Here is a 103,536-nt window from a genome sequence, read left to right on the forward strand (position 1 = left end):
GGGCGAGGGCGAGGGCGAGGGCGAGGGCGAGGGCGAGGGCGAGGGCGAGGGCGAGGGCGAGGGCGAGGGCGAGGGCGAGACCGGCACCATCAACGGCGACAGTAAGACCAGCGCCCGCGACGGCGACAGTAAGACCAGCGCCCGCGACGGCGACAGTAAGACCGACAACCGCGACGGCGACAGTGAGACCAGCACCCCGCAACGGCGGTATGGCAGCCCATCTCAAGGCGAGAGAGGCCGGGGAGGCCGGCGGCGGGTGGGTGGATTTCACCCGTTCGGGGTCAGGTGGTCGCCGGAGGATGTGGGTTGGGTGGGGACCGGGCGGGCGGCGCCCAAGCTGGCCAGCGCCGCCGCCAAGTCGCTCACCTGGGACGTCAGTTGGGCGACGCGCTGGTGTGCGGCGTCGGTGTCGGCCCGGGCGGATGCCAGGCGGCGCTCCAGGTCGGACTGTTCGCGGATGGCGCGCTCGGCCGCACGCTCCAGGTCCTCGACGGTGCGGCGCAGCGTGTCCCGTTCGCCGGTGACCGTCGACAGTGATTCGCCCGCGGACCGGATCTCGGACTGCAGGCCGGTGATCCGGGCGGTCGCCTCGTCCCGGTCGTGTTCGGCGGCCTCGGCCCGGCGACGGCTCAGCAGGGACTCCTCCGCGCGGCGTTCCGACTCGGCCAGGGCGGCCGACAGCTCCGCCCGGGTGGCCGCATGCTCCCCCTGGACGGCCGTCAGCCGGTCCTCGGCCTGTTGCCGGTCCTGCTCCGCCGTACTCCGGAAGTCCTTGGCGTCCTGCAGCGCCGTCTTCAGGTCCCGCTCCGAGGCGTCCCGCTGGGCCCGTACCTCAGCAAGCTCTGCCCGAACCGTCTCCAGATCGCGCCCGGCGGCGTCCCGCTCGGCCTCGGCCCGCTCGCGCAGCGCAGCGGCCGCCGTGGCGGCCCGGACCGCCTCGTCCCGTGCCGCCGACGCCTCCTGCGCCCGCTTGTTCGACTCCTCGGCGTTGCGCTGCGCGTCCTGTGCCTGGTGCCGGGCCTCGTCCCGTTCGGCGGTCGCCGCCGACGCCAGCTGCTGGGCCGCCGACGCCGCCTTCTCGGCCTGGTCCGCGTCGCGGCGGGCGTCGTCGCGTTCGGCGTGGGCGGCGGCCACCTGCCCGGACGTCTCCGCCCGCACCTCGGCGACCTGCCGTTCCACCCCGGCCGGGGACATCTCCGAGTGCAGGGCCTCGCTCAGCGACCCGACCAGCTGGTCGAGGCGGTCGACGGCCTCCCAGGTGCGCGCCACCTGCCCGGCCAGGCCGGGTGACGACCGATGCCGCATCCGTACGTTGCGGGACGCCCGCTGGCACTCGCCGTCGTTGTCCCGGCAGTAGCGGAACGGGCGCCCGGCGGACGCGCGCTGCGGCACCGGGCGCCCACAGTGGGCACACGGACGGGTCTCGGTGTCGTTCTCCTGCACACTCATAGCGCCCCCACCTTAGAACCGCGACCCCCGGCCGTCCGGCAGCGACACCGGCGGATGATCAGCGGGTCAGGCGGTCTGCTGGATCCAGGCGGGCATCGCGGCGGCCGCCGGCTGCTGCTCCGGCAGGATGTGGTGGCGCTGGGCGGTGGCCTGCTCGGTGGCGGTGGCCAGCTCACGGCGCAGGCTGTCCCGGGTGGCGGTGGCCAGGCGGGTGTCGTGCGCGACGGTCTCCTCCGTCTCGACGGCCTGGCGGTAGAGGTGGTGGCGGACCGCGGCGATCGCCCGGTGCAGCACCAGCTCCTGCTCCACCGGGTGCAGCCGCGGGTTCCAGCCGCCCTCGCCGGCGGCCAGGTCGGCGGCGACCGTAGCCGGGAGGTCACCGCGGTCCACGGCGTCCGCGACGGCGCGGTGGAGGAAGCGTTCCCGGAAGACGTACTCGGTGGTGGTGCGCAGGGTGTCCGGGGTCCGGAACGCGGCGGCCGCCCGGGTCCTGTCCAGCTGAGCGTCGGCGTCCTGCCAGCTGCGCCAGGCTTCCTCCGCCTGCTCCTCGGCGTGCTGCCGCAGCTCCAGCCAGCGCTCGGCGGCCGCGTCGGCCCGCTGGGCGGCGACCCGCACCTCGCCGGCCCACCGCTGCGCCTCGACCGCGGCCAGGTGACGGCGCTCGCGCTCGTCGTGGGCGCGGCGCACCGCGGGGATCAGCCGCAGCAGCCGGGTCAGCAGCTGGCCGGCCACCTGGAGCAGAACGGCCAGGCGCAGCGAGAACGGGGAGGGGTCCGTCAACGACATGGGTGTGCTCACGCTCGGTGAATCCTCCTCATTCGGCGGTGCGGTAAGTGCGGTGCGGTAAGTGCCGCGCGGAAAGTGAATTCGACCGTACCCGGCGATTCGAACGATCAACATTGGTCGCGGAGCGTGATGTTCACTGCAGTCGGAGGGTTGCTTCCGACATTTGGCCCGGCACCCGACAGAAGGGCTTCCACCTGGCGAAACAGGCCCACCGGGAGGGGTGGGCCGGTAACGGGAAATCAGTGCCAGGGACGGTAATTCGGATTACTACGGCAATCGTTCATGATCTCGGTCTTGGTGGTCTTGTCGACCGGGCAGACGCCGATCACGTACTCCTTGCGAATACCGCCGGGGAAAGCGACCTCGGCCTGATCGGCGTATTTGTGGGTGTCCCCGATGGTCTTGTTGACGTCGATGCCACCGGGCGCGTCGATGTAGTAGTTCCAGCCGGACTTGTACCAGGACTTGTACAGATCGTGGTCGTACGTGGTGGAAACGTACGGCGAGGCCTGGTTGACCAGCACGTACTCCTTCACGTCGTACTGACCGCCGGTGACGTCCTTGGCGGAGAACCCCTCGGCGAAGATGACCTCCGGGGCGCGGCTGTCGCTGCGGTAGAGCGTGCCGCAGCCCACCCGCCACACCGGCGCGGGCGTGATCCGGTCCAGCTTGACGTTCTTCGGGTCGGTGGCGGCCTTCACCCGGTCGGCGACGAGCGGACAGGACGGGCCGGCCGGGGCTGCCGATGCGGCGGACGGGACGGCGAGGACGCTGAACGTGAACACGGCGACGAGGCCCTGCCGCAACGAGTGCTTGATCATGAGCTGCACGATGTCGGCTCGCCCCGGCGGCCGGTCGGACCGTCACACGATCGTCGCGTGTCCACGCGTACCGGCAAATGATCTAAGGTCTCGGTCATGGATCGCACAGCGCTGGTCACCGGGGCGTCGTCGGGCATCGGCCGATCGACCGCCATCGCTCTCGTGGCGCGCGGCTACCGGGTCCTCGGCACCAGCCGCGACCCGTCGTCGCTGACGCCCGGCCAGCGGCCGGAGGGTGTCGAGTTCCATCCGCTCGACCTCGCCGACGACGCGTCGGTGGAGAGCCTCGCGCCGGTCCTCGCCGGGGTGGACGTGCTGGTCAACAACGCCGGGGAGAGCCAGTCGGGCCCGCTGGAGGAGCTTCCGGGCGAGGCGCTGCGCCGGCTTTTCCAGATCAACGTCCTTGCGCCGGTACGGTTGACCCAGCTCGTTCTCCCGGGCATGCGGGAGCGCCGGCGGGGCCGGATCGTGATGGTCGGGTCGATGCTGGCGTCGTTCCCGCTGGCGTACCGGTCGTCCTATGTCGCCTCCAAGGCCGCGATCAAGGGGTTCAGCAACGGGGCCCGGCACGAGCTGACCCCGTTCGGGGTGTGGATGACCACCGTGGAGCCCGGCTCGATCGCCACCGGCATCAGCGAACGGCGCACCAAGTACGTCAGTCCCGACTCCCCGTACGGCGCCGACTTCGCGGGCATGCTGGCCGTTCTCGATCGCAACGAGCGGGACGGGATCACCGCGGAGAAGGTGGCCGCGACCATCGTGTCCGCGATCGAGGCGGCCCGCCCGCGACCCCGTTACGCGGTCGGCAGCAACGCGCCGCTGGTGTTCGCGCTACGGCGGGTGCTGCCGCTCGGCCTGGCCGAGAAGATCGTGCACCGCAAGTACGGCCTCATTCGGTAGCCCGGCGGGACCGGTGGGTGGCGAACAGCGCCCAGATCACCAGCACCGGCTGGAAGAACAGCCTGGTCAGCCGGGCGCTGTCGGTGTCGAGACCGAAACCGTCCCGGTGGTCCAGCCACTGGGCGACGTTGCCCGGGAAGATCGCCACGAAGAACGCCGCCACGATCCACCCGAGGTAGCGGCGGGCCGGGTGCCGCCACACGGTCAGCAGCGCCACCCCGAGCAGGATCTCCACGATGCCCGAGGCGACCACCACCAGGTCGGGGCCGACCGGAACCCAGTCCGGCACCTGTGCCTGGAACTCCTGCCGCGCCACGGTCAGGTGGGCGGTCCCGGCGAATGTCAGAAATCCGCCGAGAACACCCTGTGCCACGTTCTTGAAAAGACCCATGGCAGACGAGCATGCCCTATGTCAGTCGTCGATGATCGCCCCGTTCACCGCGTCGACCTCGACCTCGTCCTCCCGGCCGCCGAGCACGAACTCGACCTCCCAGGTCGGGCGGTCGTCCCGTTTGTCGAGTTCCGCCTTGATCACCCGGGCGCCGGGGAACCGCTGCGTCACGATCGCCGCGGCCTGCACCGCGTTCACCGGCCGTGGACCGAATCTCGCGTCCAGCTCCGGATCGATCTCGATCTCGAAACCGGCCGTCGTGCTACCGGCCGTCGCGCTGCCGCTGCGGCGCTCGTCCTCGATCTCGATACCCGCCGTCGTGCCGCCGCCGCGGCGCTCGGCCGAGTCGTCGGCGCTGGCCAGGGCGGTTCCGACCGCCAGGAACACACCGGCACCGGCGATCGTGGCCCCGATCAACAGACTTCTGCGCATCTCAACTCCCACCGTTGGGAACATCACGACGGCGATGGATACGGTGGCCCGGGCGTGCCGGGCCGGGCGGTGCCCGAATACTGGACCTCTCCTGGACAGTTTCTATACATCTTTGGTGAGGAGGTCCGGATGCGGATCGCGATCTCCGGTACGCACGGGACCGGCAAGACCACGCTGGCCGAGGCGCTGTGCGAGCGTCTGCCGGGGCACATCCTGACCGACGAGCCCTACTACCTGCTGGAGGAGCAGGGGTACGAGTGCGGCTTCCCGCCGTCGGCCGAGGACTACCGGGCGATGCTGGCCTGCGCGGTTCGGAGCCTGCTGGCCCCGTCGGCATCCGCCGGGGCCGTTTTTGATCGGTCGCCGCTGGACTACCTGGCCTATCTGGCCGCGATCGGCGCGGACCCGTCCGAGCAGGCGGACGCGCTTCGGCCGGCGTTCGCGACCCTCGACCTGCTGGTCGTCACGGTGATCACCGCGGAGACCGAGCGGATCCTGCCCGACGCCGAGCTGCCCGGCCTGCGCGCCCGGATGAACGACGCGCTCCTGGAACTGGTCTACGACGACCCGTTCGACGCCTGGACCGACCTCCCGGTGGTGGAGCTGAGCGGTCCGCTCGACGAACGCCGGGAAACGGTGCTGGCCGCGGCGGTCGCCGTCAGCCGGTGAACAAACAACAGGTCGCCGTAGCCGGTGAACAAACAACAGGTCGCCGTAGCCGGTGGACCACGACAGGTCCCGTCAGCCGGTGAACCAGGACAGGTCGGCGGCGTCGGCGATCGCCTGGAAACCGGCCGCCGACGGGTGCAGGTGGTCGCCGGAGTCGAACTCGCGGCGGAACCGGGTCGGCGCGGACGGGTCCTGGGTGGCCGCGGCCTGGTCCAGGACGAAGTCGCAGCCGCTGCCACCGGACCGGATGAACGCGTTGATCTCGGCCCGGCCCGCCTCACCACGTGCCGACCAGTAACCCGCACCCTGGTACGGGGTCAGCGTCGAGCAGATCACCCGCACCCCGGCCGCGTGCGCCCGTGCCGTCAGATCCCGCAGCGTGCCGGTCAGCCGGGACACCGACGGTGGATCGGCGGCGCCCAGATCGTTCAGCGCGTCGTCGGAGATGATCACCCAGCGCACACCGGGCCGGCTCAACACGTCGCGTTCGAACCGGTTGACGCCGCTCTCGCCGCGGTCGTCGGCGGTGAACCGGTTGCCGCTGATCCCCGCGTTCAGCACGCCGACCTCGTGACCGGCCTTGCGCAGCCGGTCGGAGAGCAGGTCCGGCCAGCGCACGTTGGCGCCGAACCGGGAACCCAGCCCGTCGGTGATCGACGCGCCGAACGCCACGACCGCGCCGCCGTCGCTGCGGACATCAAGACCGGACAGGAAGAACCAGCTGCTTTCGGTACGGATACCGGACAGTTTCGGCGCCGACGCCTGATCCCCGCCGGCCACGTAGTTGTGCTGCACCGCGATCCCGTGCCGGGTGCTCGGGCCGGTCACCGACGGCAGCCACGTCGAGACGGCGACGTCACCGTCCGCGGGCACCTCGAACGACACCTCGTCACTGACCGCCGTCTCGCCGACCGGAATCGTGACCGACGTCCGGCCACCGAACGTGACCGCGCGATCGGTGGCCGGGTCGATGGTGCCGCCGCTGACCGGGCGGGCCAGCCGCACCGCGCCGACGACCAGCGGGCGGGTGCCGAACTCGTTCGTCAACCGGATCCGGGCCGCGCCGCCGCCGATGCTGGTGTGCACGATCTGCCGCAGCGTGTGCTTCTCGAAGGAGCGGCCGCCGCTCTCCACCGCCGTGCCCCAGGTGCCGACCCAGGGACGAACGTCCTGTTCCTCTGCTGCCTGCTTCATCGACTGCGCGGAAACGGATGGTTCCGGCGAAGCGGGCGGTTGCGCCGCGGGTGCCGAACATCCGGCTGTGAGCAGCACCGACAGCCACGCCGCCCGCCGCATGTTCTCCCCCGTCTGTCGTGTTGCGCAGATCCTGTCATCGGCGGCGCCCGGCGGCCGAACCCTGATGTGATCATGTGGGGAACTCGACATCCGGCGGTTCGTGATCTCGACTCGACGATGTTCAATGGGCGGGCACAGGCGACAGGGGCGAGAGGATTCCGATGACCGCGATCGTGGGGCTGACCCGGGGCGATTCCGTCTACATCGGCGGCGACAGCGCGGGCGTGTCCGGCTGGAACCTGTCCGTCCGCGCCGACACCAAGGTGTTCCGCAACAAGGGCTATCTGTTCGGATTCACCAGTTCGTTCCGGATGGGGCAGCTCATCCGGTACTCCCTGGACCTGCCCAAACCCAGGGACGATCTGGACCGTTTCATGGTCACCAAGTTCATCGACGGTCTGCGGGACTGCCTCAAGTCCGGCGGGTACGCCCGCAAGGAGGAGGAACAGGAGATGGGCGGAACGTTCCTGGTCGGCGTCCGGGGGCAGCTCTACACGATTCAGGACGACTACCAGGTGGGCAAGGCCGCCGACGGTTACGCCGCGGTCGGGTGCGGCGACCAGATCGCCCTCGGCGCCCCTGTACGCGACGGCCGGCCGCGGCATGCGCCCGAAGGCCCGGGTCCGCCTGGCCCTGAGCGCCGCCGAACGTTTCAGTGCCGGCGTCCGGGGCCCGTTCACCTGCAAGAAGATCTGACAACTGAAGCTGTCGGGCTCGGGGTGAACCTCGGCCACCGCGTCCGGCCCGGCGGTCGCGGGTCGGTCCGGTGTTCCGCCTGCCTCGCGGTGTGGCCACGGGACTCTGCGTTCGGCGTACTAGGAAATGGTTGCGGGTGTGCCTGGTTTTGTGGAAGTCGGCAACGGGGTGCTGGGGGAGCAGGGCAGCGAGAGGACGAAGACCGCGCCGCGTGGTTGGTTGGGCTGGTAGGTGATGGTGGCGCCGGAGGCCTCGGCCAGGCGCGCGACCAGGTAGAGGCCCAGGCCGGTGCCGGACTTGGTGGTGGCGACGCCGGTCTCGGCGCGGGTGAAGCGCTCGAACAGGTGCGGGACGAACGCCGCCGGTACACCCTCGCAGTGGTCGATGATCTTCACTTCGACCCGGTCGTGGTCGTGTTTCACGGTGATCCGGAACGGTGGGGCGCCGTATTTGACCGCGTTGGCCAGCAGGTTGCCCATCAACAGGGCCAGATGGACCGGGTCGGCGTAGGCCAGGATCCGGTCGGGGCCGGTGACCGTCGCGGCGTTCTTCGGATCGGCCGAACCCTGCGCGGCCACCGCCTGCCGCGCCGCGTGCGCGACGTCGAGCCGGGCCGGGCGGGCGGTCAGCGCCCCGGCGTCCAGCTGCGCGAGTGTCAGGATCTCGCTGACCAGCTGCTCGGCGCGGTGCCCGGCGGACGTCATCCGGCGCAGATAGTGCCGGCGGGTCTCCTCCTCCATGTCGGTCCAGTCCTCGACGAGCATCTCGCCGGCCGACACGATGGTGGTCAGCGGCTGGCGCACGTCGTGACTGAGCATCGCCATGAAGTCGCCCATCTGCTCGTTGGCGTGTTCCAGGCGGGCGGCGTGCTGTTCCAGCTCGGCGGCGTCGTCGCGGCGGGCGCGTTCCAGCATCCGGCGTTCGGTGACGTCGACGATCTGGGTCGCGAAGTACTGGGCGCGGCCCGCCTGGTCGTGCACCAGGTTCGCGGTGATGATCACTTCGACGATGCGACCGTCCGCGTGCAGATAGCGTTTCTCCATGTCGAAGCCGTCGGTACGCCCGGTCAGGCAGTCCTGGATCAGGCCCAGACAGCGCGGCAGATCCTCGGGGTGGGTGAGCTCGGCGAAGTTCGCGCCGATCAGGTCCGCCTCGGGCCGGCCGAGCATGGTGCAGAGCGCCGGATTGACCCGGGAGAACCGGCCGTCGAGATCGGCCATCGCCATGCCGATGCGGGAGTTGTCGAACACCTTGCGGAACCGCTGTTCGCTGGAGCCCAGCTCGCGGCGGCTCCGGCGGGTGCGTGCCGTGGCCACCACCACGAGCAGGCCGACGATCGACGCGGTGACCAGGGCGGCCCGGCCGGCGGCGCGGGCGTCGGCGGTGGAGGCGTACAACGTCGTCTCGGTCGCCGACGCGGACAGCCGCCACGGGGTGCCCGGGATCGCCCGGGACGTGTACTGCCACCATTCGCCGTCCTCGCGGTACCGGCCCCGCTCGGCGCGGGCCAGCGCGCCGGACAACTCGGGTTCCACCGCGTCGAGCATGATCACGCCTCCCTGGTGCGGGCGGTTGGCGGCGACGACAGCGCCGGCGTCGTCGACGAGCTGGATCTTCACACCGGGCAGGGTGATGGCGCCGGTCAGGTACGAGGAGAGCGGGCTGTTGTCGGTGACCGACACCGCGCCGGAGAAGACCCGCAGCCCGTGGTCGGTGCTGAACGGGACGGCGATCCCGACCACCGGCTTGCCCTGCGCGGCCGACGGCACCACCGGGGACACCGCGGCGCGGCCCTGGAGGGCTGAGGTCAGGTGCGGGTACCGGCCGGCGATCTCCTGACCGATGATCATCGGGTTCGACGGGATGACCTGGAGAACCCGCCCCCGGGTGTCGAGCAGGACGGCGGCCGGGTAGCCGAAGCCGTTGACCATGCGGGTGAAGTCGCGGTCGTCGACGGTCGCGGCGCCGAGGAACGATCCGGCCTGGGCGGCCTGCCGGGCCATCAGGTCCTCGACGAACGTCTGGACGGTGTTGGCGGCCATGTCGGCACGCACTTGGTAGCGCTGGACGGCGTTCTGTTTCGTGGTGCGTTCCACCCAGAGCAGGACGCCGGTGCCCAGGCAGGTCAGAACCAGCCACACCGCTAGCGGCGCGGCCAGGAAACGCCAGCCCGTCCGCATGTTTCCGACTATGGCACGACTTGGGTCAGGGCCAGGTCAGGACCGTCAAAGGCAGCGTGCCGCACGGGGCCAGGCTGACCCCGCCGGGCAGGGTCATCGGGGTCTGCCGGGCCAGCGCCTCGCGGATCGGCGCGTCCCGGATCAGGGAACCCGCCAGGTGATGGGCGGTGGTTCCGGCGATCACCCGGCCCTGCGTGTTGACCAGGGCGGTGGGGCTGCGCACGGTGCGCAGGGCCGGCCGGAGAGCGCGCTCGAAGTCGGCGACGAAGACGTCCGCGCCGGCTATCCCGGCGAACGTGCCGTCCCGGTCCCTTATCGGCTCGGTGAACGTCAGGGCGTACTGCTCGGCGCAGACGTAGTCGACGTACGGGCCGGTCACGTGCCGGGAGCCGGTCTCGCGGGGGACGGTGAACCAGGGCTGGCGGCGGACGTCGACGTAGTCGTCGCTGGCCGGGTCCAGGTCGAGTTCCAGCCGGGTGGGGCCGGGGCCCATCCACCATTCGATCTGTTGCGGGTCACGGTCGGTGATCACTCCGGCGCCGGAGATCAAACCCGTTGTCTTCTGTACGATCGACAAGCCCATCTCGGACAGATCGCGTTCTGTACGTATCTGCTCTTCGGCCTGGATCCGCAGCTCGGTGACCACGGCGAAGGTCTGCTCGGCGAGATCGGTGACGTGTTCGGCCAGGGCTGTCGTCACATGGATCGCCACGGATCCCGCCTTCACTGCTCGATCAGCGTCAGGTGCAGGTTGACCAGCCGATCGACAGCCCGTTCGAGGTGATCCTCGGTCAACTTCCGGGCCAGGTCGCCGTCGCCCGCCGCGATGGCCGCGGTGATCGCACGGTGGTCCGCGTGCGGATCATATGCGCAATCGCCCCCGGGTAGAACCGGTGACCACAGCAGTGTCCCGAGCTCGGTCGCGAACCGCACCTCCTCCCGGGCCAGCCGGGCACTCTGCGCGACCGCCGCGACCTCCAGGTGGTAGGCCCGTTCCATCCGGTGCAGCGGCCCGGACGTGTCGGCGTCCACCTCCTCGATCCGCAGGATGTCGGCGGCGTCGGCGCGCTGGGCGGCCAGTCGCGCGGCGGTTCCGGCGATCGCGGCGTAGTGGTCGGCGGTGTCCCGCACGGTGGGCAGGCTCAGCTCGGTCAGCCGGGTGTTCACCTCGTCGCGGACGGCCGGCGCGCGCACGAAACTGCCGCCGCCACGGCCGCGCCGGGTCTCCACCAGGTTCTGCTGGCGCAGGGCGACGAGCGCCTCCCGCACGGTCACCCGGGAGACCCCGAACTGGGCCGCCAGGTCGGCCTCGCTGGGTAACTGTTCGGCATCGGTGAGCAACCCGAAGGTGATCGCGTCGGTGAGCCTGCGGACCACGGTCTCGGCGCGGCTGTGCGGGTCGAGCGGGGCGAAAACCACTGATCGCGCGCTGGTTCGCTCGGTCCCCATGTCCTTGATTCTTCCGTACGGCTGTTGACGGATCGGTTACCGGGCTGTCTTGACCTTTAAAGTCTGACGCCATACCTTTTCGCTACCTCGCTCTCAGGGAGTTCCCAGTGACCGACAGTCCCACCCCGGCGATCAGGCTCACCGGGCTCCGCAAGTCGTTCGGCGCCGTCGCGGCGGTGACCGGCGTCGATCTGGAGATCGGCGACGGCGAGTTCTTCTCGATGCTCGGGCCGTCCGGCTCCGGCAAGACCACCGTGCTGCGGATGATCGCCGGCTTCGAACTGCCCACCGCCGGAACCGTGCACCTCGGCGGCCGGGACGTCACCCGGCTCGCCCCGTTCGAACGTGACGTGAACACGGTCTTCCAGGACTACGCGCTGTTCCCGCACATGACCGTGCGGGAGAACGTCGAGTACGGCCTCAAGGTCCGCGGCGTCGGCCGGTCGGCACGCCGGGCCCGGGCCGCCGAAGCGCTCGCCTCGGTCCGGCTCGACGGCTTCGGCGACCGCCGGCCGTCCGCCATGTCCGGTGGGCAACGGCAGCGCGTCGCCCTGGCCCGTGCCCTGGTCAACCGGCCCCGGGTGCTGCTGCTCGACGAGCCGCTGGGCGCCCTGGACCTGAAACTGCGCGAGCAGATGCAGGTCGAACTCAAGGCCATCCAGCGCGAAGTGGGCATCACATTCGTCTTCGTCACCCACGACCAGGACGAGGCCCTCACCATGAGCGACCGGGTCGCCGTCTTCGAGAGCGGGCGGATCGCCCAGGTCGGCACCCCGGCCGAGGTGTACGAACGGCCGGCCAGCTCGTTCGTCGCCGGTTTTGTCGGCACCTCGAACGTGTTCACCGGCGAGGTGGCCCGCGGGCTCCTCGGCCGGGACGGCACCTTCTCCATCCGCCCCGAGAAGATCGACCTCTCGCCGGACTCCGGCGTCCCCGGTGCCGTCGGCCTTCCTGGTGCCGTCGGCCTCCCCGGTGTCGTCGCCGAGGTCGTCTACGCGGGCCCGGTCACCCGGTACGTGATCGACCTCGACGCGGGCAGCCGTGCCGTGGTCGTCGCGCAGAACCGGCACCACGGCGCACCACTGGCCGCCCGCGGCGACCACGTCCGCCTGAGCTGGCACGACGAGCACGTCGTCGAGATCCCCACCTCATCGAAGGAGACCGCTGATGCGTAGCGGAATGTCGTTGATCGCGGCCCTGGCGGCCGGAGTACTCACCCTGGCCGGCTGCGGCGGCGACGGCGGAACCACCGGAGGCGGCTCCGGCCCCGGCGGCCTGACCGTCCCGAAGATCGACGAGCTGGCTGCCCTCGGCGCCGGGGAGGGCGAGGTCAACGTCGTCTCCTGGGCCGGTTACGTCGAGGACGGTTCCACCGACAAGGCCGTCGACTGGGTCACCGGTTTCGAGAAGGAGACCGGATGCCAGGTCAACAACAAGATCGCCGGTACGTCCGACGAGATGGTCTCGTTGATGAAGACCGGCGAGTACGACGTCGTCTCCGCCTCCGGTGACGCGTCGTTGCGCCTGATCTACGGCGGTGACGTCGCCCCGGTCAACACCGACCTGATCGCCAACTACAAGGACGTCTTCGACGGGCTCAAGAACAAGCAGTGGAACTCGGTCGACGGCGCGGCCTACGGGGTTCCGCACGGCCGGGGCGCCAACCTGCTGATGTACCGCACCGACACGGTCACCCCGGCCCCCACCTCGTGGAGCGTCGTCTTCGACCCGGCGTCCCCGTACAAAGGCAAGATCACCGCCTACGACTCGCCGATCTACATCGCGGACGCGGCTCTGTATCTGATGAAGACCAAGCCCGACCTCAAGATCACTAATCCGTACGCCCTCGACGACACGCAGTTCCAGGCCGCCGTGGACCTGCTCAAGCAGCAGAACGAGCTGATCGGCGAGTACTGGTCGGACTACACCAAGGAGGTGCAGGCGTTCAAGGCCGGCAACTCCGTGCTCGGCACCACCTGGCAGGTCATCCAGAACCTGACCGAGGCCGACGGCGCACCCGTCGAGTCGATCCTGCCCAGCGAGGGTGCCACCGGCTGGTCCGACACCTGGATGGTCGCCGCCAAGGCCAAGCACCCGAACTGCTCCTACCTCTGGATGAACCACATCATCTCGCCGCAGGCCAACGCCGGCGTCGCCGAGTGGTTCGGCGAAGCCCCGTCGAACAAGCTGTCCTGCGCACTCACCGCCGACAAGTCGCACTGCGCCACCTTCCACGCCGAGGACGAGGACTACTTCGAACAGGTCTGGTACTGGACCACGCCGCTGGCCCAATGCGTCGACGGCCGGACCGACGTGACCTGCAAGGACTACGCGGCCTGGACCCAGGCCTGGACCACGATCAAGGGGTAGCCGTCATCGTGTCCACTGTCGTCACCGGGCCCGGTCGCAAGGCCGGGTCCTTCCTCCACCGCCATCCCGGCCTACGCCTGGCCGGCTTCCTCTCCGCGCCGCTGCTCTGGCTGGTGGTCGCCTATCTCGGCGCCCTGGCCGTCCTGTTGATCTCCGCGTTCTGGACCGTCGACGGTTTCACCGGCGAGACCGTCCGCGCCTTCTCGCTCACCAACTTCCAGACCCTGTTCAGCGAGGAGGTCTACCGCAACGTCACCCTGCGCAGCCTCGGTGTGGCCACCGCCGTCACGGTGATCTGCATGCTGATCGCCGTACCGATGGCGTTCTTCATGGCCAAGGTCGCGTCCCCGCGCTCCCGCCACTGGCTGGTCATCGCGATCCTCACCCCGCTGTGGGCCAGTTACCTGGTCAAGGCCTACGCGTGGCGGATCCTGCTGGCCAACGGCGGCCCGGTCGACTCGCTGCTCGGCGGCCCGGGAAACGGCCCCGGCTACGGTCTGGTCGCCACGGTCATCGTGCTCTCCTATCTGTGGCTGCCCTACATGATCCTGCCGATCTACGCCGGTCTGGAACGCCTGCCCGACTCCCTGCTGGAAGCCTCCGCCGACCTCGGCGCCCGAGCCGGCCGGACCTTCCGCTCGGTGGTCCTGCCGACCCTGATCCCGTCGGTCTTCGCCGGTTCGATCTTCACCTTCTCCCTCTCGCTGGGCGACTACATCACCGTCCAGATCGTCGGCGGTAAGTCCCAGCTGATCGGCAACCTGGTCTACGCCAACATCGGCGCCGCCAACAACCTCCCGTTCGCCGCCGCCATCGCCACCGTCCCGGTCCTGATCATGGTCATCTACCTGCTGGCGGTCCGCCGCTCCGGCGCCCTGGAGGAGCTGTGACCCTCTCCGCCCCCGCCCGCTGGGCGCTGCGCGCCACGATGGCCCTCGGTCTCGTCTTCATCTACGTGCCGCTGCTGCTGGTCCTGGTCAACTCCTTCAACGGCGACCGCACCTTCGCCTGGCCGCCGCACGACTGGACCACCCAGTGGTGGGCCGCGGCCTGGGCGAACGAGGGCGCCCGCCAGGCCCTGCTCACCTCGGTCGAGGCCGGGCTCGGGGCCACCGCCATCGCCCTGGTCCTCGGCACGATGGTCGCGTTCGCCGTGCAGCGCTTCCGGTTCTTCGGCCGGGACACCGTCTCCCTCCTGGTGATCCTTCCGATCGCCCTGCCCGGCATCGTCACCGGCATCGCCCTGGACAGCGCCTGGCGCTCGGTGATGGGTGACCTGGGCATCGGCAAGGGCCTCTTCTCGGTGGTCGTCGGCCACGCCACGTTCTGCGTGGTCACGGTCTACAACAACGTCCTGGCCCGGCTGCGCCGCACCGGCACCAACCTGGAGGAGGCCTCCGCCGACCTGGGCGCCGGCCCGTGGCAGACCTTCCGCTACGTCACCTTCCCGATGATCCGCTCGGCCCTGCTGGCCGGTGGCCTGCTCGCGTTCGCCCTCTCCTTCGACGAGATCATCGTGACCACCTTCACCGCCGGCCCCGGCATCACCACCCTCCCCATCTGGATCTTCAACAACCTCTTCCGCCCCAACCAGGCCCCGATCGTCAACGTGGTGGCCGCCGTCCTGATCGTCCTGTCCGTCCTCCCGGTCTGGCTGGCCCAGCGCATCGCCGGCCCCGAGGCGGGCGCCTCCCGAACCTGACCTGAGCAGCGGTTTTCGGATCATGTCCGTTACCCTCGCGCGGTGTCCTCCGCTCCGGCCCCCCGTGAGTCCCTCGGCCTGATCGGCAACAGCGCCGTCGGTTACCAGCTGGCCGTCGTCCACGGTCGCCGGCTGCTCGCCGTGCTGCTGCCGCTGCTCACCGCGGCCATGCTCGGCCTCTACCTGCTGGACCTGCTCCTGGCCCGGCAGCAGACGGTGATCCTGGACGGGTACCCGTCGGTCCCCGCCATCGAGGACCCGGCCTGGGCGAAGAGCGCCGTGGTCATCGTCTTCTGGCTGATCGGCCTGACCGCGGCCACCACGGCCGTCGCTGACGCGGAACGGGGCCGGACCACGCGCCCCCGGGCCGCCCTGACAGCCGCGATCCGCAGGCTCCCGGCGCTGGTGATCCTGTCGGCGGCGGTGGCCGGCGGCACGTTCCTGCTGGTCACCGCGGTCGCCGGGATCGCCTCCGAGATGCCGGAAGCGATCCTGCCCCTGCTCTGCGGAGCCCTGCTGCTCGCGGCGGTGATCGGCGCCCGCCTGCTGATCGGCCTGATCGCCTCCGGCGGCCCGGAACGCACCCCGACCCGCGGGCGGGTGCTGAGCACCGCCGGCGCCTTCGTGCTCGGCGGCGTCGTGATCCCGCTGGCCGGTGCCCTCCTGACGGCCGGCCCGTGGACCGTGCTCCCGCCCGCCTTCCTCGTGCCGCTCACCGCGCTCGTGCTCACCTTCGTGGTAGCCGCCCAGGCCGGGATCCTCGCTCACATCGGCCTGCTGCACACCGCCGCGCAGGACCCGGTCGATCCACCGCTGCCGGAGACGGAGTCGCCCGAGACAGAGACAGCGGAGACGGAGGCACCGCGGGCCGGGGCGGTGCGGCGACCGTGGTTCGCGGTGGCGGCGGTGATCGTCGTTCTGGCTCTGCCCGTCGGTGTCGCCGCGTTGAATCCGCTCGGGGCACCCGTCGTGCGGTCGCACGGTGACGTGCCCAGCGGTGTGGCCGCGGTGGCGTGGCCCGCGGGACAGCATCCGGTGATCGCGACGATCTCCGGCGCCCGGTTCTGCGACGACGACCTGTGCGACAGGCACGTCACCCGGAACGGCGGGCCCAGCGTCTACGACGGTTACGGCACGGCGGCCATCAGCACGGACGGCACCGCCGTGGTCAAGGCCGCGCTCACCGGCGGTGCGGACACCGGCGGTCCCTTCGTCCACTACACCGTCTGCACCCGCTCCGGGTGCCCGGAGCAGTGGTTTCCCGTCCGCGCCTCGGCCGGGGAGCCGTCCGGCTGGTCCGACCTCGCCGCCGCTGTCGCCCCGGACCAGGCCGTCTGGTTCGGGCTGGCGGCGGTGCCGGAGGAGGACGCGAACCGTTACGAGATCACGCTCATCCGCTGCCCCGACGCCAGTTGCAGCCGGCCGGAGCGGCACCGGGCCGGGACCGTCGACCGCGACCCCGAGGACTCCTTCGCCGGCCGCCGGCGCATCAGCCTGTCGATCGGCGCCGACGGGCGCCCGGTCCTGATGATCCGTACCGGCACGGTCGCCACCGTGGTGACGTGCGACCCGGTCACCTGCGCCGCCCCTCGGACGACGTCGGCCTTCGCGGGCACGAGCGGCACCACCTGGGACACCCTGGCCGGCGATCCCGCGACGGTGATCGCCTTCGACCCGGGCCGCCTCCAGTTCGGGGAGCAGCTCATCACGCTGGACAGTGGCCGGACCGCCGCGTGGTCCGGCGCGGTGGCCTCCGAGGGCTCCCACGTCTACGCCACCGCCGCCGAACAGGCCGATCCGCCCGGGCTGCACGTCACGATCAGCACCGACGGCGAGCCGGCCGAACCGGGTTACTGGCGGCAGATCCTGTGGCGCTGTGACCAGAACGGATGCTCCCGCCAGGCCCTGGACGGGATGACCGAGTCGTGGGGCCGCGAGGGGCTGGCGGTCTCCGGCGACGGACAGGTCCTCATCGTGCGCCAGGACCGCATCCTGCTGTTCACCCCCTAGGGATGGCCGTACGAGGGATGTGTGGGCCCTTGTGAATTTGATTGACTTCGATGGCGCAGTGGAGCACCGCGCGGAACTGATTGATGAGCCTCGATTTTGTGGCCGTTTGGCCCATGCCGGGGACGGGTGAGCCTGTTGTCGGATGCGAGGAGACCGGTAACGACCGTCCTTCAAGGAGGTACCGTGCGCACATCATCCCGTGCGTTGGCGGGCACCACCACTGCACTCGTCGCAGCCGTGCTCGTCCTCGCACCCGGTGCCGGTGGGAGCGCGGCACCAGGCACCCCGGCTCCGGCCGGGCCCGCAGAGGTGCACGACGACCACGATCACGCGGACACCATCGACAACCGTAAGGGCAGCATCGCGCCCACCTCGAAACAGCGGACCCTGGCCGCCGACGCCGGCGCCTCCGCCCGATGGAACATCTTCGGTACTCCGGCCAGTCTCACCTCGACCAAGGAGCCGCTCGCCTCGGGGCTGCCGGCCGAGCCGGTGGCGGCCGCCCGGGCCTACGTCGCGGGCAACCGCGACGTTCTCGGCATCACCGCCGCGGCGGCCGAGTCCCTCGAGGTCCTCACCACCCGGAAGGCCGGCGAGGGCAGCATCGTCCTGCTCCGGCAGAAGTTCGGTGACCTCGAAGCCGGCCGCGACGGCCTGCTCTCGGTGGGCATCCGCGACGGCAAGGCCTGGTACGTGAGCTCCTCGCTCGCCCGTGACGCCGCCGCACCGCAGCCCGCCACCCTGACCGCCGCCGACGCCGAGCGCATCGCCGCCACCAACGCGAACATCACCCAGCCGTCCCTGCTGGGCACAAAACTCGTCGCGATCCCGACACCCGACCAGGGGGTCCGCGCGGCCTACCAGGTCGCCCTCGGCGCGAACCTGACCGGCGCCGAGCCGGTCGCCTACACGACCTGGGTCGACGCCCGTAACGGCGGCGTCCTGGTCCGTGAGGACATCGTCGACCACGACGCCGACAACCCCGAGTGGGACGTCTTCCCGAACTCGCCGCGCACCGACTACTCGTCGCGGGACACCCGGAAGCGGTTCTGCTGGACCCCGCAGCGCGGGTGCGACGAGGCCGTCTCCGGCCCGGCGTCCCCGGCGGCGTGGGACGTCGACCCGGCCACCGGCGCGCCCTCGAACACCACCAAGGGCAACAACTCGTTCGCGGTGCACAACTGGTTCTCCAACGACCCGTTCACGGTCGGCACCGAGCTGGCCACGCCCAGCCCGACGCGGGACTACACCTACCCGTGGACCAACCAGTGGAACCGGGAGAAGTGCGCGCCGACCACGTTCGACTCGCCGGCCCGTAACGACATCGACGCGGCCCGGGCCAACCTGTTCGTCCAGCACAACCGGATGCACGACTGGTCCTACCTGCTCGGGTTCACCGAAGAGACCTGGAACATGGAGGGCGACGGCGGCGACCCGGAGCAGGGCAACGCCCAGGCCGGTGGTGTCAGCGGCGGCCCGCCGGACTTCCTGGCCCGCAACAACGCCAACCAGATCACCCCGCCGGACGGACAGGCGCCGATCACCAACATGTACCTGTGGCAGCCGATCGCCGGAGCCTTCTACGGCGCGTGTGCCGACGGGGACTACGACATGTCGGTCATCGGCCACGAGTACACCCACGCCATCACCAACCGGATGATCGCCGGGCCGGAGGCCGGGCTCAACTCTCCGCAGGGCATGAGCGAGAGCTGGTCCGACCTGCTCGCCGTCGAGTACCTCGCCGAGCAGGGCTACGCCCCGAAGGGCGCCCGCGGGTTCACCGTCGGTGAGTACGTCACCAGTGACCCGGTCGCCGGCATCCGCAACTACAACATGAGCCGGAACCGGCTCAACTACAGCTCGGTCGACTACGACTTCGTCGGGCTGCAGGTGCACGCCTCCGGTGAGGTGTGGAGCGCCACCAACTACGACATCCGGGCCGCGTTCGTCAAGCGGTACGGCGCCGGCACGCCCGCTCTGCAGAAGGCCTGCGCCCTCGGCAGGAAGGCCGTCACCGCCTGCCCCGGCAACCGGCGGTGGATCCAGCTGGTGTTCGACTCGTTCCTGCTGATGGCCAACAGCAACAACAGCCAGGTCGACGCCCGGGACGCGCTGATCGGCGCCGACCTGGTCCGGTTCGGCGGCGCCAACCAGGACATCCTGTGGAACGCGTTCGCCAAGCGGGGGCTCGGCGAGGGGGCGGCCAGCAACGGAGCCGGGGACGTCGACCCGACGCCCAGTTTCCGGTCGCCGCACGCCACCGAGGCCACCGTCACGTTCCGCCCGGTCGACGAGAACGGTAAGCCCGTCGCCGGCGCGAAACTGTTCGTCGGCGACTACCAGGCCCGTGCGGTCGCGGTCGCGGACACCGACCCGGCCACCGCACTGCCGGACACGGTCAGCCTGGTCGCCGGGTCGTACACCTTCGTCGCCCAGGCGCCGGGGTACGGGCACGCCCGGGTCGCGCCGCAGTCGTTCAAGGCCGGCAAGGCGGCGAAACTGACCGTCAAGCTGCCGCGCAACGTCGCCTCGGGCAGCAGCGGGGCCACCGCCACCGGGGACGGGGTCAACCTGGTCCGGCTGATCGACGACGACGAGGCCAGCAACTGGGCTTCGCTCGGCAGCGCGGTCGCCGGCAAGGGCGTGACCGTGGACCTGGCCGGTGACAAGCAGCGGGTCCGCCGGGTCCAGGTCAGTGCCATGCTGCGGCCGGCGATCACCGGTGACCCGGACGCGGCGGCGCAGAGCCGGTACTCGGCGTTGCGCCAGTTCAAGGTGCTCGCCTGCACCGCCTCGGCGACCGTCACCTGCTCGGCTCCGGCCGACTTCCGGACGGTTTACACCAGCCGCCGGGACGCGTTCCCGTCCGGATCGCCGCGGCCGCGGGTGCCGGACCTGATCGTCCGGTCCTTCGACATCCCGGACACCACGGCCACGCACCTACGGATCGAGACGGTCACCAACCAGTGCACCGGTGGCCCCGACTACGCCGGTGAGCAGGACCGGGATCCGCGCGCGAACACGGACTGCACCACGGCCAGTCCGCAGGCGCTGAACGTCCGGATCGCGGAGTTCCAGGCCTTCACCCGCTGATTCTCCAGTACGCAACCAGGGCCGTCCCGTGTGAACGGGGCGGCCCTGGTTTTGTACGCCAGCTGACTTACGCTATTTTCTAAGTCACCTGGCTTATGAGGAGTTGTTCATGGAAGCTGCGATCGACACCTCGGGCGCTGTCGCGCCGGGGAGTGACGCGCCCGGCGCGAGCCGTAGGGAACACCTGATCCGGACGGTGTTCCTGTTCGTCATCCCGCTTCTGATGGTCACGATGATGTTCGCGACCTACATGGCGACGATGCACTCGCCGCATCCCCGGGACATGCCGGTCGCCGTGGTCGGCAGTGGGGCGCCGGCGCAGGCGATCGCCGACGGGCTGGACCCTGCCGCCACCGACGCCCGCCTGGTCGCCACCCGGGACGAAGCCGTCGAGCTGCTGACGGACCGGGAGATCACCGCCGCGCTGATCCCGCCCGCCGGTGGGCAGCAGGCGACCGTCCTGACCGCCATGGCGGCCGGCGCCGGGCAGGCCGGTGTCGCACAGCAGCTCCTGGCCCCGGTCGCCGCCGCCAACGGCTGGAGCGTCGCCGTCGAGGACGTGGCTCCGCTGCCCGCCGGGGACATGGCGGGGATCGCCGTGCTGTTCGCCGCGATGGGGATGATGCTCGCCGGATACGTCCCGCTGAGCATGATGCTGATGGCCACGCCGCACCTGCTGCGACTGCGGCGCTTCCTGCCGCTGGCGGCCGGCTGGTCCGCGGTGACCAGCACGGTGATCTGGCTCATCCTCGGGCCGCTCGTCGGCGCCGTCGACGGGCACTACCTGACGTTCCTCGGGGTCGGCATGCTCGCCACCGGCGCGGTCGGGCTCACCCAGCTGCTGTTCACCAAGGTCTTCGGGCCGCTCGCGATCCTGCCGGGCATGCTGCTGTACGTGGTGTTCGGCATGCCCGCCTCCGGCCTGGCGATGTCCACCCACGTGATGCCGGGCTTCTTCCAGGTCCTGCACGGCGTGCTGCCGCTCCCGGCGGCCGGCGAGGCGCTCCGCGCGATCCTCTACTTCGACGGCCGCGGACTCGGCGGCCACCTGCTCGTGCTCGCCGCCTGGCTGGCCGGCGCCCTGCTGCTCAGCGTGCTGAAGGAGCGCGGCGGCCCGGCGATCCCGGGCGCGCCGCCGGTCACCGATCCGGACGTCCCGATGCCGGCTCTCGCCGGAGGACCACCCCGATCCAAGGCTTTCCGGTACGCCACCATCGCCGCGTTTCCCGGATCGATCCTGGTGGTGGTCGTCGGTCTGATGAGCTTTTCCATGCACCAGCCGCAGCCCCGCGACATCCCGGTGGTGGTCGTCGGCCCCCAGAGCGAACAGGTGGCCGCCGGACTGCGCACCGGGCTCACCGGACTCCTCGACGTCACGGTGGCCGGATCCGTCGACGAGGCCCTCGACCGGCTGCACCGGCAGGAGATCGTCGCCGCCTACGTGCTGCCCACCTCGACGCTCTACTCCTCGTCGGGGGCCGGGCTCAGCCAGCAGAGCATGGTCCGGCAGATCTTCCAGCCGATCGCCGCGGCCCAGCAGACCACGCTCACGATGACCGACGTGGCCCCGCTCAGCGCCACCGACACCGGCGGCAGCAACAGCCTGTACGTCGGCATGTCCTGGATCATATCCGGCTTCCTGATCATGTCGGTGCTCCGCGGCGGCGCACCGCATCTGCGCCGTTTCCGGCAGTTCCTGCCCCACCTGGCCGGCTGGGCGATCGGGATGTCGGCCTGGCTGTGGTTCCTCTTCGACGTGCTGATCGGCGCCGTCGACGGCCACGCGCTCGCCCTGATCGGTTTCGGCGCGGCCACCATCTTCGCGGTCTCGGTGGTGACGGGAGTCTTCACCCGGACCGTCGGCCTGGCCGCCGTCGTACCGGTGATGGTCGTGATGATGATGGCCGGTGTGCCCGCGTCCGGCGGCGGACTGTCGGTCTACATGGTCCCGGAGTTCTTCCGGGCGTTGCAGGACGTCCTGCCGCTGCCCGCCGCGGTGGACACCGCCCGCTCACTGTTCTACTTCGACGGTGCCGGAGTCGGCCGGAACCTGCTCACCATCACGATCTGGGCCCTCGCCGGCTTGCTGCTCAACCTCGGCGTCGACCGCTGGCTGCGGCGGCGGGAGAAGGACACCGCCGCAACGGACACCGTCCCGAGCGAGCCGGCGATGGCCCACTGATCAGAATCGGACCCGCCAGGATCAGAGCCGGTCCGCCGGCCTCTTGTAGGTTGAGGCCGGCACAGCGGAGCACGGCCGGCACAGCAGAGCACGGGAGGTGTCCCATGGGGCGATCGGAGGCGGCGCGGACCGCGCTGCTGGACGCCGCCGAACGGTTGTTCGCCGAGTCCGGGATCGCCCAGGTGTCCGACCGCCGGGTCGCCGAGGAGGCCGGGAACACCAACCACTCCGCGGTCCGGTACTACTTCGCCGGCCGGGACGGGCTGCTCCGCGCCCTGTTCGAGCGGCACACCACCGCCGTCGACGAGCGGCGCCGGGACGTCCGGGAGTCCGGCGACTCGGTGCTGAGCGACGTCCGGCAGCTGATCATGCCGACCATGATGGTGCTGGACACGCTGCCCCGGCCGAGCTGGCGGGCCCGGTTCATCGGCCAGGCGCTGCACGATCCGGTCATGCAGCGCCTGGTGCGGGAGGCGTCCTCGGCGGAGAGCGCCCGGCTGGCGGCGTCCCTGGCGGCCCGGCTGTCCGACCTGGATCCCGCGGTGGTCACCGGGCGCGCCGTCCTGATCACCCGCATCGTCGCCACCGCGACGGCCGACGTCGAGGCCCGCACCGAGCGGGACGGCTCGGATCCGCAGTGGCCGGCGGTCGGCAGTTTCCTGGCCGACGCGATCGCCGGCATGCTCGCTGCCGAGATCAGCCCCGCCGGCCACCTCAACCCTCTTCCACCGACCCGGCCCTGACCGGCCGACGGGGGTCAGTCGCAGGTCCAGACGACCGGGCGGACGGCTCCGGCGGGGTCGACGACGTGGCCGGACACGGTTCGGGCGTCGTCGCTGACCGTGTAGAGCTCCGCGGCGTACTTCATCGTCCCGTCCGGGAGGGGCAGTGACCGCGTGCCGGTGCCGGAGACGAGCACCGGGGGGTCGTTCCCGGCGGTGGTGTCGTCCCGCACCCAGCTGATGCCGCCGGCCAGGGTCTCGTCGCCCACCTCGACCGTGCCGGTGCTCAGGTTCCAGCGGAACGACGCGGTCGCGGCCACGTTCGACGGGGTTCCGGTCGCCACCGTGCCGAACACCCGGTCGCCACTGATCCGGACGGGCATCGCCGTGGTGGCGGCGACACCGTCGATCGTCACCGGCGGGAGTTCGAGACGGGTGCCGTCCGGGCGCCAGGCGAACGCCCGCCGGTCGGCGCTGCCGATGACGGTGCCGTCCGCGCCGACACCTGTCGCGATCGAGGACCCGGTGCCGTCCGGTACGGGCAGGTGAACCGGTTCCTCGCTCGCCGACGGCCACCGGACGGCCGCGTCACCGGAGCTGCCGGCGATCACACCGGCGTCGTTGATGGCGGTCGCGGATCCGGTGGACGCCCCGGGAAGAGCGGATCCGGTGGACGCCCCGGGAAGAGCGGATCCGGTGGACGCCCCGGGAAGAGCGGTGAAGACCCCCTGCCGGTAGACGTACGGCCGGGACCGCCCGTCGACGACACCCTTGCCGACCGCGGTACCGGAACTGTTGACACCGGTCAGCGACGACGAACCGGTGCCGGGGAAGTCCAGCAGCCGGGGAATCCCGTCCTGCCAGAGGACGGGGTCGTCACCGGCCGGGTCGGTGCGCCCGGCCAGGAACCGGCCGGTGCGATCGGAGCCCAGCACCACCGCCGACCGCACCCCGTCGGGCATGGCCAGCATCCGCACGGTGCAGGCGGCGGACGCGACGGCGACCTCGTCAGGTCCCGGCTTCGGGGTGAACAGGGCGCCGCCGGCCACGACCGCGGCCACGGCGACGACCGCCCCCGTGACGGTGTAGACGCGACGGGTGGTCTTCCGGCGGCGCCCGGCCGCGATCGCCCTGCGGACATCCACCGCGGACGGAGTGGGCGGCTCATCGCTGAGCAGGTGAATCAGGTCGGATTCGGTACGCATCGTCACTCCTTAGGAAGAAGCCGCGGGAAGTCGGGCCGCGGAGAGCGGGAAGTCCTCGAGAGAGGGGCCGAGCAGGCGCCGGAGGGCGGCCAGCCCGCGCGAGGTCTGGGTCTTGACGGTTCCGGGGGAGCAGCCGATCAGCGCGGCCACCTCGTCCACCGGCAGGTCGTAGTAGAAGCGCAGCACCAGCACCGCCTGCTGGCGCCGGGAGACGCGACCGAGCGCCGCCCGTACCAGCTCGCGGTCCTCCCTGCCGTCGTCGGTGGCCGGCGCCGGTTCCGGGGTCTCCCACAGCAGGCGGACCCGGGCCCAGGCGAGGCGGCGTTCGTCGAGGTAGGTGCGGACGAGCATCTGCCGGACGTACGCGTCGACATGGTCCGCGTCCCGGGCCCGGGACCATTTCACGTACAGCGTCGTGATGGTCTGCTGCACCAGGTCGTCGGCGCGGTGGCCGTCGCCGGTCAGCAGGTAGGCGAGGCGCCGGAGTGCGGGGATCCGTGCCGTGACGTACTCGGTGTACTCGTCGTCCGAGCCTTCCCGCATCGTGGCGGTTCCTCCCTGTCAGGTGATTCACGACTGGGACGGGCCCGGGCCGCCGGCCGGTTGACACCGGAACCGGGAAAAGTCGCCCGACCCGGCGCAGTGCCTCCCGGTGATCTCGGCGAATAAGGTATTACCTGTCGGAGCAGGGGTGCAGAGAGCCCGATTCGACCGGGGAGCACCATGATCCAGCAGCACGAGGTCGACGGCGTTCCGGTGCTGTTCGCCCTCTCCGCCGGGCCGCCGCGCGCCGGGCTGGTCTTCCGGGCCGGCGCCGCCGACGAGCCCCTGGCCAGGGCGGGCCGCACCCATTTGCTCGGGCGTCTCGCGAGCGCCCAGGTCGAGGCCGGGACCGAGCACACCACTTTTCCGGTACGCGGGAATCTGCGCACGTCCCTCCGCGGTGTGTGCGAGGCGCTGCACGAACCGCCGCCGCACCGGTGGACGGCCGAACGGGACCGCCTGCGCACCCTGGCCGCCACCCGTGACATCACGGCGCGTGACCGGCTGGCCCTGTGGCGGCACGGCGCCGTCGGGCACGGTGTCACCGGTTTCGCCGAGCCGGGCCTCGGCGCGATCACCGCAGACGATCTCCAGAGCTGGGCGGCCCGCTACTTCACCAGGGACAATGCGGTGCTGTGGGTGACCGGCCGGGAGATGCCCACCGGTCTGCGGCTGCCCCTGCCGCCGGGCGAGCGCCGTCCCGTCCCGGAGCTGACCTCGGTACTCCCGGTGACCCCGGCCTGGTTCAACGGCCCGCCGGGCACCACCGCCTGGAGCACGCTGGTGCCCCGCGGCCCGGCCGCGGTGGTCCTGGCCGCCCTGCTGGACCGCGCGATGCGCCGTCACCTGCGGTCCGCCGCCGGAATGCGCCGGTGGGGAGCGGGCACGGCCATGATCACCGCGGAGGTGGCGGGCCCTCCCGAGGACACCCTGGAGAGCATGATCGACGTACTGGCCGGGTTCGGTGCGGGCCGGGTGGACCAGGGCGATCTGGCTCTGGTCACGAGCGAGGTCATCCGCCCGGACCTCGGCGAACAGGCGCGGAACCGGCTCGCCGGGCTCCCGCTCCGGCAGCCCGGCGAGGAGGCCGCGGAGATCGCCGCGGTCACGGCCGCCGAGGTGGTGGCGGTCGCGCGGACGGCGTACGCCAAGGGGCTCCTGATGGTCCCGGAGGGGAGCCACGCGCGCCATACCGGATACGTGACCGCGCCGCTCTTCTCCGGCGAAGCGGTCACCGGCACGGTCCACCCGGCGCGCGGCCGTCGGGACGCCCGGTTGATCGCCGGCGCCGACGGGGTCAGCGTCGTGGCCGGCGACCGCCCGCTGACCGTCCGCTTCGACGCCTGCGCCCTGTACCGCGCCTGGCCGGACGGCGCGCGGCAGTTGATCGGCACCGACGCGACGGTCGTGCACGTCGAGCCGGAGCTGTACCGCGACGGCCACCGGGCGGTCACCGGGATCGATGCCCGGATCCCGCCCGGGGTCCGTGTCGAGGAACCGCCGCGTGCTCCGGCGGGCACCCCGGCGGCCGGTTTGCTGACTAGGCTCGTGGGCTATCGTCCGACAATCCGGAGGAGACGCCCGTGATCGACAAGTTCAACCCGGCGACCGTGCACGAACCGTCCGGCTACAGCCACGTGACGATCTCGTCGGCCGGCCGGCTCGCCCACCTGGCCGGCCAGTGCCCGCTCGACCTGTCCGGTGAGGTCGTCGGCCTGCCCGGCGACCACCACGCGCAGACCGCCCAGGTGATCACCAACTGCCTGGCCGTGCTGGAGGCGGCCGGTGCGAAGCCCGGTGACGTGGTCCGCTCGATCGTCTACGTGGTCAGCCCGGAGAGCACGGTGCTCGCCGCGGTCTGGGACCAGCTGATGGAGTCTCCGCTGGCCGAGGCGTTCACCAGTGCCAGCACCCTGCTCGGGGTGGCCTCCCTCGGGTACCGGGGCCAGCTGATCGAGATCGACCTGACGGCGGCTCTCGGCGAATAAATACGCGTCATACCGATGAATCTGCGACGCTCCGGTGGTCCACCCCTGGAAGACACCGACATCCGAAGGGAAAGACCATCATGGCGAAGGTCGTCTCCACACTGTTCATCTCCGCCGACGGGGTCGCCGAGATCGACCCGGAATGGCACTTCCCCTACTTCGACGAGAACATGGGCCGGTCCGTCGCGGAGGACTACGACACCGCCGACGTGCTGCTGATCAGCCGGGGGACGTACGACAGCTTCGCCGGCGCCTGGCCGGACCGGGAGGCCGCCGGCGGCGAGGACGCGCCGTTCGCCAAGCAGATCGGCGACCTGCGCAAGGTCGTCGTCTCCCGGCAGCCGGACCTGACGTTCACCTGGCGCAACAGCGAGCTGATCGACGGCGACCTGGTTCCGGCGGTGACCGCGCTCAAGGCCGACCCGGCGGTCAAGGGCATCCTGATCCCGGGCTCGCTCGGGGTGGTCCAGGAGCTGCTCGCCGCCGGTCTGGTCGACGAGTTGCGGCTGCTGATCCATCCGGTCGCGGTCGGGAAGGGCCGCCGGTTGTTCGCCGACGGCGACGGCCCCTACCACCTGACCGTGGTCCGCACCGAGGTCTTCCCGACCGGCACGATCCGGGTGATCTACGCGCCCGGCGCGGCTCCGGCCGCGGCCGGTTACACCGAGGCCGTCGAGCACGTGGTCAACGCCGGCTGAGCCAGTCGTCGGCCTTGCCGTAGGCCTCGTCCTCGAACAGCCACGGGGCGAGCGCGCAGACGGGCAGGAACACCGCCGGGAACCCCATCAGGTACGGCCGGACGGCACCGGTCTCCACCTTGTGGATCCCGGCGGTGAGCACCGGCCCGGCACCCTCGTCGACGATCCGCCCGGTCAGGTGGGCCGGCGGTCGCCGACGTGGTTGCTGGCGTAGTACAGCAGGTCCAGGGAGTAACCGAGCGCGGCCAGCGCCGTCTCCGCCGCGTCCAGCTCGCCGGCGGTCAGGCCACCGTTGAAGTCGGCGTGACCGACGGCCTGCTCCAGGTGGTCCTCGGCCGGGCGGCCCCGGCGCAGGGCGGCGGCCAGGTCGGTGCGCAGCGCCCGGGTGAACTCGGTGGCGCCGCGCAGGTTGTCCTGCACCCCGTCGCGGCGCTCCAGCTTCGTGAAGTCGAAGTACGGGTCGTCCTCCCAGGAATCGGCCCGGGAGGTGAGCACCGGCTCGCCCTCGTCCTCCCGGCGATCCCCGCCGTGCACCGGACATCGGCCGGCGCCGGCCGGGGCCGCGCAGGAGCATCCGAACGCGGCGAGCACCGCCCGGCGTACCGCGTCCCGCGTCTCGGCGTCGTGGGTCGCCTCGGCGGCCCGGTCGGCGATCTGGTCGGGGAAGGATCGGGGACTATCCATTCCGGAACCCTAACCACTGCTTTCGTCACGCAAAAGTGGGTAGGCCGTCACCATCGGTCGTCATCGGTCAGCCGGCGGTCCAGATCGGCGAGCCCGGTGAGCTGATCCTGCCGCTGGTCGCGGGCCTGCTGGGCGGTCCGGGCCTGCTCGGCCCGCTCCTGCCGCTCACTCTGCGCGCGGACCACCCGTTGCTGCGCCGTCGCCGCCCGGGCCGCCCGGCGGGCCTCCTCCCGGCCTAGACCGGGACCGGCCTGCGACTCGCGGAGCCGCTGCGCCCAGCCCTCGTCCCGGGCCTTGGCGTGGTTCTGCTGCCGCTCGGCCAGCGCCTGCATGGCCCGGCGCATCTCGGCCCACCCGCCCGGCATGATGTCGTCGTCCTGGTCCCGGTCGGCCCAGCGCCACTCCCGCAGGCGCCGCAGCACCCGGTAGAGCAGCTGTTTGCGGGGCAGCCGGTCGGCCCAGCCGGTGTCCGGGTGCGGGGTGCCCTCCGGGGTCTGGTTCAGGGCGTGGATCACGTCCCGGACACACCAGCCGCTGTGGAAGTAGGGCCGGCACAGCTCGTACAGGTCCTCCGGGTCGACCGGGCCCTCCTGGCTGTGCCGCAGCCCCAGGATGATCCGCTGCAGCACCCGGATCGCGGCCAGGCCCTGGTCCCGGCCGGCCGGCGGCACCCGGGGGTCGAAGTCGTACGCCGAGTCGTCCAGGTCGGCGACGGCGAAACACCTGACGCACTGCCAGACCTGCCCGCGCGGGGTCCAGGCCAGCTGCCACAGCCGCCAGGTGCCCTGGTGGCCGGCCCACACGTCACTCTCGCGCCCGCCGCACCGGCGGCACCTGTCGAACGGCGGGTAGGAGCCGGCCGGGGGTTGTCCCTGTTCGCCCCACGAACTCATCGCCGCCCCCGTCCCTCGTTCCAGCGCCCCGCGAGCTTACCGGCGCGGGACCGCTCCGGCCGGTCCACCACCCGATCCGGTCGAAGGCCGGCCGGCCGGCGCATGATCTTGGGATGCTCGACGGATGCGTAGTCGGGGGCTGGTGGTTCTGGCGCTGGTGGCGGGGTGCGGCACGGCGGCCGGTGAACCGGTGACGCCGCCGGCGCCGGCCCGGAGCAGCACGGACTGGGAGATCACCGTCTACTACACGGCGGTCGAGGAGTACCACGACGAGGCGGCCGTCCCGGTCACCGGCTGCCTGGTGCTGGACTGCTCGCACGGGGACGACGACCTGGGGTCGTACCCCGAGGGCTTCGTGCGGGCGGTCAAGGACGAGGGGACCGGGCTGACCACGGCGGGACGGTACCTGAACTGGTCGTACGACGTCGGCTACTGGCTCGACGACGTGGCCCGGGCCAGCGACGGCGGGACGCTGCGGCCGTTCGTCACCGCGGCCGCCGACACCGGCGTGCTGGCCCCGGGCACCGACTTCCGGATCGCGGACTGCGGCCGCCAGGACGACGGGTCCGTACCCCCGGAGAACGTCTGTGCCAGGCTGCGCGAGGCGGCCTGGCACATCGGTGACGAGTTCACTCCGGGGCTCGGCGGCTCCCGGCACATCGACGCCTACATCGGCCCGGAGACCGGGCCGGGTTTCACCGACTCCGAGTGGTATCTCACCCTGACCGGCGCGACCCTGACGCTCTAGCGCTTCTTCTTGCGGTCCTTGTCGGAGGCGATGTCCTCCTGATAGGTGGCACCCCCGTCGGACTCCTTACGGAGCGGCCGGGCGCCACCCTCCGGCGGGCCGGCCAGCGACTGCTCCCCGGCGGCCAGGTGCGGGAACTTCACGTCGAAGGCGGGCCGCTCGGAGCGGATCCGCGGCATGTGGTCGAAGTTGCGCAGCGGCGGCGGGGTGGTGGTGGCCCATTCCAGGGAGTTGCCGTAGCCCCACGGGTCGGGTTCGCTGGTGACCTTGCCGACCTTGTACGACCGCCACACGTTGTAGAGGAACGGCAGCGTCGCGATCCCGAGGATGAACGAGCCGATGCTGGAGATGGTGTTCCACAGGGTGAAGCCGTCACTGGGCAGGTAGTCGATGTACCGCCGGGGCATGCCCTTGGCGCCGACCCAGTGCTGCACCAGGAACGTGCCGTGGAAGCCGATCATGGTGAGCCAGAAGTGCAGCTTGGCGAGCCGCTCGTCGAGCATCCGGCCGAACATCTTCGGGAACCAGAAGTAGACGCCGGAGAAGACCGCGAACACGATCGTCCCGAACAGCACGTAGTGGAAGTGCGCGATGACGAAGTACGAGTCGGAGACGTGGAAGTCGATCGGCGGGGCCGCGAGCAGCACCCCGGACAGCCCGCCGAACAGGAACGTCACCATGAACCCGACGGCCCACAGCATCGGTGACTCGAAACTGATCTGCCCGCGCCACATGGTGCCGATCCAGACGAAGAACTTCATCCCGGTCGGTACGGCGATCATGAAGCTGAGGAAGCTGAAGAACGGCAGCAGCACCTGTCCGGTGACGAACAGGTGGTGGGCCCACACGCTCATCGACAGGGCGCCGATCAGCAGGGTGGCCGCGACCAGGCCCTTGTACCCGAAGACCGGCTTGCGGCTGAAGACCGGGACGACCTCGGTGATGATGCCGAAGAACGGCAGCGCGATGACGTACACCTCGGGATGGCCGAAGAACCAGAACAGGTGCTGCCAGAGCATCGGCCCGCCGGTCTCCACGTTGAAGACCTGGGCGCCGAGCACCCGGTCGGCGGCCAGCGCGAACAGCGCGGCCGCCAGGAACGGGAAGATCAGGATCACCAGGAGGCTGGTGACCAGCATGTTCCAGGTGAGGATCGGCATCCGGAACATGGTCATGCCGGGCGCCCGCAGGGTCAGGATGGTGGTGATCAGGTTGACCGCGCCGAGGATCGAGCCGAGACCACCGATGGCCAGGCCGACCACCCAGGCGTTCCCGCCGATGCCGGGGGAGTGCAGGCTGTCGCTCAGCGGCGAGTAGGCGAACCAGCCGAAGTCGGCGGCGCCGCCGGGCATGATGAAGCCGCTCATCGCGGTCAGCGTGCCGAACAGGTACAGCCAGTACGCGAACGCGTTCAGCCGCGGGAACGCCACGTCCGGCGCGCCGATCTGGATCGGCACGATGTAGTTGGCGAACGCGAACACGATCGGGGTGGCGAAGAACAGCAGCATCGCCGTGCCGTGCATGGTGAACAGCTGGTTGAACTGCTCCGGCGACAGGATCTGCATGCCCGGCCGGGCCAGCTCCGCGCGCATGATCAGGGCCATGACGCCACCGACGATGTAGAACGCGATCGACGTGATCAGGTACATGATCCCGATCTGTTTCGCGTCGGTGGTCCGCAGTATCCGGGCCAGGGCGGTGCCCTTCACCTGCCGGCGGACCGGATGGGGGCGGACCGGTACCGGCCTCGGTGCGGTGGTGGTCATGCGCTCAGCACCTCTGCTTCACATATGGAGACTTACTGCTCACTCTCCGTTATAGGCTTCTAGCGCAGTAATTCGGGTCAGATCAGCTTTTATCGTGAATTTCGGGTATGGGGGAGGTATCGCATGCTCGAAGAGCGGGACCGCCGTGCTCTGGAGGAGCTGGAGCAGCGGCTGGCCGCCGAGGACCCCGAGTTCGCCCGGCGGATGAGCGGCGCCGTCCGTCTCCCGGTGATCCCGGTGCTCGGCATGACGATCTTCCTGACCTGCCCGTTCGTGGCGCTCTTCCTGGGCTCCGCGGCCGGCCTGCTCACCGTGGCCGGCACCGCCACGATGACCGTCACGCTGCTGCTGGTCCGCCGGGCCCGTCGCCGGCGATCCTCCTGAACAGCCATGATCCGGCCACCAGGGCCTGCCGCTCGGCCGGGGACGCCGCCGCGTACGCCCCGGCGAGCACCCGCTGCACCGACAGGTCCCCGGCGGTCAGGTGGGCCAGCCGCCGGTCCTCGTCGGCGAGCCGTACCGCAAGGTCCCCGATGGTCCAGCCGGGCCGGGTGACCAGGCGGTTCCCGGCGGCCCGCAGCGCCAGCGGCAGGAACTCGCAGTACCCGGCGACCCGCCGCAGATCCGGATCCGCCTCCGGCACCCCGGTGACGGCGGCCAGCATCCGGGCCGCGTCCGGCGGCGGCAGCGGCCCGACCGGCACCCGCCGGAGACCGCCGAGGCCCTCCAGCGCCCGCCGGCTGGTGATCACCACCGGGCAGCCGGCGCCGGGCAGCAGCGGCTCCACCTGCGCCACCGACTCCACGTCGTCCAGGACCAGCAGCTCACACGGCGCCCCGGCCCGGCCCACCCGGGCCGCCACGTCCGCCGCGGTCAGCCCCCGGCAGTCGGCGAAACACGCCCGCCCGGCGAACCGCCCGGCCGCGTGCACCACCACCGCCGTCTTGCCCACCCCGGGCGGCCCGTGCACCAGCGTGACCGTCCCGGGCCGGAACCCCGCGGTCAGCAGCTCCAGCACGTCCTGCCGGCCGGTGAAGTCGGGCAGGTCACGGGGGAGCGCCAACGCCCCGGCGCCGCGGTCGCGGGAGGACCGGGCGGCGGCCGCGAGGGCGGCCCGCCGGGCGGTGTCCAGCCCCAGCGCGCCGGCGAGCGCGTCCAGGGTCCGGGACTGCGGCGCCGAACTGAACCCGCGCTCCATGTCGCTGATCGCCCGCACGCTGACCCCCGATTTCACGGCCAGCTCCCGCTGGGTCATCCGGGCCGCACGGCGGTGGGCGTGCAACAGGGCGGCGAAGGGTGCGGCGGTCACAGAGGACAGCATCGGAGTGCGTCACCCGCCCGGTCTTGAGTCGAACGACTGTGTGACCAGTCTGCGGTAGACGCCTGGCAGGATGCACGGATGCGCGCGGGGGAGAGACTGTTCGGCCGGGACGGCGAGGTGGCGCTGCTCGATCGGCTCCTCGGGCGGGCGGCGTCGGCCCATGGCGGCGCCCTGGTGATCCGGGGCGAACCGGGAATCGGCAAGACGGCCCTGCTGGAGTGGGTGTCCGAGGCCGCCGGGCAGCGCGACATGCGGGTGCTGACCGCCGCCGGGGTGGAGAACGAGTCGCGCCTGCCGTACGCCGCCCTGCACCAGCTGCTCTACCCGCTGAACCCGGCGAACCCGGTGCTGCGGGCCGCGTTCGGCCTGGCCGAGGGCCGTCCCGACCTGTACGCGGTGGCCCTGGCCGCCCTGGAGGTGATCGCCGACGCGGCGGCCCGGCGCCCGATCGCCCTGGTCATCGACGACCTGCACTGGCTCGACTCGGCCAGCGCGGACGTGCTCGCCTTCGTCGGCCGCCGGGTCGGCAGCGACGCGGTGCTGGCCGTCGGCGCGACCCGGACGGTGGCCGTGGACGACCCGCAACGCCGGTCCGGGATCGCCGAACTGATGCTGGACCGGCTCACCGGCGACGACTCGGCGGCCCTGCTCGACACGCACGCCCCGCAACTGTCCCCGGCGGTGCGGGAACGCCTCCTGACCGAGGCGGCCGGGAATCCGCTGGCCCTGGTCGAGCTGCCCCGCAGCCCCGCGCCGGCCGGGGCGCCGACCGCGGCATGGCCGCTGAACAGCCGGTTGGAGGCGACGTTCGCGGCCCGGGCGGGGGAGTTGGGCGTACCGGAGAGTGCCCTGCTGTTGATCCTGGCCGCGGACGCGGCGTGTGACGCGCGACGGCTGCTGGAGGCGGCGACCGAGACCGCCGGGGAACCGGTGACGGTGCGGCACGCCCAGCGGGCCATCGACACCGGGCTGATCGAGGCGGTCGGCAACGGGTTCCGGTTCCGGCATCCACTGGTGCGGTCGGCGATCTACCAGCGCGCCCCGCTCGCCGCCCGGCTGGACGCGCACCGGTGCCTGGCCGCGCGGCTCACCGCGTTCCCGGACCGGCGGCTGTGGCACCTGGCGTCGGCGACCCTCGGCCCGGACGCCGACCTCGCCGCCGACCTGGAACGGCACGCCGAACAGGCCCGGCAGCGGGGCGCCACGATGTCCGCGGTGGCCGCCCTGCAACGGGCCGCCGAACTGGCCGAACTCCCCGGGCAGAGCACCGCGCTGGTGTTGCGGGCCGCCGAACTGGCCAGCGAGATCGGCGCCCGGCACGAGGTGGAGCGGCTGCTCACCGCGACCGACCTGTCCGCGCTCGGCCCGGCCGAACGGGCCCGGCTGGCCAACGTGCACGAGGTGGTGCGGTTCCAGCGGTTCACCGACCCGGCGCAGCGGGTCCGGGAGCTGATCGATGTCGCCGAGGCGGCCGGCGACGCCGAGTTGCGCACCCAGCTGCTGTGGCGGGCGGCGTCGCGCTGCTTCTTCCAGGCCACCGGGCCGGCCGCGGCCGACGCCCGGGCCCGGATCGCGGCGCTGGTCGACGGCGACGGCCCGCTGGAACTGGCGATCCTCGCCTACACGGTGCCGGAGGAGCGCGGCGCGGAGATCCTGGACCGGCTGCAACGGCTGGCCGACGGCGGCGGCGGACCGGACGTGCTGCGGTTCCTCGGCAGCGCCGCGCTGGTGCTCGGCGACTTCGCCCGCAGCTCCGCGTGGCTGGACGAAGCGGTCGCCGACGCCCGCGCGCAGGGCCGGATGGCGGTGCTGGCCCGGCTGCTGACCAGCGCCAACTGGGGCCGGCTGTGGCTCGGCGGCTGGGACCAGGCCGGCGCCGAGCTGACCGAGTCACGCGCCCTGGTGCAGGACACCGGGGAGGTCTTCTACGCGGTCGCCTCGCAGACCAGCACCGGCGCGGTGGCGGCCATGCGCGGTGACCTGGACGAGGCGGAACGGCTGCTCGACGAGGTGGCGACCAGTCCGCTCGCGGCCGGGATGAGCTACATCCAGATCGCCCGGGTCCAGGCCCGCGGTCTGGTCCATCTCTTCCGCGGGGAGATCACCGAGGCGTACGCGGTACTGGCGCGCACGTTCGACCCGGCGTCACCCACCTATCACCGTTTCATGCGCTGGTGGCTGGTCCCGGAGCTGCTGGACGCCGCGCTGGCCGCCCAGCGGGTGGACGAGGCCCGCGCGCTCGTCGCGGGGCTGCCCCGGGTGCCTTCGCCCATGATGATCATCGCCGCCGAGTATGCCGCCAGCCTGCTCGACGACGCGCCGATCGGCCCGGAGACCGCCCGCTGGCCGCTCTACCGGGCCCGCCTCCAACTGCACCGGGGCCGCACCGAACGCCGTAGGCACCGGATCGGCGAGGCCCGCGACCTGCTCCGCGCCGCCCGGGACACCTTCGACACCCTCGGCGCGGTCCCGTGGGCCGAGATGGCCCGCACCGAGCTGCGGGCGGCCGGTGAGAGCAGCCGCCGCCGGGTGTCCTCGGCCCGGGAGAGTCTGTCCCCGCAGGAGATGCAGATCGCCGGCCTGGCCGCCGAGGGCCTGACCAACAGGCAGATCGCCGAGCGCCTGTTCCTGTCCCACCGCACGGTCGGCTCACATCTCTACCGCATCTACCCGAAACTGGGGGTGACCCGGCGAGCCCAGCTCGCCGGGGCCCTCACTCAGTGAGCGTGGCGCAGCGCCCACTCCAGGGCGTGGTCGGCGACCGTCTCCCAGCCCGGCTCGCCGCAGGTCCAGTGTGAGCGGTCCGGGAACTCGTGGTACTCGGTGACCGTGCCCGGCGCCTTGTAGTGGGCGGCGTTCGACTTGTTCACACTCGGCGGCATGATGTGGTCCTTGCCGCCGCCGATGAACAGCAGCGGGGCCCGGTCCGCGTTGTGGAAGTCCACCCAGGTCTCCTGCTTGCCGGGCTTGAAGTTGGCGATCAGCCCGTACGCCCAGATCCAGGAGCCGGGCGCCGGGATCGCGTACCGCTCGTACACCGCCCGCGCCTGGTCCTCCGGCAACGTGTTGGTGAACGCGTAGTGGAACTGCTCGGCGGTGAACCCGGCCGCCTCGTGCCGCGTCGACGGCTTGCCCAGGATCGGGAACAGCGACTTGAGCTGCGACGGCGGCGTCACCCGGATGCCCTCCGGCGGCGCCGAGTCGATCACCACGCCGGCCGCGCCGTGCCCGCGGTCGAGCAGCAGCTGGGTCAGGGTGCCGCCGAACGAGTGACCGATGATGATCGGCTTCTCCGGCAGCGCGGTGATGATCTTCTCCAGGTGGGCGACCGTCTCCGGCACGGTCAGCCGGGCGATCACGTCCGGATCGGCCCGCAGCGCCTCCACCTCGATGTCGAACCCCGGATAGGCCGGGGCGACCACGGTGTGGCCCTTGGCCTGCAGATAGGGGATCCACTGCTCCCAGCTGCGCGGGGTGACCCACAGGCCGTGGACCAGGACGATCGTGCTCATAGGGGTTCTCCTCGGTAGCCGCTACTGCTCCCAGCCAAGCAGCGGCGCCTGCGGCAGACCATGCAGAACATCAGGCAGAACCGTGCTCGCCTCGCGCAGCAGCGCCTGCGCGCGCACGCTGTCGCCGGTGGCCGCGCACGCCCACCCGAGCACCATCGCCGCCTGCCCGCGCAACGGGGAACCGGCCGCCGCCGGCCACGCCTGCTCGGCGGTGCTGCGGGCCTCCGCCCACCGGCCGCAGTCGCCGAGCGCCCGGGCCAGGCAGACCGACGCGGTGACCCGGGCGATCCGGTGCGGGCCGGGCGGCAGCGGGCGCCGGTCCAGCTCGTCCAGGGCCCGCTGATATTGAGCGACCGCCGCGGCGCCGCGGCCCCGGCTCTCGTGCAGGACCCCGAGGGTGACCATGGCCTGCACGTAGCGGGCCCGGTCGCCGTACGCGGTGAACCACGGCCCGGCCGCGACCATGGTGTCCGTCGACCACCGGTGCAGCCGCTGCCGGACTGCGGCCCGCAGCTCGGCCGGCTCCTCGGCGCGCAACCGGTCGGCGGCGAACAGGCGCAGCAGGTCGTGCAGGCGGTAGCGGTCGAAGCCGTCCGGCCGGACCAGCCCGCGTTTGGCCAGCTCCTCCAGCACGTCCTCGGCGTCGTCGGGCTCGCACTCGGCCAGCACCGCCGCGGTGGCCGCCGAGAACGGACCGGGAGCCAGATGCGCGGTACGCCGGAACAGCAGCCGTGCCGGCTCCGGAAGCCGCCGGTAGGAGACCGCGAACGCCGTCTCCACCCCGAGCGCGCTCAGCCGGCGGTCGGCGTCGGCCAGCCGGGTGGCCAGGCCCGCCATCGAGTCGCCCGGCCGCCCGGCGATCCGCAGCGCCAGCGGCAGATGACCGCAGAGCCGGGCGACCCGCGCCACCTCCTCGTCGGTGCCCCGGTCCGGCCCGGACACCGTGCGCAGCAGCTCCGCGGACTCGGCCGGGGTGAACGGGTCGAGCGCGATCCGCAGCACCGCCTCCAGGCCACCGAGCGCCCGGCGGCTGGTGATCAGGACGAGGCTGCGGCCGGAGGCGGGCAGCAGTGGGCGTACCTGCGCCTCGTCGGTCGCGTCGTCCAGGATGATCAGGCAGCGGCGCTGCCGCAGCACGTCCCGCAGCTGCCCGGTCCGTTCGGTGGGGTCCGCGGCGATCTGCCGCGGGCTGACCGCGAGGGCCCGCAGCAGGGTGTTCTGCAGCGCGGCGACCCCGGCCGGCTCGCCGTCGCCGCCGAGGTCCAGATGGAACCGGCCGTCCGGGAACAGGTCCGCGTGCTGCTCGGCCAGCCGCAGCGCCAGCGCGCTCTTGCCGACACCCGGCGGCCCGTGCACCACCGCGACCGGGGTGCTGCCCGCGGCGTGCGCGGCGATCCGGGCGAGCGGCTCGCGGCGGCCGGTGAAGAACGGGTCGGCGCGGGGCGGGCCGGCCGGGCGCCGTCGCCCCGCGGGCCGGGACCGGCGGGCCAGCGCGGTCAGTGATCCGGCATCCGGGTGGCCGAGGGCCGTGACGAGCGCCTTGACGGTACGCGGCCAGGGTGCCCGGCTCAGGCCGCGTTCCATGTCGCTGATCGCCCGGACGCTCACCCCCGACGACTCGGCCAGCCCCTCCAGGGTCAGTCCCGACACGAGGCGCAGTTCCCGCAGGCGTTCACCGAACACCCGCACACGGTAACGCCGGGACGTTACGAAACGTCCCGGCGTCATCGCACTGTGGAATGTCGGGCGCCGCCGCGCCTTCGCTGAGAAGGTCAGGCGTTGCTGCGCCTTCGCCGGGTAGGTCAGGCGTTGCTGCGGTGCAGCACGTGGATCTCGTCCGGCTCCTCCGGGACGTCGGTGACGCCCGCCGCGACCGCCTGCTCGTGCCGCTTGTGCGCCGACGGCAGCAGCAGCGCCGCCACCACTGCCAGCACCGCGACCCCGGCGCAGACCCAGAACCCGTAGGTGAACGCGTCGTCGGTCGGCAGCCCCTGCGGGGTGGTGTGCGAGGTGATGACCGCGGCCACGATCGCCGTGCCGATGCTGGAGCCGATGGTCCGGGCGATCGCGTTGACGCTCGTCGCCTCACCGGTCTGGGACGGCGGGACCGCCTCGATGATGGCGTTCGACATCGCGGCGAACGCGAAGCCGATGCCCGCGCCGGTCAGGATGCCGGAGGCCAGCACCTGCCAGATCGCGCCGTGACCGACGGCCGGCAGGGCGAACGCGGCGACGACCAGGCCGGCGCCGAGGAACATCGGCAGCTTCGGGCCGAACTTCCGGTTCAGCATGCCGGAGATCGGTCCGAACAGGACCATCATCACCACGGTCGGGAGCAGGAACAGCCCGGCCTGGGAGACCGTCTTGCCGAACCCGTACCCGGTCGCCTCGGGCAGTTGAAGCAGTGTCGGCACCAGCAGGAACGTGCCGAACATCGCGAAGCCGAGGATCAGCGCCACCAGGTCGGTGGCCCACACGCCGCGGATCCGCATCAGCCGCATGTCGATCAGCGGCTCCTTGACCCGCAGCTCGACCAGCACGAACACCACCAGGCCGACCACGCCGAGGGCGATCAGGGCGATCGTCTCCGGGTCGCTCCAGCCCCACGCCTGGCCCTTGCTGATCGCCATCAGCAGGGATACCAGCGAGACCGACAGGATGGCCGCGCCGACCACGTCCAGCTTGCCCGGGGTGCGGACCGGCGACTCCTTCATCCCGAAGATCGCGCCGAACAGGGCGATCACCACCAGGACCAGCGGCAGCCAGAACAGCCAGTGCCAGGACAAGTGCTCGACGATCGGGCCGGCCGCCACGATGCCGATGCCGGCGCCGATGCCGAAGATGGCCGAGACCAGGCCGACCGTGGTGGCGACCCGCTCGCGGGGCAGCTCGTCGCGGATCATGCCGATCGACAGCGGCATCATCGCGCCGCCGGCGCCCTGCAGGATCCGGCCGATGATCAGCACGGTGAGGTTGGTGGCGAGCGCCGAGACGACCGCGCCGACCGCCAGGATCGACAGCACGATGATCAGCATCTTGCGCTTGCCGACCATGTCGCCGAGCCGGCCCAGGATCGGGGTCATCACCGACGCCGACAGCAGGTAGGCGGTGACGATCCAGCTGACGTCGCTGGTCGAGACCTGCAGCTCGCGCCCGATCGTGGACAGGGCGGGGGACACCAGGGACTGGAGCACCGCGAACGCCAGGCCGCCCAGCGCCAGGTAGAGCACCAGCAGGCCGCCGCCCCGGGGTTTGTCATCGGTAGTGGTCATGCCGTCCTCGACCTTGAGAAGTAAACGATTGCTGACTTATTATCGGCCCTGGACGGGATGAGTAAACGGTTGTTTACGTCACACCGGATCGGGTGACGAACTGCGAAGATGTGCTGGTGACTTCTCCGAAACGCCGTCGTGACGCAGCGCAGACCCGCCAGGATCTGATCGACGTCGCCCGGCAACGGTTCGCCCACGACGGATACGCGGCGACCACCGTGCGGGAGATCGCCGACCAGGCCGGGGTCAACGTGGCCCTGATCAGCCGTTACTTCTCCTCGAAAGAGGGACTCTTCGAGGCCTGTCTGAACGGGGCCTTCACCGACGTGCGCCGCGGCGCCGAAGAAACTTCTCCCGGCACGGAGGACTTCGCCGCCCGGCTGGCCCGGCGCCTCGGCGACCCGGCCTCCGACGATCGGATGCGCACCGGTCTGCTGCTGCTCATCCGTACCTCCGGCGACGAGCGCATCGACCAGATGCGCGGCGAGTTCCTGCGGACGATGAGCGAGAAGATGGCGGCCGGCGCGGGGCATCCGGTCCGGGCCGAGGGCGACCTGCTGCGGGCCCAGATGCTGCTGGCCGCGATCGTCGGCATCGTCATGCTGCGCAACACCGCCGGGATGCAGCCGCTCGGCTCGGCCGGCGCCGACGATCTGCTGGAGCCGGTCACCGATCTGGTGGCGGCACTGCTCCCGCGTGTATGACCTGTTTGATATGACCCTCGCCGGACGGGGTGCTCCACACTGAGACCTGTCTATACAGGCAGGCGAACGGAGCCCCCCATGCCCGGTCCCACCCGACGTCATCGGCGCATCGTCGCGCTGACCATCCCCCCGCTGGTCGGCCTGCTGGCCGGATTCATCGCGGTCCTGACCACGCCGACCGCGGCCTCCGCGGCGTCGCTCACCGTCGCCCAGGCGATCAGCACCCAGACCGGCGCCAGCGGCACCGTCACCGGTTACATCGTCGGCGAGCCGACCGCCGACACCGTCGTCAAGTTCAGCGGCTTCACCGGCGACACCGCCCTCGCGATCGCCGACAGCGCGTCCACCACCAGCACCAGCAGCATGCTGTACGTGCAGATCACCAGCACGTACCGGTCGTCGTTCGGGCTGGCCACCAACCCGTCGCTGATCGGCAAGCAGCTGACCGTCACCGGGACGCTGACCCCCTACTTCACCCCGCACGCCGGCCTCAAGTCGCCGACCGCCATGACACTCGGGGCGGGCTCCACCACCAGCCCCACCGCCACCGCCTCGGCCACCCCGACCGCGTCCAGCACCACCGACGCGTACTACGCCAACGCGATCGGCAAGACCGGCACCAGCCTCAAGTCGTCACTGCACACCATCATCTCCACCGGCGTGACCAAGCTGTCGTACGACGGCGTCTGGACCGCCCTCAAGGTCACCGACCAGGACCCGTCGAACTCGTCGAACGTGCGGCTGTTCTACTCCAACATCAGCCGCTCCAAGACGCTCAACGGCGGCGACAGCGGCGACTGGAACCGCGAGCACGTCTGGGCGCAGTCGCACGGCGACTTCGGCACCGGCGCCGGCCCCGGCACCGACCTGCACCACCTGCGCCCCGAGGACGTCGCGGTCAATGCCCTGCGCGGCAACCTCGACTTCGACAACGGCGGCAGCGCCGCCTCCGGCGCCACCGGCAACTACTACGACTCCGACTCGTGGGAGCCGCGCGCCGCGATCAAGGGCGACGTCGCCCGGATGCTGTTCTACATGGCGGTCCGCTACTCCGGCGACGACGGTTTCGCCGACCTGGAACTCAACAACACCACGGGCAACGGCAGCGTCCCCTACATGGGCAAACTGTCCACCCTGAAGGCCTGGCACAACGCCGACCCGCCGGACGCCACGGAGAAGGCCCGCAACCAGACGATCTATGCCACCTACCAGAAGAACCGCAACCCGTTCATCGACCACCCCGAGTGGGTCGCCTCGATCTGGGGCTGAGGTTCCGTCAGTGCTCCGTGGCCACCGCCTACCCCCCAAGGCGGTGGCCACGGCCGTTCAACCGGACCACGAACGTGCTGCCCTGCCCCCGGGCGCTGGTGACGGTGATGTCGCCGCCGTGGGCCCGGGCCAGCCGGCGGGCGATGGACAGGCCCAGTCCACTGCCGCCGGTGGCCCGGGCGCGGGCCCGGTCGGCCCGCCAGAAACGGTCGAAGACGTACGGCAGATCGGCCTCGGCGATCCCCTCCCCGGTGTCGGCCACGGTCACCACCAGGTCACCGCCGTCGAGGGCGGCCCGGACGTCGACCCGGCCGCCGGGCGGCGTGTGGCGCAGCGCGTTGGACAGCAGATTGCCGGCGATCTGCCGGAACCGGACCGGATCGACGTCGGCCGACGGATCGCCGTCGATCTCCAGGCGGACCGGCACCACGGCCCGGCGATGGGCGTCGCACACCTGGGTCAGCAGGTCGGCGACCCGGTGCGACGAGAGGTTCAGGTCCAAGGTGCCCGCGTCGGCGGCGGCCAGGACGGCCAGGTCGTCGACGATGTGCTGCAGCAGACCGGCCTCCTCCAGCAGCAGCCGGAGCAGATCCTGATCCAGGTCGGCGAGACCGTCCTGGCCGGCGGTCAGCCAGTTGCGGATGTTGGTGAGCGGGCTGCGCAGCTCGTGCGCGATGTCGTCGACCATGGTGTGGCGCTGCTGTTCGCTGCGGGCGCTGCGGGCGGCCAGGTCGTTGAAGGCCCCGGCGAGACGGCCGATCTCGTCGTTACGGGTGATCGCGACCGGGACCGGACGGTCGGCGGACGCGTCGGCGGCGGCCGTCAGGGCGCGCAGCGGGCGGACCAGCCGGATGCCCACGACCAGGGTGGCGAGGATGGCGGCGAGCAGCACCGACACGGTGACGACGGCGATCCGGGCGGTGCTCTGTGGGGACAGGTCGAACGGGGACACCGGCGGCCGGGCCGGGGAGCCGACGTAGAGGCGGGCCGGCGCGGCGACGTACGGGCGTAACTGTTCCCGGCGTCCCCAGTCGACGCAGTTCTGTACGTCGCGGCTGTTCGCGGTGTGCGTCGGATCCCGGAAGTACCAGGTGAAGTCGGCGGTGTAGAAACCGATCTCGGCCAGGAACTGCGCTTTCAGGCACCGGTTGACCCGCTGGAGCAGCTGGTCCAGGGCGGCGCGTTCGGTGCGGGTCGGCTCCTCCTCCCGGAACGAGCAGTCCCGCTGGGAGCGGAACCGCCCGACGGCCAGACGGACCTCGGTACGCCCGGACGGGATCCGTTCCAGGGTCGCGCCGATACCCTGACCGCGCAGGCAGACGAGCCGTTTCTCGGCGACCCGGCGCTGGGCCTCGCGCTCACCCGCGGGCAGCAGGTACGGCCCGGACGCGCGCGGGTCGATCGGGTCGCCCAGCGGGTCGACGGTGGCGTCCGGCCGGTCCGCCAGTGGCTCGCCGGGGTGGCTGGCGGCCAGCACCGTGCCGTCGGCGCCGGTCAGGGTGATCCGGCGCCCGGTCCGCGCGGCGAGATCGTGCAGCACCGGCGCCACCCCGTCCCAGTTCGGGTGGGTGGCGGCATGCCCGAGCAGCGTGTCGTGGATCAGCAGGTCACCGGCCAGGGTCCGGCCGCGTTCCTGCTGCGCGGCGCGGGTGGCGGTCTTCGCGGCGAGCCAGCCCGCGGCCCCGACGGCCAGGGCCACGATCAGGATCGAGGTGCCCAGCAGCCGTACGACGAGACTCCGATGCGCCGGAACCCGGCTCATGCCTCAACCAGTTTGTAACCCACCCCGTGCACGGTGACCAGGTAGGCCGGGCCGAGTTTGCGGCGCAGGTTCATCACGTGCATGTCGATGCCGCGGTCGGTGGCGTTCCGGTCCAGCCCGCTGATCCGCTCGGCCAGTTGACGGCGGCTGAACACCCGCCCCGGTTCGGCGGCCATCGCGGCGAGGACGGCGAACTCTCCCCGCGTACAGGCGATCTCGGTGTCGTCGATCCGCACCGTGTGCCCGGCCGGGTCGACGGTGAGCGCGCCGACCCGCAGCCCCGCGCCGGCCGCCGGGCGCGACGCGGAGCGGCGCAGCAGCCCGCGCACCCGAGCCACCAGCTCCCGCGGGTCGTAGGGCTTGGTCAGGTAGTCGTCGGCCCCCAGCTCCAGCCCGAGCACCCGGTCGTCGGCGCTGGACCGTGCGGTCAGCATCAGGATCGGCAGGTCGTGGTCGATGCGCAGCACCCGGCACACGTCCCGCCCGTCGATCCCCGGCAACATCAGGTCGAGCACCAGCAGATCGGGGACGTGCCGCCGGACGGCGTCGACGGCAGCCCGGCCGTCGGTGACGACGACCGGATCCCAGCCGGCCGCGCGCAGGTAACGGCGGACGATCTCGGCCTGCCGGGGATCGTCCTCGGCGATCAGGATTCGCTCGGGCACCGCACGACTCTAGGACGCCTGTGCACGGGGTCCGCAGAATCTGACAATCCCTCGACAAACCGCTGACCGGACGGCGACGACCGGTCGGCAGGCTCGGTCGGCATGGGACGACAGACGATCTTCGTCGCCGCGCTGGCGCTGGCGGGCGCACTGGGTGGCTGCACCGCCGGAGACGGAGCCGGCGCCGGGCCGGGACCGTCCGGCCCGGCGGTGGCGACCGCGGCGATCGAGCGCACCGACCTCTCCACCGCACAGACCCTGGCCGGCACCCTCGGTTACGGCGCGCCCCGCACCATCCGGGCCGCCGGAGGCACCGTCACCTGGCTGCCGAAGATCGGCACGACGGTGAAACGCGGTCAGCCGCTGTACCGCAACGACGATCACCCGGTTCTGCTCCTCTACGGCGCGACCCCGCTGTTCCGCCCGCTCCAGGGCATCGGGACGACCGGCCGCGACGTCCGGGTGGTGGTCGACAACCTGCGCGCCCTCGGCTATCACACCGGCGATCAGCCGCGCCGGATCCGCCCCGGCGACGCGGTCCTGACCCGGACCGTGATCGAGGCGATCAAGAGCTGGCAGCGGGACGCCGGCCGGCCGGAGACCGGCGTGCTGGCCGCCGCCGAGGTGGTGGTGCTCCCCGGGGCGGTCCGGGTGGACCGGGTCGCCGCACAACTCGGCGACCCGGCCGCGGACGGCGTCCTGACCGTCACCGGGCGGCGCAAGGCGGTCACCGTCCCGGTCCGGGCGGGCGACCTGAACGCGATCAGAACCGGTCTCCCGGTGCAGGTGGAACTGCCCGGCGGCGACACCGCCAAGGGCAGGGTCACCGCGGTCGGTCGTGACGCGACGGCCACCGAGGGGGACAGCGGGGCCGACGTGGCGGTCACCGTCGGCCTGTCCGACCCGGCCGCGGTCGGAGATCTGGACTCCGCCCCGGTACGGGTCACATTCACCGGCGAGGTCCGCGAGGACGTGCTGGCGGTGCCGGTGGCCGCCCTGCTGGCGCTGCGTGAGGGCGGCCACGCCGTGCAGCTCGCCGGCGGTCCGCTGGTCGCCGTCGAGACCGGCATGTTCGCCATGGGCATGGTCGAGATCAGCGGCGACGGGCTGGCCGAGGGCGCCCGGGTGGTGACCGCGTCGTGACCACGCCCGTTCTGGAGGTCCGCGAGGCGAGCATGGAGTACGCCGGGGGAGTCGTCGCCCTGGACCGGGTCTCGCTGACCGTGGATCCCGGTGACCTGCTGGCCGTCGTCGGCGCGTCCGGCTCCGGGAAGTCCACACTGCTCAACGTCATGGGCACCCTGGACCGCCCGACCGGGGGCACGGTCCTGGTGCGGGGCCACGACGTACGTACCCTTTCGGATCGAAGATTGTCGTCCCTCCGGGCCCGGAGTCTGGGCTTCGTCTTCCAGCAGTTCCACCTCACCGACGGTTTCTCCGCCACCGACAACGTGACGACCGGCCTGCTCTACGCGGGTGTGCCCCGGCGCCGGCGGCGGGAGATCGCCCGGGAGGCGCTGCACCGGGTCGGTCTCGGTCACCGGCTCGACCACCTGCCGCACCAGCTCTCCGGCGGGGAACGGCAGCGGGTGGCGATCGCCCGCGCGCTGGCCACCGGACCGGACCTGGTGCTGGCCGACGAGCCGACCGGGGCGCTGGACACCGGCACCGGCCGGACCGTGCTGGACCTGCTGATCCGGCTCAACACCGAGGGCACCACCATCGTGGTGATCACCCACGACCGGGAGATCGCCGCGGCCCTGCCCCGCCGGATCGAGCTGCGGGACGGGCGGGTGGTCCGGTGATCTCCCCGGTCGATCTGATCGTTCTCGGACTGGCCGGGCTACGGGTCCGCCGCGCCCGGGCCGCCCTGTCCGCACTCGGCATCGCGATCGGCATCGCCACCATGGTCGTGGCGATGGGCATCCCCGCCTCCAGCGAACGGGCCCTGTCGCTCGAGCTGGAGCGGCTCGGCACCGATCTGCTGCAGGCCAGCTCCCTGCCGGACCAGGAGCCACCGGTCGCCCTGGACGAGCACGCGACCGAGATGGCCCGGCGGATCGCCCCGGTCACCGGCGCCGCCGCGATGGCCAACACCCGGGCCACCGTCGCCCGCAACGAGCGGGCCGACAACTCGGCCGCCACCACGGTGCTCGCCACCCAGCCGGGTGTCCTGGACCTGCTCGGCGGCACGGTCCGCGACGGCCGCTGGTTCGACGCCGGCACCGAGCGGTTCCCGGCGGTGGTGCTGGGCGCCGAGGCCGCCGCACGGCTCGGCATCACCGGCGCGGCCGGTGGCCCGCAGCTCTGGATCGGGCACCGCTGGTTCACCGTCACCGGAGTCCTCGACCCGATCCCGCTGGCCCCCGAGATCGACCGGTCGGCCCTGGTCGGCTGGCCGTCGGCGCAGCGGGAGCTGGCCTTCGACGGGCTGCCGACGGTGCTCTACGTGCGCAGTCACGACGCCGCGGTGGAGGCGGTCCGCGAGGTGCTGCCGGGGACCGTGCTGCCCAGCCGGCCCGCCCTGGTCCGGGTCACCCGGCCGTCCGACGCGCTCGCCGCCAAACGCGCCTCGGAGACCACCTTCGACGCGCTGTTCCTCGGCATGGCCGGAGTGGCCCTGCTGGTCGGGGCGATCGGCGTCGCCAACACCATGGTCATCTCGGTGCTGGAACGCCGCCGGGAGATCGGCCTGCGCCGGGCCCTGGGCGCGCACCGGGGCTCGATCCGGGCCCAGTTCCTTACCGAGTCCGCGGTGCTGTCCCTGCTCGGCGGTGTCACCGGAACCCTGCTCGGGGTGGCCGGGACCGTCGGCTGGGCCCTGTACCAGCACTGGCCGCCGGTGATCCCACCCGCTGCTCTCGGCGCCGGCACCGGCGGCGCCCTGCTCATCGGCATGCTCGCCGGCGCCCATCCGTCGATGCGTGCCGCCCGTCTCACCCCGACCGAGGCTCTGGCCTCCTCCTGAAAGGGCTTTCCCGTGCGTACGAGAACGCTGCTCACCGTCACCACCGTCCTGCTGCTCGCCGGCTGCTCCGGCCCGGGCGCCGAGTCCGTACCGGAGGTGGCCTCGCTGCGGACCGCGAGCGCCGCACCCACCGGCACCACCGCCGGCGCCCCGGTGATCCGTCCCGACTCCACCTCCGCCGACGTGCGGCGGATGCAGCAGCCGTGGATGCGCTGCCTGAAGGAGCAGGGCCTGCCGACGACCACCACCGAGGACGGTCTGCTGGACCTCACCGCCACCGGGAACACCAAGGAGACCAACGGCCGGATCATGTCCGCCCAGCCGGAGATCGAGAAGGCGTGCGGCGGGCTGCGGCCGGTCCTCGCCCCGGAGTTGGACGAGGACCGGAACCCGTACTGGGCCGACGACAACGACGACTATCACGAGTGCCTGGTCGAGGCCGGTCTCGACTACGTCAAGAAGAACGGCGAGTGGGAACCCGGCCCGTCCTGGTACACCGATTCCCAGGCTCCGGACGAGGCGACCGAACTCGGCTGCCAGGCGAAGGCCTTCGACGGACGGAAGGGCTGAGGGGGATTCCGTAGCGTATGAACCTGTGCATCCCGGCGAAAAAGAGACCGGATGTGATGGATTTCGCTATCGGTGCATGCGGTAGACGCGGCTGGGTAGCTTGGCTCGGGTGAGTGTCGGCCAACCCCCTGAAAAACGTGAATCCGGCCCGCTGCGTAACGCCTCGGTGTTGCTCGTGTGCGGGTTGTTCGCCGCCGTGACGGTCGCGGCCGCCGCGTTCCCCGCGGTCGCGATAGCCGGTCTGGCCGCGAAGGCCGGGGCCGAGGAGCTCGGCGAGATGCCGTCCGAGCTGACGGCGCAGACGTCGCCCCAGGTGTCCCGGATCTTCGCGTCCGACGGCAAGACCCAGATCGCGATCATGTACGACGAGTTCCGCAGCGACGTGCCGCTGGACAAGATCTCGAAGAGCATGCAGGACGCGATCGTCGCCGCCGAGGACCACAAGTTCTTCGAGCACAACGGTGTCGACCTCAAGGGTGTGGCCCGCGCGCTGGTCAGCAACAACCAGGGCGGCAGCAAGCAGGGCGCGTCCACCCTGACCATGCAGTACGTGCGGATGGCCCTGGCCTACAACGCCACCAACCCGCAGGAGGTGGTGAACGCGACCAAGGACACCGCCTCCCGCAAGGTCAGCGAGATGAAGTACGCGCTGCAGCTGGAGAAGGATCTGACCAAGCAGCAGATCCTGGAGCGCTATCTGAACATGGCGCCGTTCGGCAACGGGGCCTACGGGATCAACGCGGCCAGCCAGGTCTACTACGGCAAGAAACCGGCCGACCTGACCGTGGCCGAGGCGGCGCTGCTGGCCGGCATGGTGAAGGCGCCGACCGCGTTCGACCCGACCACCGACACCGGGTACCCGCAGGCCCTGGACCGGCGCAACTACATCATCGGCAACATGGTCGACCTGAAGATGATCACCGCGGACGAGGCGACCGCCGCGAAGAAGATCAAGGTCAAGCGGACCACCCAGCGCCCGACCAGCGGCTGCGTGTCGGTGGCGAAGAACCACTGGGGCTTCTTCTGTGACTACTTCTACCGGTGGTGGCTGAGCCAGGACGCCTTCGGCGCGACGACGTACGACCGGGAGCGCCTGCTCAAGGAGGGCGGCTACCGGATCGTCACGACCCTCGACATCGAGGCGCAGTCGGACGCCCGCAAGGAGATCACCGAGCGGCAGAGCGACAACAACCCGAACGCGCTGATGCTGGCCGCCGTCGAGCCGGGCACCGGTGCGGTGCGGGCCCTGTCCGCGAACCGCAAGTTCAAGATCGATAACGCCGACAAGCCGCAGAACAAGTTGTCGTCGAACCCGGCGGACGCCGCCAAGGGCATCCGCGGCACCTACCCGAACACCACGAACCCGATCATCACCGGCTCCACCGGTGTCCCCGGTTACCAGGCCGGCTCGGTGTTCAAGATGTTCACCATGGTCGCCGCCCTGGAAGCCGGGATGGGCCTGGACACCACGATCAACTCGCCGGCCAAGTACAAGTCGCAGTACATCGACAACTCCTCGTCCGGCTGCGGCGGCTTCTACTGCCCGAGCAACGCCTCGGCCAGTGAGGCCGGCAACTTCAACATGTGGACCGGGTTCGGCAAGTCGGTGAACACGTACTTCATCCCGCTGCAGGAACGGGTCGGCGCCGACAAGGTCGTCCAGGTGGCGCAGAAGTTCGGCATCAAGTTCCGTTCCGACGAGGACGCCAGCCTGGCCAAGAACTCCGCCAACGACTGGGGCGCCTTCAGCCTCGGCGTGTCGGCGTCCACCCCGCTGGACATCGCCAACGCCTACGCGACCCTGGCCGCCGACGGCAAGTACTGCGAGCCCACCCCGATCGAGCAGATCACCACCGCCGACGGCACCGAGATCGACACGGGCAAGTCGTCCTGCGTCCGTGCCACCAGCAAGGACGTGGCCCGGCAAGCCCTCGACGCGGCCCGCTGCCCGGTCGGCGACCGGGCCCAGCTCGGCAACTGCGCCGGCTCGACCGCCCCGCAGGTCCGCGACGTCGTCGGCCACCCGGTCTTCGGCAAGACCGGCACCACCGACAACGACAAGACGGCGGCCCTGGTCGTCGGCACCCGTTCCCTGGTGGTGGCCGGTTACCTGGCGAACCCGGACTGGGCCGGCCACTACGACCACATGTCCCACGGGATCGTCAACCCGGCGGTCTACGAGACCCTCGCGGACTACATGAAGGGGAAGAAGGTCCAGGAGTTCCCAACCCCCTGACCCTCGCTGCTGGTAGGCGGGGCGGTCCCGGTTCGCCGGGCCCGCCCCGTCTTCGTTCTATCGGGCGGCGGCCCGGGGCGGGTCTTTCACCGCCGGGCGGTGCAGCACGCTATCGGGCGGCGGCCCGGGCCGGGTCTTTCACCGCCGAGCGGCGCAGGACGAACAGGGCCACCAGGAACGCCGCCGTCAGCAGGGCCGCCGAGGTGGTGAAGGCCAGGCGATAACCGCTGGTCAGGGCGTCCGCAGCCGGGGAACCGGCGGCCAGTAGGTGGTCGGTCCGGGCGGCGGCCAGGGTCGCCAGCACCGCTACCCCGATCGCCATGCCCACCTGCTGGGTCGTGTTGAACAGGCCGGACGCCAGGCCCGCGTCGCTCTCCTCGGCGCCGGACATGCCCAGGTTCGCCAGGGCCGGCAGCACCAGCCCGCCGCCGGAGATCAGCACCATCACCGGCAGCAGGTCGGGCAGGTAGGCGGCGTCCACCGGGATCCGGGCCAGCCACCCCATCGCCGCGACCAGCATGACCAGGCCGGCGAGCAGGATCGCCCGGGGCCCGAACCGTTCGCTGAGCCGCGCCGACACGAACAGCGACACGATCCCGATGCCGACGGCGGCGGGCAGCATGGCCAGACCGGTGTCGAGCGCCCCGTACCCGAGCACCCGTTGCGTGTAGAGCGCCACCAGCACCTGGAACCCGAACATCCCGGCGAGGGTCAGCATCTGGGCCAGGTTGGCACCGGACACGCTGCGCGAGCGCAGGATCCGCAGCGGCATCAGTGGTTTCGCCGCGGTCGCCTGCCGCACGAAGAAGAGCACGATCAAGAGCACGGACACGCCGCCGGGTACGAGGGATCCCGGCTCGCTGACGATCGTGTAGATCCCCAGCATCAGTCCGGAAGTGATCAGCAGAGCCCCCGGCAGGTCGGCGCCCGCGCGCAGCCCGGCGCCGCGGTCGCGGGGCAGCGCGACCAGGGCCAGCGCCACGGTGGCGATCCCGATCGGCACGTTGATGAAGAAGATCCACGGCCAGCTCAGCGTGTCGGTCAGCACCCCGCCGAGCACCTGCCCGAGGGATGCCCCGGCGGCCCCGGTGAAGCTGAAGACCGCGATGGCGCGGGCCCGTTCCCCGGGTTCGGTGAAGATCGTGACGAGGATGCCGAGGACGACCGCGGAGGCGAGCGCGCTACCGACCCCTTGCAGGAACCGGGCCGCGATCAGCACGGCCGGATCCCCCGCGAGCCCGGCGAGCAGCGAGGCCGCGGTGAAGACGGCGGTGCCGGCGAGGAACAGGGCCCGCCGGCCGATCAGGTCACCGAGCCGCCCGGCGAGCAGCAGCAGCCCGCCGAACGGGATGAGGTAGGCGTTGACCATCCAGCTCAGCTGCGCCGGGGCGAACCCCACGTCCTGCTGGATGGCGGGCAGAGCGACGGTGACGATGCTGCCGTCCAGGATCGTCATCAGCCCGGCGGCGGAGAGCACGACGAGGGCGAGCATGCGCATGGTTCCTCCCTGAGTCACAGGAAGGACCGTAGCAGATAGTTTTGTTGTAGACGATCCTCGTCGGTCTTACTTGGCGTCGTCCCGAGCCCGGCGGGCCGGCGGGCTCACTTTGCGCTCTCCCGAGCCCGGCGGGCCGGCCGATCCCCGTCACCGGGCGTGGCCAGATGCCCGGTGGCCAGCCGGTTCAGGGCCCGGACGAGCACGTCCCGCTCCCCGGAGGGCAGCGACCCGAGAGCAGCCCGGTGCACCCCGTCGACGATCTCCTGACTGCGCCGGGCGACCTCGGCCCCCGCCGCCGTGACCGAGATGATCCGAGCCCGCCGATCGGTGCTGGACGGCCGCCGAACCGCATAGCCGGCCTTCTCGAGAGCATCGACGGTGACCACCATGGTCGTCTTGTCCATGTCCCCGAGCTCGGCAAGCTGAATCTGGGTCCGCTCCTCCTCCAGCGCATGCACGAGCACACAGTGCATCCGAGCGGTCAACCCGATCTCCCCGAGCGCGGCAGCCACCCGAGCCCGAAGCACCCGCCCGGTGTGATCGAGCAGAAACGAAAGATCGGTCTCGGTACGCGCAGGCGCCATCGCGGTCATAATCCCAGGATAATCCGCCTCCGAACGATCCGCGAAGGTCCGATTCGCGGATCGTTCAGAGGCGGCGACGGCGGTGGGTCACAGGTTGTTGATCCGGGCCAGCAGCTCCGCCTCGGTCAGGTTCTCCAGGACCGCGTCCTGCTTGCGGCCCAGGACTGCCAGCAGCTTCTCCTTCTCCAGCTTCTTCGCCGCCTTCGCCTTCGCCTCCTGGTCCTCGGTGAGGCGGACGGCGATCACGTGCTTGACGACCGCCAGCTTCGTCTCCAGGGTCGCCTTCGCCGGGTTGGACTCGGTGGCCACGAACGACTCGGTGTCGACGGCCTTCAACTCGGCGTTGACGGCCTTCGCCACGTCGTCGAGGCTGAAACCGGACCTGGCGGTCAGCGGAAGCTCCCACAGCTGTTCCGTGGTCAGCAGGCCCTTGACCGACGGGTAACGGAACTTCTCCCGGGTGGCCTTCTCGAAAATGGTCACGATTGCCTCTTCACCGATGTCGGGGTGTGGATTTCAGAACTGGATGCTGATCAGGCGGCGCCGGCCGCCGGTCATGGTCACCTTGGCGACCACGGAATCGCGGATCGTGGAGCTGAAACCGAGACCGGACAACTGATCCGGGACCGGTTCGCATTTGGTGCGGTCGCCGAGAACTTCGAACACCTTGCGGTGCTGCTGCAGATCATTACGGAGGAATTCGTTGTAGATCCCCCGGGCCGGCTGATCGTTCGCGCACCCTTTCAGGATGAAGAGGTAGTGGCGGTTGCCGACCTCGTTGTCGTCGAAGAAGTTCGGCGAGTACATCACGGTGGACACCGGCACGAACTGTTCGGTGGTGATGCCCCACATTTCTTTGGCGGCGTTGCCCGGCACCAGGTCCGGGCCCGGCCGGAAAGCGGTGATCACCTCGCCGGCCACCGTCATCCGGCCCACCTCGACGGTCTCCCGGGTGCCGACCGCCCGCTCCAGACGGTAGTGCTCGATCCGCCCGTCGCTCTCGGTCTCGATCACGAAGCCCGCGCCGGTGCTCTCCCGCTTGTGGTACTGGTTCACCTCGATCCGGTACTCACCGTCCGGAACCTTGCCGGCCCAGGTCACGTTCTCCACCGGCTCGCGGGTGAACGACCCGCCCGCGTTCATGTCGACGTCCAGCTTGTTGCGCTTCTCCCGGTACCAGATGTGGGTGCCGTCCGGCTCGTACACATGCAGGTCGAGGTCGTCGTGGTTGAACCAGGACAGGCTCACCCGCAGTTTGCCGGTGACGTTGCCGCCGGCCCGCTTGACCTTCTCCTTGATCGAGTCGGTGACGTTGCCGCCGTACGACCAGCCGAAGTCGTTGTCCCACTTGAACAGCCGCGGCGCGTCCGGGTGCCGGCCGGTGGTGAGGCTGACCAGGTGCGGCTGGTGGCGGCCGGCGACCCACATGTCGATGCTCGCGGCGCCGGGCAGGATGTCCTTCATGAAGGTGAGCACCGGAACCTCCTCCGGCTTCGCGTCCCGCGCGCCCGGGGCCCCGGTGGTGGCCGCCCGCATGAGCAGCCCCTCGATGCCGTCCTTCATCCGCGACTGGGTGTCGTTGTCGACCCACAGCACGTTGGTGACCGACACGTCGGACAGCCGGGCGAACCGGCGCTGCAACGACTCCTCGATGCCCAGCTCACCGATGGTCTTCATGGCGGCCTTGACCATGGCCGGGGTGATCAGCGCGGTGGGACGCTGGTAGTTCTGCGGCGCCACCTTCGTCTCGAACGCCCGGACCGCCGGCTCCAGGTCGATGCCCGCGGAGAGGTCCTGGACCAGGGTGCCGATCACCGTGTTGCGGAGCCGGGCCGCCGGGTTCATGGCGTTGGCGAAGACGAAGGCCCGCTTGTCGGGCGCCTGCTCCCACTGGTTGCGCAGCGACCGGAACTCGGTCATCGCCCGGCGGTGCTCGGCGCCGCGGTAGAGGGCGTCGTCGTCGATCAGGCCGGCGACGGTGTCCAGGGCGTCCGGGGTCAGCTCGGCCAGGCCCCGCTGGAACACCTGCACCGCGGCGTCGAAGGCGCCCCGCTCGGCGCCGGGATCCCGGGTGCGGTGCCGCTTCGCCACCGGGCCGTGCAGGTGGTTCCACACCTCGACCTTGCCGTCGTGCAGCGACCGGGTCGTCCTCGCCCCGTACCGCGCCTCGGTGGACCGGAAGACACCTGACAGCGGCAGCGTGCCGACGAACGCGTCCATCGCCGCGGCGACGACCGAGAAGACCGGGTCGGCGGCCGACACCCCGGACCAGACGGTACGAATCCGGCCGTCGTGGATCTCGACGACGGTGCCGAAGTTCCTGACGAATCCGCGGCAGGTCGAGCAGTCGAATGCGGATCGTTCCCGGAAACGGGGATTGGTGCCGGCCGGGAAGGAATCGAGAAAGGTGAGCCAGAGTGAATCGCGGTCGAGGCTGTCGCCGGCCACGAACAACTCACCCTGGGACATCGTGGACAGACGCTTGTCCACGTCCGTCACGAACTGCTGAAAATCGCCCACCGTGTCATCTCCTTCGATCACCGCAGATCCTAGGGACGATGCGCGATCAGAGAAACGCATTTCTTTCCGGCGTACGGGATACCCGGTCCTGGTATTCGCGGGGGGACAGGCCGTGGAAACGGGAGAAGGCGGCGCTGAACGTCGGCAGGTGGGCGTAACCGACGCGCCGGGCGACAGCTGTCGGTTTGGCGCCGCCGGCGAGCAGATCCCGGGCGATCCGCATCCGGGCGGCGCCGCGCCACCTGGCGAAATTCATGCCGGTCTGGTCCCGGAAGGCGCGCTGGATGTCGGCCGGCACGTCGGCCCCGGAACCGCCGGAGGTGCCGAGGCGGCGCAGGCAGTCCATCGCCATCTCCCGGGCGCCGGGGTCGGCCGGCATCGGCACCGACAGGGCCCGCTGCGCGGCGACGTGGTCGGCGAACAGGTCCAGGATGTGGCTGGGGTCGTAGTTCTCCGGGCGTATCGGGGTGCGGGCGCTGATCGAGCAGAACATCAGGTAGTCGTCCCAGGCCGGCGGGAACTGGGCCTGCAGCGGCCCGGTCAGGTGGAGTTCGCCGGTGGTGGCGTTCCCGAGGGGCAGGGAGATCGAGTTCTCGTGGACGCCTGTGGTGTGCTCCAGACCGGCCGGGATCCAGATCGCGCCGCCCCGGCTCCATTCCCAGCGGCGGTCGCCGGCGTCCAGATGACCACTGCCGCGGTACGACCAGCAGAGCACGTGCGTGTTGTTGGTGTGTGAGGCGGTGCGGGTCGCCGGGAGCAGCGCCGGCCCGGCGGGCGAGGTACGGCCGTCACGCAGCATCGTGATCAGGTCGTCGGCCGGGCGGGTGGCGACGGGCCGTGCGGCGAGAGCCCGGCCGCACTCGTGCGGCGTCGTCCCGAACCGCTGCCGGAACGCCCGGGAGAACCCGTTGCGGCTGGTGAAACCGACCCGGGCGGCCACCTGATCGACACCGTGCCCGGCGGCCAGCAACTCGACGGCCGCACTCAACCGGCAGGCCAGCCGCCACTGCTCGAAGGTCAGCCCGGTGCCGGCCGGGAAGTCCCGGCGCAGGGTGCGCGGGCTGGACAGCACCCGGGCCGCCCACTCGGCGACGGTGAGGTCGAGCGCGGGATCGCGGAGCAACTCCTCAGCCACCGCCCGGGCCCGGCCGGCCCGCGGCAGGACCGGCGGATCGACGGCGAACGGCGGTGGTCGCCGGCCGGAGCCGCGGAGCAGCCCGGCCAGCGCGTCCTGCGGGTAGCCGTGCCCGGTGAGCGGCGTGACCATCAGGTTGAAGTGCTGGATCAGCCAGTCCTGCCAGCCGTCCGGGACCACGAACCGCCGCGGCTCCGGCAGGTCCGCGATGCTCGGGTGGGTCAGCAGCGGGAAGGCGACCGTGCCCGGCTCGGTGACGACGGTCCAGGAGCTGCCGTCGGCCGCCGGGATCCAGACCCCCTCACCCGCGGTGAGACGAAAATCCGGATGACCCTCCATCTGTACGCACGCCGCGCCGGTGCGGACCCAGAACAGCAGGTGCTCGGCCTGATTCCACCGGCCACCGGCCCGCACACCGGGAATCGGCGGCGGCCGGCCGGTATCCACCATGTCCTAACCATATGGCAGTCTGCGCACACCGTTGAAGATAAGGGTTGCCTAACCTTAGGCCGTGCCCAAGACCTCACGCCGGATCACCGTGCGCCCCCTGACCCTGCGCGAGGCCGAGGTGGCCCGGGTGGTGGACCTGACGCCGGGGATGCGCCGGATCACCCTGACCGGTCCACAGCTCCGCGAGTTCACCTCGGCGAACGGCTTCCCCCAGCCGGCGTTCGCGTCGACCGGCTTCGACGACGACATCCGCCTGGTGTTCCGCTACCCCGGCCAGGCCGAGCCGGTGCTGCCGGTGCAGCGGGCCAACGGCCTCGACCTGCCGAAGGATCCGCGGCCGCTGACCCGGATCTACACCGTGCGCCGCTGGGATCCGGAGACCGGCGAACTGGACGTCGACTTCGTCAGGCACGGCATCGGGGTGGGCACCACCTGGGCGTACCGGGCCGAGATCGGCGACCGGGTGCACTTCGCCGGACCGGGCTCGTCCCGGGCGCTCCCGCACGACGCGGACTGGCTCCTGGTCGCCGGCGACGACACCGCGCTGCCCGCGATCGCCCGTCTGCTCGACGAGCTGCCCGGTGACACGCGGGCCCGGGTGTTCATCGAGATCACCGAGGACGCACACCGTCAGGAGCTGCGGGAACTGCCCGGCGTCGAGGTGACCTGGCTGGTCCGCGACGGTTCCGGGGCGACCCTGCTGGTGGACGCGGTCCGCAACGGCGGCTGGTGGGACGGGCGGCCGTTCGCGTGGGTCGCCGGGGAACAGCGGACGGTCCGCGACATCCGGCGCCACCTGGTCGAGGACCGGGGTGTGCCCAAGGAGGACGTCGACTTCATCGGGTACTGGCGCCGTGGCGAGGTCGTCGCCCTGGAGACCGATCAGGCGGTGCCCGACCCGGAGAGGACGAGAACCCCGTTCGAGCGGCTCCACGACCTGGCCGAGCTGATCGCGCCGGTCGCCATCCGTACCGCCGTCGAACTGGGTGTTCCGGAGTTGATCTCCCGCGGCGTGACCGGGGTCGACGAGCTGGCCGCCAAAGCGGGCGCCGACGAGCGGGCGCTGGGCAAACTGCTGCGCTACCTGCACACCCTGGACATCGTGGCCCCGGCCGGACCGGGCCGGTACGGCCTGACCCCGGTGGGCGAGGTCCTGACCCTGGACTTCATGATCGACCTCCTGCACCCGGCCGGGGCCGCCGGCCGCGAGATGCTCGGCATCCACGGCCTCACCGAGTCGGTCCGCACCGGCCGGGCGTCCTACCTCGCAACCACCGGGCAGACCTTCACCGCGGTACGCGCCGAGCAGGACTACGAGGACCGCTACCTGGAGAGACTGGCGAAGTTCCAGGCCGCGCTGGCCGAGCCGATCGCCCGCTCCGAACTGCTCGCCGGGGTCCGGCACCTGGTGCTGCACTCCGGCGGCGCCGGCGCCCAGGCCCGCGAGTTCGTCGCCGCCCGCCCCGACCTGCGCGTGACGATCTGCGCGCTGCCCGCCCAGGCCGACTGGCTGCGCCGCGACCTGCCCGACACCATCCCCGACGAGCAGCAGCGGGCCCGGGTCGAGGTGGTCGAGCAGTCCGTCTTCGAACCCGGCCCGCCGGCCGACGCCGTTTTCGTGATCCGCGCGTTCAAGAACCTGCCCGATGCCGACGCTGCCCGCGCCCTGCGCCGCGCGGCCGAAAGCGGCGGCCGGGTGCTGCTGATCGAGGACACCTTCGACCTCGACGACCTCGACGAGCACGACGGCGAAGCGGACCTGCTCGCCCTCACCGTGCACGGCTCCGGTCTGCGCACCGAGGCCGAACTCGACGCCGTCATCACGCGGGCCGGTCTGACCCGCGCCGCGCGGCACACCGTCGGCTGGGGCACCACGGTCCACGAACTGATCCCGGCCGGCACCCCTGATGAAGAAGAGAAAGAAGCACAACAATGATCGATACACGCCTGCGACGACGGGGTGCGGCCCTGGCCGTCGCCCTGCTGAGCGCCACGTTCGCCCTCGCCGCCTGCGGGAGCGCGAGCGACGACCCCGGTGCGAAGGCCGGTGCGCCGAGCGCCGCCGCACAGCGGATCGTCACGATCGGCAACACCACCCTGCCGCTGATCGACATGGGTGGCCGGCCGGTCGGCGTCACCGAGGTGTCCGGCCCCGAGCTGAGCCTCATCCCCACCGACCAGAAAGCGGCGTACGACGCGGCCACCAAGCTCGGCGCCAGCGGCGACCAGGTCGACATGGAGAAACTCGCCTCCCTGAAGCCGGACCTCATCCTGGCCCAGCTCCCGGAGAGCGAGTTCGCGCAGATCAAGAAGCAGCTGGAGTCGATCGCCCCGACGACGTTCTGGGGACTCGACGTCGAGTGGAAGACCTTCGCCGGCGCGCTCGCCGAGGCCGGTGACGTGACCGACGGGCTCAGCGGGCAGAAGGCGGAGTTCGAGAAGAAGATCGCCGACATCAAGCAGACGTACGCCGGGATCATCGCCGACACCAGGTTCGTCAACGTCGACCGCTGGTCGAGTTCCGATCCCGGGACGTTCTCGGTCGCGGACTTCGGGTGTGTCGAGATCGCCCAGGGCGACATCGGCATGGACTTCCCCCAGGCGGCCGCCGGCGCCGACCCCCTGGGCTGGACGTCCCTGCCGTTCGAGCAGATCGCCGGGCTCGCGAAGTACGACGTGATCACCTACCCGGTCGACGCCGCCGGCAGCCCGACCGAGCCGTTCGCGCCGGTGGTCGCGACCAACACCTGGAAGGCGCTGCCCGCGGTGCAGTCCGGTCGCGCGCTCGGCGTCTTCTGCCCCGGCAACAACTCCTACGGACCGGTCCTGCGGTACCTGGACTCGCTCGGCACCGCCCTGGCGACCCTGCCCGCCAAGAAGTGACGACTCTCGCCCCGCACCGGCGTGGTCCGGGCGCCGTCCCGGTGCCCGGACCACGCCGGCGTTCGATCGGGCTGCTCGCCGCACTGGTGGCGCTGCTGGTCCTGCTGGTGCTGAGCGTGCTGATCGGGTCGACGACGATCGCGCCGTCGGTGGTGTGGGACGCCCTGTTCCATCCGTCCGCCGACATCGACCAGTTCGCGATCCGGGACTACCGGCTGCCGCGTACCGTCCTCGGCCTGGTCGTCGGCGCGGCGCTCGGTGTGGCCGGAGCACTGATCCAGGCGCTGACCCGCAACCCGCTGGCCGATCCGGGCATCCTCGGCGTCCACGCCGGCGCCTCCTTCGCGGTCACGGTCGCGGTGGGCCTGTTCGGCGTCCGCGACATCGGCGGCTACCTGTGGTTCGCCTTCGCCGGGGCGCTGATCGTCACCCTGACGGTGCTCGCCCTCGGGTCGACCCGGCAGGGCCGGTCGCCGGTGGTCATGGTGCTCGCCGGGGTGTGTGTCACCGCGGTGCTCGGCGGCGCCCGGGAGGCTCTCCAACTGACCGACGCGGCCGCCTTCGACGCGATGCGGTCCTGGAACGCCGGTTCGATCGTGGGCCGGCCGCTCGAACTGCTCTGGCCGATCCTGCCGTTCTTCGCGATCGCCCTGGTCCTGGCCTTCACGGTGTCCGGGCCCCTGGACGCGATGGCCCTGGGTGACGAGGTGGCGGTCGCCCAGGGGGTCCGGCTGGCGCCCACCCGGCTCCTCGCGATCATCGCGCTCACCCTGCTGGCCGGCGGAGCCACCGCGGTCGCCGGGCCGATCGGTTTCGTCGGGCTGATGGTGCCGCACGTGGCCCGCTGGATCGCCGGCCCGGATCAGCGCTGGATCTTCGCGTACAGCGTGCTGCTCGCCCCGATCCTGCTGCTGGCCTCCGACGTCCTCGGGCGCGTCGCCGTGCACCCGAGCGAGATCCCGGTCGGCGTGGTCACCGCGTTCGCCGGCGCTCCGGTCCTGATCGCGCTGGTCCGCCGGAAGAAGGCGAGCGGTCTGTGAACCGGGTGGACTTCGGGCGCCGCGTGCTGGTGCTGCGGCACGGCCGGATCGCGGTACGCGTCGAACAGCGCTCGGTCGTGGTCTGCGCCGTTCTCACCCTGGCCATCGCGGTCCTGGCGGTGGTCGCGCTGATGACCGGCTCGTACCACCTCGGCCCCGGACAGGTGGTCGCCGCGCTGACCGGCGGCGAGACCGGGCTGGTGCACGACATCGTGGTCGACTGGCGACTGCCCCGGGTGGCGGCCGCGCTGCTGTTCGGCGCCGCGCTCGGGGTGTCCGGCGCGATCTTCCAGTCGATGCTGCGCAACCCGCTCGCCGATCCCGGCATCATCGGGTTCACCGAGGGCTCCTACACCGGGGCGCTGATCGTCATCCTGGTCGTCGACGGCACCTACGCGCAGCTGGTCGGCGGGGCGCTGGCCGGTGGCATGGCCACTGCCCTGGGCGTGTACCTCCTCGCGTACCGGCAAGGGGTCCAGGGTTTTCGCCTGATCGTCGTCGGCATCGGCGCCTCCGGCATGCTCGCGTCGCTGAACGTCTGGCTGATCCTCAAGGCCGAGCTGGAGCAGGCGATGGCCGCGGCCGCGTGGGGAGCCGGATCGCTCAACGGCGTCTCCTGGGACCAGGTGGTGATCGGCGGCGCCTGCATCGCGGTGCTCCTGCCGGCGTCGGGCCTGCTGAGCCGGCCGATGCGGCAGATGGAGCTGGGCGACGAGGCCGCCACCTCCCAGGGGGTACGGGTGCCGCCGGTCCGCCTCGGCCTGGTCGTGGTCGGGGTCGCACTGACCGCGACGGTGACCGCCGCGTCCGGGCCGATCGTGTTCGTCTCCCTGGTCGCCCCGCAGATCGCCCGCCGGCTGGCGCGCACCGCCGGGATCACGCTCGCACCGGCGGCCCTGGTCGGCGCGCTGCTGTGCCTGGCGGCCGACTACATCGCCCAGCACGTCGCACCCACCCCGCTGCCGGTGGGGATCATCACCGTCATCCTCGGCGGCGGCTACCTCGGCCGGCTGCTGTTCACCGAAGCGAGGCGAAGGCTGTGAACGAATCCCGGCTCCACGTCGCGGGGGCGACCCTCGGGTACGGCGAACGGATCATCAGCGCGAACCTGTCGGTGTCGATCCCGGACCGGTCGTTCACGGTGATCGTGGGCCCGAACGCGTGCGGCAAGTCGACACTGCTGCGCGGACTGTCCCGGCTGCTCCGGCCGGACGCCGGTCAGGTGGTCCTGGACGGCGCCGACATCGGGTCGTACCGGACGAAGGAGGTGGCCCGGCGGGTCGGGCTGCTGCCGCAGACCGCGATCGCGCCCGATGGGATCACCGTCGCCGACCTGGTGGCCCGGGGCCGGTACCCGTACCAGGGGTTCTTCCGGCAGTGGACCGAGGACGACGAGCGGGCCGTGGCCCGGGCGATGGAGCAGACCGCGGTCACCGACCTGTCCGGCCGCCAGGTGGACGAGCTGTCCGGCGGGCAGCGTCAGCGGGTGTGGGTGGCGATGGCGCTGGCCCAGCACACCGGCATCCTGCTGCTGGACGAGCCGACCACGTTCCTCGACATCACCCACCAGATCGAGCTGATGGAGCTCTTCACCGACCTGCACCGGGCCGGGCACACCATGGTCGCGGTGCTGCACGACCTCAACCACGCCTCCCGGTACGGCACCCACGTGATCGCGATGAAGGACGGGCAGGTCGTCGCCGAGGGGACACCCGAGGAGGTCGTCACGGTCGAGCTGGTCGAGAAGGTGTTCGGCCTGCGCTGCCTGGTGGTGCCCGATCCGGTGGCCGGCACCCCGCAGGTGGTGCCGCTGGGACGGGACCGCCGGTGAGGATCATCTTCTCGATGAAGCGGGTCACCGTTCCCGCGATGTTGTTCGCCACCGTGTGGCAGCTGGGCGAGGCCGCGGTCCCGGTGCTGATGGGGCTGGCGATCGACCGGGCGCTGGCCACCGGCGACGTGGGCGAGCTGGTGCTGTGGCTCGGTGTGCTGATCGTCGTCTACGTCGCGCTGACGACGGCGGCCCGGTTCGCGCTACGGCTGACCGCGTTCGCGGTGCAGTCGTTGCAGCACCGGCTCCGCGGCACCCTGTCGACAGGTGTGCTGCATCCCGCCGACGGGGCCGCCCGGGCGCCGGACGGCGGTGTCGTGTCGGTGATGACGACCGACGTCGCCCGCCTGGCGAACGGGGTGATCCTGACGATCATGCCGATCGCCCGGGTCGCGGCCATCGGCTTCATCGCGGTGTCGCTGCTGACGATGGACCCGGTGCTCGGGCTGGTGGTGCTGATCGGGGCGCCGGTCGCGGTCTGGTCGATGGGGGTGCTCAGCGAGCGGCTCTCCCGGGGCACCCGCGAGTACCAGGGGCTGCTGGCCGCCACCGTCGGGCGGGCCACCGACCTGGTCGCCGGGTACCGCGTCGTCAAAGGGCTCGGGGTCCGCGCCGAGGCGGAGGCGACCCGGCGGTACCGGCGGGCCAGCCGGGAGGCCCTCGCCGGGGCCGAGCGCAACGCCGGGCTGCTGGGCGGATTCCTGGTCGGCTCGGGGGTGATCACCGGGGTGTTCGTCGCGACGGTGATGGGGCTGGCCGGCTGGTTCGCGGTGGTCGGGCGGCTGAGCATCGGAGAGTTGATCGCCGCGGTCGGCCTCACCCAGGCGCTGCTGCCGCAGATCGAGTCGATCGCCAACCTGTCGATCCCCAACCTCGCCTCCGCCCGCGCCTCGGCCGCGCGGATCCACGAGGCTCTGCCGTCCTCGGCCACACCGGAATCCGGCTTCTTCGATGCCGGGCCGCTGCCCGTGCTCGAGGTCTCCGGGCCGGGCACCACGGTCCGGGTCGAGCCGGGGGAGTTCGTCGGCGTCCTCACCGACGACCGGTCCGCGGCCCGCCTCGCCGGGGCCCTGCTCGACCCGTGGGCCGGTGACGAGGTCCAGGTCCGGCTGGACGGGCTCCCGGTGCGCGAGTCGTCCCCGGCCGGATACCGCTCCCGGGTCACCGTCGCCCCACACCGGGTGACCCTGTTCAGCGGCACGATCCAGGACAACCTCCTTTCCGGTACGCCGGGACAGGCCGGCGCCGGTCCGGAGGGTCTTACGCATGCCGCGGTTCGGGCGGCCGCCTGTGATGACTTCGTCGCCGGCCTCGACGTGCCGGTCGGTGAGGGCGGCAACCGTCTCTCCGGCGGGCAGCGGCAGCGGATCGCGCTGGCTCGTGCCCTGGCCAGTGACGCGCCGGTGCTCGTGCTCCACGATCCGACCACCGCGGTCGACCCGGTCACCGAGCACGTGATCGCCGGTCGGTTGCGTGACATCCGGCAGGGGCGATCGACGCTGCTCATCGCGTCCACCCCGGCCCTGCTGAGCGCCTGCGACCGGGTCATCGGGAGCGCCCGGTGATGCCGGTCGCGGGCGGCCGGGAGACCGCGGCGCAGTTGTGGCGGCTCAGCCGCGGGCACCGGCTCCGGCTCGCCGCGACGGGTGTGCTCGGGACCGTCAGCACCGGCGCCGACCTGATCCCGCCCCTGGCGATCGGGTACCTCGTCGACCGCGTGCGGGCCGGCACCGCCGATCCGGGCACCGTCCTGACCGCCACCGCCGTGATGGCCGTCGCGGCGGTGCTCGGCGCGGCGGGCACCGCGGTGACGATCGTGCTCGCCACCCGCGCCTACCACGCCGTGCTCGCCAGGCTGCGCGAACGACTCGTGGCCCGTGCCATGGCCCTGCCCCAGCACCTCGTCGAGCGTGCCGGGACCGGCGACCTGATCTCCCGGACCAGCGACGACGTCACCGCCGTGGCCGACGCCGCACCGGGGGTGATCCCGGCGCTGACCGTCACGGCGTTCACGATCGTGGTCTCGCTGGGCGGGCTGGCGGCCCTCGAACTGCCGTATGCCGCGGCCTTCGCCGTCGTGCTGCCGGTCTATGTGCTGGCCATGCGCTGGTACCTGCGCACCGGCCCGGCGGTGTACCGCGACGAACGGGCCGCGATGAGCGCCCGCGCCCAGCAGATCCTCGAATCCCAGCGCGGCTACGACACCGTGCTCGGCTTCGGGCTGGCCGGGCAGCGGCACCGCGCCGTGATGGCCGCCTCCTGGGCCGTCGTGGTGCGGTCGCTGCGCGCCCGGACCGTCCAGAGTGGCCTGAGCGCCCGCCTCAACCTCGGTGAATGCCTGAGCCTGGCCACCGTCCTGGTGGTCGGCTTCGTCCTCATCGGCCAGGGCACGTCGACCGTCGGCGGCGCCACCACCGCCACGCTGCTGGTGCTGCGCCTGCTCGGCCCGGTCAACGAACTGCTGTTCGTGATCGACACCCTCCAGTCGGCCCTGGCCTCCCTGAACCGCATGGTCGGGATGATCACCACCCCCGTCACCCGGCCCGGGGCGGGGTACGGGCCGACAGCCGCCGTCCGGCTCCGCGGGATCACCTTCCGCTACGACGACGGCCCGCCCGCTCTCGACGACGTCAGCATCGACATCGCCCCCGGTCAGCACGTCGCCGTCGTCGGCGCCTCCGGAGCCGGAAAGAGCACACTGGCCGCGGTGGTGGCCGGCATCCACCCACCCGGAGCCGGAACCGTGACCCGCCCGGTGCGCACCGCGGTGATCACCCAGGAGGTGCACGTGTTCGCGGGAACCCTCCGCGACAACCTCACGCTCGCCGCCCCGCAAGCCACCGACCACGATCTTCTGGCCGCACTGGAAACCACCGGCACGACCGGTCTCCTGGACCTGTTGCCGGACGGCCTGGACACGCTGGTGGGCTCCGGGGGACACCCGCTCACCGACGCGCAGGCGCAGCAGATCGCGCTGACCCGGCTGCTCCTGGCCGACCCGGAGCTGGCCATCCTCGACGAAGCCACCGCCGAAGCCGGATCCGCGCAGGCGGGACCACTCGATCACGCCGCCGGGGCCGCCCTGGCCGGCCGCACCGCCCTGACGATCGCGCACCGCCTGTCCCAGGCCCGCGCCTGCGACCACATAGTCGTGATGGACCAGGGCCGGATCACGGAGACCGGCACACACCACGACCTGATCGCCTCCGGCGGCACCTATGCCGAACTGTGGAAAGCCTGGCAGGCCGGGCAACCGCGCTGAGGAGCCGCCTCACATTCCGGTCAGGCGGCGCAGTTCGGCGTCCAGGTCGCCGGTCTGGAAGCGCCCCGCCGGGGGCGGCGGGACCACGATCACCGGGCAGGGCGCCAGCCGGATGCAGTGCCGGGCCACTCCCGACCCCAGCCAGCGCCGACGCCGGCTGCCCAGCACGATCAGGTCGTCGTCGGCCGCCACCAGGTCGACCAGGGCCGGGCCGGGACGCCCGCGCGGCGTGCTGTTCAGCAGGGCGATCCGGGCCGGCCGCATCCCGAAAGCAGCCGAGACGGCCTCGTCGATGAGTGCCGAACTGGCCCGGGCGAGTTCGGCGGCCCACGGCGGCGGTGGCTTGCGGCCGTGGTCGGGGTCGGGCCAGGACCGGACCACGGTGATCGCGGTGAGCCCCCGCCGCCGGCCTTCGGCGACGGCGTACCGCAGGGCGGCCAGCCCCGGCAGAGAGGTGGACACTCCGACGACGATCCGGGTCACCACTCCAGTGCAACCCCGACGGTGATCATCTGGCAAGGGTTGTTAACGCCTTTGGTACGCCCGAATCCGCAGCGGCAGCCGAACCACGGGCGGACGGGCGGGCGCCCGCGAGTCCAGACAGGCCTGTCGGGTGTGCCACAACGCGGCGATGGGCCGGCCCGGACCGTCCGGTGGATCAGGACACCCGTCGTTGCCGGGTCCAGCCGTCCCAGCCGCGCTCCCGCATCATCTGGCGGAGTCGCTCGGCGCGGGGTCCGGCCTCGTCGGCGAGCGCGTCCAGCAGGTCGAACGGCAGGTCCTCGCCGGGGTCGGTCCACTCGGCCTCCGCCAGCAGGGCGGCCAGCAGGTCGACGATCCCGGTGAGCAGGCTGTCGTCGGGCGCGCCGTCGTCGACGGCCTCGGACATGAGCAGATACAGCCGTACCAGACGCGGATCCTGAAGTTGGGCGATCTTGGCCGGTATCCACGTGACCACCTCGTCGGGCCAGCGGGCCGCCATGATGATCCACCCGTCGCGTTCACCGGCCAGGATCCGCTCGGACACCCCCAGCTCCCGCAGCCGGCGCAGGTAGTCGATCACCTCGGGCGGGAGCGACGCCACGTCACCGGCGGCCAGCCGGGCGATCTGTTCCCGGCTGGTCTGCCGGCGGGCGATCTCGCCGGCCAGGCGGGCGTCGATCCGCTGCACGGCCTCGGCGAACCCGGCCGGCCCGGCGCGCAGCAGCCCGTCGATCTCGGACAGCGGCACTCCGGCGTCGGCCAGCGTGCGGATCTTGATGAGGGCGACCACGTCGCCGGCCCCGTACCGCCGGTAGCCGGAGGCGTCCCGCTCCGGTTCCGGCAGCAGCCCGACCTGGTGGTAGTGCCGCACGGTCCGGATCGTGACACCGGCGTAGGCGGCGAGTCGGCCGATGGTCAGCATGACTCAGATTCTGCGCCGGTAGGCCACCGTGGCAAGAACATAGGCCACGATCAGGATCCCGCCGCACCACGCCAGCGCGGTCCAGATCCCGGAACCGGCCGGCTGACCGGCGAACAGGTTCCGCAACGTGTCGACGATGGACGTCACCGGCTGGTTCTCGGCGAAGGCCCGGACCGGGCCGGGCATGGTGCCGGTCGGCACGAACGCCGAACTGACGAACGGCAGGAAGACCAGCGGATACGCGAACGCGCTCGCCCCGTCGATGGTCCGCGCGGTCAGCCCGGGGAGCACCGCGAGCCAGGTCAGCGCACAGGTGAAGAAGATCAGGATGCCGGCGACGGCCAGCCAGGCCGGCACACCGGCGCTGCTGCGGAACCCCAGGACCACCGCGACCAGGACGACCACCACCAGCGAGACGAGGTTGGCGACGACCGAGGTCAGCACGTGCGCCCACAGCACCGCCGAGCGGGCGATCGGCATCGACTGGAACCGGTCGAAGATGCCGCTGCGCAGGTCGAGGAAGAGACGGTAGGCGGTGTACGAGATACCCGACGCGACCGTGACGATCAGGATGCCGGGCAGCAGATAGTCGACGTAGGCGCCGTCACCGGCCCGGATCGCGCCGCCCAGCACGTAGACGAAGAGCAGCATCATGGCGATCGGGGTGATCGCGGTGGTGACGATGGTGTCCGGGCTGCGCAGCACGTGCCGCAGCGACCGCCCGAGCAGAATTATCATCGCCGGCCCCCGACCAGGTCGAGGAAGACGTCCTCCAGGGTCTTCGCCGCCGGGCGCAGCCGTTTCAGCTCGTCCAGGGTGCCGGTCACGATGATCGTCCCGTCGTGCAGGATCGCGATCCGGTCGGCGAGTTGTTCCGCCTCGTTCAGGTACTGGGTGGTGAACAGCACGGTGGTACCGGCCGCGGCGAGTTCCCGGATCGCCTGCCACACCTCCAGGCGCCCTTCCGGGTCGAGTCCGGTGGTCGGCTCGTCCAGGAAGATCACCGGCGGATCCCCGGCCAGGCTCATCGCGATGTCCAGCCGCCGCCGCATGCCCCCGGAGTAGGCGCCGGCCCGTCTGCCGCCCGCGTCGGCCAGCGAGAACCGCCGCAGCAGCTGGTCGGCGATCCGCCCCGGATTCTTCAGGCGGCGCAGCCGGGCCATCATGACGATGTTCTCCCGCCCGGTCAGGATCTCGTCGACCGCGGCGAACTGGCCGGTCAGACTGATCGACCGGCGTACGTCACCGCCCTGGGTCCGGACGTCGAAGCCGTTGACCCGCACCGTGCCCTCGTCGGCCCGCAGCAGTGTGGACAGGATGCGGACCAGGGTGGTCTTGCCCGCCCCGTTCGACCCGAGCAGGGCGACGATGCTGCCCCGGGCCACCTCCAGATCCACACCACGCAGGACCCGCACTTCCCGAAACGATTTCCGTACGCCACGAACCTCGATCGCGGCCGCCGATGCACTCATGCCGGCCATCATCGAAGGTTGACGCTGCGTCAGGGTCAAGCCCCGGTACGCCCGGCGCTGGTGGCCGCCGCCGGTGCGGAGCGGCTTGTAGCCTGCACTCGTCACGGCATCCGGACGCCGCCCTGACCGGGGCGGCCGTCTATCGAGGAGACAGAACATGACGAGCACGGCCGACCTCTACGACCAGCACGGCGAGGCCCTGGGTTCCTGCGACACCCAGTTCCGGCAGTACGGCGGGGTCACCGACTTCCGGGGCCCCGCGGTCACGGTGTCCTGCTTCCAGGACAACGCCCTGCTCAAGTCGATCCTCGGCGAGCCCGGCGAGGGCCGGGTCCTCGTCGTCGACGGCGGCGGCTCGGTGCACACCGCCCTGATGGGCGACATCATCGCCGGCCTGGCCGTCGACAACGGCTGGGCGGGCGTGATCATCAACGGCGCGGTCCGCGACGTGGCCGCCCTGCGCACGCTCCAGGTCGGCATCAAGGCCCTCGGCTCCAACCCCCGCAAGAGCGGCAAGACCGGCGCCGGTACGCGGGACGAGCCCCTGAAGTTCGGCGAGTGCACCTTCACCCCGGGCGCCACCGTGGTCAGCGACGACGACGGTGTGGTCGTACTGCCGCTCTGATCGTGGTCTGATTTTTGTCGGACCCCGGCGGTAGGTTGCGCGGCGTGGAAGACACCCTGGTCCTGCCGGACAACCTGCTGAAGCATCTGCATCCTCGTCGTGACGGTGCCGGGGTCCGGCCGTTCGCCGCCGATCCGCTGGCCCGGGCCCGGGTCGACGAGATGCTCGCCGAGCGGCAGGCCCATGTGGACCGGATCGTCGCCGCCGCCGCGACCGCGGAGGTGGCGGCCGCCGAGATCGCGATGACCACTCCACGCCGCGCGGGGGACCGGACGGCGCTGGCGGACGTGTGGATCGCCGAGCACGGGCTCCGGTTCGCGGCGGTCGCCGCGGTCGAGACGGGCACCAGGCACCCCCGCTCGGGACTGCCCGTGCTGCTGCGGGTGCGTGCCGCGCTGGCGTCCGCTCCGGCGGAGGAGTTCGAGCGGGTCGTCGCCGCGCTGGCGCCCTACCGGAGCGGCTCGGCGGAGGCCCGGACCGCCTGTTCGGTACTGGTCCCGCGCCCGGACTGGGTGGACGCCGACCTCACCGCCGCGGTGACGGCCGACGACGACACCCTGCTGGAGATGCTGTTCTACGCCGCGAGCACGGCCGGGCAGGCCGAGGCACTGGTGCGCCGGGTCAATCTGACCCGGATGGGTGTCGAGACCGACCTCCTGGCCACCTTCACCGACGGTGTCGGCCCTGCCGTCGCGCCCGCGCTGTTCCACTGGTTCGACGAGGCCTGGAGCACCGACCCGATCCTCCCGGTGCTCGCCGCACTGCCGGGTGACGACGTCATGCGGGGGCTGCTGGCGCGGTCCGGGGCGCGCAGCGTGCGGGCGGCCCTGCGGGCGGCGTCCGAGCGGTTCCCGGCGCGGGCGCTGCGGATCCTCGCCGAGGCCGGTGACGAGCTGCTGCCGGTGCACGTGACGAAGCACTCCGACCTGGTGGACCAGGTCATGCCGCTGCTGAGCCCGGAGGCCGCCGGCCGGGTGCGTGCCGTGCTGGAGATCCGGCCGGAGGTGCCGGTCGCCGCGCTGTCCGCGGTGCCGCCGGTGCTCGCCGACCCGCCCTGGGCGAACCGGGCGAAGACCGCCAAGCCGGTGGTGCTCACCGGCGTGAGCTGCACCGACGCCCCGGCGGCGCACTGGCTCGCGGGGGAGTGGGAGGACTGGGCGGAGTCCACCACGCCGGAGCGGGGCGACGACACCGTCGACTGGGCCGCGATGGCCGAGGGGCTGCTCGACGGCGGCCGCTGGTACCAGGTGGGCGACCTGCTCACCCGGGGCCCGGAGGACCTGGCCCGGCAGACGATCGTGCGCTGGCGGCCGGGCGGCGGCTCCCACCCGGTCTGGTGGCTCCGGGGTGTCGTGGCCCGGTTCGGGACCGATGCGATGGGCCCGCTGGTGCTGCTGGCCCGGGCCCAGCCCGCCGAGTTCGGGCCGCTGCTGATGCCGTTCACGTCGCCCGAGGTGACGGTGCTGATGGCGGACTGGCAGGCCCGGCTCAAGTCGGTGCGCGGTCTGGCCCAGCAGTGGCTGCTGCGGCACTCCGCGGTCGCCGTGCGGACCCTGGTCCCGGCCGCGCTGGGCCGGGCCGGGGCGGCCCGCCGGCAGGCCGAGCGGGCCCTGCTCCTGCTGCACGCCCACGGCCGGACGGCGGAGATCCGGTCCGCCGCCGCCGGGTACGGCCCACAGGCCACCGCCGGGGTGGAGGCCCTCTTCGACACCGACCCGCTGATGGCCCTGCCGGCCCGGATGCCCGCGCCGCCGGAGTGGGCGCCGGCCCCGCTGCTGCCACCGGTGCGACTGCGGGACGGCTCCGGGGCGCTGCCTGCCGAGGCCGTCACCAACCTGCTCCGGATGCTGATGATCTCCCGTGCCCAGGAGCCTTATGCCGGTCTCGACCAGGTCCGGCAGGCCGTGCGCCCGGCCGATCTCGCCGCCTTCGGCTGGGCCCTGTTCGAGTTGTGGCTGTCCGGCGGCGGTGTCGCCAAGGACAACTGGGTGCTCGACACGGTCGCGCAGACCGGTGACGACGACGTCGTCCGCCGGATCACGCCGATGATCATGGCCTGGCCCACCGACGGCCTGACCGCCCGGGCGATCGCCGGCCTGACCGTGCTGGTCGGCATCGGCACCGACCAGGCGCTCCTGCACCTGCAGCGGATCTCCCAGCGGGCCAAGTCCGGGCCGCTGCGCAGGGCCGCCACCGCGCGGATCACCGAGATCGCCGACGCGCGCGGGCTCACCACCGAGCAGCTCGCCGACCGCCTCGTCCCGGATTTCGGGCTGGACGCCGCCGGCAGTCTGCTCCTGGACTACGGGCCCCGGCGGTTCGTGGTCGGGTTCGACGAGCAGCTGCGGCCGTTCGCCGCCGAGGAGGGCGGCCGGCGGCTCAAGACCCTGCCCAAACCGGGGGCGCGCGACGACGCCGAGCGGGCCGCCGAGGCGTACCAGCGGTTCGCGACCCTGAAGAAGGACGTGCGGAAGATCGCGGCCGAGCAGGTCCGGCGGCTGGAACAGGCCATGGTCGGCGGGCGGCGGTGGAGCGGGGCGGAGTTCCGGCAGCTGTTCGCCGCGCACCCGCTGATGTGGCACATCGGGCGGCGGCTGGTCTGGGCCCGGTTCGACGGCGACACGGTGCTCGGCGCGCTGCGGATCGCCGAGGACCGCACCCCGGCGGACGTCGACGACGATCCGGTGACGGTCGGTGACGACGACGTGATCGGTCTCGCCCATCCGGTGCACCTGGGGGCGGACACCGGCCGCTGGGCCGGGGTGTTCGCCGACTACGAGATCCTCCAGCCGTTCCCGCAGCTCGGGCGGCAGGTGTTCACCCTCACCGAGGCGGAGCGGGACAGCGGGCGGCTGACCCGGTTCGAGGGCGTCACCGTGCCGACCACCAAGGTGCTGCTGCTGGACCGGCGCGGCTGGGTCCGGCACGAGGTGGCCAACGCCGGGACCTCCCACGGGTTCGACCGCCCGGCCGGCCCGGGGAAGGTCCTGACCGTCCACCTCGACCCGGGGATCGTCGGCCAGGTCGGCTTCTACGACGAGCAGACGCTGCTGGCGGTCTACCTGCACGACGGGACGGAGGGTTCCTGGTCGTCCCGGGAGGCGAAGACCCTGCCCCTCGGCGACCTGGACCCGCTCACCGCCTCGGAGATCATCAGCGACCTGACCGCGGTGACCACCTGACCACCACCGTGCCACGGCGAGGCCGGCGGCTGGACCGCCGTCGGCCTCGTCCGGGCATCGCTCACCGCACGTTTCTGAGCAGCGTCGCGAACGCCGCCGGATCTCTCAGGTGCGGGAAGCCGTCGCCGAGGTCCACCTGCATGGTCGCGGTGGCCCGGCGGGGCAGGAGCCTCTGCCGGTACGCCTCCGCAAGGCTCTGATCCGGGCGGGCCACCGCGAACTGCCGGTACGGTTCGGGCACGTCGTCCAGCCCGGTGCCCTGCACGGTGATCACCGAGTGGGTGGCGTACTTGACCGCGAACGCCTCCGCCACCCGGGCCGCTTCGGCGTGCCCGACCAGGATCGGCGCCCGCCGCAGGTCCAGCCGGCTGATCAGCATCGCCAGGTCGTGGGTGAGGCGGTCCAGGCAGTACTCGTCGCGGGGCGCGGACTGGCCGTGACCGGGCAGGTCGACGGCCACCGCGGCACACGATCCGCCCAGGTCGGCGGCGACCGGCCACCACATGGTGCGGTCGTAGCAGAGGCCGTGCAGCAGGATCACCGGCCGGCCGGCAGCGCCCCACCGGTCGTACACCAGCAGGTTCCTGGGGGTGCCGTAGGCGTGGGTGGAACGAAGGCTCGGTTGTGGATGCAAGGTGCCGTCTCTTCCGGGGGATGCGGGGGATGGGTGGGGAGCGAGGGCGCTCCTATACCCGCAGCACGCCCGGAAGACGCAGATCGACGTGGGCTATCAGAGGGGTGAAGGTCACTGCCGGAGCCGGGGCGCTCACGACGGTGACGGCGGTGCGGGGTGCGGCGAGCCAGCCGCGCGAGGCGGCCTGGAACGCGGCGCCGGCGTCGTTGTGGTGCTCGTGGACGGGCACCAGCTCACGCTCGGTGCAGGCCGAGGCGCTCACCCGGCCGTCGGTGTGGTGGTGCTGCCCGGCCGGGAGGAACGCCGCCGCCACCAGCACCAGGATCACGAGCAGAAAGGACCTGCGCAGCCGGTACGGGTACGCAGTCACGTCTCCACCCTATCCAGTGGTGGCGGCCGGCCGCCCGCGCCGAACGTGTGACAAATCGCCGTGGTGATCGTCGCCGGGATGGCTGGCCGGGTCGACGTGCACGGTCGTGCCGGTCAGTCGCGGCACCGCGTGGGTGAGCCGGTGCTCCGCGTCGGCGGCGATCTCGTGCGCGGCGATCAGCGACAGTCCCGAGTCGACGACGATGCCGGCTTCGGCGTGCAGCCGGTGCCCGATCCAGCGCAGCCGCAGCACGGTCACGTCCCGGACCCCGTCCACCGAGCGCAGCCCGGTCTCGGCCCGGTCCACCAGGTCCGGGTCGACCCGGTCCATCAGCCGGTGGTAGACCTCGCGGGCCGCGTCCTTGAGCACGAAGGCGATCGCCACCGTGATCGCCAGCCCGACCACCGGGTCGGCCCAGCCCCAGCCCAGCCCGGCGCCACCGGCGGCCAGCACGACGGCCAGCGAGGTGAACCCGTCGGTCCGGGCGTGCAGCCCGTCCGCGACCAGGGCCGCCGACCCGATCCGCCGCCCGACGGTGATCCGGTACCGGGCCACCAGCTCGTTGCCGGCGAACCCGACCACGCCCGCCGCGAACACCCACGGCAGATGCGTCATGGTCCGCGGGTTCAGCAGCCGGTCCACCGCGAACCATCCGGCCGCGACCGCCGACCCGGCGATCACCAGCACGATGAAGATCCCGGCGAGATCCTCGGCCCGCCCGAACCCGTAGGTGTACGCCCTGGTCGCGGCCCGCCGCCCCAGCCAGAACGCGATACCGAGCGGAACCGCGGTCAACGCGTCCGCCACGTTGTGCAGGGTGTCCCCGAGCAGGGCCACCGACCCGGAGAAGAAGACGATCCCCGCCTGAGCCGCCGCGGTCACCCCGAGCACGGCCAGCGAGATCCAGAGAGCCCGCATCCCGTCCCGTGACGCTTCCAGAGCGCTGTCCACTTTGTCGGCGCTGTCATGCGAGTGCGGCGTGACGGCATGCCTGAGCCGATGCCCCCACCCGTGCCGCTGCTCGTGATGGTCGTGATGGTCGTGCCCGTGGTGGTGATGCCCGTGCTCGGTCATGTTTCCTCCCGTCAGCACCGTCACGATATGTGCCCAAGCACGCGTGCGCCAACGTTGCAGATGCCAACGACCTGCAGAAACAACCCTCCAGCGACGACGACTCCGAGGCATCTACCGCCCAGCCGTGGTCCAGAGCGCGTCCATGGGCAACACCAGCGTGCCGTCGTCGAAGCGGAACGTGTGCGCACCGGTGTACAGGACGACGGCCGCGCCCAGACGGCCACCGACACGGTCGCGGAGCGCTCGGACACCGGCGAGATCGGCCCGGTCGACGCGGGTGCCGGCCTTGATCTCGAAGGCGAAGACCGTCCCGTCGTCGCGCTCCAGCACCAGGTCGACCTCCTGAGCCTCAGCAGTGCGGAAGTGACCGACGGAAACCGGCGTGTCGGACCAGGTGACCTGCCGGAGGATCTCGCCGACCGCGAACGACTCCACCAGATGGCCGTACTCCGTCAGGGTGGCCGGATCGTTGGTGGCGATCTTCTCCGGGGTGAGCCCCAGAAGCCACGCCATCACACCCGCATCGACGAGATGAACCTTCGGCTGACGAGCGACCCGCGATCCCAGGGTGGTGCCCCAGGCCGGAATCCGCATGACGAGAAAGACCGCCTCTAGGAGCTTGAGGTAGTTCTCGGCGCTGCTCTTCTCCATCCCGACCGCCGACGCGGTGCCGACGATGTTGAGGATCTGCCCCGACCGGGCGGCGAGGACACGGAGCAGCCGGGGAAGCATCTCCCGCTGGCGCACCCGGCTCAGCTCCAGTACGTCCCGCTCGATGACGAGATCGAGGTAGTTCGAGAACCAGCGTGAGCGGGACCGGCCCGGCGGGCGCCGCAACACGACGGGCATCCCACCGGCGGTGATCCGCCGGGCATACTCTTCCCGGCTCGTGGTGGACGGGCCCGCGTCCGATGACACATCCGCGCCGTCGAGCAACCTGCAGACCAGGGAATCTCCTGGTGATCCGTCGATCTCCGCCTGCGCCAGGGGCGGCACCTCGAGGATGTCGACCCGGCCGGTCAGCGCCTGCCCGGCCTCCGGAAGGGTCGTGTACCGGGTCGACCCGGCCAGGACGAAGCGTCCCGGGCTGAGGTCTCGATTCAGTTCCGCCTTGATCGCGCTGAGGAGATCCGGAACATGCTGGTACTCGTCGATCAGAACGGGACCCGGGCCGCTGACGAACCGGCCGGGATCGTTGCGGACCGCCGCTCGCGTGGCGGGATCGTCGCAGTCGATGACCGGGCTTCCCGTCCGGTCGGCGAGAGCGTGCAGGAGAGTGCTCTTGCCGACGGTACGAGGCCCGTTCAGGACGATGGCCGGCTCCTCGGTCAACCGGCGCGTCAGCACCGCCGTGAGCTGGCGTGGAGCGATGCCGGTGAGAGAACCTTCCATGCCTGTCAGCATATGTGTTCCGCATCTGCGGCAAAAGTTTTCCGTATCTTGAGGGCACTTAGATCCGCGTTTCGAGGGGCCGGATTCCGTGTTCAGGGGCGCCAGGCGGAGTCTCGTAGGAGGCGTAGGCCGTTCAGGGCCACCAGGATCGTGGAGCCCTCGTGGCCTGCCACTCCCAGGGGGAGCGGGAGGGTGCTGAGCAGGTCCCAGGTGACCAGGGCGGCCATGGCCGTGGCGGCTATCGCCAGGTTGGCGCGGACCAGGCGGTTCGCCCGGCGGGACAGGGCGATCACGGCCGGGATCGTGGACAGGTCGTCGCGGACCACCACCGCATCGGCGGTCGCCACGGTCAGGTCGGCGCCGGAGCGGCCCATCGCCACGCCGATGTGGGCGGCGGCCATCGCGGGGGCGTCGTTCACCCCGTCGCCGACCAGGAGCAGGGCCTTCTCCCGGCGTACCGCAGCAATCTTGTCCTCCGGCAGCAGGCACGCCCGGACGTGCCGGATGCCCGCGGCCGACGCGGTCCGCGCCGCGGCGCGGGGGTTGTCGCCGGTCAGCAGCAGCGGATCGGTTCCGGTCAGATCGCGCACGGCGGTGACGGTGGCGGCGGACTCCGGGCGCAGACGGTCGGTGAGACCCAGGATCCCGGCAGATTCACGATCGACCCGCACAAGTACGGCGGTCTCACCCCGTTCCTCCTCCGGCGTGCCGTTCGCGGTACCCACCTGTACGTGCCGTCCTTTCACCATCGCCGACACCCCCTGCCCGGGTGCCGAGGTGAACGCCTCCGCCTCGGGAATCGTCAGGCCCTGCCCGCGGGCGGCGGCGACGATCGCCCGGCCGATCGGATGCTCGGACCCGGTCTCGGCGGCCGCGGCCAGGGCCAGCAGCTCATCCTCGGGAAGGCTGCCGCGGATCGTGGTGACGTGCGGGCGACCCTCGGTCAGGGTTCCGGTCTTGTCGAAGGCGACCCGGCTCGTCTGACCGAGGCGTTCCATCACGACCGCGGATTTCACCAGCACGCCGTGCCGGCCGGCGGTGGCGATCGCGGACAGCAGGGGTGGCATGGTGGCCAGCACGACCGTGCACGGGGACGCCACGATCATGAGGGTCATCGCCCGCAGCAGGGTCGGCTCGAAGGCGGCGCCGAGCAGCAGCGGCACCGCGAACAGGGCGACCGTGGCGGCGACCATCCCGATCGAGTAGCGCTGTTCGATCTTCTCGATGAACAGCTGGGTGCGGGCCTTGGTCGCGCTGGCCTGTTCGACCAGGGCGACGATCCGGGCGCCGACACTGTCCGCGGCGGCCTTCTCCACCGCGATCCGCAGCAGCCCGGTGCCGTTGACGGTGCCCGCGAAGACCGGGTCGCCGGGCCCGCGGTCGACCGGCAGCGGCTCCCCGGTGATCGACGCCTGGTCGACCTCGCTGTGCCCGCCGAGGACCCGCCCGTCGGCGCCGATCCGCTCGCCGGGCCGCACCAGCACGACGTCGCCGATCTGCAGGTCCGCGGTGTCGACGACCGTTTCACCGTGGTCGGCGGTGACCTGGGTCGCCTGTTCCGGGGCGAGGTCGAGCAGGCGGCGGACGGACTCCTCGGTCCGGCGGGTGGCGATCGCCTCCAGCGCCCCGGACGTGGCGAAGATGACGATCAGCAGGGCCCCGTCGAAGATCTGCCCGATCGACGCGGCCCCGATGGCGGCGGCGACCATCAGCAGGTCGACATCGAGCCGCCGGTCGCGCAGCGCCTGGAGTCCGGCCCAGCCGCGACGAGCAGGTGGAGCTGGCCGCCGAGACGTTCCGGCTGCTGTCCGACCCGACCCGGATCAAGGTGCTCTGGGCGCTGCTCCAGGGCGAGACGAATGTCGCCTGTCTGGCCGAGCCGGCCGGCACCTCACCCACCGCGGCCAGCCAGCACCTGGCCAAGCTGCGGATGTCCAAGCTGGTCACCGGCCCGGCGACAGGGCACGTTCATCTATTACCCGGCGAGCGGCGACCATGTGCGCGCGCTGCTGGCGCAGGCGCTGGGCCGCAACGACGGATAGCCAAACCTGACTTCGTATGGTTAGCCTGACCTAACTAGACGAGCGTCAAGGAACGGACTACCGATAATGCGTGCGTGGCGTACGTTTCTGACCGTTGCGATCCTGAGTGTCGCGCTGACGGCGTGCGGTGCCGAGGACACTCCTACGTCGAGCGCCAGTGCGGCGCCGGCCGGGCCGTGGTCGTTCACCGACGGCTCCGGCAAAGAGGTCAAGGCGGATCAGACCCCGACCCGGATCATCGCCCACGCCGGCGAGGCGGCGGCGCTGATCTCGTTCGGCATCAAGCCGGTCGGCATCTACTCCGACGAGCCGGTCAAGACCGACCCCAACCTGAAGAACCTCGACCTCACCGGCATCGAGATCCTCGGCGAGGAGTGGGGCAAGATCGACGTGGAGAAGGCGGCGTCGCTGCGGCCGGACCTGATCGTCGCCGACTGGTGGCCCGCCGAGAAGGCCAACAGCGGCCTCGAGGAGGGTGTCGACGAGAAGAGCAAGAAGATCGCCGAGCTGGCCCCGATCGTCGGCATCAGCCAGGGCAAGTCGATCGTCGAGCTGGCCGAGGGCTACGAAGCCCTCGCCAAGAGCCTGGGCGCCAAGGTGGACGATCCGGCGATCGCGGCGAACAAGAAGCGCTTCGAGGAGTCGGTCGCCAAGTTCAAGGCGGCGGTCGCGGCCAAGCCGAACCTGACCGCGCTCGCCATGTCGCCGTCGGACGACAAGGTCTACGTCGCCAACCCGGAGTACGCCCCCGAGCTGCTCGACTTCCAGAAGTTCGGCCTCCAGGTGATCAACCCGGACACCCCCGACCCCGGCTTCCCGTACTGGGAGAACCTGAGCTGGGAGAACGCCGACAAGTACCAACCCGACCTGATCCTGTGGGACAGCCGCAACTACACCGACAAGGCCAACGCCGAGTGGGGCGCCAAGCAGCCGACCTGGTTCAAGATCAAGGCGGCGCAGGCGGGCGCCACGGTGTCCTGGCCGGCGTTCTGGATGCACACCTACGGCGACTTCGCCACCGAACTGGACAAGCTCACCACCGCGGTGACCGCGGCGAATGAGAACATCGGCAGTTGACCAGACGGACACTGGGGCTCGCCCTGCTGGGCGGGGTCCTCGCGGTCGTGGCGTTCCTCAGCATCACCCTCGGCTCCCGGGACATCGGGCTGAGCGAGGTGCTGAGGGCGCTCGGCGGCACGGGCGACACCGGCTCGACGAACAGCACCGTCACACTGGAGCTGCGAGTACCCCGTACGCTGCTGGGAATCCTGGTCGGCGCGGCACTCGGCGTAGCCGGTGCCGTGTTGCAGGGAGTGACCCGCAACCCGCTCGCCGACGCCGGGATCATGGGCATCAACTCCGGCGCGGCGGTCTTCGTGGTCTTCGCCGTCACCGTCCTCGGCGTCCGCGGCGCCGGCGTCTACGTGTGGTTCGCGTTCGCCGGCGCGATCGGCGCGCTGGTGCTGGTCTACGCGGTCGCGTCCCTGGGCCGCGAGGGCGCCACCCCGATCAAGCTGGCCCTGGCCGGGGCCGCGGTCACCGCCGGGCTCGGCTCGCTGACCACCGGCATCGTGATGACCAACGTGGACGCCCTCAACGAGCTGCGGTTCTGGCAGGTCGGCTCGCTGGCCGGCCGCTACTACCCGGTGCTCACCGGCGTCGCCCCGTTCCTGATCCTCGGCCTGATCGCCTCGCTCGGCCTGGGCCGGGTGCTGAACGGGCTGGCCCTCGGCGAGGACGTCGCCCGCGGTCTCGGCCAGCGGGTCGGCCTCACCCGGGCGGCGGCGTTCGCCGTGGTCGCGGTGCTCGCCGGGGCGGCCACCGCGGCGTGCGGCCCGATCGTCTTCGTCGGCCTGGTGGTGCCGCACGTCGCCCGGTTCCTGTGCGGGCCCGACTACCGGTGGATCCTGCCCTACTCGATGCTGCTCGCCCCGATCGCGCTGCTGCTCGCCGACGTCCTCGGCCGGATCCTGGTCGCACCGGACGAACTGCAGGTCGGCGTGGTCCTCGGCGTGATCGGCGCACCCGTCTTCGTCGGCATCGTCCGCTACGGCCGGATGGCGGAGGCCTGATGTCCACCACCGACACGCTCCGTGCCACCCGCCGCCGGCGGGGACTGCGCTCGGTCACCGTCACCACGGCACTGGCCGCCGTGGCCGCCGGGCTCTTCGTCTTCACCATGATGGCCGGCAGCATGCGGCTCACCGCCACCGAGGTGGTGATGTCGGTGCTGCACCTGCGCACCGACCCGAGTGTCGACTTCGTCGTGCTCGGCCTGCGCCTGCCGACCGCCCTCACCGGGCTCACCGTCGGCCTCGCGCTCGGCGCCTCCGGCACCATCTTCCAGCAGCTGCTGCGCAACCCGCTCGCGTCACCGGACTTCGTCGGCATCACCTCCGGCGCCGGGCTGGCCGCCATCACCGGCATCGTCCTGCTGCACCTCGGTGGCCTGTGGATCAGCGGGCTCGCGCTGGCCGGCGCCCTGGTCGCGGCCACCATCATGTACCTGCTGGCCTGGCGGGACGGGGTCAGCGGCTACCGGTTCATCCTGATCGGCATCGGCGTCGCGGTGTTCCTCGACGGCCTGATCGGCTACATGCTCACCCGCGCGCAGCTCTTCGAGGCGCGCCAGGCCATGCACTGGCTCACCGGCTCGGTCGGACAGGCCGACACCCACGAGCTTCAATTGCTGTCGTACGCGTTACTCGTGCTGCTCCCGCTCGCGGTACTGCTCCAACGGCAACTACGGGCACTGGAGCTCGGCGACGACACCGCGCGCGCCCTGGGTACCCGTACCGAAGCAAGCCGTGCCGCTCTTCTGGCGGTAGCCGTGATCCTGGTCGCCCTGGCCGTGGCGGTGGCCGGGCCGATCGTCTTCGTCGCGCTGATCGCCGGCCCGGTCGCCAACCGCCTCCTCGGCCCGGCCGCCGGCGGCATCGCGGCCGCCGCCCTCACCGGCGCGGCCCTGCTGCTCACCGCCGACCTGGTGGCCGTCCACCTGATGCCCACACCGCTGCCCACCGGTGTCGTCACCGGCGCGGTCGGCGCCCCCTACCTGCTGTGGCTGCTGGCCACCACGAACCGACGAGGAGCCGGCGGATGAGCCGACTGCGCGCCGAGGGCCTCACCCTCGGATACGACCAGCGAGCCGTCGTCAGCGACCTCGACGTGAACGTGCTCGACGGCAGAGTGACCGCGATCGTCGGCGCCAACGCCTGCGGCAAGTCCACCCTGCTGCGCGGCCTGGCCCGGCTGCTCCCGCCCCGGGCCGGCACCGTCTACCTGGACGACCGGCCGGTCACCGCGCTGAGCACCCTGGACGTCGCGAAGGTCCTCGGACTGCTGCCGCAGAGCCCGGTCGCCCCGGACGGCATCACCGTCGCCGACCTGGTGTCCCGCGGCCGCTACCCGCACCAGGGCTGGTTCCGGCGCTGGACCGGCGACGACCACGACGCCGTCACCCGCGCCCTGGACGCCACCGGCACCGCCGCACTGATCGACCGCCCGATCCGGCAGCTCTCCGGCGGCCAGCGCCAGCGGGTGTGGGTGGCGATGGCCCTCGCCCAGGAGACCGACCTGCTGCTGCTCGACGAACCCACCACCTTCCTGGACATCGCCCACCAGGTCGAACTGCTGCGGCTGCTGCGCCGGCTCAACGCCGAGTCGGGCAAGACGATCGTGGTGGTGCTGCACGACCTGAACCTGGCCTGCCGGTTCTGCGACCACGTCATCGCGATGGCCGACGGCCGGATCGTCGCCGAGGGGCCGCCCACCGAGGTGGTCACCGCCGAACTGGTCGAGAAGGTGTTCGGCCTGACCTGTGTCGTGGTTCCCGACCCGGTGGCGGGCACCCCGATGGTCGTGCCTGCCGCCGACTGATCACGCGCGACTTGTCACGCCCGTTTGTCACGCCCGTTTGTCACGCCCGCTTGTCACGCCCGCTTGTCACGCCGCGCTGAGAGATCGATTCCGCTCCGTAAGATGTGCGGCATGATTGGACTCCGCTCGGTGCGTCCATCTGCGATCGTCGCTGTCGGAGCGGCCCTGGCGGTCGTCGCCATGGTGCTGCTTCCGCAGACCGTCGCGGGTGGACTGCTGGCCGCGGCCGCGGCGATCCCCGGCGCGGCGATGCTGTGGGCGGCCCACCGGCGCACCGCCGCCGGCCCGCGGTTCCGGGCCGCCCTGCTCGGCGCCGGCCTGCTCGTCACCGGCGTCACCGGGGCGGTCTGCGCCGTCGTCGAGCGTGTCGCGCCGGAGGCCCGTTTCGACGGCGTCCCGCTCGCCGCGCACCTCTACCTGGTCAACCTGATCCTGGCCACCCTGGTGACGCTGCCCGGCCTGATGCGGCCCCAGCAGGCCCGCGATCCGCTCGGCCGGCTCCGGGTCATGCTCGACATCGTCGGGGTGTCGGCCTGCCTGATCCTGCCGACCTGGGTGCTCATCCTCAGCGGCGGCTACCTGCGCGGCGCCTCGGCGATCGCGTCGTTCCTCGGCGCCGTCGCCACCGCGATGGCCGCCGTCGCCGGGGTGCACGCGACCCGGCACCGCGCCGCCCTGCGCTGGGCCGGCCCCGCCGTCGCCCTGGCCCTGATCTGCCTCATCGCGCTGGTGATCTCGGCCGACAACCCCAGCAACCCGAACTCGCCGCCCGCCGCGCTGGCCGCCGGTCTCGCGATGAACGTGGCCGGCTGGGCGATGTGGTGGGGCACCGTCCGGGTCGACCCCGACTCGGCGCCCCTCCCGGCCGACGGCAGCGAGCCCGCCGCCGGGTTCCCGCTGTTCACCCTGCCGGTGCTGGGCGCGGCGATCTCGGTGGTGGCCCGGCTGCTGCACGGCGGCCACCTGGACGCCCCGGCCATCGCGCTCGCGGTGATCGCGCTGCTCGCGGTGGCGACCCGGGAGTTCGTGGCGGCCATCGTGCTGCGCCGGCACGCCGCCCACCTGACCTATCACGGCAACCGGCTGCGCAGCCTGATGTTCGGCTCCTCCGACGTGGCGATGGTGCTCGACCGCGATCTGACGGTGCGCTGGCAGTCCCCGGCGGCCGCCCGGCACTTCGGGCTCTCCGACTCCGGCGTGCTGAACCGGCCGGTCACCGCCCTGGTCGACGCCTCGCAGGCCGCCGCCCTGGAGCGCTTCCTGACCGCACGCCTCGGCGATCCCGTTCCCCCTGTCGTTTCCGTCTCTCCCGGTTCTCTTGTTTCTCCCGACTCGCCCGCCTCTCCTGGTTCTCCCCCTTCTTCCGGCTCGCCCGCCTCTCCTGGCTCTTCGGCCTCTTCCGGTTCTTCCGCTCCTTCCGGTTCTTCCGGCTCTTCGGCCGGCTCCGGGGGCGAGCCCGCCGCGCAGATCTTCTCCGCGGTCTTCCATGACGGTCTCGGCCGGCTCCGGGACACCGAGTGGACCGCCGGCGGCACCGACCCGGGGATTCCCGGGCGCAGCCTGGTGATCCACATCCGGGACGTCAGCGACCAGCGGGAACTCGAACAGGCCCTGCAGCAGGCGACCCACGTGGACACCCTGACCGGGTTGGCCAACGTGCACGGGCTGCGGCACGCCCTCCAGCCGGCCGGCGAGGGCACGCTGATCAAGATGGAGTTGCGCGGGCTGACCGCGATCGCCGAGGTCCACGGCGCCGACTGCGCGGACGCGGTGCTCGTCGAGGCGGTCCGCCGGATCCGGTCCCGGATCGCCGCCACCGACGTGCCGGCCCGGATCGGCGACGCCCGGCTCGCGGTGATCACCCGCAACGGGGCGCTGCTCGCACACGTGCTGGCCAATCAGCTGGTGACCGAGCTGGCCCTGCCGTACGAGATGGACGGGGTGACCGCGCACCTGCAGGTGTGGGCCGGGCTGAGCGACCTGCCCCCGGGCCCGAACGTCGACGAGGTGATGCGGCGGGCCGCTCTGGGCCTGCGGATGGCGAGGTCCCGGCCGCCCGGCGCCGTCGAGTGGTACGACGAGGCGATGGAGGAGCAGCTGGTCCGCCGTTCCACCCTGGAGCAGGATCTGCCGACCGCGCTGGACCGCAGCGAGCTGGAGCTGCTGTTCCAGCCGGTGTTCGAGCTGAACGGCCGCCGCCCGGTCGGCGTCGAGGTGATCCTCAGCTGGCGGCACCCGGCGTTCGGCAGGTTGCCCGCCGCCGAGCTGCTGGCCCTGGCCGACGACCTGGGGGTGCTCGGCGACCTGCGCATCTGGGCGCTGAACCGGATGTGCCGCCAGGCCACCGCGTGGCGCCGCCAGTTGCCGGAGCTGTGGTTCTCGTTCGGCGTCCGCCCCGGTGAGCTGGGTGAGGACGGTTTCCACACCGCCCTGGAGACCGTCCTGGAGACCCACCGTCTGCCGAGGGCGGCCCTGGTGGTCGAGATCAGCGAGGACGACCTGCACCACGGCCCGGAATCGGACAGACTTCTGGCCGACCACCTGCGCGCGCTGCGCACCAGCGAGATCCGGACCGCGGTGGGCCACTTCGGCGCCGGCCCGACATCACTGAGCCGCTTGCGGATCCTCCCGGTGGACCTGCTGAAGGTCGACCGCAAGGTCTTCAGCCAGGACGATGGAGCCCCCGCGGCGGTAGGCGTGATCATGGAGGTGGCGGTGACCCTGGGCCGCCGCCTGGGCATGGACGTGGTCGCCCACGGCCTGTCCAGCGAGGCCGACCTGGAAACGGTACTGGCCACAGGTTGCCGCCTGGGCCAGGGCGACCAGCTGGCCCGCCCACTGCCGGCCGAACACGTGGAGGCCTTGATCGAACGCTTCCGGGACATCCCGATCCCCCCTTCCCCAACAATCGCCCGCCTGGTCCAACGCCGCCCCGGCGACTGACCCGACCCACCCGCCCACCCACCGGGCCGAGGCGGTTCCGGCAACACCGCCCCACCCACCGACGACACCGCCCCACCCACCCACCACCTCAACCAGCCCTTCACCCAAACCCGCCACCCACCCCCACACCGGCCGACCCTCCGCACGGATGGCCTCCGTTTTGGGCCGGGCCACCCTCCGTGCCGGCCACCCTCCGTGCCGGCCACCCTCCGTGCCTGCCACCCTTCGGGTTGGCTGCCCTTCGGGTTGGCCACTCTCAGGGTTGGCCGCTCTCAGGGTTGGCGACCCTCCGGGTTGGGTCGCTCTCCGCGAGAGTGGCATTCGTGCCGGACGCCCACTGCATGTCCTTCTGCGCCCGAGCCCGAGCCCGTGCCCGTGCCTTGCGTCCGTGCCCGGACCCGGCGCCCGTGCCTTGCGTCCGTGCCCGGACCCGGCGCCCGTGCCTTGCGTCCGTGCCCGGACCCTGCGCCCTGCGCCTCGCGCCTTCACCTTGCGGCCGGGCATACACCTCGCGCCCGCGCGTCCTGCCTCAGCCCGCGCACGCGCCTTGCCCTGCCCGCGCGCACGCGCCTCCAGCCGCCGCCACCTACACCCGCCTCCGCAGCCACGGCCCTGGCCCGCCCTCTCTGCGCCGCCTGGAGGGGTGGTGTTCGGGCGTGGTTGGATGGGGGCGTGGCGATCACGGTGGTGGAGAATTCCGAGCGGGGGCGGTTCGAGGCTCGGGACGAGGCGGGGGAAGTCGCCGGAGTTGTCACTTTTCAGGTGACCGGGCCGATCGTCGTCTTCACGCACACCGAGGTCGATCCGCGGTTCGAGGGGCAAGAGGTCGGCGATGCGCTGGCCCGCGCGGTGATGGACGACGCCCGCGACCGGGGGCGCACGGTGGTACCGATGTGTCCCGTGCTGAGCGAATGGCTGGACAAGCACAAGGAGTACGACAAGCTGGTGGCTCGCTCGACCCGCCGGATCAAGTAGTACTCCGGCTGCGCCGCGAACTCTAACGACGGCGCCGATGGTGGGTGGGCACGGACCGGCGTGGGCTGCCAGCTCCTTCCACAGGGCGAACTCTCGGAGCAGCGGGCCGGGGGTCAGGCCGCGTTCGCTGCGCCGGGAACTCTTGCCCCGCCGGGAACTCTTGCCGCGCCGGGAACTCTTGCCGCGACGCGAACTGCCATGTCCGGGCCAGAGGGGCGCGACCCTGAGGGGCCGATGGCGCAAGATTCTGTCTGGGTTAGTGGGCAAGTGCCCATTCGGGTCAGCGGGGCGGGGCCGGAGTCTGCGCCTGCGGCACACCGCAGCCACCACCACGTGCGACCCGTTGGGTCGGTGCCGTCGGATCAGGTAGCCCGTCAGATCAAGTCGCCCACCGGATCAAGGCACCCACCGGATCAAGTGGGGCGGCGTGCCGCCAGCACGGTCAGGGTCAGGGCTGCGGCGGTTAGGGCTGTGATTCCCTGGATGGCGTATACCTGGCCACGGGCGTCGTGGATGAGTGGGGGAGTGCCGACTGACAGACGGGCCGGTTCCGGGGCGGTGCAGGTCCACTCGTGGTCGCCGGGTGGGGAAGCGGTCAGCAGCAGGAGTCCGCGCCACCCGTGGGTGGTGATGTCCTGGTCGCGGGTCGGCATGATCGACGTCGACACCTGGCCGCCGGGTTCGCAGGCGGGCTCGGTGTCCGTGGTCGACCACACCATCCGTGGGCCGTCGCTGAACGTGATGGTCACCGGTGTTCCGGCCTCGATCGGCTCGCCGGGGTCGCCTGATCCGAGCAGGCCGGCCAGCAGCGCGCCCACCGTGAGTGCCCCGGCGAAGGCGATCACCGCGCCGGTGGCGAGCAGCACCCGGACGGGTGAGGCCGCCACGGGAATCGGGTTCATGGATGCATTGTCGCGGGATAGCCCGGGCCCCGGGCCACCCCGTCTGGGTGCCCGGGTCATCCCGCCGGGCCCCGGCAATCCCGCTCCGGGCACATCCAGGTCATCTAGCCCGGCCTTCCGCTCGGGTGACCCGGGCTGTCCCGCCCGGGTGACCCGAGCGGGAAAGTCCGGGGCTACTTGCTGGAGTCGGCCAGTTGGGTGATCGCGACGGCGGCGCGGATCTGCGGGCTGCGGCCCAGGTCGCCGATGGTCTTGATGCCGAAGGCCTTGTCGAGGGCGTCGGCGTCGGACTTGCTGACGCCGGCGAGGGCGTCGACCGGGGCGTCCGGCAGGGCCTGCAGGTCGTGGTCCTCGAACTTCTTGTCGAGCAGTCTGTCGAGGTTGGCGTTGACCGTCATCTCTGACCTTTCACTCGGAGTCGCGAAGCCGTCACCGTGGGCGAAGGCGTAAAACGGACACTAGCACGTACGACTGTACGGTTGACCGCTCATCACTCCATCGTGGAGTGAGTGAATGACGCCACCGGGTCACCCGTACCCGAATGGTCGGGTTTGCAGTCCGGTGGCGACCTGGTTGCGGATGTGCCGGGACAGCTCCGCCCCGGCCGGTCCGTGCCGATGATGACCTCAGACGATCGAGGAGGCGGAGCACGTGACGCAGGCTCTGTTGAACCGCGCGGAACCGGGTGAGCCGGTCGACGTGGCGGTCCTGCGCGCCGGTGAGCCGGACGCCGAGCCCGAACCGGATCCCGCCCGGCAGGCGAAACTGACCCGGATCTGGCGGTTCTGGCTGGCCGGCGCCCTGTTGTACTGCGTCGGCCAGCTGTTCACCACGCCGACCGGCCCGGTCGGTGGCCTGATGACGATCGCGATGCCGCTGATCTTCTCCGCCGGGATCGCCGCCGGGGTGTGGCTGAACCGTCCCCGGCCGAGCTGGCCGTGGCTGCTGCTGGCGAGCGCCGGGCTGATCACCGTTCTGGGGTACGTCTTCTTCTTCGCCGGCGCCACCTCCGTCGCCTTCCCGGTCTTCATGGTCATCTACCCGGTCGAGGCGGCGGCGCTGCTGTTCATCGTCCGCAGCGCCTCCTGGCGGCAGGACCGGGCCGGCATGCTCGACGCGCTGATGATCAGTGTCGGTCTCGGGCTGGCGTGCTGGCTGCTGGTGATCACCCCGTTGATCCGCTTGAAGACCGAGGCGTACGGGGATGTCTACGCCGCCCTGTTCCCGTTCGGCGACGTACTCCTGCTGGGTGTCCTGATCCGGTTCTTCACCTCCATCGGACAGCGCAACGCCGCGTTCTGGCAGCTCAGTGTCTCGATCGTGGTGCAGGCGGCGACGCACATGGTCAGCCTGGCGGCGATGATCTTCGCGGTCCGCACGCCCGACCTGGCCGCCGTCTCGTCGCTGGCCGCCTTCCTGATGGCCGGCGCGGCGATCCACCCGTCGATGCGGATCCTCACCGGCCGCCCGTTGCGCCCGGTCACCGACATGACGCCCCGGCGGGTCCTGCTGGTCAATCTGACCTGTATGGCCGCTCCGGTGCTGCTGCTGGCGCAGGGCGTGCTGCAGGACGGGCGCGTCGACTGGGTGGCCGCCGGGATCGGCTGCATCCTGCTGTTCGCCCTGGTCACGCTCCGGATGGTCGATCTGGTCGGCCAGGTGCAGGACAAGGCCCGCCAGTTGGACGCGGTCGCCCACATCGACGCGCTGACCGCTCTGCCGAACCGCCGGGCCTGGGATCTGGAGCTGGACCGCCGGATCGCCGCGGCCCGCCGGCACGGCAACCCGGTGGTGGTGGCGATCATCGACCTGGACTACTTCAAGCGGTACAATGACGAGTTCGGGCACCAGGGCGGCGACGAGCTGCTGACCACCGCGGCCGCGGCCTGGCGCAACGAGCTGCGCCCGGAGGATCTGCTGGCCCGGTACGGCGGCGAGGAGTTCGGGGCGATCTTCGACCATGCCCGGCTGGGCGACGCCGACCACATCATCGAGCGCCTGCAGGCGGTGACCCCGCTGGGTCAGACGTTCTCGGCCGGGGCCGCGCAGTGGAACGGCCACGAGACGGCCGAGGAGTTGCTGGCCCGCGCGGACATGGCCCTGTACGCCGCGAAACGGGCCGGCCGCGACCGGGTCTTCGTATCGGCGACCCGCTAGTAGAAGCCTTAGAGCAGCCCCTGATGACGTGCCAGGTGACGGTCGAGGACCCGGGAGTACCCGGCGAAGTCGTGCTCGCGCAGCCGGTCGCCGAGTTCCAGGTGCTCGGCGAACGATTCGGCCGGCTCCAGGTCGGCGACGGTCAGCACGAGCCGGGCCAGCCGCAGCTGGTGGTCGCGCAGCGGTGCGAACAGCCGCTCGGCGACGGGATTGCCGGAGAGGGCGACCACGTCCAGGTGGAAGTCCGCCCCGGCCGTCATGAACGTGGCCAAGTCCCCGGCGGCCATCGCGGCGGCCTGCCGGTCGAGCGGCTCGCGCAGCGCGGCGGCGATCGCCCCGGGGTCGATGCGCAGGGCGGTCACCCGGGCCGCGGCGGTCCGTTCGAGGGCCTCGCGCACCTCGAGCACATCGGTGACCTCATCGACACCAAGGAGGGTCATGCCTGCATGCTCCCACGAGGGATCCTCACCTGTTGAAGACGGTCACCTCGATGGCGTAGTGGTCGGCCCGGTACAGGTTGTCCGAGTACTCGACGGCTGCTCCGGTGCTGTCGAACGACGTACGCTGCATGCTGATCAGCGGGGTGTGCGGCCCGATGTCCAGCAGCCGGGCCTGGGCCGGGGTGGCCGCCTTGGCGGTGATCCGCTGTTTGGCGACCGACGGCCGGCCGTTCCACTCGCCCATCATCCGGTAGAGGCTGCGGGTGGCCAGGTGGTCGCCGTTGAGGTCGGCGAACCGGGGCGGCAGCCAGTTGCGCAGCACCGCGAGGGGCATCCCGTCGGCGAGCCGCAGCCGTTCGCAGTGCACCAGCTCCTCGCCGGCGTTCAGGCCGAGCATCCGGGCGGCGTGCCTGTCGACGCAGTCGCGCTCGAAGTTCAGCACCCGGGTCTGTGGCTGCCGACCGGCGGCGGCCAGGTCGTCGAAGAGGCTGGTCAGGGCGACCCGGCGGCGGACCTGGACGTCGGTGACCCGGGTGCCGACGCCGCGTTTGCGGGTGAGCAGCCCCTTGTCGACCAGCTCCTCGATGGCCCGGCGGACGGTCGGGCGGGAGATCTCCAGGCTGTCGGCGAGCTCGATCTCGGTGGGGATCCGCTCGCCGGGGACCAGCTCGCCCCGGTCGATGGCCTCCTCCAGGCGGCGGCCGATCTGGAAGTAGATCGGCACGGGGCTGTTGCGGTCGATTTCCAGGGGCGGCATCGGCATCGGCATCGGCGGTTCACCTGCTCACATAGACGAAGGTTCATCGGCGGTGGCGGAAGTTTGTCAGTGCGTTCAGAACAATGTCAAGACAAACTCTTGACGTGATCGACATCGCGTCCGAAGCTGGCCACACGGGCCGCGGAAACCTTCGCGACACGCTGCTGTAACGCGCCCATCGGCGGTGAAGGAGACAGTAAATGACCGGCTTCGCGGATCGCGTCGGCGGCGCCCCGATCTCCTGGGGCGTCTGCGAGGCGCCCGGCTGGGGGCACGAGCTGCCCGCCGACCGGGTGCTGGCGGAGATGAGCGGGCTCGGGCTGCGGGCCACCGAGCTGGGCCCGACCGGATACCTGGGGCAGACCCCGGCGGACGTCCGGGCCACCCTGGACCGCAACGGCCTGACCCTGATCGGCGGTTTCCTGCCGGTGCCGATGCACGTCTGCACCGCCGAGGACCTGGCCGAGGCCGCCGCCGCGATGGACACCCTGGCCGCCGCGGGCGCCGAGGTGGTGGTGCTGGCCGCGCGGTCCGCCGACGGCAGTTACGACCACAAGGTGGTGCTGACCGACGCCGAGTGGCACAGTCTGTTCGCCGTCCTGGAGACGCTGCAGAGGATGGCCGCCGAGCGTGGCCTGCGGGCCAGCCTGCACCCGCACGTCGGCACCGCGGTGGAGACCCGGGAGGCGGTGCTGCGGCTGCTCGACGGCAGCGACGTGCCGCTCTGCCTGGACACCGGCCACCTGCTGATCGGCGGCATGCAGCCGGCCGAGCTGCTCGAACTGGCCGCCGGCCGGATCACCCACGTGCATCTCAAGGACGTGAACCTCGCGGTCGCCGCCACCGTGCAGGACGGTTCCATCGCGTACATCGACGGGGTCCGCAACGGGATGTACACGCCGCTCGGCTCCGGTGACGTGGACGTCGCCGGCATCGTCGCCGCTCTGGAGGCCGCCGGTTACACCGGCTGGTACGTCCTCGAGCAGGACTGCGCCCTGGCCGGGGCGCCGGCCTCCGGGGAGGGCCCGATCGGCGACGTCCGTACCAGCATCAAGTTCCTCACGGAGGTTTCCCGATGACCACCATGCTCGCATCGGACCAGACCGGTCCGCAGACCGGAGGCCGCGCGGTGAAGCGGATCGGGATCATCGGCACCGGCATCATGGGCACCGACCACGCCCGCCTGCTCACCGAAGCCGTCTCCGGCGCGGTCGTCGCCGGCGTCTTCGACCTGGACACCGAGCGGGCCGCCGGGGCCGCGGCGAGCAGCGGCGGCGCGCGGGTCTTCGCCGACCCGTACGAGCTGATCTCCGACGGCGGCATCGACGCGGTGCTGATCGCCTCCTCGGACGCCACCCACGAGGCGTTCGTGCTGGCGTGCATCGAGGCCGGCAAGCCGGTGCTGTGCGAGAAGCCGCTCGCGCCGACGGTCGAGGGCTGCGCCCGGATCCTGGAGGCCGAGACCGCGCACGGCAGCCGGCTGGTCACGGTCGGATTCATGCGCCGGTACGACCCGGGCTACACCGACCTCAAGACGCTGCTCAAGGACGGCGCGGTGGGCGCGCCGCTGATGCTGCACAACGTGCACCGCAACCCGGCCGCGGTGCCCGGCCTGCCCGACGCCGCGGTGATCACCAACTCGGCGGTGCACGAGCTGGACGTCACCCGCTGGCTCTTCGACGAGGAGATCGTCGAGGTGACCGTGCACCGGCCGCGGGCCACCGCGCAGGGCGGCGGCACCCAGGATCCGCAGTTCCTGATCCTCAGGACGGCTTCCGGGGTACTGTCCGACGTCGAGATCTTCGTCAACGCCCGGTACGGCTACGAGGTGCGCTGTGAACTGGTCGCCGAGGCGGGCACCGTCACCCTCGACGCCCCGCCGCCGACCTCGGTGCGCCGGGGCGGTCTGCACGCCCGGGAACTGCCCGGTGACTGGCGGCCCCGATTCGCCGAGGCGTACCGTCTGGAATTGCAGGACTGGATCGACGGGACCGGGGGCGGAGCGACCGCCTGGGACGGTTTCGCGGCCACTTTCGTCGCACAGGCCTGTGTCGCCGCGCTGGAAAGCGGAGAGCGTCATTCGGTGGACCTTCCACCGGTTCCCGCGCTCTATCGCTGATGGCCTTTCGGGGGAGCCGTGATAAACGGTTCCCCCTTTATTCACGTCATTAGGAAAGAGGACGACTTGACCGAAACGGATCCTGCCTTCCACACCCGTGTCCGCACCGCTCTGGACCGGGAGGTCGGCGGGATTCTCGGCGAGGACGCCGGCCTGTGGCGGACGATGCAGCACCGCCGGCTCGCCGAGCGGGTCAAGACGCTGGCCGCGGCCCGGAGGTTGACCGGCACGTCCCACGAAGAGCCGATGAGCGAGCTGATCGGGCTGCTGCGGGGCCTGCAGAACCCCAGCGGCCTGTTCCGCGGCGGCGACAACGTCGACTCCCCGCCGGACTCCGCGTTCAGCGTCAACGACCTGGCCGACGCCGCGTACCTGCTGCGCGATGCGGGCGGCGTCGGTCAGCAGCTCGCCGAGCTGCTGGAAAGCATGACTCCGGCCCTGGTCAAGGGCGGTGTACACACCCCGAACCATCGGTGGGAGCTGTCCGCGGCGCTGGCCCGGCTGCACCGCCTGGAGCCGCGGCCGGAACTGGCCGACCGGGTGGGGCAGTGGCTGGCCGAACGGGTCGACATCGAGGACGGCCTGTGGTCCGAGCGCAGTGCCAACTACGCCGCGCACGTCTCCAACCCGTCGCTGCTGACCATCGCGGAGGTCTTCGACCGGCCGGATCTGGTGGACGCGGTCGAGCAGAACCTGACCGCCACCCTCGACCTGCTGCTGCCGGACGGCACCGTGGAGACGGTGCTGTCCCGGCGCCAGGACCAGCGATGGCCGAAGCCGCTGTGCTCCTACCTGCTGCCGTTGCGGCAACTCGCGGTGCAGCGCCGGCGTGGCGACCTGGCCTGGGCCGCCGGCATCGCCCTGGAGCAGGGCATCGAGGCGCCCGGGTACGCCGCCGCCGCACTGCTGATCACCCCGGACGTCGGCGCCCCGCTCCCGCCGGCACAGGCTCCGCCGGTGCCGCGCAGACGGCACTTCGCCGCCGCGGGCACGCTCACCGACCACGGCCGGACCCGGGCAGCGGTGGTGTTCGGAGGTTCCGATCATGCCCGCCACCAGCGGATCCGTTCCGGTCTGGCGAATTCGCCGACGTTCCTGCGGCTGTACTGCGGCGCCGTGGTCCTGGACAGCGTCCGGCTGTCGCGCACCTTCTTCGGCCTGGGCCCGTTCCGGTCCGACGGGCTGACCCTGGACGGCGACACGGCGGTGCTCGGCGAGGCCGTGTCGGCGGCCTACTACCAGCCCCTGAACGGTGCCGATCGGGACGGCCGGGGCGACTACCGGGTCACCGACGACGGCCGGTTCAGCGCCGCGATGGCCTTCGACCGGCGGGGCCGTGACCAGGTCACCCTGCGTACCGATGTTCGGGTGACCCTGACCGAGACGGGCGCCGATCTGGACGTCGAGGTGGCCGGCGTGGTGGTGGACTGGTCTCTGGAGCTCGCGTTCCGCCCGGGCGGAACCCTGTCCGGCGCGGCTGCGCTGGGTGACGACCGATGGCACCTGGAGTCGGGTACGGCCACCTACCGGGTGGAGGACGACGCACTGAGCGTCACCGTGCTCGAGTCCCCGGAGACGCCGGCCGAGGCCGGCCCGGGCTATCAGCCGGGGGAGGAGTACGAGTTTCTCGGGGGCACCGACGCGGTCGGTGGTGTTCGCCTCTACGTGACCGGAAAAGCCCCTGCACGGCTGCGACTGCGGATCGCTGCCGCCGACAATTAGGAAACATTACCGGCGAAGTGCCACCGAGGAATTAGGCACAAGTCGATAAAGTCTTTACCTGTGAATGAACTTGTCGTTGACGAGGTAAGCGCTTTCCTCTAGCGTCCTGCCTCACGACAAGGCATTTCATCGAGGAGATAGTCATGGGGATTTCGGCCTTTGCCCGGAAGGGACGCCTGAGCACGCTCGCCGTGGGCGTCGTCGCCACCCTCGCGCTCAGCGCCTGCGGATCCGGCTCCGACGGTGGAGACGGTGACGTCAAGAGCATCACCTTCTGGTACTCGACCAACGCCCAGGACAAGGGCTACACCGATCTGGCCGCCGAGTTCGAGGCCAAGGAGGGCATCAAGGTCGAGATCGTCAACATCCCGAACGACGGGTACAAGGACAAGCTGAAGCAGGCCGCGCAGGCGAACGAGCTGCCGGACAGCGGCAGCGTCCCGGCCCTGGACCCGCTCTGGGTGAACCAGGTGCAGGACCTCTCGTCGATCGCCAACAACGAGGCGAACAAGATCAACAAGGACCTGATCACCGTCCAGGACGGCAAGGTCCTCGCGATCCCCTCGGACATCACCGCCGCCGGGCTCTACATCAACAAGAGCCTGTTCGACAAGGCCAAGGTCGAGTACCCCACCGACCCGGCCAACACCTGGACCTGGGACGAGTTCCTCGCCGCCACCGCCAAGGTGAAGGCCGCCACCAGCGCCAAGTACGAGCTGGTCTACGACAACTCGCCGGCCCGCATCCGGTCCTGGGTCTACACCCACGGCGGCAAGGGCTTCCAGCTCGGCCCGGACAACAAGTTCGCCCAGCCGGACGCCGCCACCGTGACGGCGCTCGAGGGCTTCAAGGCGATCAACGACGACAAGGTCATGCCGAAGTCGGTCTGGACCTCCGGCGCCGACCCGTCCGCCCTGTTCAAGAGCGGCCAGGTCGTCGCGTACTACTCCGGTGTCTGGCAGGTCGCCGACTTCGCCGACGGCATCACCGAGTTCGAGTGGGCCGCCGCGCCGACCCCGGCCCAGCCGGTGCACGCCACCGACATCAACCTCGGTGGTCTGGTGACCGCGTTCAACGGTGACAAGGCCGAGGCCGCCAAGAAGTGGGTCGACTTCCTCTTCCAGCCGGCCAACTACACCAAGCTGGCGCAGACCAACGGCTACCTCCCGATCGAGCAGGGCCTGGACCTGAAGTACCCGTTCGAGAAGCAGGCCGCCCTGGACGCCTTCGCGCTCTACAACAAGGAGATCGAGCTCGCCGACCCGATCTCGCCGTCCGGTCAGGCCGCGCAGACCACGCTCCTGCTGGCCGGCAAGCCCGCCGCCGAGGACCCCACCAAGGTCGAGATGGCCAAGTTCATCAACGGTGAGCAGGACGTCAACGCCACCGTGAAGAACATCGTCGACGGCTGGAACGTGCAGCTCAACTGACCGACCATGGCGTGCGGCCCACCCCGCGGGGTGGGCCGCATCCGCAGGAAAGAGAGTGCACCATGGTCGACACCGCGGTGGCCCAGCCCCGGAAGCGGCGGAAGCTGAACAGCTACGTCGGGGCACCCCTGCTCTTCATCATCGTCAACCTGACCCTGTTCTGCCTGTTCTTCGTCTGGCCCGCGGTGATCGGCCTGGGCTACTCGTTCACCAGCTACACCGGCATCGGCGACGCCCCGTTCGTCGGCGGCGACAACTACGCCCGCCTGATGGACGACCCGGCGTTCTGGGCGGCCCTGTGGCGCAGCGTGATCTACACCGCCACCGTCGTCCCGCTCAGCGTCGTCGCCGCGCTCGGCACGGCATACCTGCTGGTCAGCCCGTACACCAAGGGCAAGGGTTTTGCTCGGGTCATCTTCTTCCTGCCCTGGCTGATCTCCCCGATCATCGCCGGTGTCATCTGGCGCTGGCTGTTCGGTGAGAACTTCGGCCTGGTCAACTTCATCATCACCGAGCTGGGTTTCGACGCGGTGCCGTGGCAGTCCAACGCCGACCTCTCGCTGATGGTGGTGATCATCGCCGCGGTCTGGGGCAGCACCGCGTTCAACATGCTGCTCTTCGTCGCCGCGCTGAAGAACGTGCCGGTCTCGTACTACGAGGCGGCCGATCTGGACGGCGCCGGCGCCTGGCAGAAGTTCCGCTCGATCACCCTGCCGGCCATCGCGCCGACCACGTTCATCGTGGTGCTGCTCAGCACGCTGCACGCGATGAAGGAGTACAGCCTGATCGTCGCGGTCAACGCCGGTGGGCCGGGCACCGCGAACAACCTGATCGTGCAGTACATCTACCAGACCGGTTTCCGGAAGGCGCAGATCGGTTACGCCAGCGCGGCGTCGTTCGTACTGCTGCTGATCCTGATGATCATCGCCCTGATCCAGATGCTGGCCAACCGCCGGAAGGAGAGCTGAGATGGCCGCCGAGACCAAGAAGCCGCCCGCGTTGCGTACGCCGCGGCAGGCGCTGAACAAGAAACCCGGCAGCCGGACCGGCGACCTGGCCCGCAAGATCAGCTCCAGCTCGGTGTTGTGGCTGCTGGTCGTGGTCTACGGCTTCCCGACGCTCTGGTTCGTGATGAGCTCGTTCAAGCCGGCCGGCGAGCTGTTCTCCTACCCGCTGACGTTCTTCCCGAGCCGGTTCACCCTGGACGGGTACGCCGAGGCGTGGACCAAGTTCGACTTCGCCGGTTACTTCGTCAACACGCTGATCGTGGCGGTCGGCGCCACCCTGCTCACCGTGGTGGCCAGTGCCGCCGCCGGTTACGCCCTGGCCAAGTACCAGAGCTGGTGGCTGAAGATCTTCGCGGTCTGCATCATCGCCACCACCATGCTGCCCGGTGAGACGATCCTCGCCCCGCTCTTCGTGGTGGTCCGCGACCTCGGTCTCTACAACAACCTGGCCGGTGTGATCGTCCCCGCGGTCATCACCGCCACCGGCACGTTCATGTTCCGCCAGTTCTTCGTGACGGTGCCGAACGACCTGCTCGAGGCGGCCCGCATCGACGGCTCCGGTGAGGTCTCCACCTTCATCCGGATCATGCTCCCGCTGGCCAAGCCGATCATCATGACCCTGGCGATCTTCTCGTTCCAGTGGCGCTGGAACGACTACCTCTGGCCGTTGATCATCCTCAACGACCCGAACGAGTTCACCCTGCAGATCGGCGTCGCCAGCATCATCGGCGCGCAGAACATCAACTGGTCCGTCCTGCTCGGCGCTTCGGTGATGTCCATGATCCCTCTCGTCGCGATCTATCTGATCTTCCAGAAGTACGTGATGAGCGCGGACATGAACGCCGGCCTCAAAGACTGAGGGATAACTTCATGACTGCCCCCGTCCTCTCCCGCCGCTCCCTGCTCGCCGTCACGGCGGCCGGTTTCGCCGCTCCCTGGCTGAGCCGGCCCGCCGTCGCCGCGGCGATCCCCGATTTTGTCGACGACTACCGGTCCAACCTGACGGCCAACCTCACGGTCGACACCAACGCGGCCGTACGCATCCTGTCCGGCGTGCAGAAGTACTGGCGGACCGGCTCCGCCTGGAACACCGGCACCGTCCTGGACCGGGCCACGCTCCGCGCCAACGTGCGGTTCTGCGAGACCCGCACCGCCTCCCGGACCGCCGCCGAGGGCGCCCGTGCCTTCGTCGTCGACCGCCAGCACCAGAGTTACGCCGTGATCGCCGGGCTCGGGCCGTGGGCCGCCGCCTACCGGACCGCCGCGCTCGCGGTCACCGGCATCACCGAGGCGCCGGCCACCACCCCGGCCACCACGGTCAGCGACTTCGTCCCGGCGGGCGCACCGGCCGGCGCCACCAACGGCGCGGGTTCCCCGACGTCCGAGCTGGGCCAGATCGTCACGCTGGTCAACACGGTCCGCGGCAACTGGTCGTCGTCGAACCCGGGCAAGTTCGCCGTCCAGTACCCGCGCCCGTGGCGGATGACCACTGACAGCACGGTCGTCGACACCGGCGCCGTCGACGAGTTCGGCTTCCCGGTCTACCGGTCCAAGGTCGTGGTGGTGCCGCAGCTGCTGCGCCAGCGCGGTCTCACCCCGGCCGACGACGGCGGTTTCCCCAGCGGCCACACCAACGCGCTGTTCCTGGCCGCGCTCTCCTTCGCCTACGCCTTCCCGGAGCGGTACCAGGAGCTGCTGACCACGGCGTTCGACCTGGCCGACACCCGGATCACCGCGGGCATGCACTCGCCGCTGGACGTGGTCAGCGGCCGGATCCTGGCCACCGCGCTCGCTGCCGCGATCTTGAACGACCCGGTGAACGTCGAACTCAAGGCGGCGGCCCGGGCCCAGGCGCAGGCGTTCCTCGCGGCCAATTCCCCGACCACGACTGATGGGTACGCCGACCGGGCCGCCAACCGCAGATCGATCCTCCCGCGGCTCACCTACATCCTCCCGCGCACCGGCCGGGACAAGCCGCTGACCGTGCCGAAGGGCGCCGAGGTGCTGCTGGAGACCCGCCAGCCGTACCTGACCGCCGCCCAGCGCCGCGCCGTGCTGCGCTCGACCGCCCTGCCCGCCGGATACGCCCTGCTCGACGGCCCGGAGCAGTGGGGACGCCTGGACCTGTACAAGGCGGCCGACGGCTACGGCGCGTTCGAGTCCGACGTGGACGTGACGATCGACGTCGACGACGTCTGGCGCAACGACATCTCCGGCCCCGGCGGCCTGACCAAACGTGGCACCGGAACCCTCACCCTGACCGGCGCGAACACCTTCCGCGGCGGGATCCGGATCCTCGGCGGCACCCTGGCCGGCTCACTCGGCCGCGGAGACCTCGAGATCCGCGGCGGGCTACGGCTCGCACGTCCCCAGAAGGCGAAGAACGTCACCATCGGGGCCGGCAGCACCCTTGTCGTGGAAGTCGGCAAACCCGGCGTGTTCCCCGCGCTGTCGGCTGACCGCGTGACCGGGAAGTTCGCCCGGGTCACCGCCCCCGGCTTCAAGGCCGAGGCGATCTACACCCGTGACTCCGTGAAGGTGAAGGTCAGCAAGGCATGAGCGTGCCACGGGTGGTGCTGGCCGGAGCGCACGGCCACGGCAGCGGTCATCTGCACAACCTCGCGCGGCTGCACGAGGCCGGCCGGATCCGGTTCGTCGGGGTGGCCGACCCGGTCGCCCTCCAGGACGGGGAGCTGACCCTGGCCGGGGACGCCCGCTGGGCCCCCGACCTGGGCGTTCTCCTCACCGAGACCACCCCGGACGTCGTGGTGGTCTGCACCCCCGTGCACACCCACACCGAACTCGCCGCGGCCGCGATGCGGGCCGGCGCGGACGTCTTCCTGGAGAAGCCGGTCGCGCCGACCCTGGCCGAGTTCGAGCACCTGGTGGCCGTCCAGCGGGAGACCGGCCGGGTGGTCCAGGTCGGTTTCCAGGCCAACGGCTCGGGCGCGGTCACCGAACTCCGGCGGCGCATCGCCGCCGGGGACCTCGGCGAGATCCGCGGCATCGGCGCGACCGGGCTCTGGTGGCGCGGCGACGAGTACTGGAACCGGGCCGCCTGGGCCGGCCGCCGGCACCTGGCCGGCCGCGAGGTCAACGACGGCGCGCTGACCAACCCGTTCGCGCACGCCATCGCCCTGGCCCTGGTCCTGGACGGCTCCGGCGGCGCGGACCCGGTCCGCCGGGTCGAGCTGGACGCTTACCGGACCCGGGCCGCGGAGTCGCACGACACCGCGAGCGTGCGGATCCTGACCGCCCGCGGCACCCCGGTCACGGTCGCCGCCACCCTGTGCGCGCAGCCGGAGAGCGAACCGGTCGTCACCGTGCACGGCAGCCTCGACAGCGTGGAGCTGCACTACACCGAGGACCTGCTGATCAGTGCCGACGGCGCGACCCGGCACCCGCGTACCGACCTGATGGAGAACCTCCTGGACCACCGCGACGGCGCCGCCGATCTGCTGGTGCCGCTGGCCGGGTGTCTGGCGTTCACCCAGGTCGTGGAGGCGGTGCGGCTCGGGCCCGACCCGCTGCCGGTCGCGCAGGAGGACCTCACCGATCTGATCGATCTGACCCGGCGGGCCGCGGCCGGGGGCAGTCTGTACAGCGAGCTGGGCGCGGACTGGGCTCGTGCGACACCGTTCATCTGGACACCTTCAGTACCGGCTCGGGAAGGCAACTGACACCCATGCGGATCACCGCGATCGAGGGCACCGATCTCTTCATCGGGACGGAGGCGGCACCCCGGCAGGTCGTCCGGGTCACCGTCGCCGCCGACGAGGCGACCGACTCCTTGCGGGTACGGATAGAGGGCCCCACCGTACGTACGCCCGAACCGGTGTCGATCTCCGCCCTTGCCGCCGGTGAGACCAGAACCGTCGAGGTCGGCGTGCACATCTCGGCGCCCGCGACGGCCGGCTCCCCGCACCGGGTGACCGCCGTCGCCGGGTCTGCCCAGCTGGACGGCCAGATCCGGGCGGCCGACACCGGCTGGACGATGTGGATGGTGTCGCACTTCCACTATGACCCGGTGTGGTGGAACACCCAGCGCGGGTTCACCGAGGTGTGGCAGCAGCTGCCCGACGTGCCGAAGGCCGACAAGCTCCGGCCGGCGTTCGTCCGGACCGCGTTCGATCTGGTCCGCGCGCACCTCGACGCGGCCCGCCTGGACGAGGACTACCGCTTCGTCCTCGCCGAGATCGACTACCTGAAGCCGTACTGGGACGTCTACCCGGAGGACCGCGCCGACCTGCGCCGGATGCTGAGCGAGGGCCGGGTCGAGCTGGTCGGCGGCATGTACAACGAGCCGAACACCAACCTCACCCACCCCGAGTCGACGATCCGCAACACCGCACTCGGCGTGGAGTACCAGCGTGACGTCCTCGGCGGCGACCCGCAGACCGCCTGGATGCTGGACGTTTTCGGACACGACCCGGCGTTCCCCGGCCTGATGGCGGACGCCGGGCTGACCTCCAACTCGTGGGCGCGCGGTCCGTTCCACCACATCGGGCCGCGCCGGCACACCGGCGACATGGAGCGGATGCAGTTCCCCAGCGAGTTCGAGTGGATCTCGCCGAGCGGTCGGGGACTGCTCACCTCCTACATGGCCAACCACTACGTGGCCGGGTGGGACGTGGAGCGCAAAGAGACCCTCGAAGAGGCCATGGCAGAGGCCTACCATCAGTACCGTGAGCTGCGGAAAGTCGCCGCCACCCGGAACGTGATGCTGCCCGTCGGGCACGACCACAACATCCCGTCGAAGTGGTGCACCGAGATCCACCGGGAGTGGGCCAAGCGGTATGTGTGGCCGCGGTTCCGGATGGGGATCCCGCGGGACTTCTTCGATGCGGTGCGGGCCGGCTCCACCGGTTTCTCGCCACAGACCCGGGACATGAACCCGGTGTACACCGGCAAGGACGTCTCCTACATCGACACCAAGCAGGCGCAGCGGGCCATCGAGACGATCGTTCTCGACGCCGAGCGCCTGGGGACCCTGGCCGGGTTGCTCGGTACCGAATACCCCGCCGTCGCTCTGGACAAGGCGTGGAAGCTGCTCGCCTACGGGGCGCACCACGACGCGGTCACCGGGACCGAATCCGATCAGGTCTATCTGGACCTTCTCGCGGGCTGGCGGGAGGCGTTCGAGCTGGGTGCCGCGTCCCGGCGGTCCGCCGTCGCCGGGCTCGCCGCCGCCGCTGACACCCGGGGTGACGGGCCGGCGGTGCTGGTCGCCAACTCGCTGTCCTGGGAACGCGGGGGAGTGGTGCGGCTCGACCTCGACTTCCCGGCGCCCGGACCGTCCGCGGTCTCGCTCGGTGTCCCCGCCGTCGCCGACGCCTTCACCACCCACGCCGATGGCACCCTCGCATCGGTGAGCCTGACCGCTCTTGCCCAGTCTGTTCCGTCTCTCGGCTACCAGGTCTGGCACGTCGGGTCGGACACCGCTGCGGCGGTCACCGGCTGGCTTCCGGCCGCCGGCGAGCCCGTCATCGCCAACGACCGGTTCTCGGTACGGATGGAGCACGGTGCCCTGACCAGCATCCTGGACCTGCGCAGCGGTCGTGAACTGCTGCGATCCGGCGGGTTCGGCGATCAGATCGTGGTGCAGGAGGAGTATCCGGACCACCCGTACTGGGGCGAGGGCCCGTGGCACCTGCTGCCCAAGGGCCCCGGGGTGTCGCCGGCCACCGCCGAGGTCCGGGTGCTGCACAGTGCCGTCGGCAGCCGCCTGGTGGCCTCGTCGGTCCTCGACGAGCTGCGGATCACCCGTGAGGTGACGCTGTACCACGGGTCGGACCGGATCGAGTTCCGCACCCACGTCGACGGGTCGATCGGGCAGGACCGCCTGCTGCGGGTCCGGTTCGACCTCGACGTGCCCGGGGCGCTGCCGGTCTCCGAGGTGGGGTTCGCCGCGATCGGGCGGTCCTTCGGCTATCCCGAACTGGACACCGCCGAGAACCTGTGGACGCTGGACAACCCGGCGCACACCTGGGCCGGCCTGTCGTCCACCGCCCGTCTCCGTTTCGCCGACGGCACCCAGAAGGCCATCGGGGTAGCCGAGGTGATCGGTTCCGGCGATCTCCGTGACGTGGTGGTGGCCCTGGTCCAGAAGGGCGTGACCTCGACGGCGACCGTCCCGGACAGCCACCGTTACGGCTCCCTGGACGCCGACTCCAACATGCCGGACATCCGGATCGCCATCGGCGAGAACTCTTTCACGGCAGCGGTCCTGGCCGAGTCGGACCCGGCGTACACGGAGCTGCTGGCCACCCACGGCCACGTCTTCATCCCGGCGATCCCGGTCTCCGGGACCGACCTCCGGGGCCCCCGCGACCTCCCGGTCCTGATAGTCACCGACCCCGCTTCTCTGATCACCGACCTGTCCGACGCAGTGATCGAAGTCAGCCACCCGCACCCCGCCGCCCGAACCACCGCTTCCTCGCCCGGCATTTCCGACTTTTCCGATTTTTCGGTAGCGGTGGTGAACCAGGGCACGCCCGGCTTCGTGATCAGCCACGACGGTTCGCTCTACGTGAACCTGATGCGCTCCTGCACCGGCTGGCCCAGCGGAGTCTGGATCGACGGCCCGCGCCGTACGGTCCCGGACGGTTCCGGTTTCCAGTTGCAGCACTGGACCCACACCTTCCGCTACAGCCTGGTCGCCGGGGAGGGCGACTGGCGCAAGGCCGGTTTCGTCCGCGCGGGCCAGGAGGCCAACCACCCCCTGATCGCCACCGTCGTCCCGGCGACCTCCGGTGACCTGCCGCCCACGGCGTCCCTCGGCGAGGTGTCCCCGCCAACGGTGGTGTTGGCGGCCTTGAAGCCGGAAAACCACAGGATCACCACCCGCGTGTACGAATCCACCGGCACCCCGGCCCAGGCCCGCATCCGTCTCCACGGCGGCCTCGGCTCCCCGGCCCGAACCACGGTCCTCGGCAAGCCGCTGCCTCTCGAGCCGCTGGCGATGTGTCCCGGTGGCGGACCGCTTCCCGACCTCCGCGAGCCGATCGCCCATGACGGTGATGTCGTCGTTCACCTCGACCCGGCCGACATCGTCACCGTCGCCGCTCAGCCGGCATCGGCTGTCGCGGTGGCCTCGCCGGTGGAGCCGGTCCAGCCGATCTTCACCAGGTACTGGATGCACAACAAGGGGCCCGCCCCGCTGGGCGGCCTGCCGGTGACCGTGCACATCGACGCGTCCGGCCCTGCCGCGCGTCTGACGGTCAGCACCAGCACCGGGCCCGCATCCGGCGAGGTGACCCTGGACGTCCCGCCGGGCTTGACCGTCTCCCCGTCCGGCCCGTTCCGTTACGACCTGGCGGCCGGTGCCCACCAGCAGTTCGACCTGACGCTGTCCGGTGCGGCGGAGGGCGGTCGCCATCTGGTGGCGAGGATCGTCGACCCGCAGGGCCAGCTCCTGGAGGACGCGGTGACCCTGTCCCCGGCCGAGATCCAGGCCGACCTGACCCCGGCGGCGCTGACGGTGACCCCGGGTGAGACCGCCACCGTGCGCCTCGCCCTGCACAACCCGGGCGCGGGCCCGCTGCGAGGCGAGGCCCAGCTGTTGTCCCCGTTCGGCACCTGGGGGGACACCGGTGACGAGCTGTCGATCCAGCCATGGATCCAGGGCTACGCCCTGCAGCCGGGCGAGTCGGCCACAGTGGAGTTCACCGTCCGAGCGGCTCCGACGGCCCGGCCGAAGAGCGAGTGGTGGGCCTTGGCCAGGGTCACGGCACTGGGCGAGGTCGCGTACACCGCTTCGATCTCCTTGTCCGTCGCCCTTCGCCCCTGACTGCCCGGCCGGCCGGGCATCACCCTTCACCTCCGGCCGGCCGGAGGGCTTCGCCTTTCGCCTCC

General features: G+C 71.4%; 89 protein-coding genes. 49 read left to right on the forward strand and 40 right to left on the reverse strand.

Features of this window, described 5'->3' with window-relative positions:
- The 4 genes from Aco03nite_RS04550 to Aco03nite_RS04565 all read right to left on the reverse strand — a co-directional run.
- A partial coding sequence (locus tag Aco03nite_RS04550) for a hypothetical protein (protein ID WP_203793317.1) occupies positions 1–202 on the reverse strand: 202 nt, incomplete at its 3' end.
- A 65-nt stretch (positions 203–267) separates the two neighbouring features.
- On the reverse strand, positions 268–1,449 hold the full coding sequence (locus tag Aco03nite_RS04555; RefSeq protein WP_203793318.1) for a coiled-coil domain-containing protein: 1,182 nt from the start codon (positions 1,447–1,449) through the stop codon (positions 268–270).
- Between the two features lie 66 nt (positions 1,450–1,515).
- Entirely contained in the window at positions 1,516–2,247 is a 732-nt protein-coding gene (locus Aco03nite_RS04560; protein ID WP_203793319.1) for a hypothetical protein, read from the reverse strand.
- A gap of 227 nt (positions 2,248–2,474) precedes the next feature.
- Complete coding sequence (locus Aco03nite_RS04565; protein ID WP_275415818.1) at positions 2,475–3,056, reverse strand: ADP-ribosyltransferase; 582 nt, start codon at positions 3,054–3,056, stop codon at positions 2,475–2,477.
- A gap of 96 nt (positions 3,057–3,152) precedes the next feature.
- On the opposite strand from Aco03nite_RS04565, the gene Aco03nite_RS04570 reads away from it, so the two are divergent.
- Positions 3,153–3,956: an SDR family oxidoreductase gene (locus Aco03nite_RS04570; protein WP_203793320.1), complete on the forward strand. Its 804-nt coding sequence runs from the start codon at positions 3,153–3,155 to the stop codon at positions 3,954–3,956.
- Here the strand turns inward: Aco03nite_RS04570 and Aco03nite_RS04575 are convergent.
- Entirely contained in the window at positions 3,946–4,347 is a 402-nt protein-coding gene (locus Aco03nite_RS04575) for a DoxX family protein (RefSeq protein WP_203793321.1), read from the reverse strand. The two genes, Aco03nite_RS04570 and Aco03nite_RS04575, sit on opposite strands and share 11 nt — an antisense overlap.
- A gap of 21 nt (positions 4,348–4,368) precedes the next feature.
- Entirely contained in the window at positions 4,369–4,779 is a 411-nt protein-coding gene (locus Aco03nite_RS04580) for a PepSY domain-containing protein (RefSeq protein ID WP_203793322.1), read from the reverse strand.
- A 129-nt stretch (positions 4,780–4,908) separates the two neighbouring features.
- Between Aco03nite_RS04580 and Aco03nite_RS04585 the strand changes: the two genes are divergently transcribed.
- The gene (locus tag Aco03nite_RS04585; RefSeq protein WP_203793323.1) at positions 4,909–5,448 is read left to right on the forward strand and encodes an ATP/GTP-binding protein; all 540 of its coding nucleotides are present in this window, start codon (positions 4,909–4,911) and stop codon (positions 5,446–5,448) included.
- A 72-nt stretch (positions 5,449–5,520) separates the two neighbouring features.
- Here the strand turns inward: Aco03nite_RS04585 and Aco03nite_RS04590 are convergent, their stop codons facing one another.
- The 4 genes from Aco03nite_RS04590 to Aco03nite_RS04605 all read right to left on the reverse strand — a co-directional run bounded on the left by Aco03nite_RS04590 (position 5,521) and on the right by Aco03nite_RS04605 (position 11,069).
- On the reverse strand, positions 5,521–6,642 hold the full coding sequence (locus Aco03nite_RS04590) for a GDSL-type esterase/lipase family protein (protein WP_203793324.1): 1,122 nt from the start codon (positions 6,640–6,642) through the stop codon (positions 5,521–5,523).
- A gap of 917 nt (positions 6,643–7,559) precedes the next feature.
- The gene (locus Aco03nite_RS04595) at positions 7,560–9,620 is read right to left on the reverse strand and encodes a sensor histidine kinase (RefSeq protein ID WP_203793325.1); all 2,061 of its coding nucleotides are present in this window, start codon (positions 9,618–9,620) and stop codon (positions 7,560–7,562) included.
- Positions 9,621–9,645: 25 nt separating this feature from the next.
- Positions 9,646–10,332: a cache domain-containing protein gene (locus Aco03nite_RS04600; protein WP_203793326.1), complete on the reverse strand. Its 687-nt coding sequence runs from the start codon at positions 10,330–10,332 to the stop codon at positions 9,646–9,648.
- An 11-nt stretch (positions 10,333–10,343) separates the two neighbouring features.
- Positions 10,344–11,069, reverse strand: a complete 726-nt coding sequence (locus Aco03nite_RS04605; protein WP_203793327.1) for a FadR/GntR family transcriptional regulator — start codon at positions 11,067–11,069, stop codon at positions 10,344–10,346.
- A 107-nt stretch (positions 11,070–11,176) separates the two neighbouring features.
- On the opposite strand from Aco03nite_RS04605, the gene Aco03nite_RS04610 reads away from it, so the two are divergent.
- The 8 genes from Aco03nite_RS04610 (at position 11,177) to Aco03nite_RS04645 (ending at position 23,169) form a co-directional block, all read left to right on the forward strand.
- The gene (locus Aco03nite_RS04610; RefSeq protein ID WP_239144907.1) at positions 11,177–12,244 is read left to right on the forward strand and encodes an ABC transporter ATP-binding protein; all 1,068 of its coding nucleotides are present in this window, start codon (positions 11,177–11,179) and stop codon (positions 12,242–12,244) included.
- A complete protein-coding gene (locus tag Aco03nite_RS04615) occupies positions 12,237–13,439 on the forward strand; it encodes an ABC transporter substrate-binding protein (protein WP_203793328.1) in 1,203 nt (400 codons plus the stop codon). The genes Aco03nite_RS04610 and Aco03nite_RS04615 overlap by 8 nt, the downstream gene beginning before the upstream one ends.
- 8 nt (positions 13,440–13,447) lie before the next feature.
- Positions 13,448–14,329 (forward strand): ABC transporter permease, encoded by an 882-nt coding sequence (locus Aco03nite_RS04620; RefSeq protein WP_239144908.1) that lies wholly within the window; start codon positions 13,448–13,450, stop codon positions 14,327–14,329.
- A complete protein-coding gene (locus Aco03nite_RS04625; RefSeq protein ID WP_239144909.1) occupies positions 14,326–15,141 on the forward strand; it encodes an ABC transporter permease in 816 nt (271 codons plus the stop codon). Before Aco03nite_RS04620 ends, Aco03nite_RS04625 begins: the two co-directional genes overlap by 4 nt.
- Before the next feature lie 42 nt (positions 15,142–15,183).
- Complete coding sequence (locus tag Aco03nite_RS04630) at positions 15,184–17,151, forward strand: hypothetical protein (RefSeq protein WP_203793330.1); 1,968 nt, start codon at positions 15,184–15,186, stop codon at positions 17,149–17,151.
- 183 nt (positions 17,152–17,334) lie between these two features.
- The gene (locus tag Aco03nite_RS04635) at positions 17,335–20,244 is read left to right on the forward strand and encodes a M36 family metallopeptidase (RefSeq protein WP_203793331.1); all 2,910 of its coding nucleotides are present in this window, start codon (positions 17,335–17,337) and stop codon (positions 20,242–20,244) included.
- Between the two features lie 109 nt (positions 20,245–20,353).
- Positions 20,354–22,426 carry an ABC transporter permease gene (locus Aco03nite_RS04640; protein WP_203793332.1) on the forward strand — a complete coding sequence of 691 codons (2,073 nt, stop codon included), beginning with the start codon at positions 20,354–20,356 and terminating at the stop codon, positions 22,424–22,426.
- 104 nt (positions 22,427–22,530) lie between these two features.
- Positions 22,531–23,169 (forward strand): TetR/AcrR family transcriptional regulator, encoded by a 639-nt coding sequence (locus Aco03nite_RS04645; protein WP_203793333.1) that lies wholly within the window; start codon positions 22,531–22,533, stop codon positions 23,167–23,169.
- A gap of 14 nt (positions 23,170–23,183) precedes the next feature.
- Here the strand turns inward: Aco03nite_RS04645 and Aco03nite_RS04650 are convergent, their stop codons facing one another.
- Positions 23,184–24,353 carry a hypothetical protein gene (locus Aco03nite_RS04650; RefSeq protein ID WP_203793334.1) on the reverse strand — a complete coding sequence of 390 codons (1,170 nt, stop codon included), beginning with the start codon at positions 24,351–24,353 and terminating at the stop codon, positions 23,184–23,186.
- A 9-nt stretch (positions 24,354–24,362) separates the two neighbouring features.
- Positions 24,363–24,896, reverse strand: a complete 534-nt coding sequence (locus Aco03nite_RS04655) for a SigE family RNA polymerase sigma factor (RefSeq protein WP_203793335.1) — start codon at positions 24,894–24,896, stop codon at positions 24,363–24,365.
- Positions 24,897–25,076: 180 nt separating this feature from the next.
- On the opposite strand from Aco03nite_RS04655, the gene Aco03nite_RS04660 reads away from it, so the two are divergent.
- From Aco03nite_RS04660 to Aco03nite_RS04670, 3 genes are all read left to right on the forward strand, one after another.
- Positions 25,077–26,483, forward strand: a complete 1,407-nt coding sequence (locus tag Aco03nite_RS04660; protein WP_203793336.1) for a peptidase M16 family protein — start codon at positions 25,077–25,079, stop codon at positions 26,481–26,483.
- The gene (locus Aco03nite_RS04665; protein WP_203793337.1) at positions 26,480–26,884 is read left to right on the forward strand and encodes a RidA family protein; all 405 of its coding nucleotides are present in this window, start codon (positions 26,480–26,482) and stop codon (positions 26,882–26,884) included. The genes Aco03nite_RS04660 and Aco03nite_RS04665 overlap by 4 nt, the downstream gene beginning before the upstream one ends.
- 80 nt (positions 26,885–26,964) lie before the next feature.
- The gene (locus tag Aco03nite_RS04670; protein ID WP_203793338.1) at positions 26,965–27,582 is read left to right on the forward strand and encodes a dihydrofolate reductase family protein; all 618 of its coding nucleotides are present in this window, start codon (positions 26,965–26,967) and stop codon (positions 27,580–27,582) included.
- Here the strand turns inward: Aco03nite_RS04670 and Aco03nite_RS04675 are convergent.
- The 3 genes from Aco03nite_RS04675 to Aco03nite_RS04685 are packed head-to-tail and all read right to left on the reverse strand — an operon-like array spanning position 27,569 to position 29,159.
- The gene (locus Aco03nite_RS04675) at positions 27,569–27,724 is read right to left on the reverse strand and encodes a hypothetical protein (RefSeq protein WP_203793339.1); all 156 of its coding nucleotides are present in this window, start codon (positions 27,722–27,724) and stop codon (positions 27,569–27,571) included. The two genes, Aco03nite_RS04670 and Aco03nite_RS04675, sit on opposite strands and share 14 nt — an antisense overlap.
- Positions 27,725–27,756: 32 nt before the next feature.
- Positions 27,757–28,266 carry a hypothetical protein gene (locus Aco03nite_RS04680; RefSeq protein WP_203793340.1) on the reverse strand — a complete coding sequence of 170 codons (510 nt, stop codon included), beginning with the start codon at positions 28,264–28,266 and terminating at the stop codon, positions 27,757–27,759.
- A 47-nt stretch (positions 28,267–28,313) separates the two neighbouring features.
- Positions 28,314–29,159: a hypothetical protein gene (locus Aco03nite_RS04685; RefSeq protein ID WP_203793341.1), complete on the reverse strand. Its 846-nt coding sequence runs from the start codon at positions 29,157–29,159 to the stop codon at positions 28,314–28,316.
- Between the two features lie 124 nt (positions 29,160–29,283).
- Here Aco03nite_RS04685 and Aco03nite_RS04690 point away from each other — a divergent pair, with 124 nt between their 5' ends.
- Positions 29,284–29,907, forward strand: coding sequence for a hypothetical protein (locus Aco03nite_RS04690; RefSeq protein ID WP_203793342.1), 624 nt, complete (start codon positions 29,284–29,286; stop codon positions 29,905–29,907).
- Here the strand turns inward: Aco03nite_RS04690 and ctaD are convergent.
- Positions 29,904–31,673 (reverse strand): aa3-type cytochrome oxidase subunit I, encoded by a 1,770-nt coding sequence (gene ctaD, locus Aco03nite_RS04695; RefSeq protein WP_203793343.1) that lies wholly within the window; start codon positions 31,671–31,673, stop codon positions 29,904–29,906. The two genes, Aco03nite_RS04690 and ctaD, sit on opposite strands and share 4 nt — an antisense overlap.
- A gap of 123 nt (positions 31,674–31,796) precedes the next feature.
- Between ctaD and Aco03nite_RS04700 the strand changes: the two genes are divergently transcribed.
- Entirely contained in the window at positions 31,797–32,057 is a 261-nt protein-coding gene (locus Aco03nite_RS04700) for a DUF3040 domain-containing protein (RefSeq protein WP_203793344.1), read from the forward strand.
- On the opposite strand, the gene Aco03nite_RS04705 is transcribed toward Aco03nite_RS04700, so the two are convergent.
- Positions 32,011–32,982: a helix-turn-helix domain-containing protein gene (locus Aco03nite_RS04705; RefSeq protein ID WP_203793345.1), complete on the reverse strand. Its 972-nt coding sequence runs from the start codon at positions 32,980–32,982 to the stop codon at positions 32,011–32,013. The genes Aco03nite_RS04700 and Aco03nite_RS04705 overlap by 47 nt on opposite strands.
- A 90-nt stretch (positions 32,983–33,072) precedes the next feature.
- Between Aco03nite_RS04705 and Aco03nite_RS04710 the strand changes: the two genes are divergently transcribed.
- The gene (locus tag Aco03nite_RS04710; protein ID WP_203793346.1) at positions 33,073–35,718 is read left to right on the forward strand and encodes an ATP-binding protein; all 2,646 of its coding nucleotides are present in this window, start codon (positions 33,073–33,075) and stop codon (positions 35,716–35,718) included.
- Here the strand turns inward: Aco03nite_RS04710 and Aco03nite_RS04715 are convergent.
- From Aco03nite_RS04715 to Aco03nite_RS04725, 3 genes are all read right to left on the reverse strand, one after another.
- Positions 35,712–36,506, reverse strand: a complete 795-nt coding sequence (locus Aco03nite_RS04715) for an alpha/beta hydrolase (protein ID WP_203793347.1) — start codon at positions 36,504–36,506, stop codon at positions 35,712–35,714. The two genes, Aco03nite_RS04710 and Aco03nite_RS04715, sit on opposite strands and share 7 nt — an antisense overlap.
- A gap of 21 nt (positions 36,507–36,527) precedes the next feature.
- Positions 36,528–38,189 carry a helix-turn-helix domain-containing protein gene (locus tag Aco03nite_RS04720; RefSeq protein WP_203793348.1) on the reverse strand — a complete coding sequence of 554 codons (1,662 nt, stop codon included), beginning with the start codon at positions 38,187–38,189 and terminating at the stop codon, positions 36,528–36,530.
- A gap of 119 nt (positions 38,190–38,308) precedes the next feature.
- A complete protein-coding gene (locus Aco03nite_RS04725) occupies positions 38,309–39,778 on the reverse strand; it encodes an MFS transporter (protein WP_203793349.1) in 1,470 nt (489 codons plus the stop codon).
- A 116-nt stretch (positions 39,779–39,894) separates the two neighbouring features.
- On the opposite strand from Aco03nite_RS04725, the gene Aco03nite_RS53985 reads away from it, so the two are divergent.
- A complete protein-coding gene (locus Aco03nite_RS53985; RefSeq protein ID WP_275415820.1) occupies positions 39,895–40,482 on the forward strand; it encodes a TetR/AcrR family transcriptional regulator in 588 nt (195 codons plus the stop codon).
- A 78-nt stretch (positions 40,483–40,560) separates the two neighbouring features.
- Entirely contained in the window at positions 40,561–41,751 is a 1,191-nt protein-coding gene (locus tag Aco03nite_RS04735; protein WP_203793350.1) for an endonuclease, read from the forward strand.
- Between the two features lie 28 nt (positions 41,752–41,779).
- Here the strand turns inward: Aco03nite_RS04735 and Aco03nite_RS04740 are convergent, their stop codons facing one another.
- Together Aco03nite_RS04740 and Aco03nite_RS04745 are read right to left on the reverse strand one after the other, a co-directional pair.
- The gene (locus Aco03nite_RS04740; protein ID WP_203793351.1) at positions 41,780–43,513 is read right to left on the reverse strand and encodes a HAMP domain-containing sensor histidine kinase; all 1,734 of its coding nucleotides are present in this window, start codon (positions 43,511–43,513) and stop codon (positions 41,780–41,782) included.
- A complete protein-coding gene (locus Aco03nite_RS04745; protein ID WP_203793352.1) occupies positions 43,510–44,178 on the reverse strand; it encodes a response regulator transcription factor in 669 nt (222 codons plus the stop codon). Before Aco03nite_RS04745 ends, Aco03nite_RS04740 begins: the two co-directional genes overlap by 4 nt.
- A 102-nt stretch (positions 44,179–44,280) precedes the next feature.
- Here Aco03nite_RS04745 and Aco03nite_RS04750 point away from each other — a divergent pair, with 102 nt between their 5' ends.
- The 5 genes from Aco03nite_RS04750 (at position 44,281) to Aco03nite_RS04770 (ending at position 49,952) form a co-directional block, all read left to right on the forward strand.
- Positions 44,281–45,321, forward strand: coding sequence for an efflux RND transporter periplasmic adaptor subunit (locus Aco03nite_RS04750; protein ID WP_203793353.1), 1,041 nt, complete (start codon positions 44,281–44,283; stop codon positions 45,319–45,321).
- Between the two features lie 32 nt (positions 45,322–45,353).
- Positions 45,354–45,983 carry an ABC transporter ATP-binding protein gene (locus Aco03nite_RS04755; protein ID WP_203793439.1) on the forward strand — a complete coding sequence of 210 codons (630 nt, stop codon included), beginning with the start codon at positions 45,354–45,356 and terminating at the stop codon, positions 45,981–45,983.
- Positions 45,980–47,146 (forward strand): ABC transporter permease, encoded by a 1,167-nt coding sequence (locus Aco03nite_RS04760; protein ID WP_203793354.1) that lies wholly within the window; start codon positions 45,980–45,982, stop codon positions 47,144–47,146. The genes Aco03nite_RS04755 and Aco03nite_RS04760 overlap by 4 nt, the downstream gene beginning before the upstream one ends.
- Positions 47,147–47,158: 12 nt before the next feature.
- A complete protein-coding gene (locus tag Aco03nite_RS04765) occupies positions 47,159–47,716 on the forward strand; it encodes a hypothetical protein (RefSeq protein WP_203793355.1) in 558 nt (185 codons plus the stop codon).
- A gap of 109 nt (positions 47,717–47,825) precedes the next feature.
- Positions 47,826–49,952 (forward strand): transglycosylase domain-containing protein, encoded by a 2,127-nt coding sequence (locus tag Aco03nite_RS04770; protein ID WP_203793356.1) that lies wholly within the window; start codon positions 47,826–47,828, stop codon positions 49,950–49,952.
- A 109-nt stretch (positions 49,953–50,061) separates the two neighbouring features.
- On the opposite strand, the gene Aco03nite_RS04775 is transcribed toward Aco03nite_RS04770, so the two are convergent.
- The 5 genes from Aco03nite_RS04775 to Aco03nite_RS04795 form a co-directional block, all read right to left on the reverse strand.
- Positions 50,062–51,450: an MFS transporter gene (locus Aco03nite_RS04775; protein WP_203793357.1), complete on the reverse strand. Its 1,389-nt coding sequence runs from the start codon at positions 51,448–51,450 to the stop codon at positions 50,062–50,064.
- A 104-nt stretch (positions 51,451–51,554) separates the two neighbouring features.
- Positions 51,555–52,043, reverse strand: coding sequence for a MarR family winged helix-turn-helix transcriptional regulator (locus tag Aco03nite_RS04780; protein ID WP_203793358.1), 489 nt, complete (start codon positions 52,041–52,043; stop codon positions 51,555–51,557).
- A 78-nt stretch (positions 52,044–52,121) separates the two neighbouring features.
- A complete protein-coding gene (locus tag Aco03nite_RS04785) occupies positions 52,122–52,517 on the reverse strand; it encodes a hypothetical protein (protein WP_203793359.1) in 396 nt (131 codons plus the stop codon).
- A gap of 33 nt (positions 52,518–52,550) precedes the next feature.
- Positions 52,551–54,554 carry a DUF8224 domain-containing phage-derived protein gene (locus tag Aco03nite_RS04790; RefSeq protein ID WP_203793440.1) on the reverse strand — a complete coding sequence of 668 codons (2,004 nt, stop codon included), beginning with the start codon at positions 54,552–54,554 and terminating at the stop codon, positions 52,551–52,553.
- A gap of 46 nt (positions 54,555–54,600) precedes the next feature.
- Positions 54,601–56,139, reverse strand: coding sequence for an AraC family transcriptional regulator (locus tag Aco03nite_RS04795; protein WP_203793360.1), 1,539 nt, complete (start codon positions 56,137–56,139; stop codon positions 54,601–54,603).
- A 61-nt stretch (positions 56,140–56,200) separates the two neighbouring features.
- On the opposite strand from Aco03nite_RS04795, the gene Aco03nite_RS04800 reads away from it, so the two are divergent.
- From Aco03nite_RS04800 to Aco03nite_RS04830, 7 genes are read left to right on the forward strand one after another with little or no spacing between them, the layout of a single operon-like run.
- Positions 56,201–58,075 carry a siderophore-interacting protein gene (locus Aco03nite_RS04800; RefSeq protein ID WP_203793361.1) on the forward strand — a complete coding sequence of 625 codons (1,875 nt, stop codon included), beginning with the start codon at positions 56,201–56,203 and terminating at the stop codon, positions 58,073–58,075.
- On the forward strand, positions 58,072–59,022 hold the full coding sequence (locus tag Aco03nite_RS04805; protein WP_203793362.1) for an ABC transporter substrate-binding protein: 951 nt from the start codon (positions 58,072–58,074) through the stop codon (positions 59,020–59,022). The genes Aco03nite_RS04800 and Aco03nite_RS04805 overlap by 4 nt, the downstream gene beginning before the upstream one ends.
- Positions 59,019–60,062 (forward strand): FecCD family ABC transporter permease, encoded by a 1,044-nt coding sequence (locus Aco03nite_RS04810; RefSeq protein ID WP_239144910.1) that lies wholly within the window; start codon positions 59,019–59,021, stop codon positions 60,060–60,062. Before Aco03nite_RS04805 ends, Aco03nite_RS04810 begins: the two co-directional genes overlap by 4 nt.
- Positions 60,059–61,105 (forward strand): FecCD family ABC transporter permease, encoded by a 1,047-nt coding sequence (locus Aco03nite_RS04815; RefSeq protein ID WP_239144911.1) that lies wholly within the window; start codon positions 60,059–60,061, stop codon positions 61,103–61,105. The genes Aco03nite_RS04810 and Aco03nite_RS04815 overlap by 4 nt, the downstream gene beginning before the upstream one ends.
- Positions 61,102–61,893 carry an ABC transporter ATP-binding protein gene (locus Aco03nite_RS04820; protein WP_203793366.1) on the forward strand — a complete coding sequence of 264 codons (792 nt, stop codon included), beginning with the start codon at positions 61,102–61,104 and terminating at the stop codon, positions 61,891–61,893. The genes Aco03nite_RS04815 and Aco03nite_RS04820 overlap by 4 nt, the downstream gene beginning before the upstream one ends.
- Before the next feature lie 14 nt (positions 61,894–61,907).
- Complete coding sequence (locus tag Aco03nite_RS04825) at positions 61,908–63,458, forward strand: ABC transporter ATP-binding protein (RefSeq protein WP_203793368.1); 1,551 nt, start codon at positions 61,908–61,910, stop codon at positions 63,456–63,458.
- Positions 63,458–65,155 carry an ABC transporter ATP-binding protein gene (locus tag Aco03nite_RS04830; protein ID WP_239144917.1) on the forward strand — a complete coding sequence of 566 codons (1,698 nt, stop codon included), beginning with the start codon at positions 63,458–63,460 and terminating at the stop codon, positions 65,153–65,155. The genes Aco03nite_RS04825 and Aco03nite_RS04830 overlap by 1 nt, the downstream gene beginning before the upstream one ends.
- A gap of 9 nt (positions 65,156–65,164) precedes the next feature.
- On the opposite strand, the gene Aco03nite_RS04835 is transcribed toward Aco03nite_RS04830, so the two are convergent.
- From Aco03nite_RS04835 to Aco03nite_RS04850, 4 genes are all read right to left on the reverse strand, one after another.
- Positions 65,165–65,641: a universal stress protein gene (locus Aco03nite_RS04835; protein WP_307837628.1), complete on the reverse strand. Its 477-nt coding sequence runs from the start codon at positions 65,639–65,641 to the stop codon at positions 65,165–65,167.
- A 172-nt stretch (positions 65,642–65,813) separates the two neighbouring features.
- Positions 65,814–66,560: a MerR family transcriptional regulator gene (locus Aco03nite_RS04840; protein ID WP_203793374.1), complete on the reverse strand. Its 747-nt coding sequence runs from the start codon at positions 66,558–66,560 to the stop codon at positions 65,814–65,816.
- A 3-nt stretch (positions 66,561–66,563) separates the two neighbouring features.
- Complete coding sequence (locus Aco03nite_RS04845) at positions 66,564–67,298, reverse strand: ABC transporter permease (RefSeq protein WP_203793377.1); 735 nt, start codon at positions 67,296–67,298, stop codon at positions 66,564–66,566.
- Positions 67,295–68,032, reverse strand: coding sequence for an ABC transporter ATP-binding protein (locus tag Aco03nite_RS04850; RefSeq protein ID WP_203793379.1), 738 nt, complete (start codon positions 68,030–68,032; stop codon positions 67,295–67,297). The genes Aco03nite_RS04845 and Aco03nite_RS04850 overlap by 4 nt, the downstream gene beginning before the upstream one ends.
- Before the next feature lie 157 nt (positions 68,033–68,189).
- Here Aco03nite_RS04850 and rraA point away from each other — a divergent pair, with 157 nt between their 5' ends.
- On the forward strand, positions 68,190–68,657 hold the full coding sequence (gene rraA, locus Aco03nite_RS04855; RefSeq protein WP_203793381.1) for a ribonuclease E activity regulator RraA: 468 nt from the start codon (positions 68,190–68,192) through the stop codon (positions 68,655–68,657).
- A 44-nt stretch (positions 68,658–68,701) separates the two neighbouring features.
- The gene (locus Aco03nite_RS04860; RefSeq protein WP_239144912.1) at positions 68,702–71,839 is read left to right on the forward strand and encodes a DUF4132 domain-containing protein; all 3,138 of its coding nucleotides are present in this window, start codon (positions 68,702–68,704) and stop codon (positions 71,837–71,839) included.
- Positions 71,840–71,900: 61 nt separating this feature from the next.
- Here Aco03nite_RS04860 and Aco03nite_RS04865 read toward each other — a convergent pair whose 3' ends face one another.
- The 5 genes from Aco03nite_RS04865 to Aco03nite_RS04885 form a co-directional block, all read right to left on the reverse strand.
- The gene (locus Aco03nite_RS04865; RefSeq protein ID WP_203793383.1) at positions 71,901–72,473 is read right to left on the reverse strand and encodes an alpha/beta fold hydrolase; all 573 of its coding nucleotides are present in this window, start codon (positions 72,471–72,473) and stop codon (positions 71,901–71,903) included.
- Between the two features lie 52 nt (positions 72,474–72,525).
- Positions 72,526–72,843: a hypothetical protein gene (locus Aco03nite_RS04870; RefSeq protein WP_203793385.1), complete on the reverse strand. Its 318-nt coding sequence runs from the start codon at positions 72,841–72,843 to the stop codon at positions 72,526–72,528.
- Positions 72,844–72,852: 9 nt separating this feature from the next.
- On the reverse strand, positions 72,853–73,917 hold the full coding sequence (locus tag Aco03nite_RS04875) for a cation diffusion facilitator family transporter (RefSeq protein ID WP_203793387.1): 1,065 nt from the start codon (positions 73,915–73,917) through the stop codon (positions 72,853–72,855).
- A gap of 111 nt (positions 73,918–74,028) precedes the next feature.
- The gene (locus Aco03nite_RS04880) at positions 74,029–75,309 is read right to left on the reverse strand and encodes an ATP-binding protein (protein WP_203793389.1); all 1,281 of its coding nucleotides are present in this window, start codon (positions 75,307–75,309) and stop codon (positions 74,029–74,031) included.
- 92 nt (positions 75,310–75,401) lie between these two features.
- Positions 75,402–77,018, reverse strand: a complete 1,617-nt coding sequence (locus tag Aco03nite_RS04885) for a heavy metal translocating P-type ATPase (protein ID WP_203793391.1) — start codon at positions 77,016–77,018, stop codon at positions 75,402–75,404.
- A gap of 65 nt (positions 77,019–77,083) precedes the next feature.
- On the opposite strand from Aco03nite_RS04885, the gene Aco03nite_RS04890 reads away from it, so the two are divergent.
- From Aco03nite_RS04890 to Aco03nite_RS04920, 7 genes are all read left to right on the forward strand, one after another.
- Complete coding sequence (locus Aco03nite_RS04890) at positions 77,084–77,380, forward strand: ArsR/SmtB family transcription factor (protein WP_239144913.1); 297 nt, start codon at positions 77,084–77,086, stop codon at positions 77,378–77,380.
- Between the two features lie 37 nt (positions 77,381–77,417).
- A complete protein-coding gene (locus Aco03nite_RS04895; protein ID WP_203793393.1) occupies positions 77,418–78,428 on the forward strand; it encodes an ABC transporter substrate-binding protein in 1,011 nt (336 codons plus the stop codon).
- Positions 78,425–79,423 (forward strand): FecCD family ABC transporter permease, encoded by a 999-nt coding sequence (locus Aco03nite_RS04900; RefSeq protein WP_239144914.1) that lies wholly within the window; start codon positions 78,425–78,427, stop codon positions 79,421–79,423. The genes Aco03nite_RS04895 and Aco03nite_RS04900 overlap by 4 nt, the downstream gene beginning before the upstream one ends.
- Positions 79,423–80,454 (forward strand): FecCD family ABC transporter permease, encoded by a 1,032-nt coding sequence (locus Aco03nite_RS04905; RefSeq protein ID WP_203793395.1) that lies wholly within the window; start codon positions 79,423–79,425, stop codon positions 80,452–80,454. The genes Aco03nite_RS04900 and Aco03nite_RS04905 overlap by 1 nt, the downstream gene beginning before the upstream one ends.
- Positions 80,451–81,230: an ABC transporter ATP-binding protein gene (locus Aco03nite_RS04910; protein WP_203793397.1), complete on the forward strand. Its 780-nt coding sequence runs from the start codon at positions 80,451–80,453 to the stop codon at positions 81,228–81,230. Before Aco03nite_RS04905 ends, Aco03nite_RS04910 begins: the two co-directional genes overlap by 4 nt.
- 111 nt (positions 81,231–81,341) lie before the next feature.
- Entirely contained in the window at positions 81,342–84,173 is a 2,832-nt protein-coding gene (locus Aco03nite_RS04915) for a bifunctional diguanylate cyclase/phosphodiesterase (protein ID WP_203793399.1), read from the forward strand.
- Positions 84,174–84,845: 672 nt separating this feature from the next.
- On the forward strand, positions 84,846–85,148 hold the full coding sequence (locus tag Aco03nite_RS04920) for a GNAT family N-acetyltransferase (protein WP_203793401.1): 303 nt from the start codon (positions 84,846–84,848) through the stop codon (positions 85,146–85,148).
- Positions 85,149–85,561: 413 nt separating this feature from the next.
- On the opposite strand, the gene Aco03nite_RS04925 is transcribed toward Aco03nite_RS04920, so the two are convergent.
- Both Aco03nite_RS04925 and Aco03nite_RS04930 read right to left on the reverse strand, forming a co-directional pair.
- Complete coding sequence (locus Aco03nite_RS04925; RefSeq protein WP_203793403.1) at positions 85,562–86,050, reverse strand: hypothetical protein; 489 nt, start codon at positions 86,048–86,050, stop codon at positions 85,562–85,564.
- A 173-nt stretch (positions 86,051–86,223) separates the two neighbouring features.
- Positions 86,224–86,448, reverse strand: coding sequence for a hypothetical protein (locus Aco03nite_RS04930; RefSeq protein ID WP_203793405.1), 225 nt, complete (start codon positions 86,446–86,448; stop codon positions 86,224–86,226).
- Between the two features lie 253 nt (positions 86,449–86,701).
- Here Aco03nite_RS04930 and Aco03nite_RS04935 point away from each other — a divergent pair, with 253 nt between their 5' ends.
- Complete coding sequence (locus Aco03nite_RS04935) at positions 86,702–88,207, forward strand: GGDEF domain-containing protein (RefSeq protein ID WP_203793407.1); 1,506 nt, start codon at positions 86,702–86,704, stop codon at positions 88,205–88,207.
- Positions 88,208–88,215: 8 nt separating this feature from the next.
- Here the strand turns inward: Aco03nite_RS04935 and Aco03nite_RS04940 are convergent, their stop codons facing one another.
- Positions 88,216–88,647 (reverse strand): FCD domain-containing protein, encoded by a 432-nt coding sequence (locus Aco03nite_RS04940; protein WP_203793409.1) that lies wholly within the window; start codon positions 88,645–88,647, stop codon positions 88,216–88,218.
- A gap of 25 nt (positions 88,648–88,672) precedes the next feature.
- Positions 88,673–89,416, reverse strand: coding sequence for a GntR family transcriptional regulator (locus tag Aco03nite_RS04945; RefSeq protein ID WP_203793411.1), 744 nt, complete (start codon positions 89,414–89,416; stop codon positions 88,673–88,675).
- 188 nt (positions 89,417–89,604) lie between these two features.
- Here Aco03nite_RS04945 and Aco03nite_RS04950 point away from each other — a divergent pair, with 188 nt between their 5' ends.
- The 9 genes from Aco03nite_RS04950 to Aco03nite_RS04990 all read left to right on the forward strand — a co-directional run bounded on the left by Aco03nite_RS04950 (position 89,605) and on the right by Aco03nite_RS04990 (position 103,471).
- On the forward strand, positions 89,605–90,483 hold the full coding sequence (locus Aco03nite_RS04950; RefSeq protein WP_203793413.1) for a TIM barrel protein: 879 nt from the start codon (positions 89,605–89,607) through the stop codon (positions 90,481–90,483).
- Positions 90,480–91,523: a Gfo/Idh/MocA family protein gene (locus tag Aco03nite_RS04955; protein WP_239144915.1), complete on the forward strand. Its 1,044-nt coding sequence runs from the start codon at positions 90,480–90,482 to the stop codon at positions 91,521–91,523. Before Aco03nite_RS04950 ends, Aco03nite_RS04955 begins: the two co-directional genes overlap by 4 nt.
- Before the next feature lie 66 nt (positions 91,524–91,589).
- Positions 91,590–93,245, forward strand: a complete 1,656-nt coding sequence (locus tag Aco03nite_RS04960) for a hypothetical protein (RefSeq protein WP_203793414.1) — start codon at positions 91,590–91,592, stop codon at positions 93,243–93,245.
- 143 nt (positions 93,246–93,388) lie between these two features.
- Positions 93,389–94,675, forward strand: a complete 1,287-nt coding sequence (locus Aco03nite_RS04965; protein ID WP_203793415.1) for an ABC transporter substrate-binding protein — start codon at positions 93,389–93,391, stop codon at positions 94,673–94,675.
- A gap of 62 nt (positions 94,676–94,737) precedes the next feature.
- A complete protein-coding gene (locus Aco03nite_RS04970; protein ID WP_203793417.1) occupies positions 94,738–95,643 on the forward strand; it encodes a carbohydrate ABC transporter permease in 906 nt (301 codons plus the stop codon).
- A 1-nt stretch (position 95,644) separates the two neighbouring features.
- On the forward strand, positions 95,645–96,541 hold the full coding sequence (locus Aco03nite_RS04975; RefSeq protein WP_203793419.1) for a carbohydrate ABC transporter permease: 897 nt from the start codon (positions 95,645–95,647) through the stop codon (positions 96,539–96,541).
- A gap of 11 nt (positions 96,542–96,552) precedes the next feature.
- Positions 96,553–98,241 carry a phosphatase PAP2 family protein gene (locus tag Aco03nite_RS04980; protein ID WP_203793426.1) on the forward strand — a complete coding sequence of 563 codons (1,689 nt, stop codon included), beginning with the start codon at positions 96,553–96,555 and terminating at the stop codon, positions 98,239–98,241.
- Entirely contained in the window at positions 98,238–99,362 is a 1,125-nt protein-coding gene (locus Aco03nite_RS04985) for a Gfo/Idh/MocA family protein (protein WP_203793428.1), read from the forward strand. Before Aco03nite_RS04980 ends, Aco03nite_RS04985 begins: the two co-directional genes overlap by 4 nt.
- A gap of 5 nt (positions 99,363–99,367) precedes the next feature.
- Positions 99,368–103,471: a glycoside hydrolase family 38 N-terminal domain-containing protein gene (locus Aco03nite_RS04990; protein WP_203793430.1), complete on the forward strand. Its 4,104-nt coding sequence runs from the start codon at positions 99,368–99,370 to the stop codon at positions 103,469–103,471.
- The last annotated feature ends 65 nt before the right edge of the window (positions 103,472–103,536 follow it).

The organism is Actinoplanes couchii (assembly GCF_016862075.1).
GTDB classification, from domain to species: Bacteria; Actinomycetota; Actinomycetes; order Mycobacteriales; family Micromonosporaceae; genus Actinoplanes; species Actinoplanes couchii.

Coding starts and splice junctions, on each gene's coding strand:
- Aco03nite_RS04555 (WP_203793318.1), bottom strand. CDS start 1,449: ATGAGTGTGCAGGAGAACGACACCGAGACCCGTCCGTGTGCCCACTGT.
- Aco03nite_RS04565 (WP_275415818.1), bottom strand. CDS start 3,056: ATGATCAAGCACTCGTTGCGGCAGGGCCTCGTCGCCGTGTTCACGTTC.
- Aco03nite_RS04570 (WP_203793320.1), top strand. CDS start 3,153: ATGGATCGCACAGCGCTGGTCACCGGGGCGTCGTCGGGCATCGGCCGA.
- Aco03nite_RS04575 (WP_203793321.1), bottom strand. CDS start 4,347: ATGGGTCTTTTCAAGAACGTGGCACAGGGTGTTCTCGGCGGATTTCTG.
- Aco03nite_RS04580 (WP_203793322.1), bottom strand. CDS start 4,779: ATGCGCAGAAGTCTGTTGATCGGGGCCACGATCGCCGGTGCCGGTGTG.
- Aco03nite_RS04585 (WP_203793323.1), top strand. CDS start 4,909: ATGCGGATCGCGATCTCCGGTACGCACGGGACCGGCAAGACCACGCTG.
- Aco03nite_RS04590 (WP_203793324.1), bottom strand. CDS start 6,642: ATGAAGCAGGCAGCAGAGGAACAGGACGTTCGTCCCTGGGTCGGCACC.
- Aco03nite_RS04595 (WP_203793325.1), bottom strand. CDS start 9,620: ATGCGGACGGGCTGGCGTTTCCTGGCCGCGCCGCTAGCGGTGTGGCTG.
- Aco03nite_RS04605 (WP_203793327.1), bottom strand. CDS start 11,069: ATGGGGACCGAGCGAACCAGCGCGCGATCAGTGGTTTTCGCCCCGCTC.
- Aco03nite_RS04615 (WP_203793328.1), top strand. CDS start 12,237: ATGCGTAGCGGAATGTCGTTGATCGCGGCCCTGGCGGCCGGAGTACTC.
- Aco03nite_RS04640 (WP_203793332.1), top strand. CDS start 20,354: ATGGAAGCTGCGATCGACACCTCGGGCGCTGTCGCGCCGGGGAGTGAC.
- Aco03nite_RS04645 (WP_203793333.1), top strand. CDS start 22,531: ATGGGGCGATCGGAGGCGGCGCGGACCGCGCTGCTGGACGCCGCCGAA.
- Aco03nite_RS04650 (WP_203793334.1), bottom strand. CDS start 24,353: ATGCGTACCGAATCCGACCTGATTCACCTGCTCAGCGATGAGCCGCCC.
- Aco03nite_RS04655 (WP_203793335.1), bottom strand. CDS start 24,896: ATGCGGGAAGGCTCGGACGACGAGTACACCGAGTACGTCACGGCACGG.
- Aco03nite_RS04660 (WP_203793336.1), top strand. CDS start 25,077: ATGATCCAGCAGCACGAGGTCGACGGCGTTCCGGTGCTGTTCGCCCTC.
- Aco03nite_RS04670 (WP_203793338.1), top strand. CDS start 26,965: ATGGCGAAGGTCGTCTCCACACTGTTCATCTCCGCCGACGGGGTCGCC.
- Aco03nite_RS04680 (WP_203793340.1), bottom strand. CDS start 28,266: ATGGATAGTCCCCGATCCTTCCCCGACCAGATCGCCGACCGGGCCGCC.
- Aco03nite_RS04685 (WP_203793341.1), bottom strand. CDS start 29,159: ATGAGTTCGTGGGGCGAACAGGGACAACCCCCGGCCGGCTCCTACCCG.
- Aco03nite_RS04690 (WP_203793342.1), top strand. CDS start 29,284: ATGCGTAGTCGGGGGCTGGTGGTTCTGGCGCTGGTGGCGGGGTGCGGC.
- ctaD (WP_203793343.1), bottom strand. CDS start 31,673: ATGACCACCACCGCACCGAGGCCGGTACCGGTCCGCCCCCATCCGGTC.
- Aco03nite_RS04700 (WP_203793344.1), top strand. CDS start 31,797: ATGCTCGAAGAGCGGGACCGCCGTGCTCTGGAGGAGCTGGAGCAGCGG.
- Aco03nite_RS04710 (WP_203793346.1), top strand. CDS start 33,073: ATGCGCGCGGGGGAGAGACTGTTCGGCCGGGACGGCGAGGTGGCGCTG.
- Aco03nite_RS04715 (WP_203793347.1), bottom strand. CDS start 36,506: ATGAGCACGATCGTCCTGGTCCACGGCCTGTGGGTCACCCCGCGCAGC.
- Aco03nite_RS04725 (WP_203793349.1), bottom strand. CDS start 39,778: ATGACCACTACCGATGACAAACCCCGGGGCGGCGGCCTGCTGGTGCTC.
- Aco03nite_RS04735 (WP_203793350.1), top strand. CDS start 40,561: ATGCCCGGTCCCACCCGACGTCATCGGCGCATCGTCGCGCTGACCATC.
- Aco03nite_RS04740 (WP_203793351.1), bottom strand. CDS start 43,513: ATGAGCCGGGTTCCGGCGCATCGGAGTCTCGTCGTACGGCTGCTGGGC.
- Aco03nite_RS04750 (WP_203793353.1), top strand. CDS start 44,281: ATGGGACGACAGACGATCTTCGTCGCCGCGCTGGCGCTGGCGGGCGCA.
- Aco03nite_RS04755 (WP_203793439.1), top strand. CDS start 45,354: ATGGAGTACGCCGGGGGAGTCGTCGCCCTGGACCGGGTCTCGCTGACC.
- Aco03nite_RS04775 (WP_203793357.1), bottom strand. CDS start 51,450: ATGCGCATGCTCGCCCTCGTCGTGCTCTCCGCCGCCGGGCTGATGACG.
- Aco03nite_RS04780 (WP_203793358.1), bottom strand. CDS start 52,043: ATGACCGCGATGGCGCCTGCGCGTACCGAGACCGATCTTTCGTTTCTG.
- Aco03nite_RS04795 (WP_203793360.1), bottom strand. CDS start 56,139: ATGGTGGATACCGGCCGGCCGCCGCCGATTCCCGGTGTGCGGGCCGGT.
- Aco03nite_RS04805 (WP_203793362.1), top strand. CDS start 58,072: ATGATCGATACACGCCTGCGACGACGGGGTGCGGCCCTGGCCGTCGCC.
- Aco03nite_RS04825 (WP_203793368.1), top strand. CDS start 61,908: ATGAAGCGGGTCACCGTTCCCGCGATGTTGTTCGCCACCGTGTGGCAG.
- Aco03nite_RS04830 (WP_239144917.1), top strand. CDS start 63,458: ATGCCGGTCGCGGGCGGCCGGGAGACCGCGGCGCAGTTGTGGCGGCTC.
- Aco03nite_RS04840 (WP_203793374.1), bottom strand. CDS start 66,560: ATGCTGACCATCGGCCGACTCGCCGCCTACGCCGGTGTCACGATCCGG.
- Aco03nite_RS04845 (WP_203793377.1), bottom strand. CDS start 67,298: ATGATAATTCTGCTCGGGCGGTCGCTGCGGCACGTGCTGCGCAGCCCG.
- Aco03nite_RS04850 (WP_203793379.1), bottom strand. CDS start 68,032: ATGAGTGCATCGGCGGCCGCGATCGAGGTTCGTGGCGTACGGAAATCG.
- rraA (WP_203793381.1), top strand. CDS start 68,190: ATGACGAGCACGGCCGACCTCTACGACCAGCACGGCGAGGCCCTGGGT.
- Aco03nite_RS04875 (WP_203793387.1), bottom strand. CDS start 73,917: ATGACCGAGCACGGGCATCACCACCACGGGCACGACCATCACGACCAT.
- Aco03nite_RS04880 (WP_203793389.1), bottom strand. CDS start 75,309: ATGGAAGGTTCTCTCACCGGCATCGCTCCACGCCAGCTCACGGCGGTG.
- Aco03nite_RS04885 (WP_203793391.1), bottom strand. CDS start 77,018: ATGGTCGCCGCCGCCATCGGGGCCGCGTCGATCGGGCAGATCTTCGAC.
- Aco03nite_RS04895 (WP_203793393.1), top strand. CDS start 77,418: ATGCGTGCGTGGCGTACGTTTCTGACCGTTGCGATCCTGAGTGTCGCG.
- Aco03nite_RS04905 (WP_203793395.1), top strand. CDS start 79,423: ATGTCCACCACCGACACGCTCCGTGCCACCCGCCGCCGGCGGGGACTG.
- Aco03nite_RS04910 (WP_203793397.1), top strand. CDS start 80,451: ATGAGCCGACTGCGCGCCGAGGGCCTCACCCTCGGATACGACCAGCGA.
- Aco03nite_RS04915 (WP_203793399.1), top strand. CDS start 81,342: ATGATTGGACTCCGCTCGGTGCGTCCATCTGCGATCGTCGCTGTCGGA.
- Aco03nite_RS04925 (WP_203793403.1), bottom strand. CDS start 86,050: ATGAACCCGATTCCCGTGGCGGCCTCACCCGTCCGGGTGCTGCTCGCC.
- Aco03nite_RS04930 (WP_203793405.1), bottom strand. CDS start 86,448: ATGACGGTCAACGCCAACCTCGACAGACTGCTCGACAAGAAGTTCGAG.
- Aco03nite_RS04940 (WP_203793409.1), bottom strand. CDS start 88,647: ATGACCCTCCTTGGTGTCGATGAGGTCACCGATGTGCTCGAGGTGCGC.
- Aco03nite_RS04945 (WP_203793411.1), bottom strand. CDS start 89,416: ATGCCGATGCCGATGCCGCCCCTGGAAATCGACCGCAACAGCCCCGTG.
- Aco03nite_RS04950 (WP_203793413.1), top strand. CDS start 89,605: ATGACCGGCTTCGCGGATCGCGTCGGCGGCGCCCCGATCTCCTGGGGC.
- Aco03nite_RS04955 (WP_239144915.1), top strand. CDS start 90,480: ATGACCACCATGCTCGCATCGGACCAGACCGGTCCGCAGACCGGAGGC.
- Aco03nite_RS04965 (WP_203793415.1), top strand. CDS start 93,389: ATGGGGATTTCGGCCTTTGCCCGGAAGGGACGCCTGAGCACGCTCGCC.
- Aco03nite_RS04970 (WP_203793417.1), top strand. CDS start 94,738: ATGGTCGACACCGCGGTGGCCCAGCCCCGGAAGCGGCGGAAGCTGAAC.
- Aco03nite_RS04975 (WP_203793419.1), top strand. CDS start 95,645: ATGGCCGCCGAGACCAAGAAGCCGCCCGCGTTGCGTACGCCGCGGCAG.
- Aco03nite_RS04980 (WP_203793426.1), top strand. CDS start 96,553: ATGACTGCCCCCGTCCTCTCCCGCCGCTCCCTGCTCGCCGTCACGGCG.
- Aco03nite_RS04985 (WP_203793428.1), top strand. CDS start 98,238: ATGAGCGTGCCACGGGTGGTGCTGGCCGGAGCGCACGGCCACGGCAGC.
- Aco03nite_RS04990 (WP_203793430.1), top strand. CDS start 99,368: ATGCGGATCACCGCGATCGAGGGCACCGATCTCTTCATCGGGACGGAG.